The sequence below is a fragment of the Nonomuraea sp. WAC 01424 genome, assembly GCF_003947315.1.
GTDB lineage: Bacteria > Actinomycetota > Actinomycetes > Streptosporangiales > Streptosporangiaceae > Nonomuraea > Nonomuraea spiralis.
Genome location: NZ_QHHZ01000001.1, coordinates 284,185 through 397,751, shown reverse-complemented (window position 1 = coordinate 397,751; position 113,567 = coordinate 284,185). Strand labels below are relative to the sequence as shown.

The following is a 113,567-nucleotide window of genomic DNA, read 5'->3' as shown; positions in this document are numbered from 1 at the left end:
CGTTCAGGTCGGGGGCGGGGAGCTCGACGACCGGCCCCGCGGGCGGCCGTTTCACGGCGGGCCGCGGCGGGATCTCCCCCCTGAACGGGTACGTGGCCCCGAACGGCTCGCCGTGCCGTCCCAGCCTGCTGCGCGAGTGGAAGAGCAGATCGTGGAACTCCCACTGGCGCAGGACGTCCGGCTCGTGGAATCCGCCGCCGGTGTCGAGCTCCAGCAGCCCGGCGGCGTGCAGGAAGGCGTCGGCCGGCCCGGACGCCTCCCGGCCGGCCGACAGGCCCGCCATGAACGGCCAGCCCTCGTCCGAGTGCCAGCGCAGGCGGACCATCGACAGCGGCGACTCCAGGACGAGATCTCCCTGGTGCGGGCGGGACATCGCGAACCGGGAGAGCCGGACCCGCGTTCCGGCGGCGAGGGGGACCGGCGCGAACGTCGCGGTGCGCGTCAGCCGCTCGACGCTCAGCACGGGGCGCTCCTCCGCGTCGACGAGGAAGCTGGTGACCAGCGGTGACAGCCGGGCGCACAGCCGGTCGAGCTCCGGGGTGCAGGTGACGCGCTCGCCCACGAGGCGGTGGAGCGCGGCCCGCAGCGCGGGCGGCACGCCACGGAGGCGGAAGGCCGCCATGGCGTGCCGTACGTGCGTGACCGAGCCTTCCGGCAGCACCTGCACGCCTTCCCTGAAGGCGAGGCGCGGTGACAGCTCCGGGTTCATCTCACCACTCCTCAGACGAAGACGCCGATGGGGTTCAGCTGATCCTCAGTGAGCGGCTCAGACAGCCAGCCCAGCTCCACGGGCACGTCGTAGAGGCGTCCGGGCGCGTAGCGGGGCCAGAAATGCCGCATCCCGGGCACGATGACCTTCACCACGGGCAGCCCGGTGTCCGGCCGGGTCTGATCGAGCACCAGCATCTCCATCCCCTTGCTCTCCACGATCCGCTGCGCCTCCAGCAGGTCGTCGCGGAGGTTGGGACGGAAGACGCAGGGCTGGCCGGCCGCCGTCCGCGCGGGCAGGCTCGCGTGGGGCAGCAGGTAGGGCTGGTTCGCGACGGTCGCCGTACGCCACCACCGCACCTGGTACGGATCGTCATAGGCGTAGGAACCCGTGCCGTCGGCCCGCATGGGTAGCACCGCGGGCAGGAACTGGTTCATCTCGGTCATGGCCCGCGAAATGGCGATGCGCATGTCGAAATGCGCGCCGAACGCGACGAGAATGTCTTCCGCCGGTTTGTCATATCGCCGGGAAACGGCCGCGGCGACCGGGACGTCGAGATCGGTGGTGAGGTCGAGAATCCACGTCTCGCGGTTCATCCGATGGTACTCGTGCTGCCATCGGGCGAAATAGTCGTCACCGAATCCGGCCAGCTCCACGCCCGGCCGGGAAATTCGGTTGTACCACCAGATGGCGACGCTGTCGCGTTCGACGAGTTCCAGGAATCCCTGCAGTGCGGCGTCCTCCGTGCTCGATCCCGCGGCGGCGCCGTTGGAATCGGCCTTCACGACACCGCCGCCGCCGGGGTATTGGTAGTACAGCGAGCCGGTCGGCAGATATTTGTGGCGCTGTTCGGTCAGTGACCACACCGGGCTCCATTCCATCGTGGCGTTCTCGTCGAACGCCTCGGGCACCCAATGGAACGGGCAGTCCCCGGCGTTCCAGGAATCGCGTTCGCTGATCTGCCGGTCGCTGTAGCGGCAGACGGCATTGGGGTGGATGGCCCGGTCCCCGAGCGAGCGCAACGAGCCGGTGACGCGGGGCTCGTCCCCCTGGAAGACCCCCGAGTAGCGTTCGACGGCTTCGGCCAGCGCGCCGGCCTTGGCCTGCACGTCGCTGCGGCCCTTGCCGCCGCTGCTCATGCGCAGGCCGGTCCGCAGCCCGTCCAGGTCGCGCGCGCGGGCGGCGAAGTTGTGTCCGGCGGTGTAGGTGTGCAGCAGGTCCGTGTCGGTCTCCTGTTTCACCAGGCGGGGGACGAGGCCGGTGACCGGGCTGACCAGATGCTGGTGGTCGGCGAGGAACCGCTCGGGATCGCGGGCCCGGTGCCCACCGTCCGACGTGGCCGCCTTGACGCGGTCGGTGAACCGCACGGCGTCGGGGACGCGCTCGGGTCTGGTGTCGGCGGTGCCGCATTCGGGGCACTGCGGTCTCGCCTGCACCGCGTGCTGCTCCGGCGTCAACATGAGGGTGTCGAGCGTGATCACGGCCTCTTCCTCCGTACGCACGCCGGCCAGCCACTTGTGCGCCTCCAGCGCGGCCAGCCGGACCGCGACGGCCACGCCGGCGGGGACGTCCGTGGCCGCCAGCGGCAACTCGGGCAGGCCGCCGGCCCGTCGTACGAAGGAGGCGACCGGGTGGTGGCCGCGCAGGCGGTGCTCCAGGCAGGCCCAGCACGCGGACCGTCCGGGCCGGAACAGCGGGCCGATCCAGATCGTCGTGCCCGTCGGCTTGGCCAGCAGCCACGGGCGGCCCTCGCGCAGGCAGGCCCGGTTGATGCCGGCCAGCCCGGAGTGCAGGTAGTGGTCGGTCAGCACGACGGTGAGGCCGGCCTCGGCGCCGCCCAGGCGCAGCCCCGCCTCGTCGGCCGCGCCGGTGAACCACTCGCGCCGGGTGCCGCCCAGCGCGAGCACCCGCACACTGCCGGCGCGCACCGACTCGCAGGCCGTGTCGCCGTTCAGCCCGGCACGCTCCCAGTACCCCGCCGCCCGCCGATCGGTGCCCGGATCCATCTCGACGACGTGCCCGGCCTCGGCCAGCAGCCCGAGCGCCCGCTCCACGGCCTCCTCCCCGTACGCCGCGGCCAGCTCGCCGACGACCTCGGCGCGGGTGCGGGATCCGTCCAGCAGAGGCGCCATCTTCTCGATCAACGCGCCGCGCAGAAGGAGCTGACGGTGTTCGGACATGAGAAACACGCCGTGCTCCGGCACCACATGCGCCGCGGCGAACCTGGTGAATCCAATGACGACCGGCAATTTCGCTCCTTCGGGTGAAAAATGATTCGGCCCCCCGCGTGGGGGGCCGAATCGGCTGTCGTTCAGATCAACAGCTGTTTACGTCGGCGGAAGGGTGAAGCACAGGACGGTGCTGGTGCAGCCCCGTGCGATTCCTTCGGCGTCCGAGAGTTCCTCGATGGTGATGTCCATCGCGGCCATCCTGGTGTCTTCCATATTCATCCTTTCGTTAATCAGTCGCAGCCCACGCAGAAAACGGAGCTGAGTGACGACGGCGCCGTGTCGACGTCCTGGCTCAGGTCCTCGATCGTCAGTTCCGGGGCCGTGCCCATGGAGTGGTCCATGGTTCCTCCTTTCGGTAATTCCGGGGGACGGGAGCCACTCTGCCCGGCATTCCGGGAATTCGCCACGAAAAGCAGACGGCAGGAACCTGCCACGGCAGCAACCTGAGGCATGGGACGGCGATCCGGGCGATCGACGGGTCGTCGATTCTTCGTCCATGAAACGTCTATCGGCCGCCCTCACCATTGCCTGCGTTCAGATCGGAACCGTTGGGGGTCAACGATGCGGTCGATGCGTTTCGGCGTGCTCGGAACTGTCGAGGTGTGGCGGGGGAACGAACGACTGGAGGTGGGCACGCCACGCAACAGGGCGGTGCTCGCCCGGCTGCTGCTGTCGCCCGGGAGGATCATCCCCGTCGACCAGCTGCTGGACGACCTATGGGAAGGGTGCCCGCCACCGCAGGCGCTGTCCTCGTTGCGGACGTTCGTCTGCCGGCTGCGTCGCGTGCTCGAGCCGCCCGCCCAGGAACCCGGCAGGCCGTCCGTGCTGATCACCGAGCCGCGCGGCTACGTCCTGCGCGTGGAGGAGGCGGCACTCGACTCGGCCAGGTTCGAACGGCTGCTGCGGCAGGCCAGGGCGGCCGCCGATCCACGTACCGCCCTCGACCTGGTCGACGAGGCACTCGGCCTGTGGCGGGGTCCGGCCTACGCCGAGTTCGCGCACACCCTGTGGGCGCGGGGAGAGGCGACCAGGCTCCAGGAACTCCAGCTCGGGGCGACGGAACGCAGACTCGACACCCTGCTCGCCCTGGGCCGGCACGCCGAGGCGGTGCCCGCGCTGGAGGCGCACGCGCGCGCCCAGCCCACCCGCGAGGAGGGCTGGCGGCTGCTCGCTCTGGGCCTCTACCGCTCGTCCAGGCAGGGCGACGCCCTGGCCGTACTGGCCGAGGCGCGCCGCTACCTGGCCGGCGAGCTCGGTGTCGATCCGGGGCCTGAGCTGCGCAAACTTGAGGCTGACATCCTCGCGCAGACCTCCGAGCTCGACCTGCCGCCGGCGCCGGTGGCGACCAGGAAGCCGGTCACCCGCCTGCGCTGCCTCGGCAGGGACGACCAGCTCGCGGCCGCCGGGGCGGCCATGGCCGCCGCCGAGTCCGGCACCGGCGGCAGCCTGCTGTTCGACGGCGTGCCGGGCGCCGGCAAGACCCAGCTCCTGAGGGGGGTGGAGGCCCTGGCCGACATGCGCGGATTCCAGGTGGCGCAGGCGCAGGCGCATCCGCTGGAGAGCGAGTACGACTACGGCGTGGCCCGGCAGATCTTCGAGCCCATCCTGTACGCCCTGCCGGCGCAGGAGCGGCGGCAACTGCTCAGCGGAACGGTCGAGCCTGCGGCCGACATCGTCTGGCACAACCGGCCGTCGTCGGGTGGCCCCGACGCGCTGCACGCGCTCTACCGGCTGGCCGTGCGGCTGGCGGAGCGGGTGCCGCTGCTGATCCTCATCGATGACCTGCAGTGGTGCGACCCCGGCTCGTTGCGCTGGCTGGCCTACCTGGCCAGGCGCATCGAGCGGGTGCCCCTCCTGGTCGCCGCGAGCACGGCGGCCGGCGTCCCGTCCGGTGACGGTCAGCTGCTGGAGTCGCTCTGCTCGATCTTCGGGCTCGTGCGCCTGGGCGGTCTGCCCCGCGAGGCGGCGGAGGCCCTTGCCGGCGAGTTGCTCGGCGCGGACCCGGAGCCCGCGTTCATCTCCTCGTGCCTGCGTGCGACGGGCGGCAACACGTTCCTGCTCACCGAGCACATGCGGGCGCAGGGGGCGGGGGAGCGGTCCACCTCCATCGAGCGGTGGGTGGCCGGCCAGCTGCGCCACGCGGGGCCCGGGGCCGCCGCGCTGGCCGAGGCGGTCGCGGCACTCGACCACGACGCGGAGTTCCACGCTGTGGCCGACCTGGCCGGTCTGCCGGACAGCCAGGCGGCCGCCGCCCTGTCGGCGCTGGTCGGCATGGGGATCCTGGGCGACGGGTCGCCGCTGCGGTTCACCCAGCCCGTCGTGCGGCGGGCCGTGCTCGAAGGCGTGCGGGCCGGTGTCCCGCAGTTCGCCCTCAGTCCTTGATGTGCGGCTCCAGCAGCTTCATCCATGAGTCGGCGAGCTTCTCGTACTCGGCCGGGCACTTCGCGGCGCGGCCTTCCGGCAGGCCGTCCTCCCCGACCCAGTCGGCGTAGGCCTTGGGGTCGGAGCCGTAGATCCAGCACATGTAGTTGAAGGCCCGCTGCTCGTCCATCGAGTGCTCGTCGTAGAACGGCAGCGCGGCCCGGTCCTGGTCGCCGGCCGACGAGAAGTAGTAGTTGATCGTCTGGACGCTCGCGGAGTCGTCGTCGTCGTTCTGGGACATCATGAACGCGGACAACTGGTCGGCCGCATCGTCCTCCTTGCCGAGGGCGGGCAGGTCGTAGAGGTCGATCACGGCGTGGCCGAGTTCGTGGTACAGCGTGTCGACGAGGTTGGCCTGGCCGTGCTCGTCGTTCTCCGCCTCCGAACCGGCCTTGTCGCGATACCGGGTGAAGCCGTCGGCCACGAGCTCGTAGCACATGGTGATCTTCTTCTCGTCCGGGCTGTAGTAGGCGTTCACCTCGCCGCACTGCTCACCGGCCAGTGTGACGTCGTACGGCAGGATGAGCATGCCGTTGAGGCTGGTGGCGAAGCCTTCGAGCACCTTGCCCGGCTTCAGCAGCCGCAGCCCCTCGGTGGCGAGGTCGGTGTCGGCCTCGCCGTACTCGGCGACGAACTTCCCCCCGGCGGCTTGGGTCGCCTTGGGGGCCTCCTCCTTGGCCGCCACCGGCTGGTCCGTGCTGCCGCAGGCGGACAGCATGGCGGTGAGGAGCAGCACGCCGGCGCCCATCGTGAGCTGATTCCACTTCATCATGTCTCCAGGTCTGAGTTGACCCTCGGATCCTGCAGCCACGATCTTGGTGTCCGATGGACGGATGGTCTCCGCGACCGGCGTGCGCCACCGGCGGTTCCGTCAATGTGCCGTCGATCGGCCGTCGACGATGACGGGCCATCGTCTCAGGTCATGACCAGTGGCACGACGAGCCTGTCCGACGGTTTGGTGAGGGTGTGGCCGTAGAGCCACAGCAGCGTGTGGAAGCGATAGTGACCCGGGCTGGGCGAGTCGAGCATGCCCAGGTCGACGAGGCTCTCGACGATCTCCTCCGCGTCGAGCGCCGCAAGGCCGAGCACGTCCGCCGCGACAGGCAGCGAGAACGAGGTGGTCGGGAGATTCGTGAGCAGCCTGAAGGTGCGCGCCTGCGTCGCGCCGAGCCGCTCGTAGCCGAGCCGGAAGGTCGCCTCGACGGTCATGGTGCCGAGCCGCAGCTCGGAGAGGCGGGTGCGCTCGTCGGCCAGCCTCCTGACCAGGGAGGAGATCGTCCACAGCGGCCTGGAGACCAGCCGGGAGGCCGCGATCCGCACCGCGAGCGGCAGGAACCCGCACAGGGCTCCGGCGGCATGCGCCGCCGCCGGCTCGGAGGCGACCCGCTCTTCCCCGACGATCCTGGTGAACAGCCGCACCGCGTCGCGGGGTTCGAGCACGTCGAGGTCGACTCGGCCGGTGGTCGGCAGCCCCGCGGGCTTGGCCCTGCTCGTCACCAGCACGGCGCAGCCTCCTGTCCCCGGCAGCAGGGGCCTGACCTGCGCGTCGTCCACGGCGTTGTCCAGGACGACGAGCATCCTGCGGTTCACCATGAAGCTGCGAAACAGCGCCGCCCGCTGTGCCGGGTCCTCGAGGACGTCAAGGTCGGGATGGCCGAGCGCGCACAGGAACTCGCGCAGCGCCGCGGCGGGCTCGACGGGCCGGCCGCCGGCTCCGCACAGGTCGATGTGGAGCTGGCCGTCGGGGAACGCGTCGCTGAGCAGGTGGGCGACGTGGATCGCCAGGGCCGTCTTGCCCACGCCGCCCTTGCCGGAAAGGCTCACCACGGTGGTCGCCTGCCCCGAGACGGACTTCAGCACCTCGCTGAGCAGGGCGACCTCGTCGTCCCTGCCGGTGAAGTCGGACAGGTCGGCCGGCAGCTGGGCCACCCGGGGGAGTGCCTCGTCCTCGTGGCGGGCCGGCGACGGCCCCGGGTCGACCCGGGAGGGCAGCAGCTGAGGGTCCGACGTGAGGATGCGTTGATGCAGCTCCCTGAGCTCGCCCCCCGGGTCGATGCCGAGTTCCTCGGCGAGCAGACGCCTGGTGCCGTCGAAGACCTCCAGCGCCTTCGCCTGCCGGCCGCAGCGGCACAGGGCCAGCATCAGCAGAGCGCTCAGCGACTCCCGAAGGGGGTGCGCGGCGGACAGCACGGCCGGCTCCGCCGCGGCCTCCGTGGCCCGTCCGAGCTCGATGTCGAGTTCGAGCTTGACCTGCAGGGCGCTCAGGCGGCGATCGCCGAGCCGGTCGCGCTGAGCCTCGGCGTACGGCCCGGCCGCACCGTCCATGGCGTCGCCCTGCCACAGCCCGAGGGCCGCTGACATCAGCGTGCGGGCACGGGTGAGGTCGCCTTCCGCGCAGGCCCTCTCGGCCTCGGCGTACCTGTCCTCGAAGACGGCGACGTCCAGCGCGTCCCTGGGGACGGACAGGGCGTAGCCGGTGCCCGCGGAGACGACCACGCCCGGCCTCGACCTGTCGGCTTCCAGCACCTTGCGCAGGAGGTATGCGTAGGTGCGCAGGGTGCTGAGGGCGCGCAACGGCGGGTCCTGCCCCCGGATCACGGCGATGAGCGCGTCGCAGGTGATCGCCCTGCCCTCGTGCAGGAGCAGCGCGCCGAGTGCCGCGCGCTGCTGCGGCGAGCCGAGGTTGAGCTCTTTGGCGCCTTATCCTCGGCGCCGTCCTGCACGCGCTGGGGCTGGGCGCGCTGCGGGTGCGCGGCGTCGACGAGGCGATCAGCCTGCTGTCGGCGGCGCTGGCCGTCGCCGAGGCGCAGCACAGCCCCCAGCTGGCGGCCAGCGCCCACGGCCTGCTGGCCATGGCGCTGGGCGACGCCGGGCTTGTCACCGAGGCCAGGGCCCACGTGCGGAAGGGGCTCCGTCTGGCGCACGAGATCGGCGACACCCAGGGGATCGGGGTCAACCACATGGGCGCCGCGGCGGCGGCGTTCCATTCGGGCGACCTGGAGGAGGCCATCGACAGCCTGCTGGAGAGCGCTCGCGCCTACCGCGAAGGCGGGCTGCCACTCAGGGCGGCATGGGCGTCCCACCGCCTCATGGATGCCTACCGCGCCCTGGGGCGCCCGCAGGAGGCGGTGCGGGTCGGCGAGGAGGCGCTGCCGCTCTACCGGTCGATGAACGACCCCTTGCTCGCCGGCAGGATCCTGGGCCGTCTCGGACAGGCGTGGACCGACCTCGGGGAACCGGAACGGGCCCGGCGCTGCTGGCAGGAGGCCGACGCGATCCTCGGCCCCTACGACATGGCCGAGGGACGAGCCGTCCGCCGCCGTCTCGGGATCGACTGACGGGAGGGGTTCACCGGTTGATGACCAGCTGTCCATGGCCGCGGCGAAGGCTGTCGTGACCCATAGCGACAGTACGGAGGAAAAGACATGTCCAGCCACAGACTCGCACTGAGCGTCTCCGCCCTCGCCTTCCTGACCCTGGGTGCGGTGGCCTGCGGCTCCGGCGGCGAGAGCGCCGCCGTGGCCGACACCAAGGGGTGCAAGGAGCTGCGAGCCGTCATGGCGACCACGCTGACCGAGCTGCAGCACAAGGCCGGGGACCTTGAGGCGATGAAACAGCTCTACAGCGAGAGCGCGCAGAAGCTCAAGGGGCTGAACGTCGACGAGAAGGTCAAGGAGGCCCAGGACGCGGCCGTCTCCCTGTACGAGGAGCTGGCCGCGATCGGCGCGCCGGAGGAGGCGGACGAGCACACCGCCCAGGCCAGTGAGACCGTGTCGAAGCTCAACTCCGCCTGCGCCGCCTGACGGACGCCGAGCGCCTGCTCCGCCTGCGGCAGAGCCCCGCGTGGACGGACCGTTCATCAGCCGTCAAGGTGGGTCCCGCAGGATCTGGCGCCATGAAGATCGTGATGACCATCGCCCTGATGACCGCCGTACCCTTCCTGACCGGTTGCGGCTCCACCTCCGTCGACGCGTGCAACGCGGCGGCGGCGGCCAGCGCGACCTGGGAGAAGGAACTCGGCTCCGCGCAGGGTGCGGAGGCGGTCAAGAAGGTCAACGCCGCGTACAAGGCGGTGCTGACCGAGCAGGCGGGCAAGGCGGACGGCGCGGTCAGGTCGGCCATGAACGACATGGCCGCCTCGCTCGACGCCGCCGACGCCGCCATCGACGCGGGTGCCGAAGCGGGCATCGACGCCGCGCAGAAGGGCACGGACGCGAAGACGACAGCGCTGAACTCCGCCTGCCGGGCGGGCTGAGCCAGGCACGTCACTCCATCCGGACACACGGCCGGCGGCAGATCGTATCTGCCGTCGGCCGTTCTCGTGTGTCCCGCCGGCACCTTCCCGTCCCGCCGGACGCGCACGGACCCGAGTACGGCCACCCGCGTGGACACCCGATGGACGAAGACGTATATCTCCCGTCAACCAGGTGTAGAGGTGCACCACCCATTCTCTCCTCTCATGACTTATCAGCCTTTTCCGCCAGAACAGACCCTGGCTCCTCCGCTCCCGGCACCTCCCGCGGCCTCCGCCCCCGCCCCCGAGCAGGCGACAGCCAAGGGCAGCGTGCTCGAGGTCTTCGAGAAGATCGGATCGGTCGCCGTGCCGGTCGCCGTGGGCATGTACGCCATGCTGTACCTGGGCCTGGCCCAGGTCTACGTGGTGTTCGGCATCACCCCCGAGCAGGCCGGCCTCGACCAGGCGACGATCTTCGGCCGGCTCATCGGCACGCTGATCGAGCTCTTCCTGGTGGCCCTGCCCGGAGTCGGGTTGCTCGTCGCGCTGGGCTGGCTGCTCAACCTGGCCACCCGCGGATCCGTCGGCCGGCTGACGCGCCGGCTCAGGGAACAACCCTGGATCGCGGCCACGATGGGCGCTCTGGTCTCGGTCGTCGCCTACTGGGCCTACTTCGGCACGCTGTGGGACCTGTCCGGCGGCCGGCTCCTGGTGGCCGTCGTCCTCGTCGCGGTCTTCGGACTGCTGGTGCCGTTCCGCCTGATGCGGATCCGCAACACGGGCCGGGCCGGCATGAAGGTGCTCACCGGCGCGCTGTTCGGCATCGGGCTGGGGCTGATCCTGGTCGCCCAGATGGTCCACGGGGCCGTGGACATCGCCGCCAACGGCAACGGCAACGCCCTGCTGCAGACCGTCGGCTTCCAGAACCAGTGGGCCACCGTGGGCGACGGCGACGGCAAGCCGCTGAACAAGGACAACCCGGACGAGAGATTCCTGCTCCTGGGCGAGAAGGAGGGCGCCTACGTGCTCTACGACTGTGGCAAGCAGGAGACCTTCCGCCGCTCCATCGAGGGCACCACGCTGGGCAGGATCGAGTTCGACCCGGACTTCGCCGACCCCGAGACCGGCGAGGTCAAGGCCTGCGGCTACGCCCTGGAGGCGCAGGATCCCGCAACCGGGGAGCAGTAGCAGTGTTCCGTGAGCGACTGCGTTACTGGTTCGACAACACGATGTCCAAGGGCACGCCCGCCCTGATCGGTTGGCTGGCCGTGGCATCGGCGGTGCTCGTCGGCGTCGTCACCGTGATCGCCGCGCCCATCGCGGGCACGAACGGGCCCTGGTGGAACGTCGCCTGGATGAGCCTGCTCCGCACCCTCGATCCGGGCACCATGGGCGGCGACGAGGGCAGCCCGTTCTTCGTCTTCATGATGCTCTTCGTCACCATCGGCGGGATCTTCATCGTCAGCTCCCTGGTCGGCGTGCTCACCGCGGGCCTGGACGCGAAGCTGGAGAACCTGCGCAAGGGCCGGTCCCGCGTGGTCGAGAGCGGGCACAGCGTCGTCCTCGGCTGGTCGGAGGAGGTCTTCGCGATCGTCTCCGAGCTGGCCAAGGCCAAGGAGAGCGAGAAGCGCCCGGTCGTGGCCGTCCTGGCGGACCGGGACAAGGTCGAGATGGAGGAAGAGCTACGCGACCGGCTCGGTGACGTGGGGCGTACCCGGATCGTGGCGCGCAGCGGCGATCCGGCGGAGCCGACGGCCCTGGAACTGGTGAGCCCGGACACGGCGCACTCGATCCTGGTGCTGCCCACCGACGACGCCGAGCTGATCAAGATCCTGCTCGCGCTGGGCAACCGCCCCTGGGCCGGCACGCGACCGCCGACCGTGGCCGCCGTGACCGAGAGCGGCAATCTGCCCGCCGCCCGGCTGGCCGGCGGGGCGCACGTCGAGATCGTCGACTCGCAGGATCTCGGCGCCCGCCTGGTGGCGCAGTCATGCCGTCAACCAGGACTGTCCACCGTCTACAGCGACCTGCTGGACTTCGACGGCGAGGAGATCTACATCCAGGCCGAGCCCGCCCTCGTCGGCAGGATGTACGGCGAGGCGCTGTTCGCCTACGCCAGCGCGGTGCCGATCGGCCTGCGCCACGGCGACGGCTCCGTGGTCCTCAACCCGCCGAGCCAGAGCGTGATCAGGCACAGCGATCAGCTCATCCTCATCGCCCCCGACGACTCGGCCATCCGCCTGGCGGCGGCGCCGGCTGTGGTGCGTCAGGAGGCGATCGCCCGCCCCGGCGCCCCGCGGCGGGAGCCGACCAGGACGTTGATCATGGGCTCGAACCACCGGCGGTCCAGGATCCTGCGCGACCTGACGCCCTACCTGCTGACCGGTTCCGAGATCCATCTCGCCGGGCCCGACCTGGCCGACCAGCCACTGCCACCCGGTGTGCTCGTCTCCGCCAAGGAAGTCGACGTCACCAGCCGCACCGCGCTGGAGTCGCTCGGCATCGGCGGCTACGACCACGCGATCGTGCTCTCCGACGGCGCCTACGACGCTCAGAAGGCCGATGCCAGGACCCTGGTGACCCTGCTGCACCTGCGGGACATGCGGACCGGCGTGGCGATCGTCAGCGAGATGAACGACGAGCGCAACAGGAAGCTCGCCGAGATCGCCGAGGCCGATGACTTCGTGGTCGGCGGCAAACTGGTCAGCCTGCTGCTCACCCAGCTCGCCGAGAACCGGCACCTGGGCCAGGTCTTCGACCAGCTCTTCTCCCACGAGGGCTCGGAGATCTACCTCAAGCCGGCGAACGACTACATCGTCCCGGGCGCCACCGCCACGTTCGCCACCGTGATCGAGGCGGCCAGGCGCCGCGGCGAGACCGCGATCGGCTACCGCCTGACGGCCCCCGCCGGCCAGGCGCGTCAGCACGGAGTCACCCTCAACCCCGACAAATCAGCCCCGCTGGCGTTCCGGCCGGGCGACAGAGTGATCGTCCTCTCCGAGGACTGACAGCGGACTGACGGGGGAGCGGACGACATGGCGCAGGACCTGAGATTCTCCCTGCTGGGCCCGGTGCGCGCCTGGCGCGGCGACCAGGAGCTGGATCTGGGCTCGCCGCAGCAGCGTCTGGTCCTGGCCATGCTCCGCCTGGCCGGAGGCCGGGCGGTCGGCAACGACCAGCTCGTGGACGCCGTCTGGGGCCGGGAACAGCCGCGCACCGCGCTCAGCACGCTGCGCACCTACGTCTCAAGGCTTCGCCGCGCGCTCGGCGACGGCGTCAGCAGGCCCGCCAGGAGCGAGCCGAGAGGAAGAGTCGGTGAGTGAGCCCGCCGCGCCGTCGAACGCGATCCGCGTCGGCTACGCCCGTGTCTCCACCCGGGGCCGGGACCATGTCGCGCAGCTGGAGCTGCTGAAGGCGGCTGACTGCGGCGACATCGTGGAGGAGACCGTCTCCACCCGCCGCAAGGACCGGCCCAAGCTGCAGGCCACCGTGAGCGCGTTGAAGCCGGGCGACACGCTGGTCATCGCCAAGCCCGACCGGGTCGCGCGCAGCGTCAGGGAGCTGCTGGTGTTTCTGGAGGACGAGCTCGCGCCGCGCGGCGTCAACCTGCACATCCTGACCGGCATCTGCGCCGGCATCCACCGCCCGGCCGGGCAGTCCATCGGCGACAAGATGCTGTTCCTGGTCGCCGCGACGGCGGCGGAGATGGAGCGCGATCTCATCTCCGAGCGCACCAACGAGGGCCTGGACGCCGCCCGCGCCGCGGCCCGCTTCGGCGGCCGCCCGGCCAAGGTTACCGACGACGTGCTCGCCGCCGTTCGTGCTCGGCCCGGACGCGGCCAGCCGGTCACCCAGATCGCCCGCGAGCTCGGCGTGGGTCGGTCGACGCTGTACCGGGGGCTGGAGGACGACGACCTGGCCAGCCCAACGGCCTGACCCGCCAGGGCAGGTGTGTGACGTGCCACGGTCTGGTTGCGGCCGTGAGAAGCAGGAACGTTTGTGCGTCGGTTTGAGCGACGGTCGGGGGTCCGCCGAGGCAGTGATGTTGATGAGATTCAGCGACGGTGAAGTGGCGGTGGATGGGTGAAGGCCCTCCGTTCCCGAACGCGGTCCCGGACGGCGGCGGGACACCGGGCCGGGCACCGCACGCTGGCCCCGCCGTACCAACCGAACGCACCGGCCGGGGTTGCCCCGCCGCCGCGCGGATGCAGCCCTACGATCGCCACGGCGTGGCTGGACGCCGTACGTGCTTGGGGGCGATCGGTGAGCCAGGAGCGGGCATCAGGCCCCACGCGCGATCGTGACGATCGATCGGCTGACATCGGAGACGGTCTCATGCTGCCAGCCGCCGTACTGCGCCTCGATCTCGAACCCTGCCTTGTGCAGGAACGCGCCAAGCTCTGACACATCCAGGAATCGCAGACTTGCCCGATCGACGCGTAGGACGGTGCCGTCATGAGCGCTGGTGGTTTCGGTGAGCGTCACCACATCGTCGACCACCGACTCGACCTGGTGCGACACGTGAAGCGTGCGACCGCTTCCATCCACGACCTCGCTGGCGTTCGACGGCTTCCACTCCTCCCACTCGCGCACCTGGGGGTTACGGGTGTCGAACGCGAACCGGCCGCCGTCTCGTAGCGCCCTCCTGATCGCGGCCAACGACGCGGACAGCTCTCCATCGCTCACGAAGCACTGGAAGGCATTGCCGGCCATGGTCGCCAGGTCGAACTCGCGATCCCAGGATGCGTCCGCCGCCGCGCCGGCAACCCACTCGATGTCCGTGCGTCGCCGGGCCCGATCAAGCGCAGCAAGATCGGGGTCGAGTCCGACGAGCCGTCCACGATGACCGAAGTGACGGGCTTGGTGCAGCATGCTGCCGGTACCGCAACCCACGTCCAGTACGGCATCTGCATCCATCACCAGGCCGTTGAAGAACGCGTCGCTGGGATAGCGCGTCGCGTCCCAAGGGTTGAGTTGGTCATACAAGGCGGCAGCGTCAGCATCTGTGAACATCACCGCAGTATCGCTACGCCCTCAGGTGCTGCCAACCGAATATCTGAAGCTGCGGGCATGGGTGAGACGCTGCGGGAAAATCGGCAGCTCACGCGGCACTGTCAAGCCCACTTCTGGGAGCCATCTTGGGGGCCACCCGGATGGACGACCACGAACTGAGCCGGACGGGTCTGAACGGTTGTATGAATGACTACCAGAGTGCCGAACGAGTCTGAACGATCCTGCACATCGTTTGGGGATCTTCGTCATAGGCGGGGGCGCCGTCTCGCCGTCGGGCTCCCACACGGGAGGTGGGCAACAGGAGCAGAACGGCAAGCACCAACGGGCTCTTCAGAGGGGGCCCCGCCAACGTGGTGAGCACGGTCGCGGTCGATCCCCGCCCGAGAATCGACATCGTTCACCAGGTCAAGGGAGACGCCGCAGAGCCGGATCCAGTCACCGGGAGCGTGTCGGGCACCGGCCAACCGGCGCATGGTGCGTTCTTCCCTCCTCAAGGCTCTTGGCCAGGGGCAATCCACACCTTTGAGGAACGCGGCACTAGGCGTTCACCTTCGTCAGGAGGGCGCGGACGTCGGCCGCCTCGGACAGCGAGAGCCGTTCGAAGATGGACAGTGCCTCTGTCAGGCAGGCTTGGGAGCGGCCCGGCTGCCCCAGTTCCCACAGCGCCCGACCCAGGACGGTCAGCGCCATGCCCTGCCCCCACTCATCGCCCGACTCCACGAGCATCGTCAGCGCCTCTTCCGCGCATTCCACCGCCCGCTCGGCCATCCCGGCCGCCAGGTACGCCTCCCCGGTCCGGAAAAGCGCGCTTCCCTGGAAGGCGGGCATCTTCATCCGCCCGTACTCGGTGATCGCCGTCTCCAGCTTGAGCACCGCCTCCTCCGGCCGCCCTGCCTGGCACAGCACGATGCCGTACTGGTAAGTGGCGTCGGCGTCGTTTTGCCCGTCCCTGAGGTCGAGCATGATCCGCTCGGCTTCGCCGGCGGCTTCGAGCGCCTCGTCGTGATGGCCCACGGCGGACAGAGCGCGGGCCAGATTGCCGAGCCCGGTGGCGAGGTAGGCCAGGTCGCCGATCGATCGCGATGTCTCGACCGCCTGCAGGTAGCAGGTCACCGCGGTGGACCTCTCGCGTCGTTCATTCGCGCAAAGCGCCAACAGGTTGAGCGCTCTCGCGTAGGTTGCCAGGTCGCCGTGCTCGAGGCTGAGGTCGCGGCCGGCCATGCCGTCGGCCGTGGCGGCGTCATGGTGGTTGCGGTCCACCCGGGTGAGGCCGCGCGTGACCCGGGCGCGAGCGAGCAGAACCTGGTCGCCGCGTTCCTCTGCCGCGCCCACGAGCAGATCGCCGATCCGGTCGATGCGGGCGTGGTCGGAGTCGAAGCCGAGGCCGTCGATGCCCATGTCGAACAGGGCTACGGCCTGGCGCAGGTCGCACCCGGGGGTGCGGGCGGCCTGCTCGACGCAACCGAGCAGGCCCTGTTCTTCCTCGTTGATCCAGTCGATGGCGGCGGTGGCGTCAGCGAAGGGCATTCCCGCCGAGCGGGCGGCCGCCGATGCCGGGCGGTTGTCGCCGGGAATGATCAGTCCCATCGCTGCGCACACCGAGGCCAGGTAGAAGTCGAGCAGCCGGTCGAGGGCGGCCCGCCGTACCTCTGGATCGTCACAGCGGGAACGGGCGTAGATCTTCAGCAGGTCGTGGAAGCGGTAGCGGCTGGGCGAGGGCGACTGGAGCATGCTGACGTCGACCAGCCCCTCGCAGACGTCCTCCGCGTCGTGCTCGGGCAGGTCGAGGAGCGCCGCGGCGGCCGCGAGCGGCAGATCCCCTCCATCCGGTACGGCCAGCAGCCGAAAGGCCCGCGCGTGGGTGTCGTCGAGCTGCTCGTATCCCAGTGTGAACGTGGCCTCGATTGCCAGATCGCCCGCACGCAGCTCAGCCAGCCTGCGCCGCTCGTCGGAGAGCCGGTCGCGCATGCCGGCCACGCTCCAGTTCGGCCTGGCGGCGAGTCTGGCGGCGGCGATCCTGATGGCCAGCGGCAGGAAGCCGCAGGCGGCGACAAGGTCCATGGCAGCGGGCCGCTCGGCCGCCACACGCGCTTCCCCGGCGATCCTGCCCAGCAGACGCAGCGCTTCGACGGGGCCGAGCACCTCCAGGTTCATATGGCGGGCGTCGCTGAGGCCGGTCAGCCTGGCCCGGCTGGTGACGATCACGCCGCAGAGTGACGAGCCCGGCATGAGCGGCCGGACCTGTCCGGCGTCCGAGGCGTTGTCGAGCACGACCAGCATCCGCCGGTCGGCGAGCACCGAGCGGTAGAGCGCGGCCCGCTCGGCGAGGTCCTCCGGCGCCTCATCCAGGCCGAGCGCGCGCAGGAACGAGCCGAGCGCCGTTGCGGGTTCCAGCGGCTCGGCACCCCATCCGCGCAGGTCCACGAAGAGCTGCCCGTCGGGGTAGTAGCCGGCGAGCTGGTGGGCGACGTGCACGGCCAGCGTGGTCTTGCCGACGCCGCCTGCCCCGGCGACCGGCGTGCGGACCAGGGCGGAGGTCTCGCCGGAGCGCAGCGCGGTCACCATCTCCTCGATCTCGCGCTCGCGGCCGGTGAAGTCGGCCGAGTCGGCAGGTAGCTGCCGTGGCGTGTGCGTGACCGGCGCGTGGGCGGTGCCGGGGCGGGCAGGGGCGCGGCCGAGCTCGGGGTCGGCGCTGATGATGCGCTGGTACAGCTCGGCCAACTCCGGCGAGGGGTCCACGCCGAGTTCGTCGGCCAGCAGCCTGCGGGTGTCGGTGTAGACGCCGATCGCCTCGGCCTGCCGTCCGGCCCGATACAGCGCCAGCATGAGCAGGCCGCGCAGGCGCTCCCTGGTTGGATGTTCCGCGCACAGGGCGGTCAGCTCGCTGACGGCCTCGACGTGCCTGCCTTCGTCGAGGTCGGCGTCGAGGCGGTGTTGGAGCGCGGCGAGTCGTTGCTCGCTCAGGCGGGCGCGCTGGGAGTCGGCGAACAGTCCGGAGAGCCCTGCCAGCGGCTCGCCCTGCCACAGGGCCAGCGCCTCGGCGTAGCGGCCTTCGCCGTACAACTCGTGAAGCTCGGTGAGGTCGCTCGCCCCGCCCCGCAGCGCGTAGCCGTCGCCGATGGACCTGAGAGCGTCCGTGCCGAGCACCGCGCGCAGCCGCGAGACGTAGGTGCGCAAGATCTGGAGCGCGGTACGCGGCCGCGTCTGACCCCACATCGCGTCCATGATCTGCTCGCCGCTCACGGTCCTGCCCCCTGCCAGCAGAAGTACGGCCAGCACCAGGCGCTGTTGCGGCGAGCCGAGCTCCAGCTCCTGCCCGCCGCGCCAGGCCCGCACCGGGCCGAGCAACGAATAACGCAGGTCTTCGGCCATGCCCATCCATTTCCGGTCAATCCACAGTAGAGACGATCACTCTACCTAGCTGAACAGCTCGGTAGAGTGATGAGCAGCTCGGCCGAGTGCTGCGTTCCTCAAAGGGTGTAGGTGAACCGTCGGCGTAGCTGCCGCGGTGGCGGTGGTGGACGTCCCCGAACTGAGGTGCCCTGATGATTCCGGACAGCCGTCCTATGGGCGTAGCCTATGCGGCCGTTGGTGTCGAAAGGGCGACAGTGGGCCCATGACCATTCCCGACGGCACCACGGAGAGTTCGATCCAGGCCCTGGACGACGGAGACGTCTACGTGTGCCACGACCGCACCTACGTGCCCCCGCACTCGTCCTCCCCGATCGATCTCTTCGAGTCCTCCATCCACCTGCGCCAAGTCGGCGAGATCAACGCCAGGAGAAGATTCACGGACTCCGGCTAGGACAGCCGGCAGCTGATGGCCTTCCACACGAAGACCGATGCCGACGACCACGCCGACCGCTGGGAAGTCCACCCCGCGGCCGAGGGGATCGTGTCCTGCCTCATCGGGAAGATACGCCTCCACCTCCGTCCCGAGCCGGCGGGACAGCAGGAGGAAGAGGTCAGGCTGGTGGCCGGCACCGCTGCCATCATCCCGCGCGGACTGTGGCACCACATCGAGCTGGACGTCCCCAGCAACGTCATGGCCATCACCCTGCCGCGAGGCAGCCGCCTGGAGACGCGGACCGGAGCCTGGAAGCCCAGGCCGGCCCGCTCGCACCCTGCCCCTTCATCCACCGCCGCCCCCTCATCCACCATCGGCTCGGCCACGGGCCGGGTCGTGACGAGATTGACGAAGACCGGAGAACGATGACCACCACCGACCTCGCTCAGACGATCGAGCAACCGGATGCCGATTCTGCGGCGGCGGGACCGAGCATGGCACGGCTGTTGCGCCCTCATGTGCGGAGTTTCGCGGCCGTGGTGATCCTGCAGGTCATTGGCGCGCTCGCGGGTCTGGCCCCGCTGCTGGCGGTCGTCGAACTGGGCCGTACTCTGCTGTCGCCCGGCCCGATCGACCACGTTCACGTTTGGACCGTGGTGATCGCGGGTGCGGCCGGCCTGCCCATCCGGCTGCTGTGCACCGCCGCGTCGTCGGGAATCGGGCATGTTCTCGACAGCCGGGTGCAACTGACGTTCCGCCGGCAGCTGGCCGCGTCGCTGGGACGCGTCCCGATCGGCTGGTTCTCCCGGCGCCGCACCGGCGAGCTGGCCAAGGTGGTCGGCGAGGACGTCAGCGCCGTGCACCCGTTCATCGCCCACGCCCCCGGCGAGCTCGTCGCCGCGTTCGTGGTGCCGCTGGTGTCGCTGATCTACTTGTTCACCGTCGACTGGCGGCTCACGCTGATCACGCTGATCCCGGTGGTGCTGGCGACAGCGCTGGTTCCGCTGCTGATGCTGCCCGCCAGGACGCGCGAGCAGGAGGCCTACGACGCGGCCATGGGACGGATAGCCAGTTCCGTCGTCGAGTTCGTGCAAGGCATCTCGGTGGTCAAGGCGTTCGGCGGAGGCGAGCGCGCCCACCGCACGTTTCTGACGGCCGCCGACGACTTCGTCAGCATCTTCTCCCGCTGGGTGCGCGGCATGTCCGTGATCGCCGCCGGGATGTAGCTGGCGCTGTCGCCGCCGTTCGTGCTGCTGGTTGTGCTGGTCGGCGGCACGGCACTGATCACCTCCGGCGGCCTGGCCCCGGCGGATCTGCTGCCGTTCCTGCTGCTCGGGCTGGGACTGACCGCTCCGGTGGCGGCGCTCGGGCACGGCTTCGACGACCTGCAGGCCGCCGGCCGCGCGGTCGGCCGGATCAAAGACGTGCTCGCGGTCCGGCCACTGCCCGACCCCACCCACGGCTCGGTCCTTCTCGGCGGCGTCGATCTGCGTGAGATCGGCAGCCGGGAGCTGCATCGGCAGGTGTCCTTCGTCTTCCAGGACGTCCGTCTGCTGCGTGTCTCGGTCGCCGACAACATCGCGCTGGCGGTGCCGCGGGCCGGCCGCGACGACGTGATCCGCGCCGCCCGGCCGGCCGACATACACGACCGCATCCTCCAACTGCCACGCGGATACGACACGGTGCTCGGCGAAGAGACCAAGCTGTCCGGAGGCGAGGCACAGCGGATCTCGATCGCCCGCGCGCTGCTGGCCGACGCGCCCGTTCTGGTGCTGGACGAAGCGACCTCCTTCGCCGACCCACAGACCGAACAGGCGCTCCACCGGGCCCTGGCGACGCTGAGCGGCGACCGCACGATCGTCGTCATCGCCCACCGGCTGGAGACGGTCGCCGACGCCGACACCGTCGTTGTGCTGGAGGAAGGAGCGATCGTCGAACGCGGCAGACCTGCCGACCTGCTGACACGAGGCGGAAGGTTCGCCGCGTTCTGGCGATCCCACCAGTCCGCCGAGATCGAAACCCACGATGGCGTACTGCGAGGAGACGAGCCCCGATGATCCGAATGCTGCTGCGCGTGCTCGGAGACGAGTACGCCCGGGCGATGCGCCGCACCGTGATCCTGATGACGATCACCGCGGTGGTCGAAGGTTTGTCCTACGCGCTGCTGGTCCCGGTGCTGCGGCCGCTGCTCGGGAGCACGCCTGCGGACGCCGTGCCCTGGCTGGTCGCGTTCGGGGCCGCGGTCGCCCTCTACGCCGTGCTGCGCTACGTCAGCGACTTGTCCGGCATGCGGGTCGGGACCACCATGTTGCGCGGCATGTATCACCGGCTCGGCCAGCATCTGGCCCGCCTCCCCCTCGGCTGGTACAACGCCGCTCGCATCGGCGAGGTGTCCGCCCTGGCCGGCCGCGGCCTCCTGCAAGCCATGGGCGTGGCCGCGCATCTGCTGGCACCGTTCGTCTCCGCCCTGGTCACGCCCCTGACCATCGTGGTTGTGATGACCGCCTTCAACTGGCGGATGGGGCTGGCCGCGTTGCTCGCCGCACCCGTCGTGGCGGCGATCCATGCCTGGACGGCATGCGCGACGGCCGCCGCCGACGCCGACCGTCACGAACGCGACCAGGAGGCCAGCGGGCGCGTCATCGAATTCCTCCAGGCTCAGCCGGTGCTGCGGGCCGGCGGCCGGACCGGCGAACGCTTCCAGCTGCTCGACGACTCGCTGCTGGATGCCCAGCGCGCCTCCCGCCGTACCGTGCTGGCGACACTGCCCGGCGCCGTGGGGCTGACGCTCACCGTGCAGATGATCTTCACCGGGCTCCTGGTCCTGGGCGCCTACCTCGCGCTCGGCGGGAACATCGGCGCGGCGGAGATCCTGGCGATCCTGGTGCTGGCCGCCCGCTGCGCCGACCCGCTGCTGTCGCTGTCGGACATCGGCGGCAAACTCCGCGGCGCGCGTTCGGAGCTGGCCAGACTCGAGGCGTTGCTGCGCACCGAGCCGCTGCGGGAGCCCCGCGAGCCGATCCAGCCGGCGCACCACGGCCTGGAGTTCGACGCCGTCGCCTTCCGGCACGGCGAGCTCACGGTGCTCGACGAGGTGTCGCTCACCGTCCCCGAGGGGCAGCGGCTCGCGGTCGTCGGACCGTCCGGCGCGGGCAAGAGCACGCTGCTGCAGTTGCTGGCGCGCTTCTACGACGTGGACGCCGGCGCGGTGCGCGTGGGAGGCGTGGACGTGCGCCAGATCAGCACCGAGGCGTTGATGGCCCGGATCGCCATCGTCTTCCAGGACGTCTACCTCTTCGACGGCACGATCGAGGAGAACGTGCGCCTGGGCCGTCCCGACGCGGGCGTCGCCGAGGTGCGGGCGGCAGCGACCGCGGCGCGGCTGGACGAAGTGATCGAGCGACTGCCCGGAGGATGGGCGGCGAACGTCGGCGAGGGCGGCGCACTGCTGTCAGGTGGTGAGCGCCAGCGTGTCTCGATCGCGCGGGCGCTGCTGAAGGACGCGCCCATCGTGCTGCTGGACGAGGTGACCTCGGCGCTGGACCCGGTCAGCGAGGCGGCCGTCCACGAGGGCATCGAGCGCCTGATGGCGGGCCGGACGGTGGTGATGGTGGCGCATCGGATGCGGACCGTCCGGCGCGCCGACCGCATCGTCTTTCTGGACGGCGGCCGGATCGTGGAGGAAGGCAGCCACGACGAACTGCTCGACCATGGTGGCCGCTACGCCGACTTCTGGAACATCTCCATGGCTCCCGCTGCGCGGGAATGAGCCGGAGTGTCGGGCGATCCGCCAGGCCGTTTTCCGGCCTTGGGGGACATCGGTACAACCGTTGATGGTGCCAGGCCGTCGGTCTTCACCTTTGCGGGAACATTTGTCCAAGACTGACAGTCGACCGCCCGTGCATAGTCTCCGCATGAGTGAGTACGACATTGAGCAATCGCATGGGATGCACGTGGTCCATGACGGCCCGCGGCAGGCGCAGCCGTTGTTGCTCATCCACGGATCGGGGGCCTCGGGCGGATTCTGGAGCCCGATGGTCCCGGCACTGGCCGCCCACCATCACCTCATCCGGGTCGACCTGCCAGGCTGTGGCCAGTCCCCGCCCGTGCCGTCGTACGACGTGCCTGCGCAGGCGGGCCAGGTGGCGGCGCTGCTGGACGACCTCGGCCTTCGTCACGTCGCCGTGGTCGGGCACTCCAGCGGCGGCTACGTCGCCACCGCGCTCGCCGAACAACGTCCCGACCTCGTGGGTTCGCTTGCACTGATCAGTAGCGGCCCGAGCCCGGACGCGCTCCTTCGGCAGCCGTTCATCCTTCGACTCCTGCTGGCCCCGCCTTTGGGCCCGCTCCTGTGGTCGAGGCGTTCGGATGCGATGATCCGCAAGGGGATCGGCGCGATGGCCGCTCGCCCGGTGGACCTCCCGGACGACCTGGTCGCCGACGTACGGAGCATCACCTACCGCGTGATGAGAACGGTGCTGCGCCGGAACACCGCCTACATCGCCGAACGGAGCATGCCTGAGCGTCTGGCCGCCCTCCAGGTCCCCGTTCAGGTGATCTTCGGCTCTGCCGACCCCCGCTGGGAGCCGTCGTCGGCGCACCAGTACGACGCGGTCCCGAACGCACGGGTCGAGCTGCTACCCGGCGTCGGGCACCTCCCCATGGTGGAAGCGCCCGAGATGACGAGCAAACTGCTGCTGCGCTTCACGGCAACGGCCGCCGACAACCCGTGACCCCTGATGCCTGGACTGGCCATACACAGTGGCGCGGGGTTCAGGCCGCGTCGGCTCCTCGGCGAACTTCCCGTACGCCTCGGCCTGCTCGTCGGTCAGAGACTCCACCGGTACGCGACCGGCCGGCCGCCGACTTGCAACGCCTCAGGGTACAAACGGCACACCTGGCCCCGGATCACGCGCCACGGGTTATGAGCCGACGTTCGGGCCGCTGTGCAGGAGGGCCTGTCCGAGGGCGGTCAGGGTGTGGAGGACGGCGCCGCCCATCCGAGTCGTTGAGATGAGTCCGGCGTTGCGCAGCACGGTGGTGTGCTGGCTGGCGGACCCGAGGGAGATGCCGACCCGTTCGGCCACGGACGTCGTGGTGGCCGGGTCACGCAGCGTCGCCAGCACCGCTGCGCGGGTACGGCCGAGCAGGGGCCCCAGCACGTCGGTCGAGTTGGCGGGCCGGTCCATGACGAAGATCGGATAGACCAGCACGGTGGCCGCGTCGGGCCGGTACATCACCATCGGGCGGGGCGCGAAGTAGGACGGGATCAGCAGCAGCCCGTGTCCGCCCAGGGTGATGTCGTAGTCGCCGTCGATCGGGATGTGCAGAGTGGGCGGCTGCCAGCGGCAGTTGGGATGGAGGGTGGCCAGCAGGGCGTCGACTCCGCCGCGCAGCAGGGCTTCGGCGCGCAGCGTCCGGTCGGCGGCGGCTTCGGTCTGGATCTGCGGCCACAGCGGCTCCACGGATGAGGTGAAGTAGCGGTGCAGGTCACCGGCAAAGGTCTGGCGCGCCCCGGGGGTGCCCTCAGCCAACTCTTGTGCCCACCGCCCGGTCCGCTGGGCGGGCGACAACGAGCTCATGTCGACCGCCAGATACGAGGTGGGCGTCTGACGGGCCAGCTCGACACCGGTGGCAAAGTCTCCTGCGTCCGGTTGGAGGAGGAACGCGGGCAATAAGCTCTTCGGTGCAGCCAGGGGCGCGAGCACCCCAGCACGATCTGCCAGGCTTCCCTTCACCTGCCGGTGCAGTCGGCGGACCCCGGGCCGCGACCAGCTCCTGCCGGTCGGCGTGCCACGAAGCAGGCGCACACTCAGCACCGTCTCCCACAGGGTGTTCGGAGCCGGGGCGAACGTGATCTGGCGAAGGTCGGTGTCGGAAAAGTGCATGCGCATCATGCCATGGATTCTCGCGTCGCCAGCCCTGTTCAGCCAAGGCCGGCCCACCCTTTTAGTCTTGGCTAAAAGGCGTTGCGATCGGAATTCGGCTGGGGGAGCCTTGCTGCCACGGGCGCCGACGAAGAGCCATTGATTCCCGTCAACGGCAACTTGCGTGGAGCGGTGATATTCGCTTTTCGGAAATCATTTCCGTGCGGCCATGGATGGCGCTTTTGATTTTCGAAAGACATCAAAGCGACCCTGAGCTTCGGCATGGGGTGAGCCATCCGCCGGCGCAAGGGCGGTCGGCAAGACGCGACCAGAAAGGCCAAAGGGCCGAAGAGACGGAGGAGATTCTCATGAAGGTCACGGCAAAGGTGCTCACCACGATCGGGGCGATCGGGATCGCGGCCGGCATCGTGGCCGCCCCCACGGCGGCGTCGGCCACGCGGAGTGCGACCAGCGACCTCAAGTACTACTACGAATGTGGCACCAGTATCTGCGTGAAGACCATCACCACATGGGGGTTCTACAGCGTGAACTCCTACGGAGATCGCCTGTACGCGGGGGGATGGTCGGGCTACGTGAAGGTCAGCACCGGCAAGAAGATCTACTTCTGCGACTGGGAGACCATCCAGTTGCAGTTGGAACCCAAGGTCACCGAGATCTTCGTCTCCAGGCTCAAAGCGTCCTGGTGTCAGTAGGGATGACGTCTCGGCCGTGAGCTGTTCGACGGGCGTCCGCATGGCCAGTTCCACTCAGGTGGACAGCTCATCGGCGTGTGGCTGGAGCAGGAAGTCCGGCAGGAAACCCTTGCGGGACGACGTCCGCCAAAGCTCCGGCACCTGCCTTGAGGCTGCCGTTCGTCTGCCGGTGCCACGCGCGGACGCCAGGTCGTGATCAGCCCTGGGCCGGCGGCCTGCGGACGCCGAGGGCGGCCTCCTGCAGGGGGTCGGGAGCCGGGGGCGAAGACGACATCACCAAGAGGTTCACGCTCGACAGGAACGGCGGCATTACGGGATGCCGGGCCTGGGAGGTCACGTTCAGAGTTCACAGGGGGACCAATGACTCGATTAACTCGCGCCTTCATCCTGGCCATGGCCGCAATCTGTGCCCTGCTCTCCCCCGCCCACGCCGACTCCGGCTCGGAACCGACCGGCCTCGTGGCGGCCTACGGTTTTGAAGAGGGCTCGGGCACGACCATCATCGACTCCTCAGGCAATGGCAACCATGGCACCGGATGGCATCCGGAGTGGCACGACGGCCCTTTCGGCAGGGCCCTGTCGCACAGGCAGGTAACCGTCTCCGACGCGGACAGTCTGCGCCTGACATCCGGCATGACGCTGGAGGCGTGGGTTCACCCCAGCACCGACCTCAACGCCTCTGCCGTGATCATCTCCAAGGGTGACCCGAATGGTGACGCTTACCCGGAGTACTGGCTCGCAGCGGACTCCGGCTACTACTCACCGGAGTGGGCCTCTACCCAGACCACCGTCAGAACCGAGGAATACCCCTGGCTCGCCGGGCCCGGTCTTCCCGTGAACGTCTGGACCCACTTGGCCGCCACCTACGACGGAAATGCGCTGCGCATCTATGTCAACGGGGAGCAGGCCGCCGAGCAGGCCACCGCGGGAGGCCCGATCACGACGGGCGATGAGCCGCTCTATTTGGGTTTCGGCGAAACCCAGGACCCCTCGTGGCTCCTGGACGAGGTCCGGATTTACAACAGGGCGCTGAGCAGCGCAGAGATCCAGGCCGACATGAAGACCACCGTCACCGGGACGGCCTTCACCGACCGCGCGCCGACAGCGCCGGCCGTGAGCGGCACCGGCGGCCAGGGCGAGGCCACGCTGACCTGGAGTGCCGCCGCCGACGACCTGGGACTGCGTGGTTACGAGATACACCGCTCGGCGCAGGCCGACTTCACTCCTTCGCCCGCCACCCTGGTCACCACCGTCAACGCCCTTACCTACCGGCATCAGGGGGTGGCGCCGGGCGCCTACTACTACAAGGTGGCCGCCGTCGACTACGCCGGCCACGCCACCTCCTCGGCCGCGGTCGCGGTCACGGTCAATCCGCTCACCTGGACTCTGGTCGCTTCGTACGGCATGAACCACAGTTCAGGCCGGGACGTCACCGACAGTTCGGGCGGGGGCCATCACGGCACTGTGGCCAGCCCGATCACCTGGGTTCCGGGCAAGTACGGCAACGCCGCGTCGTTCCCTGGATACTCCACCTCCTTCACCATTCCGGACTGGTACAGCCTGAACACGACCGCGATGACGGCCGAGTTCTGGGTCAGGCTGCCCGCCGCCGATTCCAAGGCGTGGGTGACCAAGAGCGATGGCACGATCTCGCCGCCCGACGGCTACTCGGCTTTTTGGTTACAGGTACCGGCAGGGGCGTACGCCACGGGCGACGTGGCGGTAGCGGGGACAGGCACCAGCGTGAACAGTACGGACACCTTCACGACGGCCGACGCCTGGCACCACGTGGCGCTCACCTATGACCTCAAGGTGCTGCGGCTGTACGTCGACGGGACTCTCGTGGACGAAAGGGCCCCTTACCCGCAGGCCGGCTCGATACGGGCCAGCGCCGCGCCCCTGAGGCTCGGCGGCGCCAAGAACGGCATGCTCGACGAGGTCCGCCTCTATTCGGTCGCGCTCAGCCAGGAGCAGATCAGGTACGACATGCTCACCCCGGTCGGCTGAAGGGCAAAGGACCGCGGCTGCGGGGTCCCGTCCCGGACCACCCACCCCTGACGTTCTGGTGGCCGACGGCATGCCGGTTGTGCAATGAGTTTTCTCCGCTCATGCCGTCAATGGTCATGCCGACGGACGGTGGATGTACCATCGGCACCGCCACCGCCTGGCACTACGTGGCTCATCGAGCCGACCGGAGACGACTGCGGCCTGTGGGGGATGAACGATGCCGGGTTCGATTCTTCTGCCGGTCTCCGACACTCCCGAGCTGCCTGGTTCCAGGTGTCGCTGCCGACGCCGACCGTGGTCAATCGGCCGCTGCCTGTCCAGCCGTTCCTGGCCTGCGCAAAAAGCGTCGCCGCTCGCGTGGGCGTGCTGCATCTGAAGGCCGTCCAGGTCTTGCTGCCGGTGCAGAGCCTGGCCTCGCCTGAAGGCGAGTCCCAACGCACCGGCGCCGTAGTGCGACTGCTGCAGGAGATCGGCCGGTTCGCGGACCTCCCTCCGCAGGAGAGAACAGGTGTACGAGTGACGTTGGATGGCGGACAGAACCCGACGATCCGGTCAGTGGCGCCGCCCACGCCTGGATCGAAGCCGACGGCCACCCCATCGGCGAGAACGCCGACATCACCACCTACCGCCCCTTGCTGAGCGTCCCACCTGCCACGTAGCCGGCGAGGCCATCGCCCAGGTCACCGAGGTCCTGGCACCCCGCCGCCGTACCCACTGATCAACTGACTGGCGGCCGGCCGGAGCTGTAGGAGGTTCGGTCCATCACGTCACGGATCACTAACAGGCGAACAAGCCCCAGGTCGCTACCGCTGATTTCTGCACGCAGCCTCCCCGAAGGCCGTTCATGACACCACCCGGTTGCGCAGGATGCCGAGGCCGGAGACTTCGAGTTCCACGGTGTCGCCGGGTTCGAGGAAGCGGCCGTGTTCCAGCCCGCAGCCGGTGGGCACGGTGCCCGAGCCGAGGACCTCTCCGGCGTGCAGCCGGGTCGACCGGGAGGCGAAGGCGATCATGTCGGCGAAGGTGTGGTGCATGTCGGCGGTGGTGCCGCGGCTGACCTCCTCGCCGTTGATGCGGGCGGTCATGGTGAGCCGGTAGGGATCGCCGACCTCGTCGGCGGTGGTGATCCACGGGCCGAGAACGTTCGCGTCGGTGAAGTCCTTGCTCTTGCTCAGGCCCAGGCCGGTGGCGATCTCCTCCAGTTGGGTGTCGCGGGCGCTGAAGTCGTTGAAGACCGTGTAGCCGAAGATGTGCGACGGGGCGTCCGCCACAGTGATGTCCGTGCCACCGCGGCCGAGTACGCAGGCGAACTCCAGCTCGTAGTCCCGCACCGAGGAGTAAGCGGGCCAGGTGATGTCGCTGTCGTGGCCGGCCACCGCGAGCCGGTTGGTGAGGTAGTACAGGGGCCGTTCGAGCATGACGGCGGGCAGTTCGACCCGGTCGGCCGGTATGCCCTGGATCCGGGCGCGGGCGTTGCGGAAGTGGTCCATGAAGCCGCCGAAGTCCCGGATCTGCACGGGGCGGGGCAGCGGGGACAGCCAGCGCAGCGCGGACGCGGCGACGACCGCCTCGTCCGGGGCCTGTCCGGCGAGCCGTTCCAGGGTCTGCCGCACGGGTTCGCCGCCGTCGATGATCGCCTGCATGGTGGTCAGTGCGGGGGAGTGCCGGCCGGTCAGCAGGTGGTGGGCGCGGTCGAGCAGCAGGAGGCGTTCGCCCTGGTCGAGTACGAGTGCGGTCCGTTCGGCGCCCTCGTACTCGACGGTCGCGAGTTTCACGGTCGGTTCCTCTTCTCTGGAGGGGGCGGGAAGCGGGGCAGGGTCAGACGAAGGCCACGACGCGGGCCGGGGCGGCGCTCGCGTGGGCGATCTTGATCGGGAAGAAGGCCACCCGGAATCCCGACGGGGGCAGCGCGGCCAGGTTGGTCAGCTGCTGGACGATGAAGACCTCCCGCTCGCGGCCGGCCCGGTGGCCGTCCCACAGCACGGAGCTGTCGCCGCTCTCGCGGAACCTGCGCGCCATCACGGCGAAGCTCAGGTCCCAGCCCCCGGCGTCCGTGCCGAGGACCTTGGCCCCGAGGCCGGCCAGGAAGAGCGTCGACTCCCGGCTCATCCCCGGGTAGCGGAAGAACTCGAGGTCGGACAGGCCGTACCGCTCCTGGCCGGTGCGCAGCAGGACCGCGCCGCCGGCCGGGACCGGGGCGCCGTTGTCGGCGAGGGCGGACTCCAGCGCCTCGACGGTGATCGGGGCGTCGAGCTCGCAGCGCCCCCGCAGGTCCAGCACGAGCGCCTCGCACCACAGCTCGTCCAGGGCGATGTCGGTGATGGTACGGGCGGGCCTGCCTTCGCAGGTCGAGCCGTAGTGCAGAGGGGCGTCGACGTGGGTGCCGAGGTGGGTGTTGAAGTCGGTCAGCAGTTCCGCGCCCCAGCCCTCGCCGTCGGGCAGGTCCTCGACGCCGCAGTGCATGGCGGCGGCGAACTGCTCACGGCCCTCGCCGGCGGGGTGGGCGTAGGCGATGGACGGCGCGATCACCGGGGCGAGCGGGCGCAGCTGCTCGGGGAGCAGCTCGTGGTCGGCGGGGTCCAGCGTCCTGGTCAGGTCGATCAGTTCCATGGCGGCTCCTCCTAAGTTATTGGACGGTCAGCATAGAACTGGACGGATAACATAGGCAAGTGCTCCGCGGACCCGGCGCGGGCCGGTCGGCGTGACAGAATCGGCCACGTCAGGCGGCCGCGACATCGGGAAGGACACAACGTGGGTGCGACCCGCAAACAGGAGATCTCCGCCGAGACCCGTCGTCGGCTGGTGGCCGCCGCATGGGAGCTGGCCGCCGAGGGCGGAGCCGCCGCGGCGTCCGTCCAGGCGGTGGCCGAGCGTTCCGGCATCAGCCGTGGCTCCGTGGCCTGGCACTTCGGCTCCAAGGACGGACTGCTGAAGGCGGTGGTCGAGGAGGCGTTCCGATGGGGTGCGGAATTCATGGGTGAGCGCCTCGCGGCCGCCGGGCCGCAGGGCGGGGTCGAGGCGCTGATCGAGGCGAACTTCGCGCTGATGTCCCGACCCGAGGCGCACATCTACTCGACGCTCCTGATCGAGGCGGTGAGCCGTGATTCGGCCCTGCGCGCGACGTACACCGAGGAGTACGCCAAGATCCGCGGCCTGTACGCCGACCACCTGCGCGCGGCCGGTGCGCGGGTCGCCGATCCGGAGGCCGTCGCGGCGGCGCTGCTCGGCGGCACCCTGGGCATCAACATCCAGCACCGGCTGGACCCGGGCCTGGACCGCCGGCGGGCCGTGACGGCGATGACGGACATCTACACCGACGCGCTCTCCGGCACCGAGCCCCACACCCCGTCGGACACCTGACCCCCGCCTGCGCGGGAGCGGCGGGTAGCAGGTGGATCCGTGGTGTCCGCGGCCGGCTGCCGTGACCAAGGCGACGGAGGCATCGACCCGCGCTCCTCCCAGGCGCCAGACCACCGGGCGACGCATACGGAGCAGGCCTGGCGGGAATCCCGCCAACCGCGAAGCCTGAGCCCCCCACGTTCTCGCTCTGCCCGCCTGCCGCCTGCCGCAACGAAACCGTCCTCGCGATGCCGGCCTGGACTGCACACAAAGTGAGGGGAAGCCACTACGACAGCGCCCACCCCACCGTGGTCGCCCTGGTCGTCGGCTCGCTCGGCGACGACGACCACGCCTGGCTCCGCCTCGGCGAGACATCCTCACGGTCGCAGCAGAGGAACCGCCCACATCCTGCGGCACACCTTGGCGACCAACCTGCTGCGCGCGGGCGTCGTCACCGTCGCACGCCGCCGGACATGACGACGGCCCGCACCGCCTCATGCCACAGGACGGCGGATCGTCGAGGTCGTGCCGGGGGAGGGGGCTGCAATGAAATACATTTCCGGAGCCGTCGTCCCAGGTCACGCAGGGCTTGTGTGTCGAGCGATCAGATCCGGTCGGAACTGTCGCGCGTACCAGGTAGCAAGATCCTTACTGACAGGCCGTGTTGGAGGACGGGGTGCGCTGCCACTCCAGGCCCAGGTAGCCGAGACCGGGATGGGTCACGGACAGGCCGCGGCGCCGGCGGGGATGCCCATCAGCGTCTGGTGCGCCCAGGTTGGTGAGATGGGGCAGGTTCGGCCGGTAGCCGGTGGCCAGCAGCACCGCATCGACGGGCCCGGGACGGCCAGGGGGGCGCCGGGCAGGAGCTCCGGTCGCCGGCGGCCGGCGATGGTGGCCAGAGAGTGAGCGGGGTGCGCGAAGACCGTCTCCCGCGATCGTGCCCGACACAAACAGTTGATCAAGGTACCGTCCTCGGCGCGTGCCCGCCCGCCGTACTCGCGGCCCTTGAGAGGAAACCGGCGTTCCTGGGCGTTCTGCGAACGTTCATGACCTCATCACGCCGTCGCCGCAGCGAAGGGCGGACGGGCCTCTAGCCTCGCCAAGGTCATTTCATACCTTACAGAGCGGAACATCCTGTGCGTTGTCGCCATGCCCTGGTAAGTCTGGCTTTCGTTTCCGTGCTCGCCGCTCCGGTGGCCGCCCACGCCTCGACGGCCGGCGGCCCCGGCGTGCTGCCCCAAAAGACCCACTTCGACTTGCAAGCCCACCGCGGCGGCCTCGGCATGACGACCGAGGAGTCACTTGAGGGGTTCACCAAGGCCCTGCGCCTCGGGGTCAGCACCCTTGAGCTGGACACCCATGTGACCAAGGACCTGAAGGTGGTGGTCAACCACGACCGGCAGATCAGCGCCCAGAAGTGCCAGGACACCGTGCCCCTCACCCCCGGGGACCCGATGTTCCCCTACGTCGGCAAGTTCATCAAGGACCTGACCCTGGCCCAGATCAAGACCATGAATTGCGGGTACCGGCAGCTGCCCGGCTTCCCCGAACAGGAGGTGGTCGACGGCTTCCGGATGGTCGAACTCAAGGACGTGCTGAACCTCGTCAGGACTCGCCGGGCCAAGCAGGTCAAGCTGAACATCGAGACCAAGGTCGAAGCGGGCGCGCCGCAGCAGACCGCGCCGCGCGAGCTGTTCGTCCGCCGCGTGTTCGAGGAGATCCGCGCCTCGGGCGTCGAGGACCAGATCACCATCCAGTCCTTCGACTGGGGCGCGTTGACGGAGATGCACCGGCTCGCGCCGGAATGGCCGCTGGTGGCCCTGACCAACTACGACTTCCTCCAGGTCGGCAAGCCGGGCGCTTCCCCCTGGCTCGGCGGGATCGACGCCGACGACTTCGGCGGCGACTTCGTCAGCGCCGCCGCCGGCATCCCGGGTGTCACCGCCCTGTCCCCGGTGTACGGCTTTCCTCAGAACGGCACGATCAGCGATCCCGCCTTCCGCTTCTACGTCACCGAGAAGATGGTGTCGGACGCGCACGAGCGTGGTCTGAAGGTCATCCCGTGGACGTGCGACGACCCGGCCACCATCGCGGCCCTCATCGACATGGGCATCGACGGCATCATCACCGACTACCCGGACCGGGTCCGGCAGATCATGGCCGAGCGCGGCATGCGCCTGCCCAAGCCCTACGCCAAGTAACCGACGGCCGCCCTTCAGCGGTCTCGCGAAGCACGTGGCTCGCCCGAGGCTTTGTTGGGCCGTCGTGCCGGTCCGCGGCCGGCGTGGAGAACCCCCGTCGGCCGCACCCTCACTCTCCGAATATCTCCTTGTAGAGAAGTTGCACGTCTCGGCGTGGTCGTTTCCCGCTGCGGCGTCGATTTCGCAGTAGTTTCAGGAGGTAGGAGAGTCACTGTCGTAGCGGTAAGACCCCTCTTCCCTTGGAGAGCCGACGGTGAGCTGGGAATTCTCCAGTCGGCCGGCGCCGGCGAGGGCCGCGCTCTCCTACGTCCGGCTCGGGGTCCGCGACCCCGGCCACCTCGGTCGTTTCGGCCACGTCGGTGGCCTCAGCGAGCCGCCGGCTCAGGGCGGTCCAGGCGGCGACCGTGTCGTGATCACAGCCGCACGCCCTGACGAACGCCTCCACTAGTGCGGGCCGGGGCAACCGCTGTCGTTCCAGGGCGCTGGCCCGCGTGCTGCGCGGCAGCACCTCACCCGCCGTTTCGGCCCGTTCCTCCAGTTGCCGGTACGTCAGCCCCGACCACGCCTTCAGCCGGCGCATGGCCGCCATGAACTCGGCAACGTTCTGTCCGGTGTGTAGCTCAAGTGGATCGTCGGGCACGGAGTCTCCCCGTCGCGATGGGCAAACCGAACCATCCAACGTGGTGCCGGTCTGTTCTAGGGGAATTCGTAGTGCTTTGTCCAGACGAGAATCCTTCGGCTCCTTGGTGGGCCTTGTCGGCCGGCGTGATGATCCCGGCCCGCTCGAGTGCACGCAGGATGCCCCAGGATGTTCATGCCGTGCACGCGGTGCTTGCCGGAGAAGTAGGGCCGGTCGGCGGCGATCCGGTCGATGTGGATCAGGGTGCCGTCCAGCACCAGGTAGTGCAGCCCGTCTCGCACAAGCAGGGCCTGTTGTCCGGGGTTGAGCAGTCGCCGGGCCGATCCGATGGACTCGCGGTGGCGGCGGACGAGGCCCTGGTGGTGGTGGACGTGATTGTGGTGATCAACCCGTCTACCAGGGGTTTCGCCATGTCACCAGGTGAACGTCACGCTCAAGATCGTAGAGTCCTTGGACGACGGGTTCGTGGAGCAGTTGGCAGTGAGCGTTCCTTCTGGCACTTGGTTCGCGTCGTGAAAGCCTCACGAACGCGGGCTGGAACCGCTGGTGTGTCGGCGAAGCAACCACCGGGGCTTCCTGACCTCACCCCCAGGTCAGGAACCGGTAGTGCAGCCCGGTCGAAGACTCCTGCCACGCCCCGACGGAGCCCGGCGGGCGTCCCACGTCCGGTGCGTGCGTGTCACCTTCGAAGGACTCCCGGATCTCGGTGACCACGATTCGGTCCGCGATAGGCAGTGTCGCCCGATACACGGCTGCGCCACCGATCACCCACACATCCCCGGACGCCGCGGCGAGCGCCTGCTGCAGGTCGGGGAACGTTTCCACACCCTCCTGCGGCGTGCGCGACAACACAAGATTGCGTCTGCCCGGCAGCGGCCGGAACCGCGGCGGCAGCGACTCCCACGTGCGGCGGCCCATGAGCACGGTCGCGCCCGCAGTCAGGGAACGAAAGTGCTTCAGATCCTCCGGCAGGTGCCACGGCAGCATGCCGTTACGGCCGATGACGCCGTTCGCCGACTGCGCCCAGACCAGCCCGATCACACCGCCACCTGTGCCCTGATGGCGGGGTGCGGGTCGTAGCCGTCGAGGGCGATGTGCTCGTAGGTGTAGTCGAACAGGCTGTCCGCCGGCTTCAGGCTCAGCATGGGGAACGGCCGCGCCTCGCGTGCGAGCTGCGTGCGGACCTGGTCCTCGTGGTTGTCGTAGATATGACAGTCGCCTCCGGTCCAGACGAAGTCACCGACGCCGAGACCCACCTGCTCAGCGATCATGTGCGTCAGCAGGGCGTAGCTCGCGATATTGAACGGCACGCCAAGGAACAGGTCCGCGCTTCGCTGGTAGAGCTGACAGGACAGTTCGCCGTCGGCAACGTAGAACTGGAAGAACGCATGGCAGGGCGGCAGCGCCATCCGCGGGATGTCGGCGACGTTCCACGCAGACACGATGATCCGCCGAGAATCGGGATTCTCGCGCAGCGTGCGCAGCACCTCGCTGATCTGGTCGACATGCCCGCCGTCCGGGGTCGGCCACGACCGCCACTGCACGCCATAGATCGGGCCGAGATCACCGTCCGGCGCCGCCCACTCGTCCCAGATCGTGACGCCATTGTTCCGGAGCCACGTGACATTCGCGTCGCCGCGTAGGAACCACAGCAGCTCATAGGCGATCGAGCGGAAGTGGACCTTCTTCGTCGTGATCAGCGGGAAGCCGTCAGACAGCCGGTAGCGCAGCTGGTGACCGAAGATCGACCGCGTCCCCGTCCCGGTGCGGTCCTCCTTACGGGCGCCCGTCTCGAGCACGTGGCGGAGCAGGTCTTCGTACTGCGTGTCTGGCATGCCCGCAAGCCTAACCAAGGGGGCCGAACGACTCGTCCATCGCGGCCAGGAGTTCGTCGACTGCCCAGACCTGAACGCCGATCATCGCCGACATGACCTGGCGCCCAAGTCAGTAGGCTCACCGGACGTCGTGGCGGAGCATCGCACAAGATCACTCTTAGCGCCAATTTCTGTACCGGTCTCCAAATCCCCGCAGCTGCGCGAGACCCCTGGTCAAACCGTTCGAGGACGGCAGGCTACGGGCTGCCCGGTTCGCAGCGATTCGTAAGCGCAGGCGACGATCTCCACCGCGCGCAGTCCGTCGATACCGGTGGCCGAGACCTGCGTCCGGGTGCGCACGGACGCGACAAAGTTTTCGATCATCGCCCTATAGCTTCCTTCGGAAGCGTCCAGCCACGAGACCTTCTGGGTGGCATCGTCATAGGACGTCACTCGCTCCGCATAGGCGTCGACGTCCACCACGCCGCTGGTCGCCACGAGCCGCAGGCCGAGTCCGCCCCAGGCAGGGAAGGACATTGGGCGGTTCCAGCTGAAGTCAATGGTGGCCACTACTCCACTCGTGAAAGTGAGCATGACAAGACCGCTCGTCTCCACTGCGATGTCGGGTCCGCCGACCAGGTCGTTGGCCTGCGCGTACACCTCCGTCACCTCGTCGGCCAGGATGAACCGCAACGCGTCCGCGACGTGCACCGTGTGGTCGATCAGGGCACCGCCGCCCGCGAGTTCCGGGTCGACGAACCAGTTGCGCCGGTGTCGTGGCAGTTGGCCCTGGTTGACTCCTTCGCAGCCGCGAATCGTGCCGACGGCGCCCGATTCCAGCAGCGTTCGCAGCTCGTGGATCGGGGCGCTGTAGCGCATCGGGAAGGCGGTCATCAGCGGGACATCGTGCTCGCGACAGGTTCGCACCATCGCCACCGCGTCGTCCACATCGGTGGCCAGTGGCTTCTCGCAGAGGATCTGCACTCCCGCGCGTGCCGCAAGCTCGACGTGTCCTCGATGCCGCGTGTTCTCCGAACATACGATCACTGCATCAAGGTCGGCTGCCAACAACTCGTCGTAGGTCTCGTACGTACGCAGGCCGTGCGCCTTCGCCGCTTCATCTGCTCGCCGGGCGTCGTCGTCGGCGAGTCCGACGAGTTCCACGCCGGGCAACGACTGCAGCAGCCGGCAGTACATGGGCGCGTGCACGTGAGCGTAGGTCATCAATCCGATGCGGACGGGGTTCACGATGCGGCTTCCTCCAGTGACACGGCGCGCCCGGTGCGCGCGGACTCCCGCGCTGCCTCGATCGTGCGCACGGTGGCGATGCTGTCCTGTACTGATGTCCTGGCCGGCGTCCCGGTTCGAATGCCGGCGAGGAAGTCGCGCAGTTGCGCGGTGAACGGATCGTCGCCCAGCACGACCTGGCCGGACCGACCCGGCAGGCCGGCCCCCGTCACAGGTGTCTCCTGCCGGAGCGACACCGTGAGCGTCTGTGCCGAGTCCGAGTCGTATGCCAGCATGCCCGACGTCCCTGCCACTTCGATGCGGGTGCGGAACCGCGCTGCCGGTTGCGCCCAGGAGGCGGTCAGATGCGAAAGTGAGCCGGAGGCGTGGGTGAGGACCGCGTACGCGTGATCGTCGACAAGGTCCGACATGACGCGCAGCGTCTTCGTGTAAACCCGGACCACTGGCCCGGACAACCAGGACGCAAAGTCGATGTCGTGCGACATCAGATCGGCAATGATGCCGCCGGATCGCGCCTCGTCGAAAATCCAGGCGCCCGCCGCCCGCTCTGGAAGCGCGCTTTCGCGAGCCAGGCGGACGAGCGCGACGTCGCCGACCTTGCCTTGGGCGACAGCGCTGCGAACCGTGTGGTATTCGGGGTAATAGCGGACGACATGGCCGATGTAGAGCCCCACTCCGGCCTCCGCACACGCAGCGGCGATCGCTTCAGCGTCGGTGACCGTGAGCGCCAGCGGCTTCTCGCACACCACGTGTCTGCCGCGTGCAGCGGCAGCCAACGCGAACGGCTGATGCAGGTCTGTGGGCAGGCAGATGTCGACGATGTCGACGCTGTCAAGCAGATCATCGAAGTCGTCGCAGCGGGTCGCACCGCTCATTGTCGCCACGGCGTCGGCGCCGGACCGCCCCCAGATTCGCAGGTCGACGTCCAGCCGGGCCCAGGCCTGGGCGTGCACCTGACCGATGAAGCCGGTACCGACAACGCCCACCCGAGGCCGGCGGTCGGCCCAGTCGCGTTGTCGTACCCGTTGTGTGCGCGCTTGTGTCATATCCTCTGTCTCGTCTCGCTGTATTGCTCGTGCTGATTACTGGTTCTTGCGCACCCTGGACAGGAACGCCTTCGTCCGTTCGTGCTGCGGGTTACCGAACAGCTCGTTCGGCGAACCCGATTCGACGATCCGGCCGTCGTCCATGAAGAACGCCGAGTCGGCGACCTGCGTAGCAAAGCCCATCTCGTGGGTGACGACCAGCATCGTCATGCCGTCGGTCGCGAGGTCGCGCATCACGTCCAGCACCTCGCCCACAAGTTCCGGATCCAGCGCCGAGGTGGGTTCGTCGAACAGCATCAGCTTGGGCTGCATCGCCAGGGCCCTTGCGATGGCCACACGTTGCTGCTCACCACCCGACAGCTGCGCCGGCCGGTTCGCCGCCTTGCGGCCCAGGCCGACCCGGTCGAGCAGGGCGGCTGCCCGCGCCTTCGCCTCGGCGCGGCCCATTCGCTTGAGTAGCACGGGGGCATGCATGATGTTCTCGAGCGCGGTCATATGGGCGAACAGGTTGAAGCGCTGAAAGACCATCCCGACGTCCTGTCGCTGCCGGGTGACCTCGACGGGTCTGCGCTCGATCAGCCGCCGCCCCACCTGCCGGTAGCCAACCAGCTCGCCGTTGGCCCATAGCCGGCCGCCGTCGATGCGCTCGAGGCGGTTGACGCAACGCAGGAACGTGGACTTGCCGGACCCGGACGGCCCGACCAGCACGGCCACCTCACCCTGGTGGACTTCAAGGGTGATGTCCTTCAGCACGGCTGTCCGGCCGAAGTGTTTGGACACCTTCTCGGCTCGGATGACCGGTCCGCTGCCGTTCTCGTTCAGGCCGCTCATGCTGGGCCTCCTTCACTTACGAAGAGCCTGCGGAGCGGCCCCGGGCGAGCGGGGGCGACCCCGGCCTTGCCGTAGCGTCGTTCGAGGAAGTGCTGGCCCACGCTCAGCACGCTGACCAGGGCGAGGTACCAGATCGCGGCCACTGCGAGAAGCGGCATGACCTTGAAGTTGTTTGAGTAGATGCTCTGCACCGCCGTCAGCAGCTCCTGGCCGCCGACGATCGCCACCAGTGAGGTGGCCTTGAGCATGCTGATCGTCTGATTGCCCAGCGGCGGCACGATGACCCGCATCGCCTGCGGGAGGACGATCGTGCGCATGGCCTGGCGGCCGCTCAGGCCGAGCGCCGCGGCGGCCTCGCTCTGCCCCACGTCGACAGAGATCAGGCCGGCCCGGACGATCTCGGCGTTGTAGGCGGCCTCGTTCAGGGTGAGCGCGATGATCGCGGCGACGGTCGCCGGGATCAGCACGCTCGTAACCTGCTCGAAGAAGGTGATATCAGTGAACGGGATGCCGATGACCACCCGTGGGTACAAGGCCCCGAGGAATCCCCAGAAGATGATCTGGACGAGCAGCGGCGTACCTCGGAAGAACCAGATGTACAGCCAGGCGACGCCACTGAGCACCCGGTTCTCCGACAGCCGCATCACCGCAAGCAATACCGACAGGGCCACGCCCAACACCATCGAGACGGCGGTCAGCATCAAGGTGACCCCAACGCCCTTGATGATGTAGGGCTCGAACAGATAGTGCCCGATGGTCGCGACGTCCAGGTTGGGGTTCGTGAACAGCGACCAGACGACCAGGCCGAGAGCCACGAGGACCACGAGGCCGGACAGGTACCGCCATGGATGGCGTAGCGGCACGACGACGAACTCATCTGTTCGAGTCGTGACCTCGCTTCTACTGCTCAGTGGGGCGCGGGGCGCTGCCCCTCGGGATTCCGTCATGAGTGCATCTCCTACGATGGTCGGCGGTCCGCCGGTGGCGAACGCGATGGCCCGTCGAACCGCCGATGGTCGCGTCGGTGTGGGCTAGTTGATCGCGCCGTTGATCACGGCCGAAGTTACGCCGATCGACGCCAGGTCCCACTTGCTGTAGATGCGGCCGTAGGTGCCGTCGTCGAGCAACGACTGCAACGCGGCCTGGATGGCCTTCGCCAAGTCTTCATTCGCGTTCAAGACGCCGATGCCGTTCGGGTTCGCCTTGTAGCCGTTCGGCTCGGCGGGGTCTTCCACCGCGGTGAGCTTGTCCGGCTGGCTCTTCGCGATCATGATCGCGTTGACCTTCGCGGTGAAGTACACCTCGGTAGCCTGGGAAAGCAGGGCCTGCAAGCCCGCCGCCTCGTCCGGGTACCCGATGATCTTCATCGGACGGGCGCCGCAGGAAGCCTTGCTGTAGTCCTCGAGGAGTGTCTGCAGCGTGGTCGATCTTACTGCGGCGACCTTCACACCACACAGGTCCGCGAGAGTCTTGATCTGGGTGTTCCCGTGCCGCGCCAGCGCAGCGGCGCCTGTCTTCGAGTAGTCGACGAAGGTGACGGCCTCCTGTCGCGCCTTGAGGTCCGCGATGCCCGTGACAACGTTGTGGCTGCCGGCCTGCAGTCCGGGGATCAGGCTGTCGAACGGCTGTGCCTTGTACGAGGCGACAGTGCCGAGCCGCGCTGCGATAGCCTGCGTAAGATCGTAGTCGAGGCCCTTGAACTTGTCGGTGACCCCGGGCTCACTGAAGTCGATGAACGGCGGATGGGGGATGTTCGCGGCGATGACCAGGCCGTCCTTGGCGAACCGATCGGGCAACAGCGCAGCAGCCTTGTCATCCTTGGCCACCGGGCCCACGCCCTCGATCGTCACCGCGGTAGGCGTCGTCGCGTTCCCCGATTGGTCGTTGCTGGAGGAGCCGCAGCCGGCGAGCGTGACGACCGCCGCCGTGAGAAGGGCGATCCCGCGAAGTCCCGCTCGCGGCGGGCGGACAGCGGCGGTTGATGCCGAAGCAGGCGAACCGAGGCGCCTTGGGATGGCAGACATGGTGGATCCTTACTGGTCTGGGGCTCCGGCGGATCGACTCACTGAGCCGGGGTGAGATACTTTGTTCTCGTGAGAACTTTATCTGGCCCAGACCGTAGCGGAGGATCCAGCACGTTGGCAATGCCCACGACCACACCGACGGCCAGTGGCCGGCTGCTGCAGGCACTGCATGCCGGAGGCCCGATGAGCAGGGCCGAGGCAACCGCTGCGGCGCACCTCGCGCGCAGCGCCGCCGGGGCGGCAGCCGAGGAGCTGAGGACTCTAGGGCTGCTCGAGATCAACGAATCCCGCGCCGAGGCAGGCCGCCTCGGCCGGCCGTCCCCCGGTTTGAGTCTGCGCCCGGGTAGCGCCACCGTCGTGGCCGGGGCACTGCACCCGGACGCCGTCGAGTTGGCGATCGTCGACCTGAATCGAACGATCATGCACCGCGAAACCATCGACCTCGCGATACCCGCCCTTCCGCCCGACCAGGCCATACCCGCAGTAGCCCGCCACCTCAACGCGCTACTGGGCAGCTCCGCTGCCGCCAAGTGCACCGCGATCGGCATCTCGCTGCCCGGCATGATCGGCGATTCCGATGGCATCGCGCGCGCCGTGCTCCCGCTCGCATGGCGAGAAGTCCCGGTTGGCGAACTGCTCGCCGCCCGCTTGCGCACCAACCTGCCGATCTACCTCGGTCACGATGCCACCTTCGGCGCCCTGGCAGAGTTCCGTGCCGGTGCCGGACGCGGCGCGCATCGAATGCTCTTCCTCACCTCGCAACAAGTCGGGGTCGGCAGCGCGTTGATCACCTCGGCACACCTGGGCGGACACCTTGGGCACACCCTGCAGGCCGGCCACCTCATCGTGGACCCGACCGGCCCGGCGTGCAGCTGCGGATCTCACGGCTGCCTTGAGCTGTTCGTCGACGGCAGAGCGATCGCCGCCGCACTCCGCCTGCCTCCCACAACCTCGGCCGCTGAGCTACACCGTGCGCTCCAGTCGGGGATCCTGGAAGATCGTCCGGCACGACCCCTCGCCGAAGTACTAGATGCTCTGTCGGTCGGGCTGATCAGCCTCGTCAACACCCTCGGGCCAGACCGTGTGGTCCTCGCGGGGCTGCTGGCTCCGCTCGCTCGTGCATGGCGTCGGCAGCTGGAGGAGGCGCTGGGCCGTTCCGTAGTCGCCCAAGTCGAGCCAGTCAGTCTGCGCGTCGCAACACTGGATGACGCAGTACTGCTTGGAGTTGCAGAGCGGGCGTTCACCCCCCTAATGCATGATCCAGTACGCACACTGTCCCAAGGTTAAAACGCTGTCCCCCTGACAACGGGCACAGTTGTGCATCTCGCGTTCTGCGGGCGCGAAGCGGGAAGTGGACCGCGAGCACAAACGCGACCGCACCGTGGAAGGTCACGAGTCCGCCTGCAGCCGCGGCAAGGCCATCGGCGGCTGCGCCTGCCGAAAATTCCATCTGCGCAGGTCAGGCGGCATGTGAGTACTCGTGGAGAACGCCGCCGAGCCGGTCTCGTCGGCGTACATTCAGGTCGATGATCTGCGTCGGATCCGAGATCGGATCAGGGGCGGAACGCAGCGGCGCTGCTTGGCCCAGAGCTTGATGGGCCCGGTGCTGGTTGTTGAAGTGTTCGTACTCGCGCAGGGCGTGCCGCAGGTGGCGTTCGTTCCAAACGAGGCAGCGGTCGAGAAGCTCGTTGCGACACGACTGCACCCACCGCTCCATGATGGAGTTCGTCCGCGGCATCCGGATGCCGGTGAGCACGGTCTTGATGCCGGCCTGCGGATCGTTCCGGGCATGTCGACCTCGTTGTCCAGCAGTAGCAAGGCAACATCGCGTTCTTCTGGGTCTGTCCAGCGCACCGATGCCAGGCAACGGTGTACGTCGGCGTCGTGGGGGTGCCCCACACGCACGTCGATCTGGGCCCATGGCGTGCCCTTGCTCGCCTCGACGACGTGCCGGGCCGTCAACACCAGGCGAGGCCCGATCAGATATCCAGTACCGACGCGGAGGAACCTCGAGGCGCCACCTCCACGGATCAGAGCCAGTCTTCGACGGTCCAACTCAGCCCTCGTCATCCCAGGAGCCGGACTGCCGGCGACCGATCTCGGGGCTGTCTCCGCCCATGGCCCGGTCCTTGACCTTCAGTTTCAGGGTCAGCTTGTGCCCGTGGACCGAGGAGTGCGACGCGCCCCCGCCCACGGTCGCCACCCCGAACTGGAGCTTCCCCTCACCCTTCACGTCATTGCGTAGCTCCAGCAGCAACTCCAGTTCGGCTTCCTCGATCTGAAAGGCGAACTGCTGCTGGGCCCCCTGCGCCTGGGCCTGGTAGAGCTCTTGCCGCAGTTCCTCGATCGCTGCGGCCAACCCGATCGTCGCCATTGCTGCTCCTCCCCGTCGACCGTGAGATTCAGAAATGAGTGGTACCAGTCCAGGTGGGCGAGTGCATGCGACTTCGGGAAACTGACATTTGGCGCAACACGACGAAAGCGGGGCGGGAATAGCGACGCTAACTGTGGCACATCACAGGCAGGTGTCACAGAAATGCCCAGGTTTTCGCGGGGAAAGCGGCGAGACAGCCCCGCACGCCCGCGGCTACCGTGGAGGCAGTGGCCGACGCGCTGGCCCGCTTCCGAGCCTCCCGCCCCCACGCGGTGGAGGCTGCGATGTCGGCAAGAGTACGAGCGCCCCGATACGTGTGGGTGGGAGCGGACGAGTTACCGGCTTCTCCTGCCCGTACTCGTGATCAGTGCGTCGAGGGCGGCTCGGCCCTCTTCGGCGCGATGTGGGATCAGCAGGAGGGTGAGGGCTCGTTCCAGCCGCGCGTCGATGTCCTCCCATTGGGCGACCGAGGCCGCCAGCGCGTCCGGGTCCGCGTGGAGCCTGCCGCCGGCGCGAGCCAGGCATGCCGAGGCCCAGTGGTTCTCACCGGCGGTGAGGAGCGCGGTCGCGAGCCGGTCCGGGGCGTCGGGCAGCCCGGCGACGACAGCCAGCTCGGCTCCCGCCGCCTGCGCGTACGCCGCGTAACGTCCCATGGAGAACGTGCCGAAAGCCCGCTCCACCAGGGCAGTGGCGTCGCTCAGGTCGCCGGAGTGCAGCGCGGCCCGGGCATCGACGAACGCGCCGAAGGAAGTCAGCCGGGCATGCCCGGCCTGCGCGTGGTCGACCACCACGCCGGCTCTGTGGCGCCAGAGCCGGAATCGCACCCGGTCGTCGAGGAGTCCGTGGGCGAGCGCGATGGCCGACACGGAAGGCAGCAGCCATCCGGCCGGGGGGCGGCCGGCTCGTTCCCAGCCCTCCCACATCCGTTCGCCGTGGCGCAGGGCCGCGCCGAGGTCTCCGGTGAGGACGAGCGCGGGGATCAGCCTGCTGGCCGAAATGTAGGGGTGGTCTCCGACAAGGTCGTCGGCCATCATGAGCCGACCGGCGCTGATCGCCGCGGGCAGATCTCCCGCGACGATCGCGTCGGTGCAGGCCACGTGAAGGGTGTCCACGATCTCGATGGCCGAACGCGGGTCGTCGCGGTCCATCTCCGACAGCAGTGCCAGCCGCTCCTCGGTGTATCGCCGGGCCTCGCGATGCCGGCCGGCCCGTACGGCGGCGGTCGTCACCGCGTCGAGCCCCGCGCTGATGAGCACGGCGTCGCGCGTCGTCCGTGCGATGTCGAGTGCGCGGGCGGCCAGGGCCGGGTCCGGGTCGAAGGCGCCCGGCCGCTCGGTCCAGGCTGCCGCCGTGGCGAGGGCCGCCGCCACGATCGGGTCGCCGGGGTCTCCGGCCTCGGCGGCTTCCTTGAGATCACGGCGTAGCCGTTCGCCGGGAATGCCCTCGGGGAAGGAGGCGAGAAACCTTGCCCCCGTCTCCACCGCACGGGCCAGGGCGACCGCGCGGCCGTTCTTGTCGCCCGCGGCATGGGCCTGTGCCGCTGAGGCGAGCAGCAGGTCGAACACGTTCTGTCCGGAGATGTTGTCCAGGGAGCAGTCGGCCGCGTTCCGCAGGTCCTTGGCCGCTTCGGCGGGGCCGGGCGCTCGTTCGGCTGCCTGCCGGTAGTGGCCTTGGGCCTCGGCCAGGAACCGGCGGGCGAAGGTGAGGTGACCCAGCGAGCGGGCCAGCCGGTGCGCCGCCCCGCCCGGTCCGGGCGGGGCGGCGGCCAGCGCCGCACGCAGATCGTCTGCGACCTCGTCGAACTCCTGCCGCCAGACCTCGGCGCCGTCCTTCTGGCTGTCTTCGATCGGCGCCGCTGTCCCGGCGCCGTGCTGTCTGGCGGCGATCACCCGCTCCTGCATCGCCGTCGCGGTACCGGCGGCCCACAGCAGATGGAGTTCCCGAGCCGCGTCGTACTCGCCGGAGTCTCGTAACAGGTCCTCGGCGAAGGCTCTGACGGTCTGCAGGAGCCGCCATCGGCTCGCTGTCCCCGGGGCGCGTACGACGAGGCTCTTGTCGACGAGTCGCCCCAGCACATGGCTCACGGCGCCGGGTCGGCGGCCGGCGGTGAGCGCCGTCGCGGCGGCCAGGTCGAAGCCGCCGCAGAACATCGACAGTCGCCGGAACAGCGCCTGTTCCTCCTGGTCGAGCAGGTCGTGACTCCATTCGAGCACCGCGCGCAGGGACCGATGCCGCCGGTCGGCGGCCCGTCCTCCGGTGAGCAGCCTCAGCGTGTCGTCGAGCGCGACGAGCAGCCCGGCAAGCCCCAAAGAGGCGCTGCGGGCCGCGGCGAGTTCGATGGCCAGGGGAATGCCGTCGAGCCGGGCGCAGATCTGCGTCAGCAGGGCCGGGTCGGCGTCGAACTCGGGATCGGCCGCGGTGGCCCGGTCGAGGAAGAGCGCCTCCGCGTCGGAGGCCAGGGGCAGCGGGCCGATCGGCACGGTACGTTCGCCGGGCACGCCGAGGCGCTCGCGGCTCGTCACGAGGATCCGGGTGCCCGGACAGGTTGCCAGCATTCGCTCGGCGAAGCCGGCAGCGGTGTCCAGCACGTGCTCGCAGTTGTCGAGGACGAGCAGCGCCCGATCGCGGCGAAGCCGTTCGATGACGGCGTCCTCCAACGGCTGCTGGGCGCGCTCACTGACCCCGAGCACCTTGGCCGCCGCCTGCGCGACGAACCCGTCCCGTACGGGAACCAGATCCACGAACGCCCCGCCGGCCGGGTACGTGGAGCAGATCTCCGCCGCGAGGCGGCTCTTGCCCGCGCCGCCAGGACCCAGCAGGGTGACCAGCCGGGAGGCGCCGAACGCCGCCAGGACCGCCTCGTGTTCCCGTTCGCGCCCGACGAACGAGGTCATCGGGGTGGGAATCCCGGGTTGCGGCGTGTCCGGGATGTCGCGGTCCACGCCGGCCTGCACCGCCTGCTGAGCCAGCTCCTGCCGGTCGGCCACGCCGTACTTGCGCAGCAGCGAGGCGACGTGACTCTCGACCGTGCGGACGGAGATGCGCAACCTGTTCGCGATCTGCGCGTTCGACAGCCGCGCCGCCACCGCCGCCAGCACCTCGGCCTCGCGCTGGGACACCTTTGCGATCATTCGGACATCATCACGTACGTGTGGACGTCATGGATCTCTCAGTGGCGAATCAGTGGAGTCCACGGATGTCGGACAGCTGCCACATGAAGCATTCTGATCATGCAAGCGATGAACACGAACACGAGGGAATCGACATGGACAAGGTCATTTCGCAGGACGGCACCGCGATCGCCTACGACCGGATCGGGCAGGGCCCGGCGGTGATCCTGATCGGCGCCGGCCCCAACGACCGATCCGCGACCGCGCCCCTGGCCGAGCTGCTGGCCAAGGACCTGACCGTCTACAACTACGACCGGCGCGGCCGCGGCGACAGCGGTGACACCGCCCCCTACGCGGTGGACCGCGAGTACGAGGACATCGAGGCGCTCATCACCGCGGCGGGCGGGTCGGCGCACTTGTACGGCACCTCCGGCGGTGGCATCATCGCCCTGGAGGCCGCCGCCCGCGGGCTCGCCGTCGACAGGCTGGCGGTGTGGGAGGTTCCCTACATCCTGCCCGGCACCCGTACGCCGGTGCCGGCCGACTACCGCGAGCAGCTCGTGGCTCTGCTGGCCGAGGGCCGTCGGGGCGACATGTGCGAGCTGTTCCTCACCGCCGCGGTCGGCATCCCGGCCGAGTTCGTGGCTCCGATGCGCGACTTCCCGGGCTGGCCGGCGATGGAGGCCGTGGCCCACACACTCATCTACGACGCCACCATCACCGGCGACTTCTCCCTGCCCGCCGATCGGCTGACCGGCGTCACGGCCCCCACCCTGGTGATCGACGGTGAGACGATCCCGTGGATCAGCAGCACGGCGCAGGCCGTGGCCGATCTGCTGCCGGACGTCCGGCGGGCCACCCTCACCGGTCAGCCTCACAACGTGGCCCCCGAGGCCATCGCCCCCGCGCTCGCCGCGTTCTTCAGTGAGGCCACAGCGTGAGCACCATCGTCTCGCAGCTGTTCGTGTCGCTGGACGGTGTCGTGGAAGCCCCCGAGCAGTGGCACTTTCCCTACTACGACGAGGAGATGGCGGCGGCCGTCTCCGGCCAGCTCGACGAAGCCGACATCCTCCTGCTCGGACGCCGGACCTACGAGGTGTTCGCCGCCTCCTGGCCTGGCAGAGGGGGCGAGGTGCCGTTCGCCGACCGGATCAACTCGATGCCCAAGCTGGTGGCCTCGACCACGCTGACATCCCCGGCCTGGCAGAACACCACCGTCATCCCCGGTCCGGTCTCCGGCGAACTCGCCGCCCTCAAACAGGGGCCGGACCGGCACATCACCATCAGCGGCAGCCTGACCCTGGTGCGATCGCTGCTACGCGACAACCTGCTCGACGAACTGCACCTCCTCATCCACCCGGTCGTCCTCGGCCAGGGGGAGCGGCTCTTCGCCGGCGGCGGTCCGACTCCGCTGCGACTGGTCCACTCGGCCACCTTCGCCACCGGCGTCCTGCACCTGATCTATCACCCTGGCCCCTGACAGGCGGCGGGCAGAAGCTCGGCGGATCGATGCCGGCCCGATCTTGGACGGACGCCAGGATCGGGCACGGATCCCCGATGAACGCGATCATGGAACGGTGGATCCAGACCTGCGATGTGAACCGCTGGGTCTGGAACCAGCGCCACCTGCCTCACACCCTGCGCGAGTTCGGGACCTGTCGCCCAGGACGGCTCGCCGGTCCCGTTCGCACAGCCCCGTCCACAGCCCGGCCGGGACGCCCCTGAGCACTTCGCCCAAACGCGAAGGGGACACCAACCCGCACAACGCCCTCTCGGTACCACCGCGTCGCGCAAGCCGCGTAAGGATGATCTGAAGCAGATCTATATCGGCACCGGGTTGACTCCTCGTCATGCTCTTGCGTGAAATTATGGCCGCGGCCATTGCCCTGCCCCTTCTGTGGCCGAGCACGGCCGGTGCGCACGCCGTGCGGCAGGCGCCGCTCGGCGCCGTTTTCAACAACCCCAACACGGCGGACAAGACCAAGATCGTAAACCAGTTGATCACGCTGATCGACGGTGCGGAGACGGGCTCGGACATCCGGGTGACGGCGTTCGAGTTCACCGACCCCGATGTGCTCGCCGCTCTGAAGGCCGCGCATGCCAGGGGCGTCAACATCAAGGTTCTGGCCGACGGCGGCGCCAAGGACAGCGATCAGTTCAAGGATCTCGCCGCGGCGCTTGGCGGTGAGACCGGCAAGCCGTCGTGGGCGACCCACTGCCGGCACGACGGCAATTCCTCGACCGCATGCATCGGCGACGTACCCGGCGACGACGGGTCGAAGATGCACAACAAGTTCTACCTGTTCTCCAACACCCTCGGCAGCTCCGACGTCGTCATGCAGTCGAGTGCCAACCTCAAGCAAGGCGGCTCCGGGACGGGCCAGTGGAACAGTTCCTACACCCTGTCCGACAAGGCCGTCTACGACGCCTACCTGGCCTACTTCGACGACATGGTGCAGATGAAGCTGATCCCCGACTACTACGAGACGCATCCACCGGTAGAGACGCCGATCACGAAGGTCTATCACTCGCCCCGCAAGGACGGCGACACCATGTACAACATCCTCGGCCACGTGAAGTGCGAGGGGAACACAGAGGGCGGCACCACCGGCGACCATCGTACGATCATCCGGGTCTCCACCTGGCACATCGCCCAGGAGGCCGTGGCGAGGCGGCTATGGGACCTGGACCAGCAGGGCTGCTACGTCGACATCGTGTACCAGCACGCCGGCGCGGCCGCCCTGCAAGCGCTGCTGAAGCCGCCGAACGGCTATCACGGTCCGGAGATCCGGACGTTCAGGGACGTCCCTGGAACACACCAGAAGGACCTCCTGATCGACGGCACGTACCACGACAAGATCAACCAGAAGGTTGTCTTCACCGGCAGCATGAACCTCAATTCCTCATCGCTCCGCGAGAACGACGAGACCATGCTGCGGATCACGGACCCCGAGGTCCATCGCGTCTTCAAGTACAACTTCTGGGAGGTCCAGAAGGCCGCCGACGTCGATGTCCAGACCAGTAAGGGGCTGGTCAGGAATCTGCCTGCCACGGTCGAGTCCCCCGACGAACGAGCAGAGTGACCCCTGGAAGGGCAGCCGCTCATGCCTGGAACAGGCCAGGTCCGCGTGGATGACCCCGGGCGTCGTCACCGACTGGACGTGCTCGACGAGTTGTCGCAGGCCTTCGCGGACCGGGCGGCGGCGGGCGTGGAGGTGCTCCACGAGCTCGGGCCGGTGACGCTGGTGGAGAGGCTGGTCGGGCCGTCCCTCGTCGGGCTGTACGTCCCGGCTCCGGTACGCCAGGGGTACCGGGCTCCGTACGAGAACCCGGCCTGACTGCTCACATCGGCCACGCGGAGGCGGACCGGCCGGCCACGGAGGAGCATGCCGGCCCGCTGCCCGGCTGTCCCCACGAGACCAGTACGCCGCGAAGCGGCCGGACCGCGCAGTGTGGTGGTCATGTTGAGGGACCAGCCGCCGTTCCGTGGCCTGTAAATCACATCGATAGCGGGTCTGAAGGCGTCACGCCTAGCGTCGCCCGAAACAGAGCAGCCTCGAACGAGGGGACATGGAATGCGACGACACCCGAAAATCGCGATGGCGGCCGGCGGGCTGGCGCTGATCGGCGCGAGCCTACTGGTGACGGCTCCGGCGCAGGCGCAGGGCAACTCGCCGTGCTACGCCAAGAGCGGGCACCTGTACTGTGGTAACGAGGCCGGGGTGGGCCTTTGGCGCTACCCGCGCTACAGCGACGCCACCAAGGATGTCGTGGACAGGCTGAAGTCGAACCCCAGCTACTTCCAGTGCTATGTCTCAGGGCAGAAGCACGGAGGCGGGAACAACATCTGGTACAAGACGTACGGCGACGTCAACGGGCGCACCGGCTATGTCGCAGCCAAGAGCGTCTACACCTCGAAGGACCCGTTCCCGGGCGTCAGCCACTGCTAGTGCTGCGCTCTTCAACGCGTGGAATTGCCTCTGGCCAAGAGCTCTGGTCAGAGGCATCCTGCATGGCAGGCTGCATGGGATCGTGACGCCCGCACCTTGTCGTTCCGGCACCGCCGGCTGGTTCGTCTCGGCGTGTGTTCGGGGAGGAAGTGCCCCACCGATCGGAGGGCCAGTGCGAGCCGGTCACCAGGACGCGGCGCTCGTAGGCGGCCGCGACGAACCGGAACAGCAGCTGGGTGCCGGTGCCATCGAGTGCGGCGCACCCCACGTCGTCGATGATGATCAGGTCGGCGCGTAGCAGGCTCTCGATCACGCGTCCGACGGAGTTGTCGGCCAGGCTCCGATAGAGCGTTTCGACCAGCTCGGCAGCGGTGAAGAAGCGGACCTCGTGGCGGTCATGAGGCGCCTCCGATCCGGCCGGGCTTGTCCAGGGCGTAGTCCGGTAGGGACCGGGCCGGGACATGCGGCGTCTCCAGAACCAGGGCATCTCCAGAACCAGGGCGTCTCCAGGTGGGCGGATCTGCGCGGGTGCGGCTCCCGCGGCCAGAATGGAGCGCACGTCATCGGCGCGTCAGCGGCGAAAGGCGACGGCGCGCTCCAGCGCGGCCAGCAGGGCCACCTCGCCATGGGCCGCGCGCAGTACGGTCGGCTCGACCAGATCCGCACGTCCTCCTCGCCTCGGCGACCAGACGGTGGACGTTCCGCGTCGACCCGGCATGCCCTGCCTCCTGCGCCGGCGGCAGCAGTCGCTAGGCCGAGATCTTCCCCGCGGTGGCCTTCACCTTTTCGATCGCCGCCCACCTTTCGGTAGGCGGCGACGATGTCCATGACTACCCCCGCAGGTTTCACGACCGGGAAGACCCCTTGAGCGGTGATCTCGTGAGGGGTGTTCCCCGAGCGGTGATCGTGGCGGAGTCAGCCAGTCCGGCCATCGGTGGTGACCTCGAACCGGCCACCTGCGGGGACTTCTACCTGGCCACGGACACGGAGCCCTCGGGATCGCCGGCGGTCAGGACGATCACACCCTCGTCGAAGGCGAAGCCCTCGACTCACTGGTAGTCCGGCCTGAACCAGCGGGCCTTGTAGATCTTGGCGCCGGGCAGGGTGCGGGAAGCGGTGCCGCCGAAGAACTCCACCGTATCGGTGCACCAGGACGCGCCGCAGCCGCTCTTCGGCCGGGTCCTGAGGATCTGCCCGGTGCCCTGCTGATCACCAACCGACTTGACGAGCCGCATGTTGACCTTGTCGGCGTTGGCGTACTCCGTGGTGAAGGCGCTCGTGGATTTCACGTACTGGTAGACGGCATCGTTCGTGGTGATCCACAGCCGACCCTTGTCGCCGAAGACCGGGGCCATGTCGTGGCCACCTTGCTTGCCGGGAAGCGCGACCCGCTGGGTCTCGGTCAGGATCGGCTGTGCGGGCGTGCCGCCGACCTTGAGAGCCACCAGGTCCTTGTCGCCGAGCGCCCACAGGAGCTCGGCGGCCGGATCCCAGAGCACGCCATGACCGCCGGGCAGCTTGAACTCCGCGTACTGCTTCGAGGTCGAGCTCTGGGAAGCCGTATAGACCCGCACCCAGCTCCCCTTGGTGGCCGCGGCGGCGACATTGCCGTCGGGAAGCAGTTCGACGGCGTGGGGCAGGATCCCGTCGCCGCCCGTGTCCACGGCCCATAGACGCGTGCCCGACGGGTAGGACGCCACACCGATGAACCCGCCGTCGTTCACCGCGAGGACCGACTTGCCTCCGCTCTGGCGAGGTCCGCCATAGCGGAGCCGGGCGTCCGCGATCGCCCCCGAGCACAGCGTGCAGTCATCGAGCTCGGCCTCGGGGAATCCGTTCTTTGCGGACGGCTTCCACTTCCATTTCAGCGCCTCCGGCTCCTTGGCCGGGTCCCACGACCTGTATCGCGAGTCCAGCACCACGACCTGGCGGGCCTTCCCGTCGCCCATGACTACCCAGCCATATGCATCCCCGCTGCTCACGGCCTGCGCCGGAGCGGTCATGCCAAGGGCGGCGACCAGGGCCGCGCCCGTCGTCGCGGGCAGCCACTTGCCGTGTCCCATCGAATCTCCTTCATTGCGTACGCGAACCGCATCTGCGCACAGACGTGCGAGGATTCTGAACTCGATGCGGTGGATTTCGTTGATGCCGGAGACTAGAAGGGCTGGTTTTCGATTCGCTATCGATTCGATTCACCCGGGCCGGTCCGCTCAATGCTCCGATCATCCGCGCGCTCGCCCATCGGCCGCGTGGCAGGCCCGCCCTTGAGCGGCCGAGTTCCATCTCCCCTGGGGGATCACAGCGATGATCAGCCGATGGGCGTCACGGCAGCGGCGGAACCGTCCCGGCCTCGGTCATCCTGCCGTACTGCTGCCGCGCCCAGGCGCTCACCGGCTGCGCCCACACCGCCGTGCCGTACGCGCAGATGCCCGCCCATCCCTGGACGCCCGCGTGGACGCTCTCGTAACGCAGTCCGATGATCGCGTTGGCGCCCAGTTGCCGGGCCTTGTGGACCGTCAGGCTGGTCGCCTGGTGCCTGATCAGGTCGAGTTCCCGCGGCATGTCGGTCGGTCGGCCGAGTTCGTCGAGTACGTTCGACCAGTTCTTGATGGCGCCGGGGACGTCCGCGACCAGCCCGGTCACGTGGTCGTAGACCGCCTGGATCTCATAACCCGGCAGGCTCTCAATGGTCACGATCAGCATCGTTGTCCGCCGTCCCGATCGGTAGCACCATCAATGGAACCCGTCACGCCCGCCCAAAGCGCCAGCTCGGCCCCGAACTCCAGCCACGACGGCGAGGGTGCCGCGTCGAAGGCGGTCATGGTGCGCTCTCCAGTGCCCTCCGGCTCCAGCGCGGTGTCCGTGAGCACGATCAACCGGCCTCCTGCTCGCGACCGACCAGCGCACGCGCGGAACACGTTCGCCATTTGCCTGGAGTCTCCCTTGCGAGCCGACGATTCAGGAAGACTAACTGGGCGTGTTATCGATTCGATTCAAGTCGATTCAGGTCAACCGCCTGTGCGCCGGCCGTGCACGACTCTGGTCGCGTACTCCGCAGGCCGCCCGGTGCGCTCCACCCGGCGATCCATGCCGGGCGGCGGAGAAGGTGATCCTCGAATCCCTTGCCTGCCTGTTGCCGATGAGTTTCGAACGCAGGACACTGGTTGATCATCGGGGGATGTCATGACAGCTCACATTGAATTTCGCGTTCTTGGTCCGCTGGCGGTCGGTGTCAGGGATCGCCCTGTCAGGTTGCGCGGGCTCCGGCAGCGTTCACTACTGGCCGCGCTGTTGCTGGATGCCGGACGGGTCGTGTCGGTCGATCGGCTGGCGGCCGCGGTCTGGGGCGAGCACCTGCCCGATTCGGTGCGCACCCAGATCTCGATCCATGTGCACGGGTTGCGTAAGGCGTTCAAGGACGCCGGCTGCGGCGTGCAAGTGATCGTCACCGAACAGGCCGGCTATCGCCTGCACACTGACGGCGTGTGGCTGGACACGCGCGAGGCGGAGGAACTGGCGGCGGAGGCCCGGAAGGCCGCCGCCGCGGGGCTGGGCGAGCAGGCGGCGGCGATGCTGGCGCGGGTGCTCGGGCTGTGGCGGGGGCCGGTGCTGGGCGAGATCGACACCACCGAGATCGCCACGGTGGCGCGCGGTCTGGAGGATGCCCGGCTGGGCATCGCGGAGGAGTGGGCCGAGGCGGAGCTGGCCTGCGGCCGTCCTCGGGAGGTGGTGGCCCGGTTGGCGGGGCTGGTGGAGGATCATCCGCTGCGTGAGGGGCTGCGCGCACAGCTGATGCTGGCGCTTTGGCACTCCGAACGGCAGGCCGACGCGCTGGAGAGCTACCAGCGGGGACGCAGACATCTTCTGGAAGAACTGGGTGTGGAGCCGGGCAGGGGGCTGCGGGAGGTCCAACAGGCGATCCTGGCCGGACCACCTGCTTGCGACGCCATGCAACCGGAGGTTCCCACGCCGCCCGCCGCGCGCCTCGGCGGGAACGCGGATGACGGGCCTCTTCCGGCGGATGCGGGGCCAGTCGTGACGGTACGGCCGGCGCAGTTGCCGCCACCGGTATCAGCGTTCGTGGGCCGAACATCGCAGATACGGACGCTGGATCGGATACTGCGGCAGGACGGGCGCTGTCCGCCGATGGGCGTGATCAGCGGGGTGGCCGGGGCCGGCAAGACCGCACTTGCCCTGCAGTGGGCTCATCTGGTGGCCGACCGGTTCCCCGACGGCCAGTTGTTCGCCAATCTTCGTGGCTACGACCCGGACAGAGAGTCGGCACAACCAGCGGCGGTGCTGGAACGGTTCCTGCGGGCACTCGGGGTGGACGGGACGGCGATCCCGGCTGGGGCCGAGGAACGGACCGCGTTGTTCCGCAGCATCCTGGACGGGCGGCAGGTGCTGGTGGTATTGGACAACGCCGAGTCGGCGGCACAGGTACGGCCGTTGCTGCCGGCGACGCCGGGCTGTTGCGTGATCGTCACCTCCAGGCGCCGACTGGAAGGGTTGTTGATGGGCGGCGCGCTCGCGGTGCCGGTGGAGGTTCTGACCGAGCAGGACTCCGCCGAACTACTGGCACGTGTGCTGGGAGCGGAGCGAGTGGCCGCCGAGCCGGAGACGGTCGCGGAACTCGCTGCTCTGTGTGACGGGTCACCACTGGCGTTGCGCATCGCGGCGGCGAAACTGGCCATGCGGCCGCAGTGGTCAGTCGGCGAAATGGCCGAGCGGCTGGCCGACGAGCGCAGCAGGCTGGATCAGCTCAGCCGAGGTGGGCTGGAGGTACGAGCCAGCATCGGGCTCTCCTATCGCGAACTGTCAGCACGGGCAGCCCTGGCCTTCCGGCGGCTGGGGCTGATGGACGCCCCAGGGGGATACGCGCCCTGGCTGATGGCGGCGCTGCTCGACACGACGGTGCACGATGGTGAGCGGCTGCTGGAGGAACTGGTCGATGCCCAGCTGCTGCAGCCGCTGGGCAGAGACGAAGCCGGTCAACCACGCTACCGCTTCCACGATCTGATCCGCCTGTACGCCCGGGAGCAGGCCGAGACCGTGGAACCGCCTGACGCCAGGACGGCCGTGCTGAGCCGGGCCCTGGGCGCGCTGCTCGGCCTGGCGGAGCAGGCCCGCGACCTGCTGCACAGCCGCTACCCGATGGTGCCGCGCGGTGACAGCCCGCGCTGGCTGCCGGAAGACGCGTCGCAGGCGGCCTTGACGGATGACCCGCTGGCGTGGCTGGAGAGCGAGCGACTGAACCTCGTGTCCGCCGTGACGCAGAGCGCCCAGTTGCGGCTCGCCGACCTGTGCCGCGACCTCGCTGCCAGCTTCGTTCACATGTTCGTGTCGCGGGCCTACTTCGACGACTGGCGGACGGTCGCCACCCGGGCCCTCGAAGCCTGCCGCGCCGCTTCACACCTGCCGGGCCAGGCCGCGATGTTGTTCTCCCTCGGCTCCCTGGCCCTGAGTCAACGCCGGCTCACCCAGGCCGCCGACCTGCTGGAAACGGCTCTTGAGCTGTTCCAGCGGCTCGCCGACGTGCCCAGCCAGGCCATCGTGCTCCGCCACCTCGGCACGGTTCATCTCTTCCAGGGAGACCTCGACAGGGGGAGGGAGGAACTGGAACAGGCACTGGCACTTTTCGAACAGGTCGGCGACATCACCGCCCTGGCCCATGGCCTGGGCTTTCTCTCGCACGCGCACATGCTCCAAGACCGGCTCGAGGAGGCCGCGCGGCTGCTGCATCGCGCGCTGACCCTTAATCCGGGAAGCAAACGGACCGAGGCCCAGCTGCTCAAACGCCTGGCCGAGGTCTACCGCCGCCAGGGCCGGCACGCAGATGCGATCAGGAAGTGTGAGGGCGCCCTGGCCCACGCCGTCGACCTGAACGATCTGGTCGGCCAGGCGTATGTGTTGCACGCGCTGGGCGAGACACAGCTCGACCTCGGAGAGATCGTCGAGGCCGGCTCCACTCTGCACCAGGCGTTGCACCTCGCCCGCCGGGTGGGCGACAGGCTGATCGAGGGCCGGGTCCTGCTCGCTCTCGGCCACCTCGGAAGCGACCGCAGCACGTTCCATCTCCAACAGGCTGCCGAGACCTTCGCAGCCATAGGAGCCGCAGGTTGGCACGACAAGGCCATGAGGGCGGCCGCGCGGGTGAGCGCCTGAACATCGGACGGGCCATCCTCTGTCGCACGCTCGCTGGAACACGTGTCCCTGAAATGAGGGACGATGGCAGTGCCACCGGTCGAGTGGTCGTGAAACCGTCAACGGCGTATCCGTCCCCAGCGGGGGGCTCATAGTGGGGGGATCCAACCATCTGGAAGATCGACGGATGAAGGGGGAGAGCAACCGGCCGGAGTCGGCCCCGGGCGTCCCGATACGGGTCGCCGCCCAGCTCACGGCACTCGAACGACCGATCCCGGCACAGTTGCCCAGCCCCATCGCGACGTTCACCGGCCGTGAGACAGAGGTCGAGAGGCTGTGCACGCTGCTGACCGACGGCTCCGAACGCGCGGTGGCCATCTCCGGACCGGCCGGCATCGGTAAGTCGGCTCTCGCTCTCCAGGTGGCCCACCGCATCTCCCGCCAATTCCCCGATGGACAGCTTTACGTCAACCTGCAGGGATCCACTCCCGATGCGGCCCCCCTGCACACCGCGGAGGTGCTCGGCCGGTTCCTGCGCTCCATGGGAGTCGCCACCCCGGCGATCCTGGGCGAGCAGGAGGAGGTCGCCGCGACCTTCCGCTCGTTGACACACGGGAAGCGGCTGCTGATCCTCTTGGACAATGCGGCGAGCGCCGAGCAGGTCCGCCATCTGCTGCCCGGCAGTGCGACGTGCGGCGTGCTCATCACCAGCAGGCGAATGCTGAGCTCGATCGACGCCGCGAGCCATTCTCAGCTGCAGGGGCTGGCGCAAGATGAGGCCGGCGCGCTTCTCACCAGGCTCCTCGGCGCTGACCGGCTCGATCGCGAGGCCCAGGCGGTGGCCGAGGTCATACCACTGTGCGGCGAATTGCCGCTGGCGCTGTCCATTGTCGCGGCGCGGCTGCTCGGGCGACCGGACATGTCAGTTCGCGCCCTCGCGGACAGGCTCGCCGGTGAGCAGCGGCGGCTGGCCGAACTCGAGATCGACGACCAAGCGGTGCGCGCCAGTTTCATGGTCAGCTACGAGGACCTGGACGACGGACCGGCGGCCCGGCTCTTCCGGCTGCTCGGCCTCCTGGACGGGCCGGATGTCGGCGTTCCCGTCGCCGCGGCTCTCGTGGAGCTGCCGGAGCAGCGCACGGCTGCGCTTCTCGACCACTTGCTGGAGAGCCAACTCGTGGTGTCCGACGTTCCCGGGCGGTATCGCATGCACGACCTCCTGCGGCTGTTCGCCAAGGAACTCGCGGTGAGACAGGAGGGCGAGGAAGCCCGAGCCCTCGCCGTCCGGCGAGCTTTCCACTGCTACCTCGCCACGGCACGACGTGCGGCGCTGTCGGTCGAGCCGCTGATCGCCTGGCGGATCGACTTCGTACCCGAAGCGCTCACCCATCCGGGGGAGCGGCTGGACTCCGTCGAGGCCGTCAACGCCTGGCTCGACACCGAGATCGACAACCTGGTCGCCACCGCCCGCCAGGCCGTGACGGGCGCTGATCCGGCGATCGCGGCCTACCTGTCCGCCTGCTTGAACACGCCGTTGGAACAGCGGGCACGATGGCGCGAGCAACTGGCTCTGGGACACCTCGCCCTGGAGGCGGCCCGGTCCACCGGTGATCTCCGCCAGGCAGGACTCGGCAACAATGATCTCGGTTGGGCATTGCACGCGTCGGGAAGATCCGCAGAGGCTCTGGCCTCCTTCGATCGTGCTCTCGACGCCTGGAGCCCGATCGGCTACGACACCGGCCAGGCCTTGGCCCTGAACGGACGCGGTGCGGCACTTCGTTCGCTGGGGCGTCACGAGGAGTCGCTGGTCGCCCTGGAACAGGCGAGCGCGATCTGGCACCGATTGGGCCATGCCCGGCATGAGGCATCGTGCCTGACCGGCATTGGACTGACCCATCAACGACTCGGTTGTCACAACGACGCGATCGCCGTTCACCTAAGGGCTCTGTCTCTGGCGAGAGAGTCGAATGCCAGGGTCACCGAGGTGATGGCACTGGGCAACCTCGGTGAGGCACACAGACTGGACGGACAGGCGGATGAGGCGGTGGCCTGCTTCCGGGAGGCCCTCCGGCTGGATCGGCAGCGAGGACTGTCCGGCACCTATTGGGAAGCGGAACATCTGTGGGGGCTCGGCCAAGCGACAGGTGACCGTGCCTACCTGAACAGGTCGGCGGCAATCCTCCGCGAGCTGGGTCTGATCACCTACCACGAGGCCCGCGCAATCGAACTCGACCCGGTTCCCGGCACCCCCGACGCCATCTCGCAGCAACTCTAGACGCGGGGCCTCAACCCCGCCGAAGCGTGGATACCGGCCCTGCTGGGCCCAAAAATAGGATGCGGTGTCTGACCTGCCGGTTTTCGGGTGGTGTCAGCCGGTCATCTGATCAGCTGGCGATCCGGTACTCGTTGATGCGGCCGGCGAGGATGGCTCTGCGGTGGACGCGGTGGTCGGCCAGGTCGATGGGGTTGGCGGGCTTGTTTCGGCTTGTGATGGGGACAACTGTCCGATCCATGGGCCGGTGGGGTTGGCGGTGACGCTGAGTAGGTGGGCGTGGCGGTTGCCGTGTTCGAGCATGATCGGGGCGTGGAGGCGTTCGACCCGCTGCGACGTGGAGCGGGGTCGGTCCCGGCCCGGTTGAGGATGTTCCACACGGTGGAAGTAGAGGTCTGGTGGCCAAGGGTCAGTTCGTCATGGATGCGGCGGTGGCCCCACCTCGGGTTCTCCGCGGCCATGCGCAGGTTGAGGGCCTTGACCGCTGCCGCGGTCGGTGGTCGTCCGGGACGGCGAGGTTTGCTGTAGTCCCACTTCTTCGCCACGAGGTTGCGGTGCCAGGCCGGCAATGTGGCCGGGGTCATCGGGAAGATGCCGAAGCACCGGCAGTTCCACCTTCTTGGAGGCGCTCCTCCGTAGCAGCAGCGCGGGGACTGACGGCAAGCGCCGGGCGACGGCGTACACCGTAGACAGGATCACGAATCGTGATCCCAGGTGATCTGGACCGGTCACTCGGTGCCGCTGAGCTCTTCCGCTCACCGGACGAAGAGCTCTGCGCTGGAGGTGATTCGAGTCATTGAGCCCCACAGGTTCGTCCCTGGCTGCGGATCGCGTTGACGATCTCCCGCAGCGCATCGTTGCCTTCGTGGCCGCTGACCGAGGGGTGCGCGGCCTTCCATGCCGTGAGGACCGGTTCGATCAACGCCCGCTGAGCGTCGGTTAGGTCGCTCGGGTACGGCTTGCGCTCAGTGACCGCGCCATCCCAGCACAACTGGACCGCAGACTGGCGGTAACCCTACAAATCCACACGATCACATAACGACATCACGGATGGCGGCTCACGTAGGCACTCTCAGGGGCTCGAGGGCGGCCAGGACGAGGTCGAGGCCGAAGGTGAACTCCTCCGCCGGGTCGTAGCCGGCAGCGGCGAGCACCGCGGCGGACTCGTTGAGGTAGGGGAACTCGTCAGGAGGAAGCTGGGGCAGGAAGACGTCCTCGGCCATGTCCGCGAACTCATCGGCGGTGTCGAACGGCAGGCTGGCTTCCTGCAGGGCGAAACCGTATACATAGCTGTCGAGCAACCAGTTGGCGTGCGTCGCCATCAAGACCGGGAAGCCAGCCCTCCGCAGGCAGGCGGTGACCGCTTCGCGGTGGCGGAGGTTCGCGGGCCCCGGCGATGTCCGCGACTCCATCAGGCTGATCGCCCACGGGTGGCGTGCGAGAACCTGTCGGGTGGATACCGCCCGACATCGCATCGCTGACTGCCAGTCGGTCTCTTCGGGCGGGAGCTCGATCTCCTCGAACACGACGTCGATCATGGCGTCGAGCAACTCTTCCTTGCTCGCTACGTAGTAGTAGAGCGACATCGCGCCCGCGCCGAGCGCGCCGGCCAGCCGGCGCATGCTCAGCCCGTCGACCCCCTCGCGGTCGGCGAGCCGGACCGCCTCGACCACCACTCGTTGCTTGCTCAGCGCCGCGTCTGACGCCACCTGGCGTTGTTCCCTCGCAGACACGGGTCTCCTCTCGCTCGCTCGAGCGGCTTGACAATCGTCCAGCGCACAGTCATGGTACAGCGTACGTCCGTAGTACGGTGTACGACGTACGGTGTACGAACCAGTCAGAGTCGTAGCTCGGACGTGAGGAGGCTTCTGTGGGAATCGAACAGCGATCGAGTGCCGGAGCACGCCTGGCGCCGGGGGCGAGTCCGGCCGGGGCGACGACGATGCGGGCCGCCGGCAAGCATCGTTACGGCCTGCCCTCAGCACTCGGGTCGTCCGAGGTCCGGGCTACCGCTGCCCGATCGAGGCGATGTGCCCGTCCAGGTGGGCGCGGCCTCGGTACATCCCTGCCGCCAGTCCGGCGGAGGGACCGCTCCTCTCGAAAGAAGAACCGATGACCATCCGAACGAAAACCCCGAGCCTGCTCGACAACCGGCCGGTCCCCGTGCACGCCAAGCTCGCCGCCGCATGGACCAGCTTCATGTTCCTCTACATCTACGTCGACTACTTCCACCTCCACAAGCCCGGCGTCATCGACAACCTCCGTGCCGGCGTCATCTTTGAGTTCGACACCAGCCCGACGTTATTGACCATGATGCTCGCGTCCGTGGCGATCCCGGCCCTGATGGTGATGCTCTCCATGACGCTGCCCGCCCGGGTGAACCGCGCCACGAACCTCGTCGTCGCATCGCTCTACATCCCCTACTCGGTGTTCAACGCGGTAGGGGAGTCCTGGGCCTGGGCCCCCTTCTACGGCCTCTCCATCGGAATCGAGGTGCTGCTCCTGGCCTTCATCCTGCGCTCCGCCTGGGCATGGCCTCGAACCCCCGCCGTCCCAGCCGGTCCCGCGACGACCGACCTTCGACAGTAGGTGTCCGTGAAAAGCCCTACGGCGTGAAGCCCGCCGCCGCGGACACCGGGCTGACCGTGACCAGCTCAGTCGCGGTATACGCAGAGAACCTGCTCACGAGCGGTCCGGTGTCCGCGCCAGCCGCGCCCGTAGGCCGAACGGCGGTTGACCGACCAGCAGACCTCATCCAACCAACCGCAACGACGAAGGGGGTATTACGTCCTTTTTCGCTGAGCCAAGCTGCTCGACAGCCTTGGTGTAGCGGTCGGTGATCTGGCCCTGCTGGGCGGTGTCGACCGTGCGGGCGGTGTACCACAGGCCGAGGGCAGTGAAGGCGACACCGCCGATGACGACGAGGCCGGTGGTCGCCTGGATCAGGGTGTGGCGGGCGGCGGGGCCGATCAGCAGACCGATCACCAGGCAGGTCGTGGCAGCCATGGCCACACCGCCAAGCGTCCAGCGCATCCAGGCCGGCAGCACAGGGTTGAGCGCGGCCCAGGTCGCAGCCGCGATCGCGACCAGGAGCAGGACGAGGCCGAGCGTGCGCAGCAGTCCTCTGCGCCGTGGCGAAGCCGCGGAGGGGGCCGGCAGAGGGGCTGGGGGAGAGGGTTGCACGGGTTCCGGAACGGGGGTTGCCGGAACGCCGGGCGGCGCGGTCCAGGTGGAGGCAAGGGCCGCGCCCACCCAGCGGAGGCGATGAGCCCGGCCGACGCTAACGCCGCCCGAGGGGCCCAGGAAGGTCTGGTCGTCACCTCTCCATTGGACCCTTCGCGGTGACGACCCGGGGCGGGTATCTGTCACTCCACAAGTGGCCGCCTCCGCTTGGTCCTTCCTGTTGATCTCCCGGTAAAGCAGGCGTGTTCGGCCACGACCACCCTCGCGGGATGAGAGACCCTCACCCCTGGAGCAGGACTCCCGGTGCAGCGAACACCGCGCCTGTGGCCTTCCCGGCCAAGTGCCACGAAGGGCGGAACCCGGTGAGAGCCTGGTCCTCACGCGTGACGGCGCGTCGATCGCGACGATCTCCAGCACCGTCGACGTGGTCCAGGGCGCCGTCGTCGTCACCGAGATCGAGGAGCCCGAGCCCGGGGTCCGGTACGACGGCCCGGTCCGGTGGCTGCTCGACGCCGGGGCCGGGACACCGCTGCAGATCGCACCTGCCGCGGAGCCCGGCGGGAACGAGTGAGGCCGGGCGACCCGGCCGCCGATGTCTCTCCTTCGGTGCGAGCCGTCCGTCACTTCGGGGGCGGCTGGGACGGCGGGCCGAACATGGTGGCGGTGTCGACGGTGGCCACGGCTCCCGAGCCCGTACGGGTGGGTTCGCCGTCGGCGCCGATGAGCGGCAGCCGGTCCGGGAGCCTGCTCGGGTCGACCGCGCCCGTGCCGGTGATCCAGGACGGGCGCGGCGGCTGCGACGATGGCGTCTTCGCCTGGAGGCCGTACTTGGCGGTGAGCCACACGTTGCCCGACGGCAGGGAGCCGCCGTTCCAGCCGCCGTCCCATACGTATCCGAAGGCCAGCGTCGCGTACCAGGCGGTGCCGCAGGGGGCGGGGTTGGACCCCTCGCCGCTCCACATGTACCAGTCGGCGTGAGAGGTGGTGTTGGGGGTGTAATGCCAGTCGGAGTCCAGGCCCAGGCAGGTGCCCCAGACCTGGGTGTTCAGGTTGTAGACGAGCACGACTTGACGTATCGCGAGATGGCCGGCGGGTACGGCCCATCCACGGCCGCACGGGATGCCGTCGTTCGGCCCGAAGACGTTCGCCGCGGACGTCTGGTAGGAGCCGGCGTTGCCGTTGGAGAGGTCGAGCATCTCGGCGTAGACCAGGACGCACAGGGAGTCCGAACGGTAGACCCAGTCCTCGTTGTGGCGCCCGTTGTCGGCGGCGTGCGCCGGGGTCGTCGAGGTGGCCGCGACCAGGACGGCAGCGGCGGCGGCGCACAGGGCGCGGCGGGCCCGCCGGCCTGTCGTGCCGGGCGTCGGGGGGTGACTTCGCATGATGTTCTCCTCAGCGGTGTGCGGGGGGTGATGACCACGACGCCGGCCGGGAGCGGCCGTTGCGAACGCAGGAGCGCCGAGGGGGGGGGGGGGGGTGGGGCGGGCCGTTCGCTGTCATGGTCGAGGCGCGCCGGGGGGCGCACAATCTCTTCGGCGGGGCACCGAACAGTTTCGCCGTCAACCGGACGATTGCTTGAAATCGATCATCAGGGGACGATTGGTGCATGCGTCTGAACTTCCAGGTGGGCGACCTCGCGGCCACCCGGATCGTGGTCTCGCCCCTGCCCCACGCGATCTTCGCGGCCTTCAGCGTCCATCATCCTGAGCTGACCGAGAAAGGCTCGATCTGGCGGGACATCGCCAGGACCGTGCCGCGCCGGACGCTGCCGCTGCTCGACATCCTCAACCGCGGCGCCTCCCGCGTCACCCTCCATGACGGCCTGGTCGCCTCCGAGGTGGCCCCGCCGATCCAGACCGCCGCGCTCTCCGACGAGCTCGACGCGCTCGCCGCCCTGGACACCCCGCCGCAGGAGCGGGAGTTCGGCGGCGACCTGTGGCGCTTCAGCGGGCTGCCGGGACGGCCCGACCTCGACATGGACCCGGCGCGGTTCCGCCGGGCTCTGGCCGACAGCATGTACGTGCTCTTCCACCGCTTCCTCGCCCCCGAATGGCCCGGCATGCGCCGCCGGCTCGAAGCCCGCCTGGCCACCTACCAGGAGACGGCGGCGCGGATCGGGCTCGGCTCGGCGCTCAGCACGCTCAGCCCGCGGCTGTCCTGGGACGGCAGCGGCATGATCGTCGCGGGCGGGCCGGATCGCACGATCGATCTCGGCGGACGCGGCCTGCTGATCCATCCGATCGTCGGCGCCTCGCCCCGCTACCTGGGCATCGCGACGACCCAGGACCGGCGCAGCTCGGTGCTCACGGTTCCCATCCCCGACAGCGGCCGCCAGGCGATGCCGTCCCCGGCCTTCGACTCGCTCGCCGCGCTGGTCGGGCGGGCGCGGGCGCGGGTGATGCGGGCCGTCGGCGGGCCCGGCTGCCGTACGGACGAGCTGGCCGGGCGGCTCAAGGTCAGCGCCTCGACCGCCTCCGAGCACGTCACCGTGCTGCGTAACGCCGGGCTGATCAGCACCCGCCGCAACGGCCAGGCCGTCCACCACCACCTGACCGCCCTCGGCGCCCGCCTCCTGGAGGCCAACGGCTGACCCGGCGCCTAACGCTCGCCCCCAGGGGCCGATGGAGCCGGTCGGCGTGGCCGAGTGGCGTCAGGGGGCCGGGTGTGGTGTGTCATGCCGGTCCAGGAGGGTCAGACCGATCTGGGTGGGGTGGTGCTCGACGCTGCCGTGATGGCGGCGGGTGGTGATCAGGCCCGCCTCGCGCAGCACGGCGGTGTGCTGGCTGATGGCCGCTGAGGAGACGTCCAGGCTTCGGGCCAGGACGCCGGTGCCGGTCACGCCCTCGGCGATGGCGGTGAGGATCGACGCCCGGGTGCGGCCGAGAAGATCGGCCAGCGCGTTCGCCGGCGTGCCGGTCGTCCAGACGTTCGCGGCCTGGTCGGCGTCGAGCGTGGCCGGGTAGACCAGGAGGCCGCCGGTGAGGCACCTCGGGTCGTACATCACGGTGGGGACCCGCAGGAAGAACGAGGACACCAGCAGCAGCCCCCGCCCGTCGAGCGTCAGCTCGGCGGGTCTCTCGTCGCCGTTGCGGACGTGCAGCGTCGGCGGCGCCCAGCGGACGTCCGGATGCAGGCTGGACAGCAGGCCGTCGACGCCATGGTCGAGCAGGATCGTGCCGCGCCGGGCGCGTTCGGCGGCGAGGTGGGAGAGGATGCGTGCCCAGTGCGGCGCGACGGCGGCCCGATGGTAGCCCTCCACCGTGGCCAGCGCCTCCCGGCGGGCGGCCAGGCTGTCGACGAGCCCGGCCAGAACCGCCGGCACCCGGCCGTGATGGTCGGCGTAGTAGTCGAGCTCCGCCTGGACCGCGTGCCGGCTCCTGGACAGGAAGCGCTCAGCGCTCTCGGCGAACTCGTGTCCGGGGCCGGCCAGGTTGACCAGGTCGAAGCTGGGTCCTCGGGACGGCAGGACGGCCCCGAGTATCGCGTGCCGGGAGTCCAGCCCGGCACGGGCCCGGCGCCGCCACGCGCCGAACGTCGCCTCTCCCGACCGTCCGCGCAGCATGGTCAGGCTGAACAGGGTCTCGGCCATCGGGCCCAGCGTCGGCGCCACCCTGATCCGCGCCAGGTCGTCGCTGGTGAAGTGAATCCTGTGCATTCGCCCCCCAAACACGTCGCCGTATCCGTCACGGAACGCCGCCGATCGGCCACGCACGTCGCTGAGCGGCGGGATTAAGCCAGGACTTACAAGCCTCCCGGCAGCTGATTTCTTCCTGCGAGAGTGAGCGGGCCGCCTTTCCGTGGAAAGGCGGCCCGACCCGACCTCAGGCGAGTTCACTTCGGGGGAATTCACGTGTCAGGACGACAGTTGCGGCATGCCCTGATCGGGCTGGCCGTGCTTGCCGGATGCGCGGTTGCGCCGGTTGCGCCGATGGAATCCGACGTTCTCCAGCAGGCCGAGCAGGTTCTCATCGGCGCCTGCATGAGCGGGCGGGGCCTGCGGTACTGGCCGGAGCCGAAAAGCAGGACTCCGGACATGGACCGTTTTCCCTTTGTCGTGGACGACGAGGAATGGGCGCGGAACAACGGGTACGGCAGGGCGGCGAGAAAGGAGCTGGAAAAGGCGGCCGTCCCCGCGCAGAACTACTTCCGCGGCCTGCCGGAGGGGAAAAGGCGCGCCTGGCTGACCGCTTACCACGGCGACCGGTCCGCCGTCCTGGAGGCGGCGCTGCCCGTCGGCGGCACGGTGGGTCACAGTGCCGGCGGCTGCGTGACGCAGGCGTGGCAGGAGCTCTACGGGGACAAGGCGCGCTGGTTCCGCGCCAGCAGGGTCACCCAGACGCTCGTCCAGATGCGTATCGGCCAGACCCAGGCCGCCCCCGCCTACGGGGCCGCGCGTCAGCGCTGGTCCGCGTGCATGAAGGCGGCCGGGTTCACCGCCGACACGCCGCTGGCTCTGCGCAGGGAGCGTCTGGCCGACCAGGAGGGCGGCGCGGAGGCCCGTGACCGGCGGGCCGCGACGGCGGAAGCACGCTGCGCGGCCTCCTCCGGCCTGTCGAGGACGGCACGCGACCTCGACAAGGCCAACGCCGCCGCGCTGGAGGCGCGCTATCCGGCCGAGTACCGGAACGCGCGCAGCCTGCGCGAGGCGGCGCTGCCGAGGGCGCGTGCGCTGATCAGGAAATCGCTCATCGCTGAACAGGGAGAGGAAACCCCATCGTGAAGGTTCTGAGGAACGCGTTGCTCGGCGTCATGACCGTCGCCGCGGTGCTGACCGCCTCGACGGCGGCCTACGCCGAGCCGGCCCCCGCGCCCACGTCCGAGGCGGCCAGGCCGGCCGTCGAGGCGGTCAAGCCACAGCGGCCCGAGGGCAAGCCGAAGATCCAGTCGGGGCTGCCGGTGCGGGCGCTCAACGCCGACGGCAACTTCTACGTCTGGTCGGACGACATGAACAAGGCGCTGCTGTACACGGACGACGCCTACACCGGCTGGCCGTCCGGCTGGAACAACACGGTGGACGTGGTGTGGAACAACGGCTACCCCGGCCCGTACGACGACGTGAACATCTACGACTACGCGCCCTGGTCCGGCAGCGCCTACGCGTGCATCGGCAACGGCGACTACTGGGACCTGCGCCGCACGGACATCAACTACGTGTTCTCCTGGGTCAACGACGGCGCCGACGAGTGGCAGCGCGAGCCGCTGGGCAGGCGCGTGCACGACAACGGCAGCGGCCACATCTGGGTCGACTGGTGCGGTAACAACAACCGCTAGACACGGGGTGTGCGCCGACTTCCCGGAGTCGGCCAGGTCGGTGAGGAGTCGTCCAGGTGCCGGGCGAGCGGTTGGGAGCGGCCGAGCTGCTCGGCGATGACCGGATCCACCGTGCCGACCTTCTCCGTCCGCCGGGTTGCCGGACAACCGGGAAACGAAGCCTGCGCGCCGGACAGCGGCCGCCCAGGTCGCGCTATGCCGGTGATCGCTGTCTTGCCTGATAGCGGAGGTTGTCGCGGGACCTCGCCGAACAGGACGGGGAGCGTTCCGGGATCTAGGAGTTGCTGGTCAGGGTGTAACTGCGCGTGACTGCGGTGAGATCACCGTCCTCCCTGGTGGCGGCGACCAGGTCGGGAGGTCTGGGGACGAAGCCCGGCACCGTGGTCAGCCCGTCGGTCTCGGCGATCAACGTGAGGCGAATCCGGTCCCTTTCCGGTATGCGCACGGCGATCTGCACTCCCCGGGCGGGAATGCCGCGGAAGCGGATCTCCGAGGGCCAGGTGCCGGCTCGTGCGCCGGTGACGGGCACGCTCGCCGACCCGAACCGGCCGGCCGATGCGGTGGCGTGGGCTATCGGCTGGTCGAGCCGTAGCGTCACCGAGCGCGTGCCCTTCCCGGCGCTCACGTGCAGTTTCAGCGTGTCCCCGCGGTAGGCCAAGACGTCGGCTCGCGGGCCCTCGGCGGTGATCGCCGGTGCCTGTCCGGTCCACAGTGTGCCGCGTGCGTACCCGGGGGGCAGCGCGGAGGTGTCATGGCCGGACACGTACCGCTTGGTCCACTGCGCCGGGTCCGCGTCGGCGCTGACCCAGTGGGCGGTACGGGTGGCGGCGTCCATGACGTACGCCAGATGCGTGCGCCGCGGCCGGTCGGCGTCGAAATCGTCCATCACGAGCCCGGCCGCGACCAGCCCCGCCGTGAGGAGAAGGGCCGTCAGGGGCACCGCGACGACGGTGGCTCGCTTCGAACGACGGCAGACGATCTGCCAGACCGACATCCGCTCCACCACCCACCTGCGTGAAATGCAAAGCGGCAGCTGTCTCGGCAGCCTGAACGCTGACTGCTGCGACGGTGCCCCGGCTCAATCCACTCGCGGCCGGATGGACCGCAAGCGCGCGGTGAGCATGGCCGACGTCGAACGCCCGCACCGGGTGCGCGGCTGAAACCGGGCGAATCCCGACTAGTAGGCTGAACCTCGTTCTGATCTCGAACGAGGCCGGTGACGTGACCCTCCGAATCGCCAGCAGCGCACAGATCGTCTCGCCGAAACTAGTCGCTCGGGCGACAGAGCTGTCCGCGCTGTTGTCCACGCTCGGCAGCCCCCCGGCAGTCGCAGTCGTCGAGGGCGAGGCGGGGATCGGCAAGACCCGGCTCGTCAGGGAGCTGACCACCGAGCTGGCCGGGACGCTGGTGCTGACCGGCGGCTGCGGGCACATCCGCGAGCCGTTCCCGCTCGGCCCGGTGCTCGAAGCGTTGCGCGGCACCGGCGAACGGCTGGCGGCCGCCTCCCTGTCACCGGTGGCGGGGGCGTTACGGCCGCTGCTGCCCGAGCTCGCGCACGTCCTCCCGCTCGCCCCTGAGCCGCTGGACGACCGGGTCGGCGAGCGGCACCGGGTGTTCCGCGGGCTGGCCGAGCTGCTGGCCACCCTCGGTGTGGTGGTCCTGGTGCTGGAGGACATGCACTGGGCCGACGAGCAGACCGTCGAGTTCCTCGGCTACCTGCTGTCGGATCCCCCGACGGGCCTGAGCGTGGTCCTCACCTACCGCGGCGAGGAAGTGGGGGTCGGCGTGCGGGCGCTGACCTCCCGGCTGCCCACGGCCGTGGCCAGGACCCGGGTGGCGCTGACCCCGTTCGGCACGGCGGAGACGCAGGAGCTGGCCGCCTCGATCCTCGGCACCGCGCGCGTGTCCGAGGACTTCGCGCTCTACCTGCGGGAGCGCACGTCGGGCCTGCCGTTCGCGATCCAGGAGCTGCTGGCGCTGCTGCGCGCCCGTGGCAGCCTCGTACGGCGCGACGGCGGCTGGGCGCGCAAGACGATCGACGAGCTCGACGTCCCCGCCGGGGTGCGCGACTCGGTGCTCGAGCGGGTCAGCCGCCTGTCTCCCGCCGCCCGCGCGGTGGTCGAGTCGGGCGCGGTGCTGGAGGCGCACGTCCCGATCGGCACGTTGCTGGCCACTTGCCGGATCCCGGCGGGCGAGGCGGAGACCGGGCTGGACGAGGCCCTCGAACGCGGCCTGCTGATCGAGCGGTCGGGGCTGGTCGGGTTCCGGCATCTGCTGGCCGTACAGGCCGTGTACGGCAGCGTGCCGCTGTCGCGGCGGCGGGACCTGCACGCGCGGGCGGGTGCGGCGGTGGGGCGGCTCAGCCCGGTGCCGCTCGGGCAGCTCGCGCACCACCTGCGCCACTCCGGGCAACTGGACGCCTGGGTGTCGGCGGCCGAGCAGGCCGCCGACCAGGCGACCGCGCTCGGTGACGACGACGAGGCGGCGCACCTGCTGGAGGCGGTGCTGCGTGAGGCCCCGCTCGACCCGGTACGGCGGGCGGAACTCGCGGTCAAGCTCGGCTGGGCGAGCACCAGGACGCTGAAGGTGGTCGCCGAGCTCGACGCGCTGTCGGCGGCGCTCGCGCACGACCCGCCCCAGCCGCTGCGCGGGGAGCTGCGCTTCCTGTACGCGCTGGGTCTGGACCGGACGGCGGCGGAGCCCCACCTGCAGTGGCGGGCCTTCACCGACGCGGTGGAGTCCTTGGACGGGCGGCCCGACCTGGTCGCGCAGGCGATGGTGGGGCTCGGCCTGCCGACGACGCCGGCGGTGCCGCTGGCCGAGCACGTCGGCTGGCTGGAACGGGCGCTGGAGCAGTTGCCCGCGATCGACGACGCGCCGCTGCGCGCGTTCGTGCTGGGCAAGGTCGCCATGGTGCTGACGGCGGTGGGCGATCCTCGCTGGGCGGAGCTGTCGGACCGGCTGCTGGCTCAGACGGGCGGCCGGCCCGTGCACCGCAGGGAGGTGGGCGCGTTCGGCTCGCTCGGCGAGGACGCGTGCTATGCCGGACGGTACGAGTTCTCCGACCGGATGCTGTCGGCCGCGCTGCTCGGGGCTCCGGGCTGCGACCTGACCCGGTGGATGGAGTTCAAGTGCCGTGCGGCGCTCGCCGTACTCGCCTACGCGCGCGGTGCGTGGGCGGGCCTGCGGGAAGAGATCGCGTTCCTGGCCGAACGGCTGGTCGATCACCCGCGCGAACTCGCCATCCTGGACACGGTCAAGGCCTGTCTGACGCTCGCCTCCGGCGAGGTCGAGCAGTCCCGGCTCGGGCTGCTCGACGTGGTGGAGCGGGCGACGCGGATGGGCGCGATCGACCTGCTGCCGATCGCGATGGGCGCGCTGCTCAGACAGAGCGGCGAACCGCCCGCCGGGGTCGCGGCGGCCATCGCGGTGTGGGACACCAAACGGCTCTGGCCGGTGGCCGTGCGGGTGCTGCCGCCGCTGGTCGACGCGCTGGTCACGGCCGGGCGCCAGGACGAGGCGGAGGCACTGACCGACCGGCTCGGCCGTGAGCTCGCCACGCTGGACGCGCCGCTCGCGCCACCGTCGCTGGCCCACGCCCGCGGCCTGCTGGCCGCCGTCGCGTCGGACCCGGCCACCGCATCCGCCGAGTTCCTGGCCGCGGTCGACGACTACGACCGGCTCGGCTGCCCGTACGAGGCCGCCCAGGCGCGCGAGCTGGCCGCCGCCGGCCTGTTCGCGCTCGGCGACGAGCGCGCCGCCGATTTGCTGAACGCGGCCCTGACCGGGTACGCCTCGCTCGGTGCCCGCTGGGACCTCGACCGTGCCTCCCACCTGGCCAGGCGGCGCGGCGTCCCCTCACCCGCCCGGCACCGGGGCGGGCCGAGCGGTTACGGCGGCGACCTGTCACCCCGGGAGCGGGAGGTCGCGACGCTGGCGGCGACCGGGCTGACGAACAGGGAGATCGCGACGGAGCTCTTCCTGTCGACGAAGACGGTCGACAAGCATCTCAGCGCGGCGCTGCGCAAGCTCGGGCTGCGTTCGCGGGCCGCGCTCGCTCGGCGCCTGGACGGAGGGGCATAGATGGGGGTTTTTACCCATAGGTAGGTAGAGGGCGCGCCGCAGACGATGGGTGTCATGTCCGAAACCGATCCACAGCGTGACCCTGAGCCGCCGGAGGAGGGCGACCAGGAGCCCGACGAGGACCCCGCTGCCCTAGCGCCCGATGACGGATGGGTCGACGTCTGACCGCCCGCCCGCCTGACCCACCTCCCGAGGAGCCCCATGCCTAGTTTCTCGCGCCTGTTACGGCGCGGATCCGCCGTCGCCGTCACCGCGGTGACCCTCGCCGGCTCGCTGTCTGCCGTCTCCACGGCGGGGGCGCTGGCCGTACCGGCCGCGCAGCCCGATCTGGACAGGCTGCCGGCGGGCACGCACAAGATCACGCTCATCACCGGCGACACCGTCACCCTGTCGGACCGGGGCGGCGCCCACGAGGTCGACGTGGACCCCGCCGCCCGTCCGGGCGGCCCGGCGCCCGCCTTCCTGACCAGGGCGACGCCCAAGGGCGTGTACGTCTTCCCGACCGACGCCATGGCCGCCGTGAACGCGGGCAACGTCGACAAGGAACTGTTCAACGTCGAGTACCTGGCCGAGAACGGCTACACCGACGCCGAGACCAAGCAGCTGCCGGTCATCGTCCAATACCCGAGGGGACAGCGCGGGGCGAAGGCGGCGGCGGACGCGCTGCCCGCCACCACCACCGCCACCGACCTGACCAGCATCAGCGGCGCCGGACTGCAGGTCGACAAGGCTGAGGCCGGCGACTTCTGGAGCGCCGTCCGCGCCGGCGGTACGGCCGCGCGCACCCTCAAGCAGGGCGTCGCCAAGCTCTGGCTGGACCGGAAGGTGCAGGTCAACCTGGCCGAGAGCGTTCCGCTGATCGGCGCGCCCCAGGCCTGGGCCGCCGGGTTCGACGGCACCGGGGTGAAGGTCGCCGTCCTCGACACCGGCGTCGACACCAAGCATCCCGACCTGGCGGGCGTGCTCGCGGAAACGCACTCGTTCGTCCCCGGCCAGGACGTGACCGACGGCCACGGCCACGGGACCCACGTGGCCTCCACGATCGCAGGCTCGGGCAGTGCGTCCGACGGGAAGAACAAGGGCGTCGCCCCCGGCGCCAAGCTGCTGATCGGCAAGGTGCTCGACAACGCCGGCCGGGGCGAGTCGTCCTGGCTCATCGACGGCATGGAGTGGGCCGCGAGCAGCGGCGCCAAGGTCGTCAGCATGAGCATCGGCGGTGGCGTCAGCGACGGGTCCGACCCGATGTCGCAGGCCGTCGACGAGCTGACGGCGAGCACCGGCACGCTGTTCGTGATCGCCGCGGGCAACAACGGGCCCGGAGCACGGACCGTCAACACGCCGGGCACCGCCGAGGCCGCCCTGACGGTGGCGGCCACGACGAAGACCGACGAGCTGGCCGGCTTCTCCAGCCGCGGCCCCCGCCTGGACGGGGCACTCAAGCCGGACATCGCCGCCCCGGGCTTCGGCATCGTGGCCGCGCGGGCCGCGGGCACCGCGATGGGCACGCCGGTGGACGACTACTACACCTCCGCCAACGGCACCTCGATGGCGACCCCGCACGTGGCGGGCGCCGTGGCGATCCTCGCCCAGCGCCACCCCGACTGGACGGCGGCGCAGTACAAGGCCGCGCTGATGAGCACCAGCAAGCAGGTCGGGCTGACCGTCTACGAGGAGGGCGCCGGCCGGGTCGACGTGGCCAGGGCGGCCTCCCAGCAGGTCGTCGCCACCACCGCGAACCTGGACTTCGGCGACGGCAAGACCGCCACGAAGCAGGTCACCTACGCGAACCTGACGGACCAGCCGGTCACGCTCACGCTGACCCCGACTCTGTCCGACAGCAAGCGGAAGCCGATCGAGGGCGCGCTGAGCGCCGACAAGACCCTCGCGGTCCCCGCCGGCGGCACCGCGACCGCGACGGTCACGCTCGACGCCGCCGACCTCGGCTTCGGCGCGTACGGCGGCGCCATCACCGCGCAGGCGGGCGACGTACGGCTCAGCACCCCGGTCGGCCTCTTCATCGCGGGACCGAGGGTCACGCTCACCGTCAAGACGATCGGCCGGGACGGCGCCCCGCTGACCCCCACGGGGCTCGACGTCATCAGCGTGACGGACTCGGACGAGCAGCCCGACGGTGCCGCCGTCCCGGAACCGGGCGTGGTGACGATCCGGGTGCCTCCGAGCACCTACAGCGTGATGGAGCTGGCCAGCTGGATCGACGACGACTCGCGCACCAACTACGCCTGGCTGAGTGATCCGGAGGTGAACGTCGCCGAGGACACCACGATCACGCTCGACCTGCGCAAGGCCGGCCAGGTGCGGTTCGGCACGCCCACTCCCGCCGGGCCGCTGAACAACATGGTGGTCGAGACCTACCAGCGCACGACGGAGAACGGCGCGCAGTACGCGGGCATGCTCGACCACAGCCCCTGGGACCTGGTCTGGGCCCTTCCCACCAAGCGCGTCACCAAGGGCACGTTCCGCTTCGCCCAGCAGACGACTCTCGGCCAGTCGGAGGTGAGCATGTCCCTCCTCGGCAAGGGCATGCCGGACATCCAGGCCGTCCCGGGGATGCACTGGGAGTACGAGGGGGTCGAGAGCCAGAACGGCCATCCCGGCTGGGTCCCGTTCACTGGAACCCAGGATCTCCCGGTGGTGAACGTGGGAACGGGCACTCCGGAGGAACTGGCAGGCCTCGACCTCAAGGGCAAGCTGGCGCTGCTGGAGACCGGCTTGCAGGTGACCATCTTCGGCACGGCCTGCGGGGTGCCGATCGAGGTGGTGCAGAACCTGCGTGCGGCCGGGGCCGCCGGTGTGGTGGCGTTCCCGAGCGCGCCGTCGGAGGCGATGCCCCGCTGCTCCCTGCCGCTGCCGATCTCGCAGACGCCGTTCACCGGCGAGCTCAAGGAGCTGGGGATCGCCAACGTGTCCCTGTCCGCCCGTGACGGCGCGGCGGTACGCGACCGGCTGGCCAAGGGCCCGGTCACGATCCGGGTGACGGGAACGCTGGACACCCCCTTCACGTACGCGCTGAAGGAGTACCAGGAGGGCAGGATTCCCGAATCGCTGAACCACACCTACAAGCGCAACCAGCTCGCCCAGGTCGACGTGGTGCACGTGGCCCCGGACCCGGCCACCAAGTTCTCCGACCACCGCCTGGCCTGGAAGCAGGACGAACGCCTCTTCACCGCGCAGGCCGTCGAACTCGGCACCTGGTCGGCCGTCGGTCCGCACACCCGGCGCGACTACGTCGGGCCGCTGGCGGCGGACGTGATGCAGCTGAACATCAGCGTGGCCAGGCCGTCGGACAACACCGTCGAGGTGAGCGACGTTCTGGACATCTACGACAAGCCGGTCCGCACCCAGCAGCGGATGTTCGCCGGACCGCGCACGCCCGGTGGCTACACGGCTCCGGACAAGGTGTACCGGGTGCCCGACCCCGCCAGGCCGTACCCGGCGACCCTGGGCCTGAACACCCCGTGCGACCTGTGCAGGCGCGGCGACCTGCTCTTCCCCATCTTCCACACGATGAGGGTGAACGGCGGGCTCCAGCAGCACGACGACATGGGTGGGATCTACAGCTACACCTACCGTCTCACCAAGCAGGACGGGACCGACGTGCCGTTGACCAACATCAACCGCGTCCCCCTGTTCAGGCTGCCCCCGGAGAAGGCCACGTACCGGCTTTCGGCGACGAGCAAGAAGATCAACGCCGTCTGGACGTTCACCTCGTTCCGTGCGGAGAAGGACACGGTGAAGCCCGGCCACATCTGTGCGGTCGTGTCCACCGAGCCGTGCCGTCCCGAGCCGATGGTCACCGTCGGCTTCGACCTGGATGACACGCTCGACCTGCGGAACACCGTGGCCACCGGGCGCCACCGCTTCACCGTCAACGCGGGACACGGTCCTTCGCTGGAGGCGATGCCGAAGATCGCCGGGCTGAAGGTGTGGGCCAGCACGGACGACGGCAAGACGTGGAACCCGGTCCAGCTCTCGAAGAAGAAGGGCGGCTCCTACACCGCGACCGCGACCTACCCGTCCCGTGACAAGACCACGGGCACCGTCAGTCTGAAGGCGGAAGCCTGGGACACCGACGGCAACCGGGTGGAGCAGACGACGCTGAAGGCGTTCGGACTGCGCTGACGAAGAAGGAGCACCGCCCGGACCGGGGTCCGGGCGGTGCTCCTTGCCAGATCTGTGACGAGGTCATGCGCAGCCGATCGACACGTGCCTGGTTCGTGTCGTGCCCGGCCAGTGCCGGTAGGTCGGTCATCGTGGAGTGAGACCCGCCGGCACCTTGCAGGTCGTCGGGACGGACTGAAGCACCGTAGGGCGGAGCCTCACGACAGACCGTCGAATCAGCCAGGGGCAAGGCTCGCGTAGCGAGGGTCTCGGGCGCCCGCATAGACAACGACCATCGTCAAGTGGGCCGGCTCTGTGCCTTGGCTGCTGTAGGCGTGCGGGCGGTCGCCTCGCATACGGAGCGCATCTCCCGCGGCGAGTTGAAAGAGTGCCCCGCCGACGGTGACCGCGACGCTGCCCGAGTGGAGCTGCAACAGTTCCCGGGTGCCGGGCGGATGCGCGGGCGTGGAGATCTTGTCGCCCGCAGGCAGCCGGAACTCCCAAAGCTCGGTGAAAGGCGGCTGGCTGTCGTTGATCAAGAGCCTGGTGCGGCCTTCGGAGCGAACCACGGCGTCGGCGGCACGGGAGACGCGGCCAAGCTCCTCCGGGGGCTCCACCAACTCGCCGATCGAGACACCGAGCGTGGCGCTGATCCGAGCGAGCGTCGCGATGCTTGGGTTGGTGCGCATGGTCTCGATCTGCTGGAGCATGCCGCGGCTGACGCCGGACCGTGTGGCCAGCTCTTCCAGCCGCCAGCCTCGGTCTTGACGTGCAGCGCGCAGGTTTGCGGCGAGGGTGTGGCCTATGGCCTCGGCGGGATCGGTCATGGCGCAATGCTGCCCTAGGGTGCAGAATAGTGCGACCATGACACAAGATACTGGTCGCTCCGAGCGTCGAGCGGTGCGGCGGCTGCTCGGCGCCAGCTTCGTGGACTTTCTTGGCTCGGGGCTCTTCCTGGCCTTCTCGGCCGTCTACTTCACCGGCGTGGTCGGGCTCGCCGCAGGCCAAGTCGGGCTGGGCATGAGCATCGCGGGTGCCGCGGCCATAGCCGCCGCGATACCGCTGGGCCGGGCGGCCGACCGCTACGGTGTCCGGCGGGCACTGGTGCTGGTGCATGCCCTACGCGCTGCCGGAACCGCCGCTTACGCCTTCGTCGGAGATTGGTGGGGGTACCTGGTAGTCGTCACGATCATCACGGTCGCCGACCAGATCGCGACTGCACTGACCCAGGCGTACGTAGCGGAGATCGTCGAAGGAAACAGCCGGGTAAAGGTGCTGGCCTCGTATCGGACTGTGATCAATCTGGCGATCAGCATCGGCGGTCCACTCGGAGGGCTGCTGGCCGGCACCGGTCTCTTCCGGACCATCATCCTGGCCAACGCGGCAGCCTATCTTCTGGTCACCGCGGCCTTCGCCACCCTGCCCCAACCGGTTCGAACCGAAGAGCCCGCCCCGGTCCGGCGAGGCCTGGGCGTGCTACGTGACCTGCGGTTACTCTCGCTGGCTGGTGTGGATGGCGTACTGCAGCTTTGGCAACCGATCCTCAACCTCGCCTTTCCGCTGTGGCTCGCCCAAGCGACCACATTGCCGGACGGCTTACTTGGGGTGCTGTACGCCATCAACACAGTCCTCGCGCTCGTCTTTCAAGCTCTCATAGCGCGCCACATCACAAGCCTCAGGGCTGCCCGGCGATGTCAGCCCGTCGCTGCGGCATTCGCTGCTGCTGCCTGTCTGTTGTTTTGGTATGCGGCCCAGTCGATACCTCTTGCACTCTTCTCTGCTGCGCTGGTGATGCTCACCGCGGCGGAATTGATCGCTGTCCCCGCGGCCTGGACGTTGTCGTACGCCTTCTCTCCGGATGACCAGAGAGGCGAGTACCTGGCGGCGTTCGGCATGGGTCGCTCGGTCAGCCGCTACGTTCTTGGCCCCATCTTGATCACCGGCATGCTCCAACTGGTGGGCGGTTGGACCTGGGGCATCCTGGCGCTGCTCTTCGTCGCCGCAGGCATCATCGCACCCCTGACCATCAGGAACGCAGATGCGACGCGGTCGGCCACAAACTGACCGATATCTGCCCGGCGCTCAACCCCTGCCCGTTCTTGTCGGCGAAGACGCGCCGGCACCCGGTGGCCCTGAACGCGCCCAGGTGACGCACAACGTCCTGGCCGACGGCGGAAATGCGGGGTAGCTCGGGAAGTAGGCGGCACAGCTCTCCGGCGTAAGGCCTTGGCCTGCCCTGTGGCAGATGGTGGCGGCCGCGATCTCTGAGGTGAAGTCGAAGAGCTGGTAGGGAACGCGACGTCGAGCGGCCATAGACGAGCCCCGGCTACTTGAGGAAGAACGCCCAGCAGATCAACGACCAGGCAGCCTCGATGGGGTGGTACCAGCGCTCACTGAACATGAATCCGCCTCATCCAGGCGATACCACCGGTCGCTGAGCTTGGTACCAGAACTCACGCGTAGACCCATCGGGCCCTGTCGCGGCCGGTCGCACGAACTCGAGCAAAGGGTCCAGGAGGGCACCGAGGCGTGCCGGATGGGATTATCTGGAGTCAAGAAAATCAAATGGCTGCACCGCCCGATATGAGGTGCTGATCGCTGAGGCCATCGACCCCCCATGGTCGGTCCGGGCTGTACGTTGAGCGGCGGCGTGTGGTATTCGTACTATGACGATCAAATAGTGACAGATGCGTCGAAACTGGACGTCGACCATCTCGTGCCCCGCCTGCCCCAACGCGCCACTGCCCGTCCCGGCACACGACGTGCACAGGATGGCCCTCCGCTCCCGAAGTAGGCCCAGGACGCCTAGAGCTTGTGTGACTGAGGTTCTGGTCGAGGGCCCCGGCGAGTGAATCCGGACCGTGGCGTCGGCGGGCTCGTAGGGGACCTTTCAGCACTTACCTCGCGGCGCAGGAGGGGGCGGTGCAACAGCCAGGCATACAGGTGTAGGGCTACTCTTGCAGGCCCGCTGCCGCTCTCGGGGCCATCGGTCATCGGTTGCGTCCCGTCGAGGCCTTCGGCGGCGGCCACCTGCGCGAGCTGCGCGATCTGGTGGCTGATGCTCGCGTCTCTACCGCGGGTCGAGTACGCGCGTCATCCAGATCGAGTTACCGTGTTCGACGTCCTCGTCGATGCGGTCGCTTCGGTGGAAGCCGAGTTTCTCAAGGACGCGGAACGAGGGTGTGTTCCACTCCCGCACAGTGGCCCAGAGGCGGCGACGCCCTGTTCGAATCGCGGCTTCCAAGACCACACGGGCGGCTTCTGTCGCATAACCATGGCCGTGAGCTCGTTGTGCCAGCTCGTACGCGATCTCAGGTTCGTCGAACGATCCCTGGCCGACGGTCAATCCGCAATATCCGATGAACTCACCGGTGTCGCGCAACTCTATGGCCAGCAACCCGAGCCCAGGATCCGCCGTCAGCGGATTCGCAACGAGCCAGTTGCGGACGTCCTCGACCGTCGGCCGTCCCTCGGCGTCGATCCGCCGGGCCGCCGGCACTCGCGGGTCCCGCTCAAACCACAACCCGCGGAACTGCTCTGCATCCGACGGCACCCACCGTCGCAACCGCAGCCGCTCGGTCACCAGCTCCGCCGGAAGATCCTCATATGTCCTCATTCCGACCAACCTAACCCAAGGCTGGTCAACCTCGGACGGTGGCGGGGCTCGGGACTGGCAGAGACCGTTGATCGAGTGATCTGTATTCACCTGTGCGGGAAGATCGGTGGTCACTTTGAGTGGTCACCGGCGGCGTAGCGGCTCCAAGGGCTTCCGACTGCCGAAGCCTGACGTGTCGTGGCTTGAGGGGTGTAGCCGAGCATCTCGGCAACGACCGGGGCTGGAGCTTGCAGTACGAGCTGGCGCAGCGCGGCCTCCCTGGCGGCGCCGCCAGGGAAGCCGCGTTCCTCTCGAATGGTGGCTGCGTTGAGCGCCCGGGACTCGGCGAGCTGGAGGAGCAGGGCGGCGAACGGTTCGGGAACCGGGCAAGGTGGGTCGCCGAGTTGGAGGCATACCTCGGTGTCGTTGATGCTGATGTCGTCGAGGGTCAGGCCATGATGCGGGTGATGGGCTGGGCATAGAGGAGTGTCAGGCAGGCGGTGACCCGGGCGCGTAGCGGCATTTGATCGTCGGTGGCTGCCCGGAGGATCAGCTTCAGACGGCGGCGCCGGGTCAGCGGTGCGGAGTTCCCGCGTGGCAGGGCGGGCAGGTCAAGGCGGGACATGTGATGGCTGTTCATGGCCCAGGTCAGGAACGCTGCGAGGGCCCTGCGTCGGGGCTTGGGGTGGGTGGCGTGCCAAGCGTCCAGGTCAGCTTGCCTGCACCGTGGTAGGTCGAGCCCGCGCTCATCGAGCCAGGCAAGGAAGGCTCGGGCGCGCAGGGTGGGCAGGAGGTGCCAGGTGGCGAAGCGGCGCAGGAGCGGTTCGTGCGTGTGGCCGTCGAGCTCGGCGAGGCGGTGGGTGAGCCAGGTCTCGGTGTGCAGGAGCTGCTTGTCGACGGCTGGGAGCGCGCCGCAGGCCATCAGTAGGTCCCGCAGACAGGCGACGGTTCGCCAGTTGGAGAGCTGGTGAAGCGCCTGGTGGGGTCAAGGGGATGTGGCCGCGGGCCAGGCCGGTGAGGAGGTTCTGGACGTGGGCGGTGCGCAGCCACGTCCACCCTGTCCACGGGTCGGGCATGGCGATGAGCGCCTCGGCCGGCGGGGGAGCGCGGGATTGATCCGGCCGGTGCCATCGTCGAGCGTGGCCGTGGCCTTGTCGGCCAGGGTGCAGTGCTCGCAGAGTCGGCCGGTGTGCAGGCGGCCCTCGAACCCGCAGCGGTCGCAGAAGAAGCTGCGGGTGATGCCCGCGCAGTCGCGGCAGATCGGGTTGCCGTCTGCGCTGCGACCAGGCAGGAGCCGGTCGCTGCCGCAGCCGGGGCAGCGGCCTCGGGCGACCTGCCGGAGTACGCCGGCCGCGTGTACGACTGCCACCGTGAGCATCCGCAGTTCATCCGTCTGCTGCACTGGGAGGGGCTGCACCGCGCCGCCGGCCCCATCGCGGCGTGGGAGCAGCGCGGCGCCCACCATGCCTCCAAGCTGGCAGCGCTCGCCGCCGCCCCAAAGGCGGGCGCCCTGAACGCGGACTTCGCGCCCAGCGAACTGCTCCGCGCTGTGATCGCCCTGGCCGGATGGTGATACGCCACGCCGCAGCTCGTTCACATGTTCATGGGACAGGACGGTGCGGACAACGCTCGCGACACCCTCGTCCGACTGGTCGTCAAGATCGTCCCATGACGCCACTCCACAGCCGTCAAGCGACGGGTTGCGGTGACCCGGTTCGGGAACCGCTGAGCAACAGGCCGCCGGCGAGGACGACCGCCGCGGCGGTGGCGCCGTGCACGCCGAAGGCGGTTGCGGGGTCTCCATCGGAGAGCAGCACGATGAACATGTCGCCGATCGGGGTGAGCGCCACAGCCAGCATCACCCACCCCAGGACCCGGCGCTTGCCTGTCATCAGGACCGCGAGAATCACCAGGCCGGACGCCAAATCCCGGACTCCCTTGACGGCAAGGAATCCCGCACCCTCGCCATGCGGCCAGCTCGGCAGGCCGAAGTCGGGCGCCATGGATTGAGGAGCCAGCAGATAACTCACCCCGACATAGCCGATGAACAAGGCGCCGACGAAAGCGAGAACAACACCGACAGTGGTACGAGATGGCACCTTTGCGGACATCAAGAAATCTCCTTCAATGCTGATGGGGTCAGGACGCCTGGCGGTCGCGGGTCCAGGCGGGGCTGGCGAGGAAGTGGTTGTCGTAAAGGTCCTGGGCGGCCAGCAGTTCCTCGAGCGTGGCCTCGCCTTTACGTAGGCGGTCGAGCAGGCGGAAGTACTCGAATCGCTGGATGCCAGGGGCCACGATGATGAGAAGGTCGGCCGTGTAGCCGGGGGCCGCGGCGAAGGCATGGGGCGTCAACGGGGGCACGGACGCCACGTCGCCCGCCTCCAAGGTCACGATCTCCTCGCCTGCCAGGACGCGCGCCCTGCCGTCCAGGATGTAGAACAGCTCGGTCGAGGTGGCGTGGTGGTGGGGCACGGCGCCGTCGGCGCCGTCGGCGAGCGTCATTCTGATGGTGCTCAGCGCGCCGCCGGTGTCGCTGGAGTCGAGCAGCAGTCGTCCGGTGGCGGTGGGCGAGATGATGGTCTCGGCGTCGATCTCGTGGACGACTGCCGTTTCTACGATCATTGACAAGTCAGGCTCCCTTCGAGCGCGGAGGACACGAGTCGTTTGTGCGTAGGCTCGGTCGACCGGCGCTCCTGCGATCAGTACTCGGTAGTAGGTAGTAGAGGGCGCCGGCCAGCTGGTCGAACAGCGCTTCGGCATCCACATCGGCGCGAGCTCGCCGCGCTCGCGCGCCCGTTCGATCAGGGCGAGCCCGAGGGCGTTGCGCGCGGCGTACTGCTCGCGGGCCAGATTGCCGTTGTCCTCGTGCCTGGCTGCGGCCGCTACGGGCTCGCCGGCGCCCTCGCGGGTGGGCCTTCGTAGCCGCCTGCCGCGCGCATGCGGCTGAGCGCGACGGCGATCTTGTCCAGGTTGCCGACAAGGGGCGGCTCGGATGTCGCCGGTCTCGGTGATCTCCGTGGCCGGCCTGCAGCCGTGCCGGCACCTCGACGGGGCCAAGTCCCGCGGGCGTCCGCGAGGTGTCACCAGGTGGGCAGGTCGATGGCGGTGGCGGCGCGGTGGATGGGCGCGACGACCTTGGCCATGATCCGGTCCTTGCCGGGCAGCAGGCTGACCAGGCGCAGCATCAGCATCGACAGGCGCACCTGGGAACGGCTCGACAGGACCATCCGCTTGATGTTGGCGGTGCCCAGGGCCTGGTTGGCCTCGACGAAGGAGCGCATCCGCGCCTCGTACGCGGGGAAGGCAACGGTGTGGTCGCCACCGGCCCGTTTGAGCTCGGCCGCCAGCACGTACGCGCCGACCAGCGCGAGGCTGGTGCCCTGGCCGGAGGCGGGCGAGGCGCAGTAGGCCGCGTCGCCGACCAGCGCGACCGGGCCGGCGTGCCAGGTGTCCATGCGCACCTGGCTCATGGAGTCGAAGTAGAAGTCGGGCGCGCCGGTCATGGACTCCAGCAGGCGCGGCACCTCCCAGCCTGATCCGCGGTAGGCCTCGGCCAGCGCCTGCTGCTGCTCGGCGCGGTCGCCTGTCTTGCCGGTGGCGGCCCACAGGAACATGGCCTTCGCGCCGGTGTCCTGGCGGGTGCTGTAGAGCAGTGCCGTACGGCCGGGGCCGACGTAGGTGAGCTCCTCGCGGTCGAGCCCGAGGTGGTTGGGCACGCTGAAGATCGAGACGTTGTAGCCCATGTCGTGGACGAAGCGCTCCTCGGGCCCGAAGGCCAGGGCGCGGGTGTTGGAGTGCAGTCCGTCGGCGCCGATGACGAGATCGAAGTCGCGGACGAGCCCGCCGGCGAAGGTGACCCGGGTGCCGTCGATGGCGGCGATGGAGTCGCCGAAGACGTACTCGACGCCGTCGGTCGCCTCGTGGAGGAGCCGGGCGAGGTCGCCGCGGTGCAGTTCGGCGTCCTGGTGGACGCGGCCGCCGAAGCTGTCGCCGTCCATGCTGGCCACCTGGCGGCCCTCGCCGTCGACAACCGAGCCGGTACGGACGTCGGTGCGGAGGGCACGGATCTTCTCCAGCAGGCCCATCCTCTCGACGACGTCGAGGGCGGCGCCCCGGATGTCGACCTTGTAGCCACCTTCGCGGACATCGGTGGCGCGCTCGACGACAGTCGGGGTGAAGCCGTGCTCGCGAAGCCAGTAGGCCAGGGTCGTGCCCGCCATGCTGGCGCCGGAGATCAGGATGTTCTTCATGTCCGGAATGGTACGCACGTGTTAGACACATGTGCAAGACGGATGTGTAAGATGGCGTCATGGGAAATCGAGAGGATCTTCTGGAAGGCGCCAAGCTCTGCCTCTACGAGAAGGGCTACTTCCACACGACCGCACGTGACATCGCCACCGCGGCCGGGGTCAGCCTGGCGGCGATCGGCTACCACTACGGCACGAAGGACGCGCTGCTCAACGAGGCGGTGGTGGAGGCGATGCAGGAATGGGCCGACGACCTGGGCCGGGCGCTGGCCGAGCCGGGAGACTTCGAGACGACCTGGGCCAAGGTCATCGAGTCCTTCACCCGCGCCAGGCCGCTCTGGGTGATCCAGTTCGAGCTGGTCGCGCACATGGCGCGCACCCCCGAGTTGCGCGAGTCATTCGCGGAGGCGGGACGGCAGGCCAGGCTGGGGCTGGCGGAGCTGTTCGGCTCCGACTCCGAGAAGGTGGGGGCGGTGATCCAGACGCTGGTGGGCGGCCTGGCGGCGCAGTGGCTGGTGGACCCGGACGGCGCGCCGGCTCCGGCGGACCTGCTGGAGGGCTTGCGGGTCCTGATGGGGCGCGCACCGGCGCCGTCCGAGGGGTGAGGCCGCACACCGCAGGCAGTGGCGGTGCCGGCGGATCACGGCTCGCCGTGGCGATGCCGCTCCAGCTTGCGGCTTGATGTGCACCTTGTCATTGCGCCTGCTCTGTGCGGAGACATCTGGTCTGCGTAAGAAGTCAAGGCCAATGCTCCAAGAGCAGCGCCAAGGCCCTCACGATCACAACACAAGCAGAACATCTCGCGTCGACATCGATGGCGTCGAGGTCTCAGGTCTAGTTCATGGAAGAGTTTCGCATGGCGCGGGCATTTTCGGTCCCGACCGCTGTTCGATTGTTTCTCCCTTCTGTGCTCCTAATTCCCATATGGCTGGTATTCATCGCCTTCGTCCCTGATCGTCATCGTATCGAGCTGGTGTTCCTTGCAGCAGGGGCGACGGTGGTCTTCGCTGGAATGCGCCGCCCGGGCGACGATCGACGCCGCCCTTGAGCGTCGCGAGACCCGCGGTTGCCACAACCGCTCCGACTACCCGGAGCTCGACCCGGCGCTGCGGGTCAACCTGGTGTGGCCCGGCCCGGGAATGGTGCAGAGGGAGGCGATCCCGTCGATCCCCGCCGAGATCGCGTCGCTCATGCGCGAGGTCTCGACCGTCGGAAAGCTCGTCGAGTAGCCATCAGTCCTGTGTCACAAAGCCTGAGTGGCGCCCGGTCCTAGCTGGCGACCGGCCGCAACCGGACGCGCCGGCGGACAGGAAGGCTTCTCATGAAGATCGTGGTAATCGGCGGGACCGGTCTGATCGGCTCGAAGCTCGTGACGAAGCTGACGGAGCACGGTCACGAGGCGGTGGCCGCGGCGCCCGGCACCGGTGTCGACACCCTCACCGGCGAGGGGTTGGCCGAGGTGCTGGCCGGCGCGAACGTCGTGGTCGACGTGTCGAACTCCCCGTCGTTCGAGCGTGCCGCGGTGCTGGAGTTCTTCGAGACCTCCACCCGCAACCTGCTCGCCGCGGAGGCGGCGGCCGGTGTCGGCCACCACGTCGCGGTGTCCATCGTGGGCACCGAGCGCATGCCGGAGAACGGCTACTTCGCGGCGAAGATCGCGCAGGAGAAGCTCATCGAGAAGTCGTCGATCCCGTTCTCGCTCGTGCACGCGACGCAGTTCTTCGAGTTCGCCCACGGCATCGCGGACGAGTCCACGGTCGACGGCAAGGTGCATGTCGCGCCCGTGCGCTTCCAGCCCATCGCGGGCGACGACGTCGCCCAGGCGGTCGGCCGGACCGCGGCCGGCGCACCGCTGAACGGCCGGGTGGAGGTGGCCGGGCCCGAGCAGTTCCGGATGGACGAGTTCTTCCGCCAGGCCCTGGCCGCCTGGGGCGACCCGCGGGAGGTTGTCACCGACCCGCACGCGCGCTACTTCGGCAGCGAGTTGAGCGAGTACAGCCTGGTGCCCGTCGACCGCGCCGCCTCCGGCCAGATCCGCTACCTCGACTGGCTCAAGGCCGCCGCCAAGTAGCGGCCCGGCCCGGCTCGGCAAGGGCCGTCCGGCGCCGGGCCGGCAGGGCGTCCACCACGCTCGAACACCCCTGACGACCACCGAAGCAGGACATCATGAAACACCTTGGACCACAGCGAACCGCCGCCGACTCCGGGTCGGGCTCCATCGACACCCTCGACAGCCTGCGTGAACACCTGCAGTGGGCGATGATCGTCGCTGCTGATCTCCGAGGGCGCCCCACACACGTTCGGGGCCGTCATCTGCGGGTGCTCGGCATGGGGGAGTGGATGGCGTTCCCCTGCCGATCGACGCGCGGCGGGCCCTATGAGTACGGCAATGCCGACGATGGAGATCCCGGTTGCGGTGATCGTCATGCTGGCCCCAGACACAGACTGGCTCGTTCGTTCGTCCGCCCAGAAGGTGGCCTTGTCCGTAGTTTGGTGTTGATCACGTGGAGGGCGCAGGGATCGGCGGTGTTGCGGTGGGAGTGCTGTCGGGACGGTATGAGCTGCTGGAGCCGTTGGGGCGCGGCGGTATGGGGGTGGTGTACCGGGCGCGTGACCAGGAGCTGGAACGGATCGTGGCGGTCAAGGTGCTGCCCGCGCAGATGCTGCGCGATGAGGACTTCCGGGCCCGGTTCCGCCGGGAGGCGCGGGCGGCGGCGGGCTTGTCGCATCCCAACATCGCGACCGTCTATGACATCGGAGAGGACACCGATGGTGCGGAACCGGTTCCATATCTCGTGATGGAGCTGGTGGAGGGCGGGACACTGGCCGACCTGCTGCGCCAGACGCCACCGACCCCGGACGAGGCCGGGCGGATCGTGGCGGCCGTCCTGGAGGCGTTGGAGCACAGCCACGAACGGGAGATCGTGCACCGCGACATCAAACCCGCCAACATCATGGTCCACCGCGCAGGCGGCCGGGTGCGGGTGAAGGTGATGGACTTCGGGATCGCCAAGCTCATGTCGGAGACGGCCACCCGGCTGACCGCCACCGGAATGCGGATCGGCACCCCGTCCTACATGTCGCCCGAACAGGCCGACGGCAAGCCCACCGACGCCCGCTCGGACCTGTACTCCACCGGATGCGTGTTGTACGAGATGCTCACCGGCCGGCCGCCTTTCACCGGGGGCTCACCCGCTGTCGTGCTCTTCCAGCACATCCACAAGACCCCGCCGCCGCCTTCACAGCTGAACCCGGCCCTGGCCTCCTTCTGGGACCGGATACTGGCAACCGCGCTGGCCAAAGACCCTCAAGAACGCCACCAGGACGCCACCGCGATGCGGCAGGCCATCGAAACCAACTCAGCGGCTCCCTACCTCCCAGGTGCCGGTGACGGCCCGGCCTCCGCGTTCGGACCTCCCACCCGGCTTGACAGCCCCACGCTCGCCGAAACGACATCTCCGGCACCGACTCCCCACGCACCCGGACCTCCGGGACGCGGGGTGCAGGCCGTGCCCGGATCGGCAACCGACGGCCACGTCGTCGCCGCTCCGCGCCGGGTTCTGACCCGCCGCCGCCTGTTCACCGGTCTGGGGGCCGCAGGACTGGCCGTCGCCCTGCCGGCCGCCTACTACACCTTGAGCCGCGGGGACACCGCCACTCTTCTCGGCGAGCCCCTCACTGGCCACAACGGCTGGGTCGACTCGGTGGCGTTCAGCCCGGACGGCAAGATCCTGGCCGTCGGCAGTCGCAACAAAACCGTACGGTTGTGGGACGTGGCCACCCGTGCCCTCCTCGGCCGGCCCCTCACCGGCCACGAGGGAGGTGTCTCCGCGGTGGCGTTCAGCCCCGACGGCAAGATCCTGGCTGCCGGCAGCGACTACCAGACCGTGCAGTTGTGGGACGTGGCCACCAACACCTCGATCGGCGACCCTCTCAAGCAGTACGGCCCGCCCGGCCCGGTCCACGCGGTGGCGTTCAGCCCCGACGGCAAGACGCTGGCCATCGGCGGCAGCGACAAAACCGTATTGTTGTGGGACGTCGCCACCCGCAACCCCGTCGGCCGCCCCATCACGGTCCGCAATGATTGGATGGACTCGATCTCCGTGGTGGCGTTCAGCCCGGACGGCAAGATCCTGGTCGCCGACGATGGCGACACCGTACGGTTGTGGGACGTCGCCACCCACACCTCCCTCGGCCGTCCCCTCACCGGCCACACCGACTGGGTCGGCTCGGTGGCGTTCAGCCCCGACGGCAAGACCCTGGCCACCGGCAGCAGCGACGACACCGTACGACTGTGGGACGTGGCCACCCGCAGTCCCATCGGCCGCCCTCTCACGGGCCACAACGACGATGTCTCCGCGCTGGCGTTCAGCCCCGACGGCAAGATCCTGGCCACCGGCAGCTACGGCGACACCGTGCGGTTGTGGGACGTGGCCACCCGCACCATCGTCGGCCGTCCTCTCACCGGCCACGCCGACAGCGTCGGCTCGGTGGCGTTCAGCCCAGACGGCAAGATCCTGGCCAGCGGCGGCAGGGATGGCACCGTGCGGTTGTGGCAACTATGAAGGGATGTCGCCGGCACCCAGCCCCTACCGGCAGCACCACGTGGGCGAGCCGGCCCAGTGGGGTGCCTGATGAGGTGTTCGGCGAGATAGCTGAGGAGGGGCGGCGCGGTCGGTGTATTCGGGAGCGAGGGCAGTCCTTGGGACCGCCACCTCGTAGTGGCCATGCCCGCCCCGAGTGGCGCGCAACGCCGACAGAAGAGCTGCCCGAGCCTCGTTCGCGACGTGGTGGGCGAGAGCCGTCCGGGTCCGCGCCGAACTCCCGGATCGTGTCGTACGGCGCGGACCCGGACGGCAACCAGGCCCGGTGTGCGTGATCCGGCGCGGCCTGTCCGGCCCGACGTCACGCACCCCGTCAGGGCCCTGGCATGTGACCGACTCCCAGCCCACATACTTTCGGACCAACATCAGCTTCCCGGCCCGTTTCGCCGCCTACTGGTGGGCCACCGGCGCTGATTCCGGCTGCGCCAGGGCGCTCAGCAGGGTATTCCGCCGCCGCTCCCGGAGACGGTGACCTGACTGATGTGGATGTAGCGATTGGAGGCCCAGGTGTACCAGCGATTGTCGCCCCCGCTGTAGTCTCCACGCACGCAGCCGGTCGGGAAGAGGCGAAATCCCTCGTTGCACTGGGCGACGAGGTTGGTACTGATGATCCGGGGAGAGCTGCGGACGTTGCTGCCGTCGTACCTGCATGCGTAGGTCAGGGTGGCACTTGTGCTGGTCGAGGCCACTGCCGGAGCGGCAGTGAACAGCACGGCGACGCCGCCCAGCGCTACGACGGCGCTGCCCAGACCTGCGGTCAGACGTCGAATCGGCATCCTCTTGATCATGTATTCACCTCTCATGACTCGGTGACTGTGTCGCGCCCCGGTTGGGTGTCAGGGGGCAAGTCTTGGTGACTGATCGATTGTCTGGAACCCTGATTCGTCACCCAGACAAACTCGGCTTGTGGGTGGCCAGAGGCAGTTCATCGCGTCCGGCCCAGGCTCGTCACCCTGTTCCAGCCTGAACGGGAACACGCGGCTCAGCCCCCTGCCTGCCGTTCGGGCCGTTCTTGAGACGGCTGGACCGAGTTGACGGGATCCGTCCGATCGTCTGAATCGGACGGGATTTCGTGTTTTCCGAGGTCTTCGGATCGTTGGGCGGGGCGGCTCTGGCTCGTTTGGCGTTCGTGGCGAAGGGCGCTGGTGGTGTTGAGCCGCTGGGAGCGCGTGAAGGGCCGGCGGCCGGGCGTGCGGGACCGGTCGGTCGAAGTAGTGCTGTCCGGATATCAACCCAGCGAATCAGGTGCTCGGTGGTGGTCTTCCGGATGCTGCCGGAAGTTCCGGATCCGGATCTTGTGCATCGAATGCGTAGGTGTCCTCGGGCGGAGGCTCGCGGTGGTCGTGGGCTTGCCGCCAGACGAGGCGATTCTTGGGGTCGCCGAGGTCGTCGGGGTGCAGATTACCGAGGGGGAGGTGCCGGCGGCCGGGCATTGCAGCCGGATTCGCCCGTGGGCGTCGGCGCCTTGCTTGAGCTTGAGTCAGTAGGGCTCGCGGGCGGCGATCAGCTGGGTGAGCTGCTCGGGCGGGGGGCGGATGGTCTGGTCGTCTCGGTGACGCTGTGCCCGCGTGCCCGACGAGATCGGCGATGGTCTCGATGGGTACGCCTTGGTCACTCAGGATGGAGACGAACGAGTGGCGCAGTTCTCGGGGACTACAGGCGGTCGGCCCGCCATACGTAGATGGCGAACTTTGTGTCCTTTGAACCCCACTTCCGTCACTGTGGGCCAGAACTGAACCCCACCATGACCACCGCCCACCCGCAGCAGCCCTCCGGTCCTAATCCGTACGCGCACCCAGGGAAGCGATGAGGTCGCGCATCTCGTCGCGGTAGACCGCGCTCGGGTTGTGGACGAGGGGCCGGATGTGGCCGTAGATCTCCAGCGCCATGAGCCCGTGCATCCGGCCCCACACTCTCAGCGTCATCGCGACGGCCGCCGGTGGCAGGTCAGGAAAGGCCGCCCGGACATGGGCGACAAAGTCCGGGTCGAAGTCAGCCCAGTCGTAGGCGTGGTCGGTGCTTTGGCGTGCCGGGGCTGTCGGCCAGGCTGCGGCGACGAGGCCGACCAGGCCGTTGCAGGCGCGCACCTCGGCGTGCTTGCCCGGGCCGTCGCCGGGCGGGCGGTAGCCGGGCACCGGGTCGCCGTAGATCAGCCGGAAGCCTTCAGGGTTGGCCAACGCCCAGCCGCGCATGGCCAGTGCCCAGGCCAGGATCCGGGCGCCGGGATCGGTCGGCGGTACCGCGTCACGGGCGGCCTCGGCGGCCTCGACGGCGGAGGTGTAGACGTCGCCGATGAGCGTGGTGATCAGGTCGTCGCGGGTGGCGAAGTAGCTGTAGATCGCTCCGGCCGTCATGCCCATCTCGCGGGCGATGGCGCGCAGGGTGATGGCGTCCGGGCCCCCGTCGGTCATGAGTTTCATGGCGATCGCCTTGATCTCGGCGCTGGTCTGGGCGCGCAGCCGGTCGCGACGGCTCGTCGTGTGGTCGCTCACACTTGACAGTCTACAACGTTGCCATATTATGCGACGTATTCCTTTTGAACGCCGTGTAGTAGTTGGCTGATGTGTACTCTCAAAGGAGTCGGCACGTGAGCACGACCGACGTGATCCTCGCCTACCTCGACATCTGGAACGAGCGGGACGACACCGCCCGGATGACGCTGATGAAGTCCGTCCTCACCGAGGACTCGCTCTACGTCGACCCCAACAACGCGGGCCTGCGCGGGCACGCCGAGCTGTCGGAGGTGATCGGCCGCATGCGTGCGCAGGTCGGCGAGGCGAAGTTCACCCTCGGCGCCGTGATGGGCGCCCACCACGGCCGCGCGCTCTTCACATGGAGACTCGGTACGGTCGCCACCGGCTACGACGTGGTCGAGTTCGCCGACGGCCGCATCCGCAGCATCGTCGGGTTCTTCGTCTGATGTGCTCGCGGCCTGGCTGTGCCGTACGAACCCATCCAAATGCGGCCGATGCCGCATGAAGCCCACAGGAGCACCCATGTCCCCTATTTCCGCCTCGAAGTCACCGGTCACCGTTGTCGGCCTGGGACTGATGGGCCATGCGCTGGCCGCGGCCTTCCTGGCGAGCGGTCACCCGACCACCGTCTGGAATCGTTCGGTGGACAAGGCCGGCGATCTCGTCGCCGGCGGCGCCACCCTGGCCGGCTCGATCAAGAGCGCCGTCGAGGCCGGCCCGCTCGTCGTGGTCTGTGTCTCGGACTATGACGCCGTGCGCGCGTTGCTCGACCCGGTCGCCTCCTCGCTGGCCGGCCGTACCCTCGTCAACCTGACCACGGCCAGTTCCACACAGGCCCGTGAAACCGCCGGATGGGCGGCCAAGATCGGCAGCGCTTACCTCGACGGGGCGATCCTCGCCCTGCCCCAGGCCATCGGCACTGCGCAGGCCACGGTGTTGTACGCGGGCCCGAAGGCCGCCTTCGAGGAGCACGAGGCCACTCTGCGGGCGCTCGGCGAGAGCGGGGCGATGTACCTCGATGAGGACCACGGCCTGTCTGCCCTGTACGACATGTCGGTCCTGAGCATCATGTGGGGTGTCTTGAACGGCTTCCTGCAGGGCGCCGCGCTACTGGGCACCGCGAACGTCAAGGCCTCGACCTTCGCGGCCCTGGCCACCACCGCGATCAACGTGACGACCGATTACGTGAGCGCGTACGCACGGCAGATCGACGAGGGCGCCTACCCGGCCGCGGATGCCACCATCGCCGTTCACGCGGGTGGGATGGAGCATCTTGTCCAGGAGAGTGAGGTGCTGGGGGTCAATGCCGAGATGCCGAAGCTCTTTCTGGAACTGGCCACGCGCGCGGCGGCGGGTGGCCGGGCCGGCGACAGCTACGCGGCGTTGATCGAACAGTTCCGCACCCCCGCTGTCTGATCTCTCGCCGGGGCCGCCTCCTTGGCCATGACCTCGGTGCGGAAAGAGATGGGGACCGGGTACTCATCACCGGCTACGCGCGGCATCGTGTCCTTCCGCAACCCCGCCGGGCACACCGACGACGGGTTGAGCCGAGATGCAAGCAGAAGCGGCCAAACAGTCGATCATGTTCGTAACCTCGGAAGCGGACTGGCGCTTCCGGAGTCCTGGAGCGACAGCGACCGTGGACACCCGAGAGACACAGAGCCGGCCGGCCACCGGAAACGATCAGATCGGCGGCGGTCGGGTAGCCGGGAGGAAATCTCACCAGACGGCTCCAGCGCTGCCCACTGCTCGTCGGTCAGGTCGTGCCGCCTCGTCACCGCTACGCCGGCCACGAGGTCTCCGATATTCGGCTCTTCTTCGTCGTTGAACCAACTACCGGAGGCCTCGTCGATTACCCACGACCCGCCACGCCGCGCCCCCTCATCACCTTGAAAACGCGGCCTGGCGGCACAGGCGGGGTCCGCTTGGATGCTGGAGGCGTCCGAGACCGACCCAACCGATCCAACCGGTCCGACGGCCCCTGTGGCGTCGGACCGGACCGGTTCCGCCGGATCACCGGCGGATGCGGACTACCCGTAGCACGGACTCTGGTCGGCGTTGACCCAGTCGATCTTCGTGACGGTCACGGGCATGGGGTAGGTCTCGTGTCCCGCCGCGACGTCGCCGTCCTCGGCGCGGTGAACGCACATCGACCCGCTCTGGCCGGTCGAATTGACGTACGAGACCACGACGTGGTCCTCGGTGGCGGGCCAGCCGTAGTTGAAGAAGGATCGGACCTTCTTGTACGGGCTGAAGAGCACCCCGGGGGCCGACCAGTCTTCGCCCCGGCCGATGCCGATCTTCGTTGCTTCGGAGATGACCTCTGTCGAATACATGCAGAAATCTCCCCGCCCGCAGCCGTACAGGCGATCGGGAAGGCTTGCCGCGCTCGCAGGTGACGCGAACGCCAGCCCTGCCAGAGAGATGGCAGCGACAGCAGCCGGGATGAATCTTCTCAGCATGAGATCTCCTCGTTAGTTGCCTGAGCGAGCCCAAAGGCCGTGAAACGCCTGCCCGCCGAGCAGGTATCGGCAGGCGGAGGCCCAGTCTTGGTGGCTGATGGATTGTCTGGAAGCCGGATTCGCCACCCAGACAAAACTCTGCTCGTGGGACTGGTGGTCAGAGCCAGTTCATCGCGCCGGGCCCGGACTCCTCACCCTGTTCCGGCCTGAGCGGGAACACGCAGCTCAGCGCCCCTGACTGTCGTCCACTTGTTCTCGGTTGCTGTCTCGTCCACGCCATGGAGGTGCTGTGTGCGATCTTGTGCAGATATGGGACGCCGAACTAGCCCACACCCCCACCCCCTGACGGACACGGGCGCCGCCGTGGCCTCGCCCCTGACGACGTGCCGACGCTGCTCGACGTCGTCCTGCATACCCGAGAACCAGCGGCGCGCGGCCTACCTGGAGCGGATCAGGCTCGTCAAGGCCTTCCGCTCGGGTCCGTGTCACCAGCCGCAAAGTAGCTAAGAGCCTGCTGACAAAGGATTTGGTCGCCGAGGCCGGGACGGGGATGCCCTGGTCGAGCCCCATCTTCGAGCGATACGCCCGGCGGCGGGCAAGATACGCGCGTACCGCAAATCGGTTGCGCAGGACGTCATGATGATGACATGACGTGGACAGCACCCGACGTAGAGCGGGGACCTTGGACGGACATGGCCTGTGGCGAACGCGAGATGCTGGACAACTGGTTGAAGCTCCGCCGGCTGTTCCTGCTGCGCAAATGCGCCGGCCTCACCTCCGAGCAACTGAAGACCGCTTCCGTGGAGCCGTCCAACCTGACGCTGCTCGGCCTCCTGCGACACATGACGGAACTCGAGCGCTGGTGGTTCCGGGAGAAGTTCCTGCACGAAAACCTGCCCGAGCTGCACATCACGGAGGAGTACGAAGACGGCGACTTCGACCTGGTGGCCGATTCCGACGCCGAGGCCGACTACGCCGCCTTCCTCGCGGAGACGGCTGCCTGCGATGCCGCAGTTGCGGACATCGACCTCGACGAGGTGGCCGACGACCCCCGGGCGCCGACCGGCAAGGTCAGCCTCCGCTGGATCTACATCCACCTCCTGGAGGAGTACGCGCAGCACACCGGGCACGCCGACCTGATCCGAGAGCGCATCGATGGTGCCACGGGAGCGTAGCGGCTCTCCCGGCATTACCCGTATCCCGGTCCTGCCACCTCACCGACGTACCCACTGATCAGCTGAGCGGTGGTCAGCCGTAGCTCCAGGACTCCGAGCCGGCTGACGAAGGCCGGCGGCCAACTCGGTCCCTATCCAAGCACGCCAGGGCCGGGCGGCCAGGAGTTCCAGAACCTTGCCGCGCCTGTCCGCAGGTGTATCGCTCGAAGAGGGGCTCAACCGGGGCATCCCGGTCACCTTCTGTGACCTGGGACGACACTCCTGCGGAGTTGGCGCCGCCGAAACCCTGCGTGTCCCGTCAGGTCCTGGGTTGCGGGCTCAGGCCCGCCACCGCGAGCCGGAACAGCCGCTCCGCCCGGGCGGCGGGATCGGGGTGGTGCTCAGTCGCGAGGACGATGCCGACGATCAGCGCGATCAGGTCGGCGACCGTGACGCCTTCCGTCACCACGCCCTCTCGCACGGCGCGGCGCAGCAGCGGATCGCCCGCCTCTTCCATCATCGCCGAGCAGGTGTTCTCATGCACCGAGCCAGGCTCGGCCCCCTCGTAGGACAGGGCCGCCGCCAGCCCTCGCGCCGCGACGCAGTAGGCGAGGACGTCGTCAAGTCAGCTGAGGAGGGCCACGCGGCTGTCGCCCTCGCCCGCGAACTCGTTCGCGCGGGCACACAAGGACTCGACCCGCTGGTGGGAGACCGCTTCCAGCAGCGTGCGGCGGGTGGGGAAGTGACGGCGCACCGTGGCTGAGCCCATCCCCGCCACGCGCGCGATCTGCTCCAGGGAGTCTCCGGCGCCGTGCGTGGCGACCTCCTCCTCGGCCACGGCGAGGATGCGCGCGTAGTTGCGCCGGGCGTCCGCGCGCTGGTGGTCGGGCATGGTGTCATCTCCGGTGTTGCTATGTGGCGGGGCCCGCCGTGTCGTACCGCAGAGAAAACGGCAGGCCCCGCCGTTTATTGCCTGAGGGAGTCTGATGTCCGCACCATCCGCGCCCGTCCTGGTCATCGGCGCCACCGGCAGGCAAGGCGGGGCCACCGCCCGCGCCCTGCGAGCGGCCGGCGTCCCGTCCGCGCCCTGGTCCGCGACCCGGCCACCGACCGGGCCCGAGCCGTCGAAACGCTCGGCGCCGAACTCGTCACCGGTGACCTCCACGACCGCGAATCGGTGATCCAGGCCGCCCAGGACGCCCGCGCCGTCTTCTCTGTGCAGATGGCCCCTCTGACCGCTGACGGAGATCGCCGGAATCCTCTCCCATGCGCTGGGCGCGCCCCTGTCCGCGCCGGACATGACCGAGGAGCAGGCACTCGCCGCCGGCATGCCGTCGATGGGCAGCTCGCACGAGTGGCTGAACGTGGCCGGCCAGCCGGCCCGGCCCCAGTACGCCAGGGACCTCGGCCTCCCGCTGACCAGCTTCGAGGAATGGGTGCGGCAGCACCTGCGACCCGCCGCATGACGAACTGATCGACAGCCGGGAGCCTGCGCATCCCGGACTCGCCCGAATGCCCGGAGCCCCTGGTCACTGTCAGCTACTTTGCGGCAGGTGGCACGGACCCGAGCGGAGGGCCATGACAGTGCGGCCTTCGACGTACGAGTGCAGACGGACGGCACGGTTGAAACCGACCGGCTCCCGGTCCAGGCACCATCCTGGATGCCGACCAGTCGCTCGGCCTGAGCGGTCCGGCGCTGATCGGATCATGCGGGGGGCGATCACGATCGTGTTCGCCCTCTGATCCCTTCACGTCGATCGGTGCGATACGAGCCCCAGGTCGCCCCCGCGGCGACGATCACCACGACGCTGATCAGGGCCAGCGACACCGTCGCGGAGTCTCGCCCGGACAACTCCATCGTGTTCCGGAGGGTTTCGCCGGCGCCGTGGAAGGCGAAAGCGGTCGCGCCACAACCGAAGACGAGCCCGGCGACACCGGCGACAGCGGTCACGGTCCTGCCGGCGCTCGTCGGCAGGAACCGCGCGAGACCGGCGCACAACAAGCCGGTGAGAACGACGTCGGCAACGGCGACGATCATTAAGGCGACGCCGAGCACGTCGTCATCCCCGTACCGCTCGAAGCGCTCCCATGTTCCGCCGGCGTCGGGGAGCCCGGCGACGCCGAGCGCCGTGATGCCCACCACCGCCGTCATGGTCACGATCAGCCCTGCGGCACCTGAGCGCTCCCGCTTCTCCGTCCGGACTGGGAGGATCTTGGTGTCGCGCCGCAGGCGGGCCGTGGTCGCGGGCTGCTCACGTGCCATGGCCAGCGCTTCGTCGACCGTCGGCCTGCGGCTCGGGTCCTTGTCCAGCAGCCGGGTGATGAGCTGTGTGAGCGGTCCGGTTCGTCGCGGTGCCGGGGCCTCGTCCAGCAGTACCGCGGCCAAGGTCGCTTCCTGGGTGGCGCGGCGGAACGGTGAGACGCCCTCCACCGCCTGGTAGAGGGTCACACCGAGGGAGAACAGATCCCCGGCGGGCAGGTCGTCGCCGCCGCGCAACCGCTCGGGCGCCATGTACTCCGCCGAGCCGATGAACATCCCGGTGGCGGTCAGTGCGGAGTCGGTGTGGTGGACCGCCGTCCCGAAGTCCGTGAGCAGGACCTTCCCGTTCACGGCGAGCATGACGTTGGCCGGTTTGATGTCGCGGTGCACGACACCTTCACGGTGTGCCGCGCCGATCGACGTCAGCAGGGCCTCGGCGACTTCGACGGCCCTGCCCGCCGGAAGAGGTCCGTGCTCCTCGACGTACTCGCTCAGCGAGCAACCGTCGATCAGTTCCATGACGATCCAGGGAAGGCCGTCGTCGATGACGACGTCGTGGATGGCGACGATGCCGTCGTGCTTGCGCAACCGGGCGGCATTGCGTGCCTCGCGCGTGGCGCGTGCCAGGCGCTCGGCCCGGTCGGTTTCCGGCATCCACGGCGGCAGCCGTAGTTCCTTGATCGCGACGTCCACGTCGAGGGTCTCGTCACGAGCCCGCCAGACCCGGCCGAAGCCACCGGACCCCAGTTCGTCCGCGAGCCGGTATCGCCCGCCGACCACGTCACCGGCCAGCCTCGAAGTCATGCCGCGTCTCCTGCCATCGCCCTGGCGCGAACAGATGATCAGGGTACAAGCCATCGTCATCGGTGCATGCCCGTTCGGTTCACCACGCTTTGCCGCCGCGGGAGCCGCACGTCACGGCCCTGCCGGCGGGCCGGGAAACGCCGGACGAGGAAATCGGGTCGAAGCGGGGCGCACCGTGTCCGTTGACGGGAGGCGGTCCGGATCTCTAGTCTCCCACTTAATCCGGCAGATTGATTTAATCGCCTGCCTTGATCGCGTCCACATCCCCGCCGTTCGCGACGCCGTTCGGGGTCGGGCTGCACGGCTACGAGCAGGAGCTCATCGACGGCATCGCGCGCATCGGCTACACCCACTCGCGCAACGACGTGGGCTGGTCCGCGGTCGAGAAGCAGGCGGGCGTCTACGCCTTCGACCGCTACGACGCCGGGTTCGCCGCGCTGGACGCCGCAGGGATCGAGCCGCTGCCGATCTCGGCCTACCGCAACCCGCTCTACGACGCCAACCGTACGCCCAGCTCGCCCCAGGGCCTGGCCGCCTACGGACGCTTCACGGCCGCCGTCAACCAGCACTTCGCGAGCTACACCCGGGCGACCGAGGTCTACAACGAGTTCAACATCAACTTCAACGACGGCCTGTGTGGCCGGACACCCGCCTGCTACGCCCAGCTCCTCCAGGCGGCCGCCGCGGTCAAGCCGCAAGGAGCGCGGCTGGTGGGCCCGGCGATCTCCGGCGCCTCGGCCGACTACGTGCGCCAGGTGCTCGAACAGGGCGGCGCGGCGGCGCTGGACGCGGTGTCCGTCCACCCCTACCGCCACCCCACGCCGCCCGAAGGCATGGACACGCAGATGGCGTCGCTGAGCCAGACCATCGACGCCGCCGCGGGCCGCTCGCTCCCGCTGTGGCTCACCGAGTACGGCTGGCCGACCCACACCGCGGGCGGCACGACCGACGCCATGCAGGCCGACTACCTGGTGCGCTCGGCGGTGCTCTCCCTGGCCGGCGGCGCCGACCGCCTCTACTGGTACGACGCCCGCGACGACGGCACCGATCCGAACAACCAGGAGCACAACTTCGGCGTCTTCGAGGTCCGGCGCGCGACCGCCCGCTACGCCGCCGAGCCCAAGCCGGCCGCGGTCGCGCAGGCGGTGATGGCGGCCGGACTCGCCGGACGAACGATCACCCAGCGGGACACGCTGGACACCACCACGTACTCCTTCCCCTTCAGGAGCGCCGCGGGCGACCTCGTCCGCGTCATGTGGGCCTCGGACGGCCCGAGGACCGTGACGCTGCGCACCGCCCAGCCGCTCACCCTCACCGACCAGTACGGCGTGCCCGTCACCCTGAGCCCGCACGCCGGAGCCGTCCAGGTGACCCTGACCGAGCACCCGGTCTACGTCAGGGGCCAGGTCGACTCACTCGTCCTCGACCCCGCGCCCGCGATCACGCTGAAGACGTCGCCGACCGTCGCCGACGGCGAGAGCATCGAGGTGCGCGCGGTCGTCGACCGCACCGGCCGCAACTGCCGCGCCGTCCCCGCCAAGGTGACGATCACCCTGGACGGGCGGCGCCACGACGTCAAGGTCAAGGGCTGCGGCACCGCCGAGACCGTCTTCGACCTCCCCGCCCCCGCGGGCGGCAAGGCGAGCTGGGTCACCGGCTGGGCCGCGACCGGGAACGAGAAGGTGGCGCGGCTGGCGACAGCGACGATCAGGATCACCACCCCGGTCGTCGCCGCCGTGGGGGTCGACCTCGTCGGCGACGGCGGCTACCGGGCGCAGGCGTCCGTCTCCCTGTCCAACACCTCCCGCGCGACCCCGGTGACCCTCGACGGCCTCACCTGGACCCTCGGCAAAGAGTCGGGCACGATCGCCGACACCACCACGCTGCAGCCCGGCAAGCAGGTCGCGCACACCATCCCGCTCCCGTCGCTGCGCGTGTGGGAGCAGGGCTACCTGGAGGTGTCCATCGGGCTGCGCGGCCGTGACGCCCTCGCGCTGCGGCAGTCCGTCGGCGCGGGACCCATCGAGCCGGACACCGCCACCACGGTCGCGCCGATCGACCTGGCGGCCGACGCGACCTGGTTCCGCTACACCGCCGACTGGGGCGGGGCCGCCGACCTCGGCGGTCCCGTCCGGATCACCCAGACCCCGACGGGGCTGCGCGTGCAGGCGACGGTCCAGGACGACGTGTTCACCCAGAAGAACCCGGCGGGCAACCTGTACAACGGCGACTCCATCCAGCTCTCCCTGTCGCCCGCGCTCCCCGGCGCCTCCACCGAACGCACCGAGATCGGCCTGGCGCTGACGCCCGACGGGCCGGCCGCCTACACCTTCGCCGCCTTCGGCATCGCGATCACCGGCCCGACCCCGACGGAACGGCTCGCGGTGACCAGGACCGGCGCCACCACCGCCTACGACGTCGTCCTGCCCTGGCAGAGCCTGGGACTCAACGGCCCTCCGGCCGGGGTGTTCGCGCTGTCCCTGCTGGTCAACGACGACGACGGCCCCGGCAGGAAGGGCTATCTGGAGTGGTCGTCCGGCATCGGCCACACCAAGGACACCGGCCGGCACTTCCCCGTACGACTCACCAGCGGGCTCCAGGGGGCGTCCGGCTCCTGAGGCCCGCCCTTCCTCCGGGAGGGCCGGGGGCTACGACGAGGAGATCGATCACTTCGTCGTCGCCCGGTGAACGGGCGACCGGCGACGGCCACGGCGCCTGGGTCAACACCCGGGCCCTGCGGATCTGCGGGCTCGACGCCGGGACGCCGGACCCGGCCGACGGCCGCATCGAGCGCGAACCCGACGGCTTCCCCCAGGGGACCCTGCACGAGGGCGCCGCCTCGCTCGTGGGCCGCCATGTGCCCGAGCCGACTCCCGAGCACCTGCTGCGCGCCCTCCTCGCGGGGCCAGCGGAGAACCACGCCGCCGCCCTCTCCACGCCCTACCTGGACGGCTGCGCCGGCCACACCGGCAACGCGGGTCGGCGGCACCGTCGTCGGCAGCGCGGGTGGTGAGGTGCTGGCCGCGCTCATGACGGCGATCCACGTGGGGGTCCCGATCAGGACGCCGGCCGAGATGCACCTCCCCGAGCAGCGCAGGCCGAGCGCCTGCTCGACCACACCCTGGACGGACTCGGCCTCTGAGCGCCCGGAAGCCGCGGGTTCAGGGTTGCCGGAGAGATGCCGAACTCTTGATCCTGACGTGGGTGCTCTCATGTCTTCTGATCTTCGTTCGGGAGAACAGACCGGTATGACAACGCAACGCGAACACTCACCGGCCAGAACCCATGGGCGGCGTGATGGGTAGGACCCGCACCGCGAAGGCCAGCCGATGTGTCACAACCGGCCAGCGATCTCCGATTCACTTCGCCAGGAAGAACGTCCTCGCGGACACGCTGCTCGACCGGCAGGGTCTGGTCCTGGCCTTCTATCGTTTCGTGACGGGTCTGCTGTTCGCCTGTCACGGCGTGGCCACCCTCTTCGGCGTCCTGGGCGGCCCCCAGGGGCCCGCACCGAGCTTCGGGGAGTGGCCCGGGTGGTGGGCCGCGGTCATCCAACTGGTCGCCGGCATCCTGGTCGTCCTCGGAGTGGCCACTCGCGCCGCCGCCGTCATCTGCTCGGGCACCATGGCCTACGCCTACTTCGTCGTCCACCAGCCCCAAGCGCTGTTCCCGATCGAGAACGGCGGTGAGAAAGCCGCTCTCTTCTGCTGGGGGTTCCTGCTCATCGCCGCGTTCGGTCCCGGCCGCTGGGCCTTGTCCGCACGGCTGACGTCCCCACGGGCGGTCGCTCACGAACGATCCTGACGTGCCCCGAAGGTGCGGGCCAGGTCGGGCCTGGATCGCGCGATTACCGGACGCATGCCCGATTGTCCGATTCCCTTTGCCGCTGCTCTGGACAGGAACAAGGGTGAGGTGACGGAGGGAATGGTGGGATGCGCATCGTTGTGGACCTCACCCGCTGCCAGGGCTACGCGCAGTGCGTGTTTCTCGCGCCAAAGGTGTTCCACCTGCACGGGGAGGAGGCGCTGCTGTACACGCCGGCCGTCCCCGACGACCAGCTGGAGCGCGTACGCCAGGCCGCGGTGGCGTGCCCGGTCCAGGCCATCCTCCTCGGCGAGGCGGTGAGCCCCGGTGGCCGATGACCTGCGGGAGGGCAGGATCGTCATCGTCGGTGCGTCGCTGGCGGGGCTGCGGGCCGCTGAGACACTGCGCGAGGAGGGCTTCACCGGCTCTCTGACCGTGGTGGGAGACGAGCTCCGCCCGCCCTATGACAGGCCGCCGCTGTCCAAGCAGGTGCTGCTCGGCCAAGCGGTGGCGGACGCCACCGAACTGCCGATGCGCCGGGACCCGGACGCCCATTGGCGGCTCGGAGTGCCTGCCACGGGCCTCGATCCGCTCGGAAAGCGGGTGATGCTGGCCGACGGTGACTCGCTTCCCTTCGACCGGCTGCTGATCGCCACCGGGACCCGGGCGCGGCCCTGGCCCAACGCGGAGGAGGCCGCCCTGGACGGGGTGTTCACTCTGCGCACCTGGGATGACGCCGGACGGCTGGCCGAGCAGCGCGCCGCCGGGCCGCAGCGGGTGCTGGTGATCGGCGGCGGCTTCACCGGCTCGGAGATCGCCTCGGCCTGCCGGGAACGGGGCCTGGAGGTCACGGTCACCGAACGCGGCCCGGCACCATTGGTGGGCGCGCTCGGCGGCACGTTGTCGAAGCTCGCCGCCGGCATGCAGCGGGCGCACGGGGTGGACCTGCGCTGCGGGGTGACGGTCACCGCCCTGTGCGGGGACGGGAACGGCCGCTTCACCGGCGGGGACCTGTCCGATGGCAGCCACGTCGCCGCCGACGTCTGTGTCGTGGCGCTGGGCGCGGTCCGCAACGTCGAATGGCTGCAGGACGCCGGGCTGGCGGCGGGCCCACGCGGAATCGCCTGCGACGGCGGGTGCCGGGCCTTCGACATGTACGGGATCGTCACCGACGACGTCTTCGTCGCCGGCGACGTCTCCCGCTTCCCCCATCCGCTGTTCGAGTACCAGCTGCTCTCCTTGGAGCATTGGGGCAACGCGGTCGCGCAGGCCGAGGTGGCGGCCCACAACATGGTCAATCCGGGGCCGCTGCGGCGTCCCCATCTCGCGCTGCCGACGTTCTGGTCGAGCCAGTTCGGGCTCAACATCAAGTCGGTGGGCGTCCCCACCTTCTCCGACCAGATCGTCCTCGCGCAGGGCTCGCTGGAGGCGCGCCGGCTGGCGGTGGTGTACGGCTACCGGGGCCGGGTCACCGCCGCGGTCACCGTCAACATGGCCAAGTCGCTCGAGTACTACCAGCACCTGATCGAGACCGCGGCCCCGTTCCCGCCCGCGCCCGGCGCGGCGGACCGTACGCTCGCCGCCGAACTGCCGCTTCCCTCCGACGTGCCGGACCCGAAGGGGCTCTCCCACGGCCCCCTTGTCGCGCTCACCGGTCACCTGCCGGACCGCCGGCTGACCATGGTGCGTCCTGGCTGACCCTTCCGCCCGTCCACGAGGAGCCCAGACCATGACCGCCGACACCCTGCTGAGACGAATCACCGACTACGCCAGCCGCCCCGACCCCTACCCCCTGTACGCGGAACTCCGCGAGGCCGGTCCCGTGGTGCGGCAGGCAGACGGCAGCCATCTGGTCGGCACCTACCACGAGATCAACGCCCTGCTCCACGACCCGCGGATCAGCGCCGATCCCCGCAGCCGCCGTGCTCCGGACCCTGATCTGTCCACCGAGGAGCAACTCCCGTTCCTGCGGCTCGACGACCCCGAGCACCACAGGCTGCGCACCCTGGCCATGCGGCCGTTCGGCCCCCCGCACAGCCCCGGCCGCATCGATGCCATGCGCGGACAGATCACCGAGGTCACCCAGGACCTGATCGGAGCGCTCGGTGACCGCGCACGGATCGACATCGTCGACGACTTCGCCTACCCGCTGCCCGTCACGGTCATCTGCCGGCTGCTCGGCGTCCCGCGCGAGGACGAGCCGCGGTTCCGGGAATGGTCCGACGCGATCGTCGCCTCCGCCGACGTCGGCGCCGAGGACGACACCACCGAGCGGGATCAAACCGGCCGGCAGGCCAGGGCCGACATGGGCCGGTACCTGGTGGACCTCGCCGAGCAGCGACGTGGCAACCCGGGTGACGACATGCTGTCCGCCTTCGTCAACGAGCCGGACCCGGCCATGCGGCTCACCCGCGAGGAACTGGCGGAGACCGCCGTCCTGCTGCTCATCGCCGGGCACGAGACCACGGTCAACCTGATCACCAACGGGGTGCTCACCCTGCTGCGTCACCCCGACCAGCGCGACCGCCTGCGCGACGACCCCGGACTGCTGCCCGGCGCGGTGGAGGAACTGCTGCGCTACGAGCCCCCGGTGCACATGCGCGAGCGCGTCCCGCTCGCCGACATCGACATCGCCGGGTTCACCCTGCCCGAAGGCACGCCGCTGGTGCTCGTACTCGCCTCCGGCAACCGCGACCCGAAACGGTTCCACGAGCCGGACCGGTTCGATCCCACTCGCCCGGACAACCAGCATCTCGGCTTCGGCGGCGGCATCCACCTGTGTTACGGCGGTCCGCTGGCCCGGCTGGAAGCGCAGATCGCACTCGGCGCGCTGATCCCCAGCCTCGGCACCGCGACCCTGATCCAGGACCCGCCGCCCTACCGGCACAACGCCATGCTGCGCGGCCCTCGCCACCTCCTGATCGAGGTGCGAGAAGCCAGCTGACACACGTGCGAGACCCATGCGGCTGAGGCGTGCAACAGCCTCGAAGGGCGGGCGCCGGCGGTTCAGCCGGAAGCCACGGACCGCCTTGGTCTCGTAGATGGGGGAGCGTGCCTGCAACGGGACGGTCAGCGCTGCCGGGTCGGTCTGCCGATGGGGGGAGAGCGAACGTGCACCTGGTCGCCGACCGGCGTCGCCGTCCGATCGTCCGGATCATCGGCCCCGGCCGGCATGGCGACCTCCTCCCGCGCCAACCGTGCCTACCTGCGCCGACGCGGCATCGAGGCGGTCATCCCGATCAGGAAGGATCAGCAGGCCGACCGCCTGGGTTCGACGCTGAGCGGTACAAGGAGCGCAACACCGTCGAGGTCGCCTCGATCAGGATCTGGCTCCGTTACCCGGTTCGATGAGCGAGAGGACGAGAAGACGTGGATGTGTATGAAGCCGTGGACAGCCGCCGGGCCGTGCGGGCATTCAGCGATGCGCCCGTACCCAGAGAGGTGCTCGTACCGGGCGCGCGGAAAGGACGGAAACAGTGAGCTTTGTCGGAGCATGACCGCCAGGCGGTCAAGATCTACGGGACAGACCCTGAGCGGGCAGCCCCGGGCCCAGTCGCCGGACAGACCCCACGTTCGGGAACAACAGGTGGCGTGAAGCCGGCCGGGTTGTCGCCGGGCCTCGGGCGGTGTTTGGATGGGGATCATGGCCCTCGACGAGCTGCGCGACCTCCTCATCCGCCATGCTCGACCCGATCTCGGAACACCGATCGAGGATGTCCTGATCTTCAAGGCCGAGCGCCCCCGGCCGCCGACGCCGACGACCTACGGCAAGGTGCTGGCGCTCGTCGCCCAGGGCACGAAACGGTTCGCGCTGGGCGACCGCCTGTACGAGTACCGGGAGGGGCAGTATCTCGTCGCTTCGGTCGATCTGCCGGTGACCGCTCATTTCGCGAAGGCCGGCTCCGAACAACCCGGGCTCGGGGTCGGGCTGACCCTGCGTCCGGCGGCCATCGCGGAGGTGTTGCTGCAGGCGGCTCCAGGCGATCTGCCGGAGCTCGGCGACGACGTGCCACCCGGCCTGGCGGTCAGCACCGCCTCGGCCGAGCTCCTCGACGCCGTCGTCCGCCTGCTGCGCCTGCTCGACCGGCCCGGCGACATCGCCGTCCTCGCGCCGCTCGTCAAACGGGAGATCCTCTGGCGGCTGATCACCGGCGAGCAGGGCCCGACCGTGCGCCAGTTCGGGCTGCCCGACAGCGGCCTCAGTCACGTCGCCCGCGCGGTGCAGTGGATCCGCGACCACTACGCGCAGCCCTTCGCCGTCGAGGACGTGGCCAGACTGGCGGGGATGAGCGTCTCGGCCTTCCACCGCAACTTCCAGGCCGTCACCGCGATGAGCCCGATCCAGTTCCAGAAGCAGATCCGCCTCCAGCAGGCGCGCCTCCAGCTCGCCGCGGCCCCGGGAGACGTGGCCGGGGTCAGTCGTCGTGTCGGCTACTCCAGTCCGTCGCAGTTCAGCCGCGAGTACCGCCGCCAGTTCGGCGCGCCGCCGAGCCAGGACGCCGGGCGCCTCACTCCAGCACGCGATCGAGACGGATCGGCAGGGATCTCTGTCTGATTCCGGTGGCGTGCCAGACGGCGTTCGCGATCGCGGCGGCCGTGCCGACGTTGCCGATCTCGCCGGCGCCCTTGACGCCCAGGGGGATGCCGGGCTCGTGATCGGGTACGAAATCGGCTTCGATGTCGGGCACGTCGGCGTGCGCGGCGATGTGGTAGCCGGCGAAGTCGGCGTTGACGTGCCGGCCGGAGACCGGATCGCGCAGGCCCTCTTCGTGCAGCGCCATGGAGAGCCCGCCGATCATCCCGCCGACGACCTGGCTGCGCGCCATGAGCGGGTTGACCACGCGGCCCACGGCGAACAAGCCGAGCAACCGGCGTACGCGCACCTCGCCCGTCATCGGATCGACGGTCACCTCGGCGAACACGGCGCTGAACGAATGCCGTTCCCGTGCCGGTAACCCGCCGAGCGACCCCGTGGTGTCGGCCGTGACCGTACCGCGGCATCCCTGGGCGCGCAGCTTCTCCGCGGCCTCGATGATCGCCCACCCCCAGGACGTCGTTCCCCGGGAACCGCCCGCGCCCCACGCGGGACCGAGGCCGCTGTCGGAGATCCGCAGCCGGATCCGGTCCGTGCCGACCGCCAGCGCGTCGGCGGCGATCGCGGTCAGCGCGGTGCGCGCGCCGGTGCCGAGGTCGGTGGCGCCGATGGCCACGGTGAAGGCGCCGTCCGGCTCGGCGGTGATCGTGGCCGAGGAGGGGAAGGCCCCGGCGCTGAAGGACGTCGCGGCCAGTCCGGTGCCGACCAGCAGAGGACCCTCCCGCCGCGTCCGCGGCCGGTGGTCGCGCGTGTCCCAGCCGAACCTGCGGGCGCCTTCGCGCAGGCACGCGAGCAGGTTGCGGCTGCTGAACGGCAGCCCGGACACGGGACCGGCCACCGGCTCGTTGCGCAGCCGCAGTTCGAGCGGATCCATGCCCAGCCGCTCGGCCAGCTCGTCCATGGCCGATTCGAGGGCGAAGGAGCCGGGCGCGGCGCCCGGCCCCCGCATCGAGTACGGCGGCAGGATGTCGAGCGGGACCGCGCTGAGCCGGGTGCGGATCGCGCGCGCCGCGTAGAGCGTCTTGGTGAGCTCGGTGCAGCCCTCCAGGTACTCCACCAGCGGCGAGATCTCGAACGCCGCCTCGTGGTGGACGGCCCGCAGCCGGCCGTCCGCGTCGGCGCCGATCCGGATCCGCTGGTCGGTCGCGGGCCGCATCGCGGTCGCCAGGAACACCTGGGCGCGGGTGAGCGTGACCCGTACGGGCCGGCCGAACAGCCGCGCCGCCATCGTGGCCAGGATCAGCTGCGGACCGCAGAGCCCCTTGGAACCGAAGCCGCCGCCTACGTGCTCGGTGCGGACGCGTACCAGATCCGGGCTCAGCGAGAACAGCGTGGCCAGGGTGACGGCTACGGAGAACGGCGCCTGGTCGGAGTCGATCGCCTCCAGCCGCCCACCTTCCCACCAGGCGGTCGCCGAGTGCGGCTCCATGGCGCTGCAGTGCTCCTCAGGAGTGCGGTACCGCTCCTCGACCACCACCTCGGTCGCGGCCAGCTCCGCCTCCACGTCGCCGACGTCCACGGGCTCGTCGAAGATCGCCACCGCCGGACGGCCCGCCGGGTGGCCGGCGCTGAAGGCCGTGTCGTGCGGCTCCTCGTCGTAGGTCACCGGCAGCGCGCCGACCGCCGCTTGGGCCTGTTCGAGTGTCTCGGCCACGACGAGCGCGACGGGCCGGCCGGCGAAGGGGATCACCTCGTCCTGCAACAGCTGCAGCTGGCCGTCCGGGCCGAAGAAGCCGCCCGTCTTCGGGGCGAGGCGGGGTGCGTTCCGATGGTCGATCACGCCCAGCACGCCGGGCATGTCCTGGACGGCGGAGACGTCGATGTCGCGGATCCGGCCGCGGGACACGGTGGCCAGGACGACAGCGCCGAAGGCCATGCCAGGCATCGGCACGTCGGCGGCGTAGCGGGCGGCGCCGGTGACCTTGGCCCGGCCCTCGACCCGCGGCCGCGCGACCCCTACGGCGTCCGTCATGGCTGGAGCTCCTTCAGCACGGTCTCGATGAGATTGCCGGCCAGCCGCACCTTGTAGCCGTTGCCGGGCAGCGGTTCGGCGGCGGCCAGTTCGGCGTCGGCGGCGGCCCGCAACGCCTCCGCCGTGAGGGGAACGTCAGCCAGGAGAGCTTCGGCGGTCCGGGCGCGCCAGGGTCGCGAGGCGACCCCGCCGAGAGCGATCCGCGCCGAACCCGCGTCCAGGTCCAGCGCCGCCGCGACGGAGACGGTGGCGAAGGCGTAGGACGCGCGTTCGCGGACCTTCCGGTAGCGCGAGCGCGGCGACACCGCGCGGCCGGGCAGGACGACCGCCGTGATCAGCGCTCCCGGCGGCAGCGCCGTCTCGCGGTCCGGCGTGTCCCCGACGGGCGGGTAGAACTCCTCCAGCGGCGTCTCACCAGGGCCGTCGAGCGTCTCATAGCGCACGACGGCGTCGAACGCCAGCATCGCGACCGCCATGTCGGAGGCGTGGGTGGCCACGCAGCTCGGCGTCCAGCCGAGGATGGCGTGGTTGTGGTGCTCCCCGGCGATCGCGGGACAGCCGGTGCCGGGGACCCGTTTGTTGCACACCTGCGTGGCGAAGTAGGCGCACCGGGTGCGCTGCAGCAGGTTGCCGCCCACCGTGGCCATGTTGCGAAGCTGGCCGGACGCTCCCGCCAGCACCGCCTGGCTCAGCGCCGGGTAGCGCCGCCGTACCTCCGGGTGGGCGGCCAGGTCGCTGTTGGTCGTCGTGGCGCCGATGACCAGCCCGCCGTCCGGCGCCTCGGCGACGCCGGCGAGTGGCAGCCGCCGTACGTCGACCAGTCTCGCGGGAGACTCCACCCCCGCCTTCATCAGATCGACGAGGTTGGTGCCGCCGGCCAGATACCGGGCACCGCCGTCGGCCGCGATCAGCGCGTCACGGACGTCCGTCGCGCGCTCGTAGGCGAACTCCCTCATCCCGCGCTCTCCTCCCGGGCAGCCGTCTCCAGCACGGCGCGGACGATGGACGGGTAGGCGCCGCAGCGGCACAGGTTGCCGCTCATCCGCTCGCGCACCTCCGCGGCGTCCAGTACGGGCGCCGGGCCGTCCGGGGACACCTCGGTGGTGACCGCGCTGGGCCAGCCCGTCGCGTGCTCGGCCAGCATCCCGACCGCCGAACAGAGCTGCCCGGACGTGCAGTATCCGCACTGGAAGCCGTCGAGCTCGATGAAGGCCCGCTGAAGCGGCAGCAACTCGCCGTCCCCGGCCAGCCCCTCGGCGGTCGTGATCCCGGCCCCCTCGGCGGCCACCGCGAGCGTCAGGCAGGAGAGCACCCGCCTGCCGTCGAGCAGCACCGTGCACGCGCCGCACTGGCCGTGATCGCAGCCCTTCTTGGGGCCGGTGTGGCCGGCGTCCTCGCGTAACGCGTCCAGCAGCGTCCTGCGGTTGTCGACGGCCAACCGGTGCGGCACGCCGTTGACCTGGAGCGAGATCACGCTGCGGTGATGGTCTGTCATCGTCTTTCCTCTCTCGGGGCTACGTAATCAGTCCTGCGGCGGGCGGACGATCCCCAAGGCTGGCGCGTCCTTGCCCATTCCTGCTCGCCCGGCGGGCGCTCTCGACGGCGATCAGAGCCGCCAGGACGGCCACCACACCGGCCGGCCCGGCCGGCGACGGGAGGAGCGAAGTGGCCGGGGCGGCGGCAAGGACGGCGCAGGCCGCGGCCAGTCGCCGGCGGCCGAGCGTGCGGTGCGTCCGGAGCCTGAACAGCAGATGTCCGACGAGGTGGAGCGCGACACCGCCATGGAGAGCGAGCGCGGAGAACACGCCCAAGGGCTCGCCATCGCCGGCGTGCGCCACCACCCCCTCGATGCCCAGGGCGGTGAGCAGGACGCCGGCGATGATGGGGAAGTGCCCGTAGGTGTAGGCCTCGACGGCCAGGACGACCTGCTCCTCGCCACGTACGCGGCCGAGCCTGCGCGCCGCCGCGCCCGCCACCACGTCGAAGTACAGCCACCACAAGCACACCGCGACGGCGATGCCGAGAACGGCCGCGAGCAGCAGCGCCGCGCTGACGGGCCGTCCCGCGGCCCCGGCGCCGACGGCGACGACCGACTCGCCGATGGCCAGGATCAGGAACAACCCGTGCCGCTCGGTCAGGTGCGCCGGGCTGCGCAGCCGCCAGTGGCCGTTCCTGGCCGTGAGATAGATGCCGGCCCAGTCCACCACCAGGGCGATCGTGAACAACAGCACCTGCGTCCGGTTGCCCAGCAGCGTCCCGGACACCAGCAGCGCCGCGCTCGCCGTCATGGGCAGCCAGGTGATGGCGATCTGCCGCCGCAGCCCGGTGTCGCCGTCCGCGGCCACGGCGAAGACCACGAGATGCACCCAGCGGACCAGTAGATAGGCGCCCACCAGCACGAAGGCGCCCGGCCCGCCGCCCCACGCCTCCGGGATGGTCAGGCCGACCACGAACATCGCCGCCATCGCGACGACCATCCCGCCCCGCAGCAGCCCGCCGTCCGCCCGGGAATGGTTGCCCAGCCAGGTGTAGCCGGACCAGGTGCCCCACAGCAGCGCCAGCATCAGCAGGCCGCGGAACACCCCGTCGGCGTCGCGTTCACGGGCCATGGAGCCGGTGAGCTGCGTGATCGCGAAGACGTAGACGAGGTCGAAGAACAACTCGAAGGGCGTCGCCCGGTGATCCTCGCCGACCGGCCGTACGACCGGCAGGGCCCCGTGCCGCGGAGTCAGCACGGACCTCACCGGCCGACGGCCAGGGCCGGGACACGGGGCCTGCGGCAGAAGTAGACGAACGCGGGCGGCACGTTGGCCCACACCGTCCGGCTGACCACGACCTCCTCGAACCGCCCGCCCAGGAACCGCCGTAACCGGCGGGCCGGCGGAGCCCAGCGCGCGTGCGCGTACGCGAAGGTGGTGAACGCGCCGTGCGGGGCGAGGGCGCCGGTGAGGGCGTCGAGCAGGTCGTGCTGCCGGCCCGCGGTGAACGCGGCCCAGGGGAGTCCGCTCACGATCACGTCCGCGCGGCGGTGGCCCCGCTCGGCCAGCACCTCGCGAAGATCCCGGGCGTCGGCGACGGCGACGTCGATCTGTGGGTAGCGGGTGGCCAGACGCTGCGCGAACCGCTCGTTGACCTCGACGGCCAGGTGATGGCCACGGCCGCCGAGCCGGCGCTGGATCGCCGCCGTGAACGCGCCCGTACCCGGCCCCACCTCGACGACCAAGGGGTCGCCGTCACACGTCACGGGCGCGGTGATCAGGTCGGCCAGCGGCTCGCCGCTCGGCGCCACCGCGCCGACCGTGAAGGGAGCGCGCGCGAACTCGTGCAGGAACGCGGCGCGGTCGTGGGCGCTCACCGGACGGCTCCGGACGATGCCCGCAGCACCCGGGCGAGCCAGTCGTTCCTGGTACGCCGGGCCGCGACCGAGATCCGAGCCTCGGGACACAGCGCGTCGAACTGCGAGAAGCGGTCTCCCATGACCATGCCGCCGCCGCGGACCCAGTAGACGCACGGGACCGGCGTGTCACCGGTCCGGGCCGGAGTGAAGATCGACAAGGGGACGGGGGTGGTGATCTCGCGGTGGCCGGCGGCGCGGCCGTGGAGGATCGCGTCGACGTACTGCGCCTCTCGGGCCAGCAGCGGCTGAAGGGCGGCGGCGAACGCCTGGGCCCGCTCGGTCGCGAAGAACCTGGCGTGGGCCTCCCGGCTGACCCACCCCTCGGTGACGAAGACGGTGTCCGGGTCGCCGGCCGAGCGGCCGACCAGGAAGACGACGCAGTCCTCGCTCGGCAGGGACGGCGCGTCGAGCAGGGCCGCGACCAGGTCGTCGCCCCTGCCCGGTTGCGCGGTCATGGCGGCGTGGAAGCCGTGGCTGATGGTCATGGGATCACTCCTCAGTGGTGAAGCTCGTCGCGGCCCACTGTGGGCGCCGGCCCCGCCGGGCCACATCAGTCATCCGACTCCCGCCTTGAGCGGTCACGGCGGCCGGTGACCTAACCGCCGACGCGGTTACGTCATTTGACAGATGCGTGGCTCGGGCGCGTGCCCGACCATCGACACGTGACGAGTCCTCCAGAGCCGCCGGCCGTCCTGCGCATGCGCGAGGTCCGGGACCGGGCCCTGCTCGACCTGGACGACGGCCCGGTCACACCGTCGAACCGGGCCGAGCCGAAGACGGTCGCGCACCTGCTGAACGTGCTGCTGGCCAGCATGGTCGTGGCGTCGTTGCAGTACGAGCAGCACGCGCTGCTCGTCCGCGGTCCGTCACACCGGCCGGTCGCGGAGTTCCTCCACGGCTGTGCCGACCGTGACCGCGACGGCGCCCGGCTGCTGGCCATCCGCATCGCCCAGCTCGGGTTCACCGCCGGTCACGACCCGCGGCACCTGCCGGAACTGTCGCGCGTCACCTTCCAGTCGTTCCAGGACGGCGATCTCACCGGCATCCTGACGCAGGACCTCGTGGGCGCACGGATCCTCGTCCAGTCGTTGCAGGAGGCGGTGCGCTGGGTCGGGGCCGACGATCCCAGCACCCGGCGCCTGCTGGAGCGGCTGCTGGAGGACAAGGAGGCGCAGGCCGACGAGCTCAGCGCGGGGCTTCGGAATCCGGGGAGAGAGCATCCCTGAGCCCGGCGCGGGAGGTGACGCCGAGCTTGGGGAAGATGCGATAGAGGTGCGCGCCCACCGTCCGATGCGACAGGTACAGCCGCTCCGCGATCTGTTTGTTGGTCAGGCCGCTCGCCGCCAGCTCGGCGATCTGCAACTCCTGCGCGGTCAGGGCAGCCGGGCCGGCTGACGGCGCCTCGGCGGGCCGCTCCCCGGCGGCGCGCAGTTCGTTCTGCGCACGCTCGACCCAGGGCGCGGCGGCCATCGCGGCGAAGCCGTCGCGGGCGACGAGCAGATGCCGGCGCGCCTGCGACGCCGATCTGTCACGACGCAGCCGCTCGCCGAGGACGAGCCGGACGCGGGAGGCGTCCCACAGCCACCGTTCCGCCACGTGGCCCGACAGCAGCGACTCCAGCCGCGCCCTCGTCCCGTCGTCGTCGGAGACGAGGAACTCCGCCGCCGCCTGGATCAGCGTCATCCGCGTCGACAGTCCGGCCACGTCGGCGGCTCGCATCGCCTCGACGTGCGCCCTGGCCTCGACCATCCGCCCCGTCCGCACCGCCGCCTCGACGAGGTCGAGCATGACCCACGTGCAATGAGGCACGTAGGCAGCGAGGACGCCGGGCGGGCTCATCGCGGCGGCGTGGTGGAAGGCGGCGCCGAAGTCTCCCTGTCCCAGCGCCGCGAGGGCACGCGGATGCTGGGCGAACAGCGCCGCGGCCGTCACACCGCGCGGGAGCGCCCAGTGGGTCATCTCGTCGGCGAGCGCGTACGCCTCGCCGAAGCGCCCCCGTCCGGCGGCGAGGATCGCCCGGTTGTACCGGAAGTACCACGCGAAGAAGGAGAAGCCGCTGGTGTCGCAGACCTGCTGTCCCTCGCGGGCGAGTTCCTCGGCCTCGTCCCACCGGCCGACGAGGTAGTCGTCCAGGCACAGGTGCATGAGGGCGCCGAGGTGCCGGCGGGGCGCGCCGCCCTCGCGGCCCTGCCGGACCAGCCGCCACGAGGACTCGCGGCAGTCACCCAGGCGATCCAGGTAGACCGAGGCCGTGCCGACCCGCATGATCCGCGTCGGGTCGGTCTCGTCCGCGAGGCCGGCGAGGACGACGTTGCTGCTCGCCGATGCCGACGCTCCCGTGCGGACCGGGTCGGGAAAGGTCCGGCTCGCCAGTGACAGCACGTCGGGCGGTCGTGGCTCCAGCCGCTTCAGCACCCGGTAGAACGGCTCCCAGTACTCCGGGGCGCTGCCGTACCAGGACAGCAGCATCAACGTGTGCATGGCCTCGACGAGCGCGGGATCGTCGGCCCGGTAGCCGTGCTCGGCGGTCTCGATGGCGCCGACCAGGAGCCGGTGGGCGGTGGCGACGTCGCCGTCCCCGTTGAGCATCAGGAACGCGGCCGCGTTGGCGGCGTGGAGCGAGCCGGTGGAGTCCGGAGCCGCCCGCCGGGCGTCGGTCAGGAGCGTCTTGGCGTCGTCGACGGCTCCGCTCGCCTCGGCGCCGATGTAGGCGGCCTCGGAGAGCCGGCGCCCCCGATCGGCGCTCGTCACGCTCAGCTCGGCCGCCCGGATCAGCACGGCGACCGCGGCGAACGCGTCACCGCGCAGCATGATGCGATGCGCCGAGTCCTCAAGCAGCGCCGCCACCGTCTCGTCCGCTCCGACGGCGGCCGCGGCCAGGTGCCATGCGCGGCGTTCCTGGTCACCCGTCAGGGCGCCGGCGAGGGCGACATGCGCGGTCCGGCGCTCTTCGTGCGTGGAGCCCGCCACGATCGCCGACCGGATCAGCGGGTGCCGGAACGCGATCCGCGCCGTGGCGTCGTCCACGCGTACCAGCTGCGCCCGCTCGGCGGGGGCGAGGTCGGCCAGCCCGGCCTCGTCCGCCAGGGCGGCCCGGAGCACCCGGACGTCGCCGGTGCCCTCGAACGTGGCCAGCAGGAGCGTTCTGCGCGTCCGTTCGGGCAGGTCGGCGATCCGGGCGGCGAACATCGCCTGGAGCCGGTCGCTCAGCGGGACCACCTCCGAATGCGCCACCGCGGGATGCGGTGCGCCCTGCAGCGTCGAAGGCAGTTCGGTCAACGCCAGCGGATTGCCCTGCGCCAGGTCGAGCAGCCGTCTTCTGATCCGCGCCGGCATGTCCGGGAAGTGGACGTCGACCAGTTGCCCCGCCGCTGCCCGATCCAGCGGCTGAACGACCACCTCGGTCAGCCCGCGTGGCGCCGAGGAGCCCGCCGCTCCCGTCCTGGCGGAGATCAGCAGCGCGGCCGGAACGCCTTGCAGACGCCGGGCGACGAATCCCAGCACGACGGCGCTGGCCCGGTCGATCCATTGGACGTCGTCCACGAGAAGGACGAGCGGCGCCTCGGCGG

General features: G+C 69.6%; 101 protein-coding genes and 6 pseudogenes (2 of these 107 only partly in view). 55 read left to right on the top strand and 52 right to left on the bottom strand.

Annotation, left to right across the window (positions count from 1 at the left end):
- On the bottom strand, positions 1-709 hold the 5' portion of the coding sequence (locus DMB42_RS01800; RefSeq protein WP_125629909.1) for a SagB family peptide dehydrogenase. Its footprint begins 614 nt before the window's first position; 709 of the gene's 1,323 nt are visible here — the first part of the coding sequence; its start codon is at positions 707-709; its stop codon lies off the left edge, out of view.
- A gap of 11 nt (positions 710-720) precedes the next feature.
- Complete coding sequence (locus DMB42_RS01795) at positions 721-2,958, bottom strand: TOMM precursor leader peptide-binding protein (protein ID WP_148109007.1); 2,238 nt, start codon at positions 2,956-2,958, stop codon at positions 721-723.
- 552 nt (positions 2,959-3,510) lie between these two features.
- Between DMB42_RS01795 and DMB42_RS01790 the strand changes: the two genes are divergently transcribed.
- On the top strand, positions 3,511-5,322 hold the full coding sequence (locus tag DMB42_RS01790) for a BTAD domain-containing putative transcriptional regulator (protein ID WP_185844419.1): 1,812 nt from the start codon (positions 3,511-3,513) through the stop codon (positions 5,320-5,322).
- Here DMB42_RS01790 and DMB42_RS01785 read toward each other — a convergent pair.
- Together DMB42_RS01785 and DMB42_RS56270 are read right to left on the bottom strand one after the other, a co-directional pair.
- Positions 5,312-6,133, bottom strand: coding sequence for a DUF4344 domain-containing metallopeptidase (locus DMB42_RS01785; RefSeq protein ID WP_125629905.1), 822 nt, complete (start codon positions 6,131-6,133; stop codon positions 5,312-5,314). The genes DMB42_RS01790 and DMB42_RS01785 overlap by 11 nt on opposite strands.
- A 143-nt stretch (positions 6,134-6,276) precedes the next feature.
- On the bottom strand, positions 6,277-7,959 hold the full coding sequence (locus tag DMB42_RS56270) for a BTAD domain-containing putative transcriptional regulator (protein ID WP_125629903.1): 1,683 nt from the start codon (positions 7,957-7,959) through the stop codon (positions 6,277-6,279).
- A 149-nt stretch (positions 7,960-8,108) separates the two neighbouring features.
- Here DMB42_RS56270 and DMB42_RS01775 point away from each other — a divergent pair, with 149 nt between their 5' ends.
- The 7 genes from DMB42_RS01775 (at position 8,109) to DMB42_RS01745 (ending at position 13,531) form a co-directional block, all read left to right on the top strand.
- The gene (locus tag DMB42_RS01775) at positions 8,109-8,699 is read left to right on the top strand and encodes a tetratricopeptide repeat protein (RefSeq protein ID WP_125629901.1); all 591 of its coding nucleotides are present in this window, start codon (positions 8,109-8,111) and stop codon (positions 8,697-8,699) included.
- An 87-nt stretch (positions 8,700-8,786) separates the two neighbouring features.
- Positions 8,787-9,164 (top strand): hypothetical protein, encoded by a 378-nt coding sequence (locus DMB42_RS01770; RefSeq protein ID WP_125629899.1) that lies wholly within the window; start codon positions 8,787-8,789, stop codon positions 9,162-9,164.
- A gap of 92 nt (positions 9,165-9,256) precedes the next feature.
- Entirely contained in the window at positions 9,257-9,616 is a 360-nt protein-coding gene (locus tag DMB42_RS01765) for a hypothetical protein (protein WP_125629897.1), read from the top strand.
- 309 nt (positions 9,617-9,925) lie between these two features.
- Complete coding sequence (locus DMB42_RS01760) at positions 9,926-10,783, top strand: hypothetical protein (RefSeq protein WP_185844418.1); 858 nt, start codon at positions 9,926-9,928, stop codon at positions 10,781-10,783.
- A gap of 2 nt (positions 10,784-10,785) precedes the next feature.
- Positions 10,786-12,603 (top strand): CASTOR/POLLUX-related putative ion channel, encoded by a 1,818-nt coding sequence (locus tag DMB42_RS01755; RefSeq protein ID WP_312024714.1) that lies wholly within the window; start codon positions 10,786-10,788, stop codon positions 12,601-12,603.
- 27 nt (positions 12,604-12,630) lie between these two features.
- The gene (locus tag DMB42_RS01750; RefSeq protein ID WP_221761971.1) at positions 12,631-12,918 is read left to right on the top strand and encodes a winged helix-turn-helix domain-containing protein; all 288 of its coding nucleotides are present in this window, start codon (positions 12,631-12,633) and stop codon (positions 12,916-12,918) included.
- Complete coding sequence (locus DMB42_RS01745) at positions 12,911-13,531, top strand: recombinase family protein (RefSeq protein ID WP_125629895.1); 621 nt, start codon at positions 12,911-12,913, stop codon at positions 13,529-13,531. Before DMB42_RS01750 ends, DMB42_RS01745 begins: the two co-directional genes overlap by 8 nt.
- A 345-nt stretch (positions 13,532-13,876) precedes the next feature.
- Here the strand turns inward: DMB42_RS01745 and DMB42_RS01740 are convergent, their stop codons facing one another.
- Both DMB42_RS01740 and DMB42_RS01735 read right to left on the bottom strand, forming a co-directional pair.
- Entirely contained in the window at positions 13,877-14,608 is a 732-nt protein-coding gene (locus tag DMB42_RS01740; protein WP_125629893.1) for a trans-aconitate 2-methyltransferase, read from the bottom strand.
- A gap of 537 nt (positions 14,609-15,145) precedes the next feature.
- Positions 15,146-17,980: an AfsR/SARP family transcriptional regulator gene (locus DMB42_RS01735; protein ID WP_221761970.1), complete on the bottom strand. Its 2,835-nt coding sequence runs from the start codon at positions 17,978-17,980 to the stop codon at positions 15,146-15,148.
- Between the two features lie 244 nt (positions 17,981-18,224).
- On the opposite strand from DMB42_RS01735, the gene DMB42_RS54710 reads away from it, so the two are divergent.
- The 6 genes from DMB42_RS54710 (at position 18,225) to DMB42_RS01715 (ending at position 23,128) form a co-directional block, all read left to right on the top strand.
- The gene (locus DMB42_RS54710; RefSeq protein WP_260477428.1) at positions 18,225-18,413 is read left to right on the top strand and encodes a hypothetical protein; all 189 of its coding nucleotides are present in this window, start codon (positions 18,225-18,227) and stop codon (positions 18,411-18,413) included.
- A 15-nt stretch (positions 18,414-18,428) separates the two neighbouring features.
- Positions 18,429-18,824 (top strand): cupin, encoded by a 396-nt coding sequence (locus tag DMB42_RS01730; RefSeq protein WP_260477427.1) that lies wholly within the window; start codon positions 18,429-18,431, stop codon positions 18,822-18,824.
- Positions 18,821-19,621, top strand: coding sequence for an ABC transporter ATP-binding protein (locus DMB42_RS54705; RefSeq protein WP_260477426.1), 801 nt, complete (start codon positions 18,821-18,823; stop codon positions 19,619-19,621). Before DMB42_RS01730 ends, DMB42_RS54705 begins: the two co-directional genes overlap by 4 nt.
- 21 nt (positions 19,622-19,642) lie before the next feature.
- On the top strand, positions 19,643-20,452 hold the full coding sequence (locus DMB42_RS54700; protein WP_260477425.1) for an ATP-binding cassette domain-containing protein: 810 nt from the start codon (positions 19,643-19,645) through the stop codon (positions 20,450-20,452).
- A complete protein-coding gene (locus DMB42_RS01720) occupies positions 20,449-22,164 on the top strand; it encodes an ABC transporter ATP-binding protein (RefSeq protein WP_125629889.1) in 1,716 nt (571 codons plus the stop codon). The genes DMB42_RS54700 and DMB42_RS01720 overlap by 4 nt, the downstream gene beginning before the upstream one ends.
- A gap of 145 nt (positions 22,165-22,309) precedes the next feature.
- Positions 22,310-23,128: an alpha/beta fold hydrolase gene (locus DMB42_RS01715; protein ID WP_260477424.1), complete on the top strand. Its 819-nt coding sequence runs from the start codon at positions 22,310-22,312 to the stop codon at positions 23,126-23,128.
- A gap of 189 nt (positions 23,129-23,317) precedes the next feature.
- On the opposite strand, the gene DMB42_RS01710 is transcribed toward DMB42_RS01715, so the two are convergent.
- Positions 23,318-24,283, bottom strand: coding sequence for a helix-turn-helix transcriptional regulator (locus DMB42_RS01710; protein WP_260477423.1), 966 nt, complete (start codon positions 24,281-24,283; stop codon positions 23,318-23,320).
- Positions 24,284-24,630: 347 nt separating this feature from the next.
- Between DMB42_RS01710 and DMB42_RS01705 the strand changes: the two genes are divergently transcribed.
- Together DMB42_RS01705 and DMB42_RS01700 are read left to right on the top strand one after the other, a co-directional pair.
- The gene (locus DMB42_RS01705; protein ID WP_125629885.1) at positions 24,631-24,975 is read left to right on the top strand and encodes a hypothetical protein; all 345 of its coding nucleotides are present in this window, start codon (positions 24,631-24,633) and stop codon (positions 24,973-24,975) included.
- A gap of 459 nt (positions 24,976-25,434) precedes the next feature.
- Positions 25,435-26,982 carry a LamG domain-containing protein gene (locus DMB42_RS01700; RefSeq protein ID WP_185844417.1) on the top strand — a complete coding sequence of 516 codons (1,548 nt, stop codon included), beginning with the start codon at positions 25,435-25,437 and terminating at the stop codon, positions 26,980-26,982.
- An 842-nt stretch (positions 26,983-27,824) separates the two neighbouring features.
- Here the strand turns inward: DMB42_RS01700 and DMB42_RS01690 are convergent.
- Together DMB42_RS01690 and DMB42_RS01685 are read right to left on the bottom strand one after the other, a co-directional pair.
- Positions 27,825-28,757 carry a fumarylacetoacetate hydrolase family protein gene (locus DMB42_RS01690; RefSeq protein WP_125629881.1) on the bottom strand — a complete coding sequence of 311 codons (933 nt, stop codon included), beginning with the start codon at positions 28,755-28,757 and terminating at the stop codon, positions 27,825-27,827.
- 43 nt (positions 28,758-28,800) lie between these two features.
- The gene (locus DMB42_RS01685) at positions 28,801-29,592 is read right to left on the bottom strand and encodes a cyclase family protein (RefSeq protein ID WP_125629879.1); all 792 of its coding nucleotides are present in this window, start codon (positions 29,590-29,592) and stop codon (positions 28,801-28,803) included.
- Positions 29,593-29,733: 141 nt separating this feature from the next.
- On the opposite strand from DMB42_RS01685, the gene DMB42_RS01680 reads away from it, so the two are divergent.
- Together DMB42_RS01680 and DMB42_RS01670 are read left to right on the top strand one after the other, a co-directional pair.
- Complete coding sequence (locus tag DMB42_RS01680) at positions 29,734-30,342, top strand: TetR/AcrR family transcriptional regulator (protein WP_125629878.1); 609 nt, start codon at positions 29,734-29,736, stop codon at positions 30,340-30,342.
- A 1,157-nt stretch (positions 30,343-31,499) separates the two neighbouring features.
- Positions 31,500-32,522 carry a glycerophosphodiester phosphodiesterase family protein gene (locus DMB42_RS01670; protein WP_260477422.1) on the top strand — a complete coding sequence of 341 codons (1,023 nt, stop codon included), beginning with the start codon at positions 31,500-31,502 and terminating at the stop codon, positions 32,520-32,522.
- 208 nt (positions 32,523-32,730) lie between these two features.
- Here DMB42_RS01670 and DMB42_RS01665 read toward each other — a convergent pair whose 3' ends face one another.
- The 9 genes and pseudogenes from DMB42_RS01665 to DMB42_RS01625 form a co-directional block, all read right to left on the bottom strand.
- Positions 32,731-33,162: a helix-turn-helix domain-containing protein gene (locus DMB42_RS01665; protein ID WP_125629874.1), complete on the bottom strand. Its 432-nt coding sequence runs from the start codon at positions 33,160-33,162 to the stop codon at positions 32,731-32,733.
- Between the two features lie 167 nt (positions 33,163-33,329).
- Positions 33,330-33,425, bottom strand: a pseudogene (locus DMB42_RS56265) (IS5/IS1182 family transposase); the annotation flags it as partial.
- A 319-nt stretch (positions 33,426-33,744) separates the two neighbouring features.
- A complete protein-coding gene (locus DMB42_RS01655) occupies positions 33,745-34,203 on the bottom strand; it encodes a dihydrofolate reductase (protein WP_125629872.1) in 459 nt (152 codons plus the stop codon).
- Positions 34,200-34,997 carry a thymidylate synthase gene (locus tag DMB42_RS01650; RefSeq protein ID WP_125629870.1) on the bottom strand — a complete coding sequence of 266 codons (798 nt, stop codon included), beginning with the start codon at positions 34,995-34,997 and terminating at the stop codon, positions 34,200-34,202. Before DMB42_RS01650 ends, DMB42_RS01655 begins: the two co-directional genes overlap by 4 nt.
- Before the next feature lie 213 nt (positions 34,998-35,210).
- The gene (locus DMB42_RS01645) at positions 35,211-36,224 is read right to left on the bottom strand and encodes a Gfo/Idh/MocA family protein (protein ID WP_125629868.1); all 1,014 of its coding nucleotides are present in this window, start codon (positions 36,222-36,224) and stop codon (positions 35,211-35,213) included.
- Positions 36,221-37,270, bottom strand: a complete 1,050-nt coding sequence (locus DMB42_RS01640; protein ID WP_125629866.1) for a Gfo/Idh/MocA family protein — start codon at positions 37,268-37,270, stop codon at positions 36,221-36,223. The genes DMB42_RS01645 and DMB42_RS01640 overlap by 4 nt, the downstream gene beginning before the upstream one ends.
- A gap of 36 nt (positions 37,271-37,306) precedes the next feature.
- Positions 37,307-38,101, bottom strand: coding sequence for an amino acid ABC transporter ATP-binding protein (locus tag DMB42_RS01635; RefSeq protein ID WP_125629864.1), 795 nt, complete (start codon positions 38,099-38,101; stop codon positions 37,307-37,309).
- Positions 38,098-38,916: an amino acid ABC transporter permease gene (locus DMB42_RS01630; RefSeq protein ID WP_260477421.1), complete on the bottom strand. Its 819-nt coding sequence runs from the start codon at positions 38,914-38,916 to the stop codon at positions 38,098-38,100. The genes DMB42_RS01635 and DMB42_RS01630 overlap by 4 nt, the downstream gene beginning before the upstream one ends.
- Before the next feature lie 216 nt (positions 38,917-39,132).
- Complete coding sequence (locus DMB42_RS01625) at positions 39,133-40,125, bottom strand: transporter substrate-binding domain-containing protein (protein WP_125629860.1); 993 nt, start codon at positions 40,123-40,125, stop codon at positions 39,133-39,135.
- 183 nt (positions 40,126-40,308) lie between these two features.
- On the opposite strand from DMB42_RS01625, the gene DMB42_RS01620 reads away from it, so the two are divergent.
- Positions 40,309-41,412, top strand: a complete 1,104-nt coding sequence (locus DMB42_RS01620; RefSeq protein WP_185844416.1) for an ROK family protein — start codon at positions 40,309-40,311, stop codon at positions 41,410-41,412.
- A gap of 172 nt (positions 41,413-41,584) precedes the next feature.
- Here DMB42_RS01620 and DMB42_RS54690 read toward each other — a convergent pair whose 3' ends face one another.
- The 4 genes and pseudogenes from DMB42_RS54690 to DMB42_RS01605 all read right to left on the bottom strand — a co-directional run bounded on the left by DMB42_RS54690 (position 41,585) and on the right by DMB42_RS01605 (position 45,630).
- Positions 41,585-41,881 (bottom strand): integrase core domain-containing protein, encoded by a 297-nt coding sequence (locus tag DMB42_RS54690; protein ID WP_260477420.1) that lies wholly within the window; start codon positions 41,879-41,881, stop codon positions 41,585-41,587.
- Between the two features lie 26 nt (positions 41,882-41,907).
- A pseudogene (locus DMB42_RS56260) lies at positions 41,908-42,195 on the bottom strand (trypsin-like serine protease); the annotation flags it as partial.
- Entirely contained in the window at positions 42,182-42,499 is a 318-nt protein-coding gene (locus DMB42_RS01610) for a trypco2 family protein (RefSeq protein WP_125629854.1), read from the bottom strand. The gene DMB42_RS01610 and the pseudogene DMB42_RS56260, both read right to left, overlap by 14 nt.
- Before the next feature lie 335 nt (positions 42,500-42,834).
- The gene (locus DMB42_RS01605; RefSeq protein ID WP_125629852.1) at positions 42,835-45,630 is read right to left on the bottom strand and encodes a LuxR C-terminal-related transcriptional regulator; all 2,796 of its coding nucleotides are present in this window, start codon (positions 45,628-45,630) and stop codon (positions 42,835-42,837) included.
- 134 nt (positions 45,631-45,764) lie between these two features.
- Between DMB42_RS01605 and DMB42_RS01600 the strand changes: the two genes are divergently transcribed.
- From DMB42_RS01600 to DMB42_RS01575, 5 genes are all read left to right on the top strand, one after another.
- Positions 45,765-46,550 (top strand): alpha/beta fold hydrolase, encoded by a 786-nt coding sequence (locus DMB42_RS01600; protein ID WP_125629850.1) that lies wholly within the window; start codon positions 45,765-45,767, stop codon positions 46,548-46,550.
- A complete protein-coding gene (locus DMB42_RS01595) occupies positions 46,547-47,089 on the top strand; it encodes a dihydrofolate reductase family protein (protein ID WP_125629848.1) in 543 nt (180 codons plus the stop codon). The genes DMB42_RS01600 and DMB42_RS01595 overlap by 4 nt, the downstream gene beginning before the upstream one ends.
- A 370-nt stretch (positions 47,090-47,459) precedes the next feature.
- The gene (locus tag DMB42_RS01585; RefSeq protein WP_125629846.1) at positions 47,460-48,692 is read left to right on the top strand and encodes a phospholipase D-like domain-containing protein; all 1,233 of its coding nucleotides are present in this window, start codon (positions 47,460-47,462) and stop codon (positions 48,690-48,692) included.
- Positions 48,693-48,713: 21 nt separating this feature from the next.
- Positions 48,714-48,947, top strand: a complete 234-nt coding sequence (locus DMB42_RS01580; protein ID WP_125629844.1) for a hypothetical protein — start codon at positions 48,714-48,716, stop codon at positions 48,945-48,947.
- 237 nt (positions 48,948-49,184) lie between these two features.
- The gene (locus tag DMB42_RS01575; protein WP_125629842.1) at positions 49,185-49,559 is read left to right on the top strand and encodes a hypothetical protein; all 375 of its coding nucleotides are present in this window, start codon (positions 49,185-49,187) and stop codon (positions 49,557-49,559) included.
- Here the strand turns inward: DMB42_RS01575 and DMB42_RS55920 are convergent.
- From DMB42_RS55920 to DMB42_RS01555, 5 genes and pseudogenes are all read right to left on the bottom strand, one after another.
- Positions 49,546-50,022, bottom strand: a complete 477-nt coding sequence (locus tag DMB42_RS55920) for an ATP-binding protein (protein ID WP_312024717.1) — start codon at positions 50,020-50,022, stop codon at positions 49,546-49,548. The genes DMB42_RS01575 and DMB42_RS55920 overlap by 14 nt on opposite strands.
- 18 nt (positions 50,023-50,040) lie before the next feature.
- Positions 50,041-50,199, bottom strand: a pseudogene (locus tag DMB42_RS52915) (IS21 family transposase); the annotation flags it as partial.
- Between the two features lie 409 nt (positions 50,200-50,608).
- Positions 50,609-51,622 carry a DUF6528 family protein gene (locus DMB42_RS01565; RefSeq protein WP_125629840.1) on the bottom strand — a complete coding sequence of 338 codons (1,014 nt, stop codon included), beginning with the start codon at positions 51,620-51,622 and terminating at the stop codon, positions 50,609-50,611.
- Positions 51,623-51,881: 259 nt separating this feature from the next.
- A complete protein-coding gene (locus DMB42_RS01560) occupies positions 51,882-52,253 on the bottom strand; it encodes a YbjQ family protein (protein WP_185844415.1) in 372 nt (123 codons plus the stop codon).
- A 2-nt stretch (positions 52,254-52,255) separates the two neighbouring features.
- The gene (locus DMB42_RS01555; RefSeq protein WP_125629836.1) at positions 52,256-52,435 is read right to left on the bottom strand and encodes a hypothetical protein; all 180 of its coding nucleotides are present in this window, start codon (positions 52,433-52,435) and stop codon (positions 52,256-52,258) included.
- A 307-nt stretch (positions 52,436-52,742) separates the two neighbouring features.
- Between DMB42_RS01555 and DMB42_RS01550 the strand changes: the two genes are divergently transcribed.
- Together DMB42_RS01550 and DMB42_RS01545 are read left to right on the top strand one after the other, a co-directional pair.
- Positions 52,743-55,724, top strand: coding sequence for a BTAD domain-containing putative transcriptional regulator (locus DMB42_RS01550; RefSeq protein ID WP_125629834.1), 2,982 nt, complete (start codon positions 52,743-52,745; stop codon positions 55,722-55,724).
- A gap of 166 nt (positions 55,725-55,890) precedes the next feature.
- Entirely contained in the window at positions 55,891-57,978 is a 2,088-nt protein-coding gene (locus DMB42_RS01545) for a tetratricopeptide repeat protein (protein WP_125629832.1), read from the top strand.
- A 109-nt stretch (positions 57,979-58,087) separates the two neighbouring features.
- On the opposite strand, the gene DMB42_RS54680 is transcribed toward DMB42_RS01545, so the two are convergent.
- The gene (locus tag DMB42_RS54680) at positions 58,088-58,216 is read right to left on the bottom strand and encodes a hypothetical protein (RefSeq protein ID WP_260477419.1); all 129 of its coding nucleotides are present in this window, start codon (positions 58,214-58,216) and stop codon (positions 58,088-58,090) included.
- A gap of 817 nt (positions 58,217-59,033) precedes the next feature.
- Positions 59,034-59,684, bottom strand: a complete 651-nt coding sequence (locus tag DMB42_RS01530) for a TetR/AcrR family transcriptional regulator (RefSeq protein WP_260477418.1) — start codon at positions 59,682-59,684, stop codon at positions 59,034-59,036.
- Between the two features lie 403 nt (positions 59,685-60,087).
- Between DMB42_RS01530 and DMB42_RS01520 the strand changes: the two genes are divergently transcribed.
- On the top strand, positions 60,088-60,564 hold the full coding sequence (locus tag DMB42_RS01520) for a DUF6326 family protein (protein ID WP_125629829.1): 477 nt from the start codon (positions 60,088-60,090) through the stop codon (positions 60,562-60,564).
- Between the two features lie 162 nt (positions 60,565-60,726).
- Here the strand turns inward: DMB42_RS01520 and DMB42_RS01515 are convergent, their stop codons facing one another.
- Positions 60,727-61,227, bottom strand: coding sequence for a hypothetical protein (locus tag DMB42_RS01515; protein ID WP_125629827.1), 501 nt, complete (start codon positions 61,225-61,227; stop codon positions 60,727-60,729).
- A 271-nt stretch (positions 61,228-61,498) separates the two neighbouring features.
- On the opposite strand from DMB42_RS01515, the gene DMB42_RS01510 reads away from it, so the two are divergent.
- Positions 61,499-61,729 (top strand): hypothetical protein, encoded by a 231-nt coding sequence (locus tag DMB42_RS01510; protein ID WP_125629825.1) that lies wholly within the window; start codon positions 61,499-61,501, stop codon positions 61,727-61,729.
- Positions 61,730-61,778: 49 nt separating this feature from the next.
- Here the strand turns inward: DMB42_RS01510 and DMB42_RS01505 are convergent, their stop codons facing one another.
- Complete coding sequence (locus DMB42_RS01505; RefSeq protein WP_125629824.1) at positions 61,779-62,540, bottom strand: hypothetical protein; 762 nt, start codon at positions 62,538-62,540, stop codon at positions 61,779-61,781.
- Between the two features lie 224 nt (positions 62,541-62,764).
- Here DMB42_RS01505 and DMB42_RS01500 point away from each other — a divergent pair, with 224 nt between their 5' ends.
- A complete protein-coding gene (locus DMB42_RS01500; protein WP_125629822.1) occupies positions 62,765-63,748 on the top strand; it encodes a helix-turn-helix transcriptional regulator in 984 nt (327 codons plus the stop codon).
- 60 nt (positions 63,749-63,808) lie between these two features.
- Here the strand turns inward: DMB42_RS01500 and DMB42_RS01495 are convergent, their stop codons facing one another.
- Positions 63,809-64,813: a helix-turn-helix transcriptional regulator gene (locus tag DMB42_RS01495; RefSeq protein WP_125629820.1), complete on the bottom strand. Its 1,005-nt coding sequence runs from the start codon at positions 64,811-64,813 to the stop codon at positions 63,809-63,811.
- 210 nt (positions 64,814-65,023) lie between these two features.
- Between DMB42_RS01495 and DMB42_RS01490 the strand changes: the two genes are divergently transcribed.
- Together DMB42_RS01490 and DMB42_RS01485 are read left to right on the top strand one after the other, a co-directional pair.
- Positions 65,024-65,878, top strand: a complete 855-nt coding sequence (locus DMB42_RS01490) for a hypothetical protein (RefSeq protein ID WP_125629818.1) — start codon at positions 65,024-65,026, stop codon at positions 65,876-65,878.
- The gene (locus DMB42_RS01485; RefSeq protein ID WP_125629817.1) at positions 65,875-66,429 is read left to right on the top strand and encodes a hypothetical protein; all 555 of its coding nucleotides are present in this window, start codon (positions 65,875-65,877) and stop codon (positions 66,427-66,429) included. Before DMB42_RS01490 ends, DMB42_RS01485 begins: the two co-directional genes overlap by 4 nt.
- Before the next feature lie 274 nt (positions 66,430-66,703).
- On the opposite strand, the gene DMB42_RS01480 is transcribed toward DMB42_RS01485, so the two are convergent.
- The gene (locus DMB42_RS01480; RefSeq protein ID WP_185844414.1) at positions 66,704-67,369 is read right to left on the bottom strand and encodes a hypothetical protein; all 666 of its coding nucleotides are present in this window, start codon (positions 67,367-67,369) and stop codon (positions 66,704-66,706) included.
- Positions 67,370-67,379: 10 nt separating this feature from the next.
- Between DMB42_RS01480 and DMB42_RS52910 the strand changes: the two genes are divergently transcribed.
- The 3 genes from DMB42_RS52910 (at position 67,380) to DMB42_RS01470 (ending at position 74,652) form a co-directional block, all read left to right on the top strand.
- Positions 67,380-67,589: a hypothetical protein gene (locus DMB42_RS52910; RefSeq protein ID WP_185844413.1), complete on the top strand. Its 210-nt coding sequence runs from the start codon at positions 67,380-67,382 to the stop codon at positions 67,587-67,589.
- A 61-nt stretch (positions 67,590-67,650) separates the two neighbouring features.
- A complete protein-coding gene (locus tag DMB42_RS55915) occupies positions 67,651-70,512 on the top strand; it encodes an AAA family ATPase (protein WP_312024713.1) in 2,862 nt (953 codons plus the stop codon).
- Between the two features lie 201 nt (positions 70,513-70,713).
- Complete coding sequence (locus DMB42_RS01470) at positions 70,714-74,652, top strand: S8 family serine peptidase (protein WP_125629815.1); 3,939 nt, start codon at positions 70,714-70,716, stop codon at positions 74,650-74,652.
- Positions 74,653-74,867: 215 nt separating this feature from the next.
- Here DMB42_RS01470 and DMB42_RS01465 read toward each other — a convergent pair whose 3' ends face one another.
- Positions 74,868-75,458, bottom strand: a complete 591-nt coding sequence (locus tag DMB42_RS01465; RefSeq protein WP_185844412.1) for a helix-turn-helix domain-containing protein — start codon at positions 75,456-75,458, stop codon at positions 74,868-74,870.
- Between the two features lie 73 nt (positions 75,459-75,531).
- Here DMB42_RS01465 and DMB42_RS01460 point away from each other — a divergent pair, with 73 nt between their 5' ends.
- A complete protein-coding gene (locus DMB42_RS01460) occupies positions 75,532-76,695 on the top strand; it encodes an MFS transporter (protein ID WP_185844411.1) in 1,164 nt (387 codons plus the stop codon).
- A 1,006-nt stretch (positions 76,696-77,701) separates the two neighbouring features.
- Here DMB42_RS01460 and DMB42_RS01455 read toward each other — a convergent pair.
- Complete coding sequence (locus DMB42_RS01455) at positions 77,702-78,247, bottom strand: GNAT family N-acetyltransferase (protein WP_125629809.1); 546 nt, start codon at positions 78,245-78,247, stop codon at positions 77,702-77,704.
- Between the two features lie 182 nt (positions 78,248-78,429).
- Here DMB42_RS01455 and DMB42_RS54080 point away from each other — a divergent pair, with 182 nt between their 5' ends.
- Positions 78,430-78,708 carry a hypothetical protein gene (locus DMB42_RS54080; protein ID WP_221761968.1) on the top strand — a complete coding sequence of 93 codons (279 nt, stop codon included), beginning with the start codon at positions 78,430-78,432 and terminating at the stop codon, positions 78,706-78,708.
- Here the strand turns inward: DMB42_RS54080 and DMB42_RS54075 are convergent.
- On the bottom strand, positions 78,675-79,148 hold the full coding sequence (locus DMB42_RS54075) for a hypothetical protein (RefSeq protein WP_221761967.1): 474 nt from the start codon (positions 79,146-79,148) through the stop codon (positions 78,675-78,677). The genes DMB42_RS54080 and DMB42_RS54075 overlap by 34 nt on opposite strands.
- Before the next feature lie 246 nt (positions 79,149-79,394).
- Between DMB42_RS54075 and DMB42_RS01445 the strand changes: the two genes are divergently transcribed.
- Positions 79,395-79,799 carry a hypothetical protein gene (locus tag DMB42_RS01445; RefSeq protein ID WP_125629807.1) on the top strand — a complete coding sequence of 135 codons (405 nt, stop codon included), beginning with the start codon at positions 79,395-79,397 and terminating at the stop codon, positions 79,797-79,799.
- 115 nt (positions 79,800-79,914) lie between these two features.
- Here DMB42_RS01445 and DMB42_RS01440 read toward each other — a convergent pair whose 3' ends face one another.
- The 3 genes from DMB42_RS01440 to DMB42_RS01430 all read right to left on the bottom strand — a co-directional run bounded on the left by DMB42_RS01440 (position 79,915) and on the right by DMB42_RS01430 (position 82,476).
- Positions 79,915-80,337 carry a DUF4267 domain-containing protein gene (locus tag DMB42_RS01440; RefSeq protein WP_125629805.1) on the bottom strand — a complete coding sequence of 141 codons (423 nt, stop codon included), beginning with the start codon at positions 80,335-80,337 and terminating at the stop codon, positions 79,915-79,917.
- A gap of 28 nt (positions 80,338-80,365) precedes the next feature.
- Positions 80,366-80,848: a cupin domain-containing protein gene (locus tag DMB42_RS01435; RefSeq protein WP_125629803.1), complete on the bottom strand. Its 483-nt coding sequence runs from the start codon at positions 80,846-80,848 to the stop codon at positions 80,366-80,368.
- 458 nt (positions 80,849-81,306) lie between these two features.
- Entirely contained in the window at positions 81,307-82,476 is a 1,170-nt protein-coding gene (locus tag DMB42_RS01430; protein WP_125629801.1) for an FAD-dependent monooxygenase, read from the bottom strand.
- Between the two features lie 59 nt (positions 82,477-82,535).
- On the opposite strand from DMB42_RS01430, the gene DMB42_RS01425 reads away from it, so the two are divergent.
- The 4 genes from DMB42_RS01425 to DMB42_RS01410 all read left to right on the top strand — a co-directional run bounded on the left by DMB42_RS01425 (position 82,536) and on the right by DMB42_RS01410 (position 87,038).
- A complete protein-coding gene (locus tag DMB42_RS01425; RefSeq protein WP_125629799.1) occupies positions 82,536-83,078 on the top strand; it encodes a TetR/AcrR family transcriptional regulator in 543 nt (180 codons plus the stop codon).
- Between the two features lie 375 nt (positions 83,079-83,453).
- Complete coding sequence (locus DMB42_RS01420; protein WP_221761966.1) at positions 83,454-83,702, top strand: hypothetical protein; 249 nt, start codon at positions 83,454-83,456, stop codon at positions 83,700-83,702.
- Positions 83,703-83,794: 92 nt separating this feature from the next.
- A complete protein-coding gene (locus DMB42_RS01415; protein WP_125629798.1) occupies positions 83,795-84,544 on the top strand; it encodes an SDR family oxidoreductase in 750 nt (249 codons plus the stop codon).
- A gap of 463 nt (positions 84,545-85,007) precedes the next feature.
- Entirely contained in the window at positions 85,008-87,038 is a 2,031-nt protein-coding gene (locus DMB42_RS01410) for a protein kinase domain-containing protein (protein WP_125629796.1), read from the top strand.
- A gap of 473 nt (positions 87,039-87,511) precedes the next feature.
- Here DMB42_RS01410 and DMB42_RS01405 read toward each other — a convergent pair whose 3' ends face one another.
- The gene (locus DMB42_RS01405; RefSeq protein ID WP_125629794.1) at positions 87,512-87,865 is read right to left on the bottom strand and encodes a hypothetical protein; all 354 of its coding nucleotides are present in this window, start codon (positions 87,863-87,865) and stop codon (positions 87,512-87,514) included.
- Positions 87,866-88,855: 990 nt separating this feature from the next.
- Entirely contained in the window at positions 88,856-89,569 is a 714-nt protein-coding gene (locus tag DMB42_RS01395) for a TetR/AcrR family transcriptional regulator (RefSeq protein ID WP_125629792.1), read from the bottom strand.
- Between the two features lie 95 nt (positions 89,570-89,664).
- On the opposite strand from DMB42_RS01395, the gene DMB42_RS01390 reads away from it, so the two are divergent.
- Complete coding sequence (locus DMB42_RS01390) at positions 89,665-89,997, top strand: nuclear transport factor 2 family protein (RefSeq protein ID WP_125629790.1); 333 nt, start codon at positions 89,665-89,667, stop codon at positions 89,995-89,997.
- 76 nt (positions 89,998-90,073) lie between these two features.
- Positions 90,074-90,967, top strand: coding sequence for an NAD(P)-dependent oxidoreductase (locus DMB42_RS01385; RefSeq protein WP_125629788.1), 894 nt, complete (start codon positions 90,074-90,076; stop codon positions 90,965-90,967).
- Between the two features lie 614 nt (positions 90,968-91,581).
- On the opposite strand, the gene DMB42_RS01380 is transcribed toward DMB42_RS01385, so the two are convergent.
- Positions 91,582-91,887 carry a hypothetical protein gene (locus DMB42_RS01380; RefSeq protein ID WP_125629786.1) on the bottom strand — a complete coding sequence of 102 codons (306 nt, stop codon included), beginning with the start codon at positions 91,885-91,887 and terminating at the stop codon, positions 91,582-91,584.
- Positions 91,888-92,726: 839 nt separating this feature from the next.
- On the opposite strand from DMB42_RS01380, the gene DMB42_RS01375 reads away from it, so the two are divergent.
- The gene (locus DMB42_RS01375) at positions 92,727-93,188 is read left to right on the top strand and encodes a DinB family protein (protein WP_221761965.1); all 462 of its coding nucleotides are present in this window, start codon (positions 92,727-92,729) and stop codon (positions 93,186-93,188) included.
- A 298-nt stretch (positions 93,189-93,486) separates the two neighbouring features.
- On the opposite strand, the pseudogene DMB42_RS54665 reads toward DMB42_RS01375, so the two are convergent.
- A pseudogene (locus DMB42_RS54665) lies at positions 93,487-93,777 on the bottom strand (TetR/AcrR family transcriptional regulator); the annotation flags it as partial.
- A 15-nt stretch (positions 93,778-93,792) separates the two neighbouring features.
- Complete coding sequence (locus DMB42_RS54660) at positions 93,793-94,059, bottom strand: TetR/AcrR family transcriptional regulator (RefSeq protein ID WP_260477416.1); 267 nt, start codon at positions 94,057-94,059, stop codon at positions 93,793-93,795.
- Between the two features lie 21 nt (positions 94,060-94,080).
- Between DMB42_RS54660 and DMB42_RS55910 the strand changes: the two are divergent.
- Positions 94,081-94,332 (top strand): annotated as a pseudogene (locus DMB42_RS55910) (hypothetical protein); the annotation flags it as partial.
- A gap of 133 nt (positions 94,333-94,465) precedes the next feature.
- On the top strand, positions 94,466-94,633 hold the full coding sequence (locus tag DMB42_RS54655; protein WP_260477415.1) for a hypothetical protein: 168 nt from the start codon (positions 94,466-94,468) through the stop codon (positions 94,631-94,633).
- 254 nt (positions 94,634-94,887) lie between these two features.
- On the opposite strand, the gene DMB42_RS01360 is transcribed toward DMB42_RS54655, so the two are convergent.
- Complete coding sequence (locus DMB42_RS01360; RefSeq protein WP_185844410.1) at positions 94,888-96,231, bottom strand: serine/threonine-protein kinase; 1,344 nt, start codon at positions 96,229-96,231, stop codon at positions 94,888-94,890.
- A 248-nt stretch (positions 96,232-96,479) separates the two neighbouring features.
- On the opposite strand from DMB42_RS01360, the gene DMB42_RS01355 reads away from it, so the two are divergent.
- The 8 genes and pseudogenes from DMB42_RS01355 to DMB42_RS01310 all read left to right on the top strand — a co-directional run bounded on the left by DMB42_RS01355 (position 96,480) and on the right by DMB42_RS01310 (position 104,590).
- Entirely contained in the window at positions 96,480-98,849 is a 2,370-nt protein-coding gene (locus DMB42_RS01355; RefSeq protein ID WP_125629779.1) for a glycosyl hydrolase, read from the top strand.
- The gene (locus DMB42_RS56255; protein ID WP_396980639.1) at positions 98,759-99,244 is read left to right on the top strand and encodes an amidohydrolase family protein; all 486 of its coding nucleotides are present in this window, start codon (positions 98,759-98,761) and stop codon (positions 99,242-99,244) included. Before DMB42_RS01355 ends, DMB42_RS56255 begins: the two co-directional genes overlap by 91 nt.
- Before the next feature lie 422 nt (positions 99,245-99,666).
- On the top strand, positions 99,667-100,035 hold the full coding sequence (locus DMB42_RS01345; protein WP_396980636.1) for a DoxX family protein: 369 nt from the start codon (positions 99,667-99,669) through the stop codon (positions 100,033-100,035).
- Between the two features lie 128 nt (positions 100,036-100,163).
- The gene (locus tag DMB42_RS01340) at positions 100,164-100,373 is read left to right on the top strand and encodes a ferredoxin (RefSeq protein WP_125629775.1); all 210 of its coding nucleotides are present in this window, start codon (positions 100,164-100,166) and stop codon (positions 100,371-100,373) included.
- Positions 100,363-101,733: an NAD(P)/FAD-dependent oxidoreductase gene (locus tag DMB42_RS01335; protein ID WP_125629773.1), complete on the top strand. Its 1,371-nt coding sequence runs from the start codon at positions 100,363-100,365 to the stop codon at positions 101,731-101,733. The genes DMB42_RS01340 and DMB42_RS01335 overlap by 11 nt, the downstream gene beginning before the upstream one ends.
- 31 nt (positions 101,734-101,764) lie before the next feature.
- Positions 101,765-102,979 (top strand): cytochrome P450, encoded by a 1,215-nt coding sequence (locus DMB42_RS01330; RefSeq protein ID WP_125629771.1) that lies wholly within the window; start codon positions 101,765-101,767, stop codon positions 102,977-102,979.
- Between the two features lie 122 nt (positions 102,980-103,101).
- Positions 103,102-103,365: pseudogene (locus DMB42_RS54650) on the top strand (hypothetical protein); the annotation flags it as partial.
- Between the two features lie 304 nt (positions 103,366-103,669).
- A complete protein-coding gene (locus tag DMB42_RS01310; protein ID WP_260477414.1) occupies positions 103,670-104,590 on the top strand; it encodes an AraC family transcriptional regulator in 921 nt (306 codons plus the stop codon).
- On the opposite strand, the gene DMB42_RS01305 is transcribed toward DMB42_RS01310, so the two are convergent.
- The 6 genes from DMB42_RS01305 to DMB42_RS01280 are packed head-to-tail and all read right to left on the bottom strand — an operon-like array spanning position 104,544 to position 110,483.
- Positions 104,544-106,601 carry a xanthine dehydrogenase family protein molybdopterin-binding subunit gene (locus DMB42_RS01305; protein ID WP_125629770.1) on the bottom strand — a complete coding sequence of 686 codons (2,058 nt, stop codon included), beginning with the start codon at positions 106,599-106,601 and terminating at the stop codon, positions 104,544-104,546. The two genes, DMB42_RS01310 and DMB42_RS01305, sit on opposite strands and share 47 nt — an antisense overlap.
- Complete coding sequence (locus tag DMB42_RS01300; protein ID WP_125629768.1) at positions 106,598-107,557, bottom strand: xanthine dehydrogenase family protein subunit M; 960 nt, start codon at positions 107,555-107,557, stop codon at positions 106,598-106,600. Before DMB42_RS01300 ends, DMB42_RS01305 begins: the two co-directional genes overlap by 4 nt.
- Positions 107,554-108,096: a (2Fe-2S)-binding protein gene (locus tag DMB42_RS01295; protein ID WP_125629766.1), complete on the bottom strand. Its 543-nt coding sequence runs from the start codon at positions 108,094-108,096 to the stop codon at positions 107,554-107,556. Before DMB42_RS01295 ends, DMB42_RS01300 begins: the two co-directional genes overlap by 4 nt.
- Before the next feature lie 19 nt (positions 108,097-108,115).
- A complete protein-coding gene (locus DMB42_RS01290) occupies positions 108,116-109,336 on the bottom strand; it encodes a low temperature requirement protein A (protein WP_185844409.1) in 1,221 nt (406 codons plus the stop codon).
- Between the two features lie 5 nt (positions 109,337-109,341).
- Entirely contained in the window at positions 109,342-109,956 is a 615-nt protein-coding gene (locus tag DMB42_RS01285; protein ID WP_221761962.1) for a class I SAM-dependent methyltransferase, read from the bottom strand.
- Positions 109,953-110,483: a putative quinol monooxygenase gene (locus DMB42_RS01280; protein WP_125629762.1), complete on the bottom strand. Its 531-nt coding sequence runs from the start codon at positions 110,481-110,483 to the stop codon at positions 109,953-109,955. The genes DMB42_RS01285 and DMB42_RS01280 overlap by 4 nt, the downstream gene beginning before the upstream one ends.
- 177 nt (positions 110,484-110,660) lie before the next feature.
- Here DMB42_RS01280 and DMB42_RS01275 point away from each other — a divergent pair, with 177 nt between their 5' ends.
- Positions 110,661-111,224: a ferritin-like domain-containing protein gene (locus tag DMB42_RS01275; RefSeq protein ID WP_125629760.1), complete on the top strand. Its 564-nt coding sequence runs from the start codon at positions 110,661-110,663 to the stop codon at positions 111,222-111,224.
- Here DMB42_RS01275 and DMB42_RS01270 read toward each other — a convergent pair.
- Positions 111,184-113,567 carry the 3' portion of an AAA family ATPase gene (locus DMB42_RS01270; RefSeq protein WP_125629758.1) on the bottom strand. 376 nt of this gene lie beyond the right edge of the window, so 2,384 of the gene's 2,760 nt are visible here — the last part of the coding sequence; the start codon falls outside the window, past its right edge; its stop codon occupies positions 111,184-111,186. The two genes, DMB42_RS01275 and DMB42_RS01270, sit on opposite strands and share 41 nt — an antisense overlap.

What these genes read in the sequence shown, in the direction of transcription:
- DMB42_RS01730 (WP_260477427.1), top strand. Translation starts at nt 18,429, where the DNA reads ATGGCCTTCCACACGAAGACCGATGCCGACGACCACGCCGACCGCTGG.
- DMB42_RS01305 (WP_125629770.1), bottom strand. Translation starts at nt 106,601, where the DNA reads ATGACGGACGCCGTAGGGGTCGCGCGGCCGCGGGTCGAGGGCCGGGCC.
- DMB42_RS01415 (WP_125629798.1), top strand. Translation starts at nt 83,795, where the DNA reads ATGAAGATCGTGGTAATCGGCGGGACCGGTCTGATCGGCTCGAAGCTC.
- DMB42_RS01765 (WP_125629897.1), top strand. Translation starts at nt 9,257, where the DNA reads ATGAAGATCGTGATGACCATCGCCCTGATGACCGCCGTACCCTTCCTG.
- DMB42_RS01340 (WP_125629775.1), top strand. Translation starts at nt 100,164, where the DNA reads ATGCGCATCGTTGTGGACCTCACCCGCTGCCAGGGCTACGCGCAGTGC.
- DMB42_RS01520 (WP_125629829.1), top strand. Translation starts at nt 60,088, where the DNA reads ATGACCATCCGAACGAAAACCCCGAGCCTGCTCGACAACCGGCCGGTC.
- DMB42_RS01650 (WP_125629870.1), bottom strand. Translation starts at nt 34,997, where the DNA reads ATGCCAGACACGCAGTACGAAGACCTGCTCCGCCACGTGCTCGAGACG.
- DMB42_RS01505 (WP_125629824.1), bottom strand. Translation starts at nt 62,540, where the DNA reads ATGCGAAGTCACCCCCCGACGCCCGGCACGACAGGCCGGCGGGCCCGC.
- DMB42_RS01685 (WP_125629879.1), bottom strand. Translation starts at nt 29,592, where the DNA reads ATGGAACTGATCGACCTGACCAGGACGCTGGACCCCGCCGACCACGAG.
- DMB42_RS01710 (WP_260477423.1), bottom strand. Translation starts at nt 24,283, where the DNA reads ATGCACTTTTCCGACACCGACCTTCGCCAGATCACGTTCGCCCCGGCT.
- DMB42_RS01545 (WP_125629832.1), top strand. Translation starts at nt 55,891, where the DNA reads ATGAAGGGGGAGAGCAACCGGCCGGAGTCGGCCCCGGGCGTCCCGATA.
- DMB42_RS01785 (WP_125629905.1), bottom strand. Translation starts at nt 6,133, where the DNA reads ATGATGAAGTGGAATCAGCTCACGATGGGCGCCGGCGTGCTGCTCCTC.
- DMB42_RS01580 (WP_125629844.1), top strand. Translation starts at nt 48,714, where the DNA reads ATGCCTGGAACAGGCCAGGTCCGCGTGGATGACCCCGGGCGTCGTCAC.
- DMB42_RS01715 (WP_260477424.1), top strand. Translation starts at nt 22,310, where the DNA reads ATGAGTGAGTACGACATTGAGCAATCGCATGGGATGCACGTGGTCCAT.
- DMB42_RS01565 (WP_125629840.1), bottom strand. Translation starts at nt 51,622, where the DNA reads ATGGGACACGGCAAGTGGCTGCCCGCGACGACGGGCGCGGCCCTGGTC.
- DMB42_RS01280 (WP_125629762.1), bottom strand. Translation starts at nt 110,483, where the DNA reads ATGACCATCAGCCACGGCTTCCACGCCGCCATGACCGCGCAACCGGGC.
- DMB42_RS01330 (WP_125629771.1), top strand. Translation starts at nt 101,765, where the DNA reads ATGACCGCCGACACCCTGCTGAGACGAATCACCGACTACGCCAGCCGC.
- DMB42_RS01435 (WP_125629803.1), bottom strand. Translation starts at nt 80,848, where the DNA reads ATGATCGTAGAAACGGCAGTCGTCCACGAGATCGACGCCGAGACCATC.
- DMB42_RS01430 (WP_125629801.1), bottom strand. Translation starts at nt 82,476, where the DNA reads ATGAAGAACATCCTGATCTCCGGCGCCAGCATGGCGGGCACGACCCTG.
- DMB42_RS01740 (WP_125629893.1), bottom strand. Translation starts at nt 14,608, where the DNA reads ATGTTCACAGATGCTGACGCTGCCGCCTTGTATGACCAACTCAACCCT.
- DMB42_RS01550 (WP_125629834.1), top strand. Translation starts at nt 52,743, where the DNA reads ATGACAGCTCACATTGAATTTCGCGTTCTTGGTCCGCTGGCGGTCGGT.
- DMB42_RS01405 (WP_125629794.1), bottom strand. Translation starts at nt 87,865, where the DNA reads ATGATCAAGAGGATGCCGATTCGACGTCTGACCGCAGGTCTGGGCAGC.
- DMB42_RS01375 (WP_221761965.1), top strand. Translation starts at nt 92,727, where the DNA reads ATGCTGGACAACTGGTTGAAGCTCCGCCGGCTGTTCCTGCTGCGCAAA.
- DMB42_RS01610 (WP_125629854.1), bottom strand. Translation starts at nt 42,499, where the DNA reads ATGGCGACGATCGGGTTGGCCGCAGCGATCGAGGAACTGCGGCAAGAG.
- DMB42_RS01635 (WP_125629864.1), bottom strand. Translation starts at nt 38,101, where the DNA reads ATGAGCGGCCTGAACGAGAACGGCAGCGGACCGGTCATCCGAGCCGAG.
- DMB42_RS01360 (WP_185844410.1), bottom strand. Translation starts at nt 96,231, where the DNA reads ATGACTTCGAGGCTGGCCGGTGACGTGGTCGGCGGGCGATACCGGCTC.
- DMB42_RS01470 (WP_125629815.1), top strand. Translation starts at nt 70,714, where the DNA reads ATGCCTAGTTTCTCGCGCCTGTTACGGCGCGGATCCGCCGTCGCCGTC.
- DMB42_RS01495 (WP_125629820.1), bottom strand. Translation starts at nt 64,813, where the DNA reads ATGCACAGGATTCACTTCACCAGCGACGACCTGGCGCGGATCAGGGTG.
- DMB42_RS54710 (WP_260477428.1), top strand. Translation starts at nt 18,225, where the DNA reads ATGACCATTCCCGACGGCACCACGGAGAGTTCGATCCAGGCCCTGGAC.
- DMB42_RS01425 (WP_125629799.1), top strand. Translation starts at nt 82,536, where the DNA reads ATGGGAAATCGAGAGGATCTTCTGGAAGGCGCCAAGCTCTGCCTCTAC.
- DMB42_RS01575 (WP_125629842.1), top strand. Translation starts at nt 49,185, where the DNA reads ATGCGACGACACCCGAAAATCGCGATGGCGGCCGGCGGGCTGGCGCTG.
- DMB42_RS54705 (WP_260477426.1), top strand. Translation starts at nt 18,821, where the DNA reads ATGACCACCACCGACCTCGCTCAGACGATCGAGCAACCGGATGCCGAT.
- DMB42_RS01300 (WP_125629768.1), bottom strand. Translation starts at nt 107,557, where the DNA reads ATGAGGGAGTTCGCCTACGAGCGCGCGACGGACGTCCGTGACGCGCTG.
- DMB42_RS01440 (WP_125629805.1), bottom strand. Translation starts at nt 80,337, where the DNA reads ATGTCCGCAAAGGTGCCATCTCGTACCACTGTCGGTGTTGTTCTCGCT.
- DMB42_RS54660 (WP_260477416.1), bottom strand. Translation starts at nt 94,059, where the DNA reads ATGCCCGACCACCAGCGCGCGGACGCCCGGCGCAACTACGCGCGCATC.
- DMB42_RS55920 (WP_312024717.1), bottom strand. Translation starts at nt 50,022, where the DNA reads ATGTCCCGGCCCGGTCCCTACCGGACTACGCCCTGGACAAGCCCGGCC.
- DMB42_RS01705 (WP_125629885.1), top strand. Translation starts at nt 24,631, where the DNA reads ATGAAGGTCACGGCAAAGGTGCTCACCACGATCGGGGCGATCGGGATC.
- DMB42_RS01455 (WP_125629809.1), bottom strand. Translation starts at nt 78,247, where the DNA reads ATGAGGACATATGAGGATCTTCCGGCGGAGCTGGTGACCGAGCGGCTG.
- DMB42_RS01585 (WP_125629846.1), top strand. Translation starts at nt 47,460, where the DNA reads ATGCTCTTGCGTGAAATTATGGCCGCGGCCATTGCCCTGCCCCTTCTG.
- DMB42_RS54075 (WP_221761967.1), bottom strand. Translation starts at nt 79,148, where the DNA reads ATGGCCTGCGGCGCGCTCCCAGCCGTCGACAAGCAGCTCCTGCACACC.
- DMB42_RS01600 (WP_125629850.1), top strand. Translation starts at nt 45,765, where the DNA reads ATGGACAAGGTCATTTCGCAGGACGGCACCGCGATCGCCTACGACCGG.
- DMB42_RS01620 (WP_185844416.1), top strand. Translation starts at nt 40,309, where the DNA reads ATGAGCAGGGCCGAGGCAACCGCTGCGGCGCACCTCGCGCGCAGCGCC.
- DMB42_RS01500 (WP_125629822.1), top strand. Translation starts at nt 62,765, where the DNA reads ATGCGTCTGAACTTCCAGGTGGGCGACCTCGCGGCCACCCGGATCGTG.
- DMB42_RS01625 (WP_125629860.1), bottom strand. Translation starts at nt 40,125, where the DNA reads ATGTCTGCCATCCCAAGGCGCCTCGGTTCGCCTGCTTCGGCATCAACC.
- DMB42_RS01380 (WP_125629786.1), bottom strand. Translation starts at nt 91,887, where the DNA reads ATGTATTCGACAGAGGTCATCTCCGAAGCAACGAAGATCGGCATCGGC.
- DMB42_RS01295 (WP_125629766.1), bottom strand. Translation starts at nt 108,096, where the DNA reads ATGACAGACCATCACCGCAGCGTGATCTCGCTCCAGGTCAACGGCGTG.
- DMB42_RS54655 (WP_260477415.1), top strand. Translation starts at nt 94,466, where the DNA reads ATGACCGAGGAGCAGGCACTCGCCGCCGGCATGCCGTCGATGGGCAGC.
- DMB42_RS01310 (WP_260477414.1), top strand. Translation starts at nt 103,670, where the DNA reads ATGGGGATCATGGCCCTCGACGAGCTGCGCGACCTCCTCATCCGCCAT.
- DMB42_RS01720 (WP_125629889.1), top strand. Translation starts at nt 20,449, where the DNA reads ATGATCCGAATGCTGCTGCGCGTGCTCGGAGACGAGTACGCCCGGGCG.
- DMB42_RS01735 (WP_221761970.1), bottom strand. Translation starts at nt 17,980, where the DNA reads ATGGCCGAAGACCTGCGTTATTCGTTGCTCGGCCCGGTGCGGGCCTGG.
- DMB42_RS01465 (WP_185844412.1), bottom strand. Translation starts at nt 75,458, where the DNA reads ATGACCGATCCCGCCGAGGCCATAGGCCACACCCTCGCCGCAAACCTG.
- DMB42_RS01385 (WP_125629788.1), top strand. Translation starts at nt 90,074, where the DNA reads ATGTCCCCTATTTCCGCCTCGAAGTCACCGGTCACCGTTGTCGGCCTG.
- DMB42_RS01605 (WP_125629852.1), bottom strand. Translation starts at nt 45,630, where the DNA reads ATGATCGCAAAGGTGTCCCAGCGCGAGGCCGAGGTGCTGGCGGCGGTG.
- DMB42_RS01790 (WP_185844419.1), top strand. Translation starts at nt 3,511, where the DNA reads ATGCGTTTCGGCGTGCTCGGAACTGTCGAGGTGTGGCGGGGGAACGAA.
- DMB42_RS54680 (WP_260477419.1), bottom strand. Translation starts at nt 58,216, where the DNA reads ATGGATCGGACAGTTGTCCCCATCACAAGCCGAAACAAGCCCGCCAAC.
- DMB42_RS01640 (WP_125629866.1), bottom strand. Translation starts at nt 37,270, where the DNA reads ATGACACAAGCGCGCACACAACGGGTACGACAACGCGACTGGGCCGAC.
- DMB42_RS01770 (WP_125629899.1), top strand. Translation starts at nt 8,787, where the DNA reads ATGTCCAGCCACAGACTCGCACTGAGCGTCTCCGCCCTCGCCTTCCTG.
- DMB42_RS01750 (WP_221761971.1), top strand. Translation starts at nt 12,631, where the DNA reads ATGGCGCAGGACCTGAGATTCTCCCTGCTGGGCCCGGTGCGCGCCTGG.